The following is a 115,343-nucleotide window of genomic DNA, read 5'->3' on the forward strand; positions in this document are numbered from 1 at the left end:
CTCGGCAGCACGCAGAGCGGGCGGCACCTGGCCATCAAGGTCGTCCGTCCCGAATTCGCCGACGATCCGGAATTCCGCCGCCGGTTCGCCCAAGAGGTGACCGCCGCCCAGCGGGTGCAGAACCTCTACACCGCGCCGGTCATCGACGCCGATCTCAACGGGCCCGTTCCCTGGCTGGCGACCGCCCACATTCCCGGGCCCTCGCTCGCGTCCGCCGTCGCCGAGTCGGGCCCGCTGCCCCTGGCGGCGCTGCCCACGCTGGGGGCGGGGATCGCCGAGGCGCTGCAGGCCATCCACCGCGCCGGGGTCGTCCACCGGGACCTGAAGCCGTCCAACGTGCGGCTGGCGGGCGACGGCCCGCGCGTCATCGACTTCGGGATCGCCCGCGCCGCCGACGCCACCCCCCTCACCCGGACGGGCGGCGTCGTCGGATCGCCGCAGTTCATGGCCCCGGAACAGGTGCGCGGCGACGCCTCCACCGCCGCCCTCGACGTCTTCGCGTTCGGCTCGCTGCTCTACTTCGCCGCGACGGCCCGCAGCCCCTTCGGGGACGGCGACGCGCAGGCCGTCATGTTCCGGATCGTCCAGGAGGAGCCCCGGCTGGACGGCTGCCCGGAAACGCTGCGGCCGCTGATCGAACGCTGCCTCGAAAAGGCCCCCGCCCGCCGCCCGGCCGACGACGAGCTGCTGGCCGAGCTCGCCGGCATGCGGTCGGCCGGCGCCGCGGCCTGGCCGCCGGAGCCGGTCACCGAGTCGCTGCGCGCGTTCGCGGCGGTCCCCGCTCCCGGGCCGCCCGGCACCGTGACCACCGGCCCGTACACCACGGCCCCGCACAGCACGGGCGCGGCGGGGCCGCCCGCACCGCCCCCGCCGGGCCGGACGGCGGGCACCGTCAACGGCAGGACGTTGCTGCTCGTGGGCGGCGGCGTCGTGGCGCTCCTCCTGGTGTTCGCGATCCTCGTCGTCCTCTCGAACATGGTCGGCGGCGGGAAGGGGAACAGCGCCGCGGGAGGCGCCGCCACGACGTCCGCACCGCCGCAGGACGTCACCGAGGAAACGCCGGACCCATCGCAGCCCGCTGCCTCGACACCCTCGGCGAGTCCCAGCGGCGGAGTGACGCCGAAGCCGCCCGGCTCGTTCCTGGGCGAATACAAGGGCATCGACATCACCACCGGGTACTACATCATTTTCAACGACGACCCGAGGCGCCCCAAGAAGGGCGACAGTGGGGGTGATCTGTCGATCGACCTGAAGGTCTGGCAGGGGCCCGCGGACTGACCGCTCCGGCGGTCACCCGAGAAGGTTGGGCGGGGACTCCAGGCCCGTGAGCTCGATGCCGGACGCGGCCAGGACGACGTCGCCGGCCAGGTGCAGCGTCTCCACCTCGCCCGTGGCCAGGTCGGTGACCTCGTACTCCGTCACGGACAGCGGCCCGGTGTCCGTCTCGTAGGCCGACGTTCCGGCCCGGCGCCATCGCCAGAGGGCCGTCAGCGCCGACAGCGACGTCCCGCTCAAACGGACGAGGCGGATGTCGGCCTCCGCGCCCTCGTCCAGCTCCAGGGAACGGGCGACGGCGACGAGGAACCCCGGGGAGTCGGACACGAAGCCCGCCGCCCGCTCACCGTGCTCGGTGCCGGTCTCCCCCGCCGCGCGCACCCACGCCAGTTCCGGGCCGGTCACGCCGCCGCGCAGCCACCAGTCCGGGGTGACGAGTTCGACGCGGATCTGCCGCCAGCGCGAGTCGACGACGAGGTCGAGGCGCCGGCCGTCCGGGCACTGGGACACGTACCGCCAGCCGCCGGGGCCGGGGGCGCACTGGAAGCGCTCCTCGATCCCCTCGTCCAGGTGAAGGTAGGTACCGGACGGCATGGGTCAGGAGCCCAGACGCCACGAATGCAGGTAGTCCTCCTGGTCGGGCGTGAGGAGGTCGATGGAGATGGACATGGAGGCGAGCTTGAGCCGCGCCACCTCCGTGTCGATCTCCTTCGGGACGTCGTGGACGGCGGCGGCCAGCGACGCGTGGGACTCGGCCAGCCACGCGCAGGTGAGCGCCTGGTCGGCGAACGACATGTCCATCACCGCGGCCGGATGGCCCTCGGCGGCCGCCAGATTGACGAGGCGGCCCTCCGCCAGCAGGACCAGGCGGCGGCCATCGGCGAGGACGTACTCGTCCGCCTGCGGCCGCACGCCGTGGTGCACGGCGACGGCCATGTCCTCAAGGGCCCGGACGTCGATCTCGACGTCGAAATGGCCGGAGTTCGCGAGGATCGCGCCGTCCTTCATGACCGCGAGGTGCTCGGCGTTCACGACCTCGCGGTTGCCGGTGACGGTGATGAAGACGTCGCCGTCCACGGCGGCCTCCGCCATCGGCTGGACGGCGAACCCCTGCAACGCCGCGTCGAGCGCCTTCACGGGGTCGATCTCGGTGATGACCACGCGGGCGCCCAGTCCGCGCGCGCGCTCGGCGAGGCCCCGCCCGCAGTAGCCGAAGCCCGCGATGACCACGGTCTTGCCCGCGAGGAGCGTGTTGGTCGCGCGGATGATGCCGTCCAACGTCGACTGGCCGGTGCCGTACCGGTTGTCGAACATGTGCTTCGTATCGGTGTCGTTGACCGCGACCATGGGGAACCGGAGGGCGCCCTCACGGGCCATCTGGTGCAGGCGGATGACGCCCGTCGTCGTCTGCTCGCATCCCGCCTTCACCGTGGGCAGCAGATCGGTGCGGTCTATGTGCAGCGTGTTGACGAGGTCGCAGCCGTCGTCCAGCACCAGATCGGGCCCGGTCTCCAGCACCTGGTGGATGTGCGAGTAGTAGCCCTCACGGTCGATCCCCGCGCGCGCGAAGACCTCCGCGCCGTCCTCCTGCACCAGCGCGGCGGCCGTGTCGTCCTGCGTGGAGAGCGGGTTGGACGCCGCGAGCGCCACGCTCGCCCCGCCCGCCTGCAGGGTGCGGATCAGGCACGCGGTCTCCGTCGTAACGTGCATGCACGCCGCGACGCGCAGGCCGTCCAGCGGGCGTTCCTTGACGAACCGCTCCCGGATCTGCCGCAGCACGGGCATGCTCCGGTCGGCCCACTCGATCCGCTTGACGCCCTCATACGCCAGCGACACATCCGCGATATCGCTCATGTCTTCCTCAATGTTGCCCACAGGGGCAGACACCGGCGGCCGGACAGGCGAAATCGCCTGCCCGGCCGTACGCTGCCTGGCTTCGGCCCCTACCTTCGCAGACCCCGAGCGCCGCGATCGCGTGCGAAGCCAAGTTCGAGCCTGCGAGAACTTGATCGCGCAGCGAGCCCCCAGGGCGAGTCGGAGCGATGCAGCGATCGCACGCAGTGCCCGCCGAAGGAAGGCCGCCTAGCGGCCTGACGCCAAGGGCACTGCAATCAACTCAGTACCGGTAGTGGTCGGGCTTGTAGGGGCCTTCCACGTGGACGCCGATGTAGTCGGCCTGCTCCTTGGTGAGGGTGGTCAGCTTCACGCCGAGCGCGTCGAGGTGCAGGCGGGCGACCTTCTCGTCCAGGTGCTTCGGCAGCACGTACACGCCGACCGGGTACTCCTCGGTCTTGGTGAACAGCTCGATCTGCGCGATGACCTGGTTGGTGAACGAGTTGGACATGACGAACGACGGGTGGCCGGTGGCGCAGCCGAGGTTCATCAGCCGGCCCTCGGCCAGCACGATGATGGAGTGGCCGTCCTTGAACCGCCACTCGTGCACCTGCGGCTTGATCTCGATCTTCTCGATGCCGTCGAGCTTGGCGAGCCCGGCCATGTCGATCTCGTTGTCGAAGTGGCCGATGTTGGAGACGATCGCCTGGTGCTTCATCCGGCTCATCTGCTCGGCCGAGATGATGTTGAAGTTGCCGGTGGTGGTGACGAAGATGTCGGCGATCTCGACGACGTCCTCCAGGGTGGTGACCTGGAAGCCGTCCATCACGGCCTGGAGGGCGCAGATCGGGTCGATCTCGGTGACGATGACGCGGGCGCCCTGGCCCTTCAGCGCCTCGGCGCAGCCCTTGCCGACGTCGCCGTAGCCGCAGACGACGGCGACCTTGCCGCCGATCAGCACGTCGGTGGCGCGGTTGAGGCCGTCGATGACCGAGTGCCGGCAGCCGTACTTGTTGTCGAACTTCGACTTGGTGACCGAGTCGTTGACGTTGATCGCCGGGAAGGCGAGCGTGCCGGCCTTCGCCATCTCGTACAGGCGGTGGACGCCGGTCGTGGTCTCCTCGGTGACGCCCTTGATCGCGGCGGCGGTCTCGGTCCAGCGGCCCGGCTTCGCGGCGATGGTGCGGCGGAGGGTCTCGAGGACGATCCCCCACTCCTCCGGGTCGTCCGCGGCGGCCTGCGGGACGGCGCCGGCCTTCTCGTACTCGGTGCCCTTGTGGACGAGCATGGTCGCGTCGCCGCCGTCGTCCAGGATCATGTTCGGGCCGGAGCCGTCCGGCCACTGCAGGGCCTGGTCGGTGCACCACCAGTACTCTTCGAGCGTCTCGCCCTTCCAGGCGAACACCGGGACGCCCTTCGGGTCCTCGGGGGTGCCGTCCTTGCCGACGACGATCGCGGCGGCGGCGTGGTCCTGGGTGGAGAAGATGTTGCAGGACACCCAGCGGACGTCGGCGCCGAGCTCGACCAGCGTCTCGATCAGCACGGCGGTCTGGATCGTCATGTGCAGCGAGCCCATGATCCGGGCCCCGCGCAGCGGCTTGGCGGCGGAGTACTCCTCGCGCACCGCCATCAGGCCCGGCATCTCGTGCTCGGCGAGCCGGATCTCCCGGCGCCCGAAGTCCGCCAGCGACAGGTCGGCGACCTTGTAGTCCATGCTTTCGTTGCTCCTTGTCTGCGTGGCAGCAGGTTTGTGGCAGCAGGGTCTGCTTGCTTGCAGCAGGTCCGCTCGTGCGCAGCAGGTCCGCTTTGCCCGCGGGGCGCGTCGTTCGTCCGCGAGAGCCGGCCCCCGCGGGCCGGCCGACTCAGGGAGTCTACGGGCGGGGGCGTGCCGGAGGCACGGTCGGAGAGGCATTTCTGACACGGATTTGTCAGAATTGGCGCATGCGCATCACGGAGGCCGCCCGGCGGCTCGGTACCTCGCCCCGCATGCTCCGCTACCGGGAGACGCTGGGGCTGCTGCCCGCGACCCGCGACCCCGCGCTGACCGGCGGCGGGACCGGGCGGGGCGGCGGCCACCGGCGGTTCGGCGACGCCGAGCTGCGCGCCGTCGCGCTCGCGCTCGCGTTGGAGAAGCGCTACGACATCGGCCCCGCCGAGCTGGCGTTCGGGCTGCGCGTGCTGGCCGAGCCGCAGGTGCAGGCGGGCGTCCGCGAACTGGGCGAACGCATCGGACGGCTGTCCGCACCGCCCGCCCGTGCGCTGGACTTCGAGAAGGAGAAGGCGCTGCGGCTGCTGCGCCGCCGGTGACCGCGGGCCGGTGACCGGGGCCGGGGCCGGTGACAGGGGGCCGCGCCCTGTCGGCGGCACCCACTACGATCCCGCTGGACGGACGGAGGCGGCACGTGAAGAACTCGTTGTACGGGGTCCTCGGCCTCGTGGTCGGGATCGGCATGTTCCTGCTCGGCCTGGTGACCATGCCGGGCGACACGGTGAAGTGCGGCGGGCGGGTGATGTCGCAGGGCGACACCTGCACGACGATCCGCAACGGGCACTCCACGAACCGGTCGTTCGACGAGCAGAAGTCCAAGGACGGCCGGCAGAGCGTCATCATGATGATCGTCGGCCCGCTGCTGGCGGTCGGCTCCGGCGTCGTGTTCCTCGGCCCGTCCATCAAGCGCCGCCGCGCCCCGGCGTATCCCGCCCACCCCGGCCCCGGATACGCGGGTCCCGGATACCCCGGCCCCCAGCCCGGCTACCCGCCCCAGCCGGCCGCCTACCCGCACGCGGCCCCCGGATACCCGCCGGCCCAGGGCCCGGCGTACCCGCCCCCACCGCACGGCGGACCGGCCTATCCGCCTCCACCGCCTCCGAACGCCCACCCGGCCAACCTGCCACCGCCGCCGGGCCAGCCCTACCCGCAACCGCCGCCGGGCTCCTACCCGCCGGCGTAGCCGCCAGGACGCCGCCGCGGCGCTGATCAGCTCTGGTTCTCGCCGGGGACGACGACGCCGGACTCGTAGGCGAGCATGACGGCCTGCGCGCGGTCGCGCAGGCCGAGCTTGGTGAAGACCCGGGCGACATGGGTCTTCACGGTGTGCTCGCTGACCACGAGGCGCGCGGCGATCTCGGAGTTGGACAGCCCGCCCGCGATCAGCACCAGCACCTCGTTCTCCCGGGCCGTCAGCGTGGACAGCTCCGACGGCGCCTGCGGGCGGTTGCGGCGCTGCTTGGTGAACTCGCGGATGAGCCGCCCGGTGACCTGCGGCGCCAGCAGCGAGTCGCCGCGCGCGACGACCCGGACGGCCGAGACCAGCTCGTCGGCGGTCGCGTCCTTGAGCAGGAAGCCGGACGCGCCGACCGCCAGCGCCTCGTAGACGTACTCGTCCACGTCGAAGGTGGTCAGCACGAGGACGCGGACGCCCTCCGAGCCGGGCTGGGCGAGGATGCGGCGGGTCGCCTCGATGCCGTCCATGCCGGGCATCCGGATGTCCATGACGACGACGTCGGGACGGCCCTGCCCGGCGAGCCGGACCGCCTCCCGGCCGTCCCCGGCCTCGCCGACGACGGTGATGTCCTCCTGCGCGGCGAGCAGCGCGGCGAACCCGGCGCGGACGATCGTCTGGTCGTCCGCGACCAGCACCCGGATCACCGCCCGGTCCCCGTCCCGCGGCGTGCGGGAGCCCGGTCAGCGGCGGCCGGGGGGCGCCTCGAAGCCGTGTCCACCGGTGGAATTCCCCTCCCTCGTCAGCGGAAGCTCGGCCTCCACCAGGAACCCGCCCTCGGTGGCCGGGCCGGCGGAGAACCGTCCGCCCAGCATGGTCGCACGTTCCCGCATGCCGACGAGACCGTGTCCGCCCTGTCCGCCGCCCTGTCCACCGGCCTGCGGCGGCGTGCCCTCCAGCCTGGTCGGCCCGGCGGGCCCGCCGGAGGGGCCCAGTACCGCGGTACGGGCGGACGGATCGTCGCGGTTCAGCACCCGGGTGCGCGCGGCGGGGCCGTCGTCGCGGACGCGGACGGCGAGCCGGTCGGGCAGGAACGTGAGGTCGACGTGCACCCCGGCGCCGGGAGCGTGCCGCCGCGCGTTCGTCAGGGCCTCCTGGACGATCCGGTACGCCGACAGCTCCACGGTCGTCGACAGCGCGCGCGGGTCGCCGTGCACGGCGAGATCGACCGCGCCGCCGGCGCCGCGGTGCTGCTCGATCAGGTCGGGCAGCCGGTCCAGGCGGGGCTGCGGGGAGTTGGCGGCGTCCGGTTCGGGCTTGGCGTCGGCGCGCAGCACGCTGAGCAGCCGGCGCATCTCCACCAGCGCGTCGCGGGCCGTCTTGGCGATCTCGGTGTAGCCGGCGCGGGCCTCGGGCGACAGGTCGTCCATCGTGTACGGGGCGGTCTCGGCCTGCACCGCGATCATCGAGACGGAGTGCGCGACGACGTCGTGCAGCTCGCGGGCGATCCGGGCGCGCTCCCGCATGACCGCCTGCTCGCGCTGGACGGCGGTGAGCCGGGTGAGGGTCTCGTTGGTGCGCTCCTCCGCCTCCGCCTCGGTGCGGCCGGCGGACTCGACGGCGCGGCGCGCGTCGCCGAGGCCGATGGCGGCCAGCACGGCCACGACCGTCGCCGGCCACGGGACGTCGTCGAGCGTGCCCGTGGCGAGGTACACGACGGCGACGGTGGCGACGCTCCCGGCGGCGAGGACGCCGGCGGACTGCCGGGGCAGCTGCCGGCCGAGCGCGTACAGGGTGTACAGCGCGGCGAACGCGGTGGTGATCAGCAGCTGCTGGCCGGTGAGTAGCCCGGCCGCGAACGCGCCGAGGACGACGGCCGCGACGGGCCGCAGGTTCTCGCGCCGCCAGACGAGCGGGAGCGTCGAGGCGACCGCGAAGCCGCCGGCGAGGCTGAGCGGGGACCCGGTGCTCGGCGCCAGCTCGGCCAGCGCGGCGATCGTCAGCGCGAGGCCGGTGAGCGGCGCGAAGTACCAGGCGCCGGTGAAGTCGGTCCAGGTGTTGATCCAGCGGGGCAGCGGCGCCGTCTCACCGGCCGCGCGCCCCGGCGGCATGCCAGGGGCACCGGGCACCGGCGGGCGCGCGGCGCCGCCGTTCAGCCGGGCGCCGAGCCTGACGGCCAGCGGCCGCAGCAGCCGCCCGATACCGGTGAGGATCCACAGCAGGAGCTGCCCCACCCCCGCCACGATCCGGCCGGACAGCCGCCACGCCTGGTGGGCGACGGCTGGGCCGAACCCCGCGGGGCCGGGTCCGGTCCGGGCCTTGTCATCGCTGGTCACTCCTCAATACTGACCGCTGGCCGGGCTCATCACCTCACCGTGCGGTGGTATGCGCACGGCCGGAATCCCCCTGGAGGACGACCCCCGATCCCTCCTTGCGGGGGACGTGCGGACGATCGTCGCGGACGTAATGTCTTAACCGTGACCGCAACGGCGGCACCGCCGACATAGGGGGTTCGGCGGGGTCGCCGCGGTCACGCCAACCGCCCGGTTTCAGGGGTTCGGGCGGGGAAGCATGGGAAGCACCTCGCCGGACGGCCGCGCCGCCCGCCTCCGCGGAGGCACTCGCCGGTCTCGCCTGGGCTGGGGTTCGGCCGGCACCTGGCTCCGGCCGCCCGGCGAGGGATCCCGTGCGGCCGCCCGCGCCGGCCCGTGCAGGGCCCGCGCCGGGCAGGCCGGTGAAGGGCCGTCAGTGAAGGGCCGTCAGACGTTCTCGCCGGCCGCCTTCCCGGCGGCCTTGGCGTTCCTGCGGTCCGCCTCGTCCAGTGCCGGCTCCAGGTAGATCAGACCCGCCTCGGGGATCTCCGCGCGGACCTTGGCCTCGGCGGCGTCGATGCCGCGGGCCACCTCGGCGGCGGTGTCGTCGTGGTACACGGCGATCTTGGCGGCGACGAGCAGCTCCTCCGGGCCGATGTACTCGGTCCGGATGTGGATGACGTGGTCGACCTGCTCCACCGACTCCAGCGCGTCGATGATCCGCTTCTCCTGCTCGGCGTCGACGCCCTCGCCGATCAGCAGGCTCTTGGTCTCGATCGCCAGCACCGTGGCGACCAGGCCGAGCAGGACGCCGATCGCGACGGTGCCGATGCCGTCCCAGCGCCCGTTGCCGGTGGCGACCGCCATCGAGACGCCGAACAGCGCGAGGAACAGGCCGATCAGCGCCGCCGCGTCCTCCAGCAGGACGACGGGCAGCTCGGGCGCCTTCGCGCGGCGGATGAACGCCCACCACGAGTTGGTGCCGCGCAGCGTGTTCGACTCCTTGATCGCGGTGCGGAAGGAGAAGCCCTCCATCCCGATCGCCACGATCAGGACCACGAACGCCCAGATCGGCGACTCGACCTCCTCCGGGTGGGAGATCTTGTGGTACCCCTCGTACAGCGAGAACGCCGATCCGACGGTGAACAGCACGACCGCGACGACGAACGCGTAGAAGTAGCGCTCCCGCCCGAAGCCGAACGGGTGCTCGGGCGTGCGGTCGCGCTCGGAGCGCTTGCGGCCCAGCAGCAGCAGGCCCTGGTTCCCCGAGTCCGCGACCGAGTGGATCGACTCCGCCAGCATCGACGACGACCCCGTGAACGCGAACGCGACCATCTTGGACGCGGCGATTCCGAGGTTGGCGGCCAGGGCCGCGATGATGGCCTTCGTCCCACCCTCAGCACTCATCTAGGCAATCCTCGCTTTGAGCTCTTGAATGGCCGTTACGGGCGTCGGGTCGACGCCCAGCGTGATGGCCAAGTAAACCGTGACATAGTCCGCCAGCGCGATCATTGTCGCGATTCTCTCCAGCGGGTGGGCCCCCTCGGCGATGATCTCGGTCACCGCGACGCCCCGGGCCCGGGCCATCTCCACCGACGCCTCGCGCCGCTTCGCCGTCTGCGGATGCTCGTCGGTGTCCCGCAGGACCACCAGGTGGAGGCCGTGTTCCGCGTCTTCGGTGCGGTCGCGGAAGAAGTCGTCCGGATCGGCCGGGGATCCGCCGCCCGCGAAGAAGCCGTCGAACGCCATGACCTGGTTGTGGTCCGCCTCCGGCAGCGCGCCGTAGACGCCCGGGTACTTGGCGTTCTCGTTGAGCTGGCAGCACATGCGGTAGGCGGCCGCCTCGGCGAGCGGGGACGTCCCCCACACCAGCGGCACGTCGCCGGCGAGGTCGAGGGCGACCCGCTTGGCCGGGTTCACGAACGGCTCGCTGTCCGGACGGCACCGATGCGCGACGTCCTCCAGCAGGACCGCCGTGGACTCCAGCACCTCGTCGGGGACGTCCGCCAGGCGCAGCGCGCGGGCCGCCACCAGCAGCGGGACCGTCAGCCCCCACAGCGTGGAGCGCGGCTGCCCCACCGACCGCACCGGGACGAACAGGGCGCGGCCGCGGGCGGCGAGCTCCGCCAGCGGCGAGCCGGCGCCGCCGACGCACAGCAGCCGGCAGCCGCGCCGGGCCGCCTCCGCCGCCACCTCCAGGGTCTCCTCGGTGGAGCCGGAGCACGACACCGCGATCACCAGGTCGGCGGCGCCGACCCAGCCGGGCAGCCGGTACCCGCGCACCGTGGTGATCGGGACGGGGCAGCCGAGGCCGCACACCGCCGCGAGCACGTCCCCGGCGATCCCGGAGCCGCCCATGCCGGTGACCACGATCGCGCGCGGCCGCCCGTCCTCGGCGAGCGCCTCGACGCCCGCCTCGGCCGCGGCGCGCCGCGCCTCCCGGATCTGCGCCGCCGACGAGGCGACCTGCCGCAGCATCCCGTCCGGATCGGCCGCCTCGACGTCCCGCGCGTCCTCCAGCCGTCCGGGATCGAGCGTGCTCACGAAGCGGGGGCCCGGGCCTCGTCGACGAGGAGGACGGGGATGTCGTCGCGGACCGGGTAGGCGTAGCCGCAGGAGCCGGTGCACACCAGCTCGGCGGCCGCGTCGTCGGCGCGCAGCTCGCCGCCGCAGTTCGGGCAGGCCAGGATCTCCAGCAGCCAGGAGTCCAGCTTCATGGTCATAGCAGCGTCACTTCTCTCTCACGATGGCGAGGACCTCGTCGCGGATCGCCGCCATGGTCGCCTCGTCGCCCGCCTCCGCGTTGAGGCGCAGCAGCGGCTCGGTGTTGGACGGCCGGAGGTTGAACCACCAGCCGGCGGACTCGTCGCCGATGGTCAGGCCGTCCAGCTCGTCGATCGTAACGCCGGGGCGGCCCGCGAACGCCTCGCGCACCTTGCCCGCGGCGGCGTCCTGGTCGGCGACCTCGCTGTTGATCTCGCCGGACGCGGCGTAGCGGGTGTACTCGCCGAGCAGCTCCGACAGCGGCCCGTCCTGCTCGCCGAGGGCCGCGAGCACGTGCAGGGCGGCCAGCATGCCGGAGTCGGCGAACCAGAAGTCGCGGAAGTAGAAGTGCGCCGAGTGCTCGCCGCCGAACACCGCGCCCGTCTCGGCCATCGTCTGCTTGATGAACGAGTGCCCGACGCGGGTCCGGACGGGGGTGCCGCCGTTCTCGGTGACGATCTCCGGGACGGCCTTCGAGGTGATCAGGTTGTGCACGATCGGGGCGCCGGGGTGCTTGGCCAGTTCCCGGGTCGCGACCAGCGCGGTGATCGTGGACGGGGCGACGATCTCGCCGCGCTCGTCCACCACGAAGCAGCGGTCGGCGTCGCCGTCGAAGGCGAGCCCGATGTCGGCGCCGGTCTCGCGGACCTTGGCCTGCAGGTCGCGCAGGTTCGCCGGCTCGATCGGGTTCGCCTCGTGGTTGGGGAAGGTGCCGTCCAGCTCGAAGTACAGCGCGACGAGGTCGATCGGCAGCCCCTCGAAGACGACCGGGACGGTGTGGCCGCCCATGCCGTTGCCCGCGTCCACGACGACCTTCAGCGGGCGGATCGAGGACAGGTCGACGAGCGTCTTGAGGTGGTCGGCGTAGCCGTGCAGGACGTCCCGCCGGGACACCGTCCCGGGCTCGCCGTCGTAGGCCGGAACGCCGTTCTCGATCATCTCGCGGATCTCGGTGAGCCCGGTGTCGCGGCCGACCGGCTTGGCGCCGGCCCGGCACAGCTTGATGCCGTTGTACTTGGCCGGGTTGTGGCTCGCGGTGAACATCGCGCCCGGGATGCCCAGATCGCCGCTGGCGTAGTAGAGCATGTCGGTCGAGCCGAGGCCGGCCTCGACCACGTCCGCGCCCTGCGAGGTGGCGCCGCGCGCGAACGCGGCGGCGAGCGGGCCGGACGACTCGCGCATGTCGTGCGCGGTGACGATCGCCTCCGCCCCGGTCACCCGCACGAACGCCGCGCCGGCCGCCTCGGCGACGGCGGCGTCCAGCTCGTCGGGCACGACACCGCGGATGTCGTACGCCTTGAAGATCTTGGCGAGGTCGCCCACTCCTGCTCCCCTGTACGCAAGTGATGACCGGATGATGGCGGGGTCACCGAGCCTACCGGGAAGCGCGGCGGCGGCCCGATCCGGTGCCGCGCGCGGCCGGGGTCACTCCTGCGGCTGCGTGCCCGCGGGCTCGGAGCGCAGGACCCGCAGGTGCCCGCGGCGGCCGACCTCGGTGCCCTGGCCGACCGGCTCCTGGCCGGGGCCGGGCGCGGGCCGGGCGGCCTCGCGGACGGCGTCGGCGAGGGCCTCCAGGTCGTCGGCGCTCGGCTCGGACTCCTCCTCGACGGGGAGCCGGACGAGCTCCCAGCCCATGGGAGCGGTCAGCCGCTCCGAGTGCTCCGCGCACAGGTCGTAGCAGTGCGGCTCGGCGTACGTGGCGAGGGGCCCCAGAACAGCGGTCGAGTCGCGGTAGACGTACGTGAGCGTGAAGACTGCCGGCGCTTTGCAGGCGGTGCGGGAGCAGGTGCGGACGGGGCTCACGATGGCCGACCGTACCTCGCTCCCGCCGCCTCCGCCACCACCCGGCCGCACGTGTCGCCGTTACCGGCTGATTTCCGGGGTAACAACTACATACCGTGTGGACCTGAACTCTCACCGTGCGGGACGTGTCCGGGTCGCCAGGACCGTGTTGCGGGGGTGGAGGCAGGTGTTCCTCAGGCGGGGACAGGGATTCGCGTGCGGCGGGAGGTACCCTGGTGAGGTGCGTTCCCGTCCGGCAGGCGTGCGGCGCCGCGATCGGCACGGTCGCGGCCTCCGTGGCCCTCTGACACCCCCGCAGGCGCCGATCTCGCGGTCCCGCGCGGAGAGGTTCGACGACCTCGTCCACGACGAGGTGCGGCGGCTCGGCGCGCGCTGGGGCCGGGAGCTGGCCGGAGTGGAGTTCGGCGTCGAGGAGGTGCCGGACGTCGAGCCGTGGTTCGACGGTCCCGTGCCGCTCGGCCGGACCGTCCCGGGCGAGGCCGGCCGGCCCGTCCGGATCGTGGTGTTCCGGCGTCCCGTGGAGGCCCGCGCGTCCGGCGAGCAGGAGCTCGGCCGGCTGGTGCGCGACCTGCTGGTGGAGGAGGTCGCCGACCTCCTCGGCCTGTCCCCCGAGTCCGTCGACCCGAGCTACGACTCCCCCGACGACTAGCGCGCCGGCTAGGGCGTCAGGGCGGTCTGGCTGTCGTCGGTCGGCGGCAGCCGGACGGCGGTGGGCGCGGGCATCAGCGGCAGGACGGTGAACAGGTAGCCGTCGCCCTTGCCCTTGGCGATCGTCCGGGCGCCGTAGACCGGGCCCGAGCCGGGCTGGACGGTGACGACGGCGCCGTATCCCTTGTCGTCGTCCCCGTCGCGGGGCGGGGGGAGCTTCGTCTCGACGGTCCGCCCGGCGGCGATCCGGACGTTCTGCGGGGAGCCGGCGCCCTGGCCGTCCATCGTCGTGATCTGGACGGCGGCGGCGCCGGCGGGCGCGGTGAGGGTGACGGACGCGTCGTACCGGTCGTCGGCGATCACCGCGGACGCGCCGGACGCGCCGCCGAGCGGCCCGGTCGCGGTGCCGTAGGCGACGTCGGCGCCGCGCGCGGCGGAGAAGCCGCCGATGATCGGCTGGTCGGAGTCGAGCCGGACGGCCGCGGCCCGGCCCGACAGGGCGCCGGCGAGGTCGATGGCCGTGACGCTCTGCGCGGGCGCGTCCACCTCGTCCTGCCCCTGCGGGGCGAACGCGCCGCCGGCGGTGACGGCCCGCACCTTGATCCGCGCGTCCGTCTCGCCGGGCACGGCGAGCAGCAGCCGGCGCTGGCCGTCGCCGCCGGGCACGCCGGGCACGACCAGGGACGCGGCGGGCTCGGGCGACAGCGGCAGCCACTCGACGCCCTTCTTCTTCCCGATCCGCACCCGCAGCGACGCGGCGACGCGTCCGGCGGTGGTGTGCACGTTGAGGGCGAGGTCGCGCGCGGTCTCGACGATGTCGCCGAGCCCCTCGGGCTGCCCGCCGATCTTGATGACGCTGGTGCTGTAGGGGGCGACGGGCGTGGCCCGCCCCTCGGTGGTGTCGAGCGGCCCCTCGCCGGACATCGCGGCGAGGTCGACGGACGCCGGCTGCGCGTCGACGTTGGTGAGGTAGAGGTCGAGCCCGTCGGCGGCGAGCGGCCCGGGGCCGAGGAACCACAGGTCGGTGCCGGGACGGGCGCAGCGGGCGTTGGCGAGGCCGCGGTCGTCGCCGTGCGGCCAGTAGGTGGTCTGCTCGGCCTCCAGCCCGGCGGCGAGGGCGCCGGTCGCGCGGACGGTGAACGCGTCCTTGGTCGTCCCCATGTCCTTGTCCCAGCCCTGGCCGGGCGCGGTCATGGAGGCGAGCGGGGAGCCGCCGCGGGTGTCGGTGACGTCGAGGCGTCCGCCGGTCCGCTTCTGCCGGAGGGACTGGACGCTGACGCGGCCGCCCTCGTGGCCCGGGCAGACCATCACCGCGGCGTTGACCGGTTCGCTCCGGTACTTCTCCTCGGCATTGCCCGGGCGGGAGAACGACGCGGCTCCGTAGAGCGCGGCGAGGCCGACCAGGACGAGGGCGGCGACGGCGTAGCGCATGCCGAGGAGCTTCAGCACTTTCTCCATCTCAGCTCTCCTCGGACGCCACGGGTTCGGGCTCGGGTTCCGGCGCCGGTTCCTTCACAGGCTCGTCCGGTGCAGGGTCTTCCTTCACGGGCTCTTCCTTCGCGGGCGCGGGCGCGAGCGCGGGCGTCGGCTCGTGGCGGACGCGGGCCCGGTGCCCGCCGCGCCTCGTCCGCCTGCCGCGCCGCTCGCGCCGTTCGCGGTGGCGGTCGCCGCTCGACATGAGGGCGTCCGCCTGCGCGCCGGGCAGCGCCAGCACGGCGACGAGCAGCACCGCCACCCCCTGGACGATGAGCCAGGTGTGGCGCATCCGCATGCCGCGCTCCAGCGTGAACTCGCCGCCGGACGCGGGGACGTCGTAGCCCTGCGCCCATCCGTCCACGGTCCGCGACTTGAGGCCGCGGCCGTCCAGCTTCGCCTTCCATCCGCCGTCGGACGGTTCGGCCAGCAGCAGCGTGCGGGCGCCCGTGCCCGCCGGGATGCGCACGCGGGCGCCGGTCTTACCCGCCCGCAGCGGCGTGATGGTGGAGCCCTGCAGGAGCATCATGCGCGCGGAGTTCCCTTGCAGGCGCCACACCGCGAACGTGCCCGTCCGGCTGAGCCGGGTGAGTTCGGGCGCCGCGTCCAGGACCTTGGTGACGGGGTCGGACCCGGGGTGCGGCACCACCAGGTACTGGACGCCCATACGCGCCAGTGCGGGCCCGTCGTCGCCCTCGCGGTTGACGGCGAGGCCGGCGACCAGCCGGTCCAGGCGCCGTTCGCCCGGTCCGTCCGCCTGCGTCTCGGCCTCGCCGAGCATCGGGCGGTCGCCGCGCAGCAGCGTGTAGGCGACGCGTCCGGACGGCCCGCCGTGCAGGACGAGCGTGCGCGGCCCGCCGGGCTCCTTGACGAACTCCGGGACGGTGTCCGCGCCGACCGTCCCGAGCGGACCGTCCGCGCCCCGGACGACCCAGGCGCCCGCCGCCAGCAGCGGCGCGGTGAGCGCGGCGAGGACGACGACCGCGCCGCCCGCCTTGTAGATCAGATGGTTGCCGGCGAGGACCTCCGTGCCGCGCTGGACGGCGGCGGTCGCGGCCAGCAGCACCCCCGCGCCCGCGAAGACCAGCGCGACGCCGGGCCAGGCCGGTGCCGCGTCCGCGCCCTTGGTGACGGTGGCGGCGCCGGTGAGGATCGCGACGAGCAGCCCCGCGACGGCCAGCAGCCAGCCCGCGAGGACGGCGGTCCGGCGGCCGCGCAGCGGCAGCGCGCACACCGCGGCGGCGAACAGCCCGGCGAGCGTCCACCACACGGGCGTCCCCGGGCCGCCGGGGTTCAGGGCGAGCAGCTCGGCCGCCGTCGCCGGCTCGAACGACCGGTTCAGCCCCGCCTCCAGCAGGAACCGCGACGGGTGCAGCAGCAGCCCGACCGTCCAGGGGAACAGCAGCAGCGGCGGCGCGCCGAGCGCGATGACGAGGTTGCGGCGGTCCTGCCGGCGGCGCCGGTCGAACAGCGCCCAGACCAGCCCGCCGCCCGCCAGGGCCAGCGGCCACGCGAGCGGGACGAACGCCGTCGCGACGGTCAGCAGCAGCGCGACCGCCCAGGCGGCGCGTCCGGCGCGCCTGCGCAGCGTGGCGGGGTCGGCGGCGAACCGCGGCAGCCCGTACATGCGGGCGACCTGCAGCGCGATCAGCGGGAGCAGGACGAGGACGACCGCGGTACCGAGCCGTCCGCCCGCGATGGCGCCGGTCGCGGCGGGCAGCAGCGCGTACACGGCGGCGAACCACACGCGGACGGCGGAGACGGGGATGCGGCGGCCGCTCTTGCGGGCGCGGCGCCCGCTGCGCGGCGGCTCCAGCACCAGTACCCGGGACGCGCGGTAGGCGGTCAGCCCGGCCAGCGGGACGCTGCCGAGCAGCAGGACCGCCACCGCCAGCCACGGCTTGCCGAACAGGACCGTCGACAGCAGCGCCAGGAACCCGACGTACGGGGGGCTTCCCGCGTCGGTGCCGAGCCCGACCGGGTGGAAGCCGGCCAGGTACTGCTCCCACAGGTCGCTAGCGCCGCCCCATGCGGGCACGAGCGCGCCGCCGCCGAGCCGCCCGGCGGCGGTGATCAGCGATCGCTCCGCCGCGGCGGTGACCGCGGCGAGCGCCAGCACGACCAGCACGCCCGGACGGGCCAGCAGCCGGCGGATCGGCCCCGGCTCGTCGGTGATCTCGTCCTCGGACTCGCGGTCGTGCTCGTGGGCGGCGAAGAACTCCGAGATCCCCTCGGCGATCCGGCGCAGCACGACCATCCGGGGCTGGAACCGCCGGACGCTGCGGTGCACGCGCGCGCGGCCCTCGGCGCGGGCGGCGCGGGCCCGCCGCAGCCGGCCGGGGTCGCGCAGGACGTCGTTGAGCGCGGCGAGCTCCGCGCGCGCGGCGGTGGGCCGCTTGGTGACCGTGAGGACGAGCGCGTGCACCAGCGACGTCCAGATGTTGCGGACCAGCGTCCGCAGCATGGCGCGGAACGGCTGGTTCGCCAGCAGCGTGTTGAGCGCGTTGCGGCGGTCGCGGCGCAGCGGGTGGTCGGAGGTCATGCCGATCCGGCGCAGCCCGCGGCGGGCGGCCTCGGCGTGGTAGAGGACCGCGTCGGTCGCGACGACCACCCGGTGCCCGGCGGCGTGCGCGCGCCAGCAGAAGTCGAGGTCGTCGCGGAAGATGCCGTACTCGACGTCGAAGCCGCCGAGCCGGTCCCACACGTCGCGCCGCACCAGCATCCCGGCGCTGGAGACGGCCAGCACGTCGCGGACGCCGTCGTGCTGGCCCTGGTCGAACTCGCGGCGGTCGATGCCGGTCCAGCGGCGCCCGGCCCCGTCGACGGACGTGCCGGCCTCGCGCAGCACGCGCCGGTCGTCGAAGTCGCGGAGCTTGGGGCCGAGGACGGCGATGTTCGGGTCGGCCTCGGCCGTCCGCAGCAGCCGGTCGAGCGCGTCGTGGTCGGGCACCGAGTCGTCGTGCAGCAGCCAGATCCACTCGGTCCGCGCCGGGACGTCGGCCGGGGTCGGTTGGTTGGGGTAAAGGCGGCCCGGATCGTCGTCGGGGACGGGGACGGGGGCGGACGCCGCGTCCTGGCGGAGCGCCTCCGCGACGGCCTCGCCGTAGCCGGTGGTGCGGGGCAGCGTGAGGACGTCGCGCGCGCCGACCACCTCGGCGAGGACGGCGGGCCCGCGGTCGCGGCTTCCGGTGTCCACGGTCACCAGGCGCTGCACCGGCCGCGCCTGCGTCAGCAGCGCCTTCAGCGTCTCCGGCAGCCAGCGCGCGCCGTCGTGGGCGACGAGGACGGCCGTGACGACATGGCGATCGAGTGTGGGGGCCAAGGATCGCTCGATCTGTGGGACGACGGTTTTCCTGCCGAGTACGCAGCAGCCGTGCCGGCCCGGGGGGCCGCCACGGCTGATAACTGTACGCGCGGCCGGGCCGGCACGCTCCGGATCCCCCGGATCCGGGCGACGCCGCGGCCGCCGCGGGCGTCCGGGAGGGGCTCAGCGCGGCGCCGCTCCCCTTCGGCGCCCGCGAACCCTGCCCGCCGGTGACCCGCGGGTCGTGCGCGTCAGACGGCCTGGCGCTTCAGCTTGCGGCGTTCGCGTTCGGACAGTCCCCCCCAAATACCGAAACGTTCATCGTGCTGCAGCGCGTACTCCAAGCACTCCGTCCGCACCTCGCACGCCCGGCACACCTTCTTGGCCTCCCGAGTGGAGCCGCCCTTCTCCGGAAAGAACGCCTCCGGGTCCGTCTGCGCGCACAGTGCGCGCTCCTGCCAGCCCAACTCTTCGCCGTCTGTGCCGTGCGCCAGCGGGATGACGACCTCGCTCACAGCGCACCTCCTGCCCGTGGAACCCCCTGGTCAATGCCGTTCTCAAGATCTCTCCCCCGAGAAGGCATCGAAACTACACCGACGAAATTACACGCGTGTAGCGCCCGCCCCGTCAAGCGGAACGAGTTTCCAGGGCGGCATGGCGGGTTATGTGGTGAACCGCTCGCCGAACCTCAGATGAAGATCAGTTAATCGGCGGGTCAGGGCGCGGAACGGCGCGCGGTCACTGCGGCGGCGGGGGCCGGTTGTCGCGGTACCAGTCGCCGCCCTCCTCGGGCCGCTGCTCGCCCTGCGGCTGACCCGGCTGGGTGCCCTGCGGACCCTGCGCGGCATCCCCGGAGCCGCCGTAGGCCCGGGTCCACTCGCCCATCTCCTCTTGCTGGTCGGCGGGCTGCTGGGGCTGCGGCTGCTCGCCCGACTGGCCCTGCCCGGCCTGCGGCTGGCCGGGCTGGCCCGGCTGCGGCTGGCCGTACTGCTGGTAAGGCTGCTGCCCGTACTGCTGGTAGGGCTGCTGCCCGTACTGCTGCTGACCCTGCTGCTGGGCGGCCTGCTGGCCCTCGGCGCCCTGCTGGCCGTACTGCTGGCCCTCGGCGCCCTGCTGGCCGTACTGCTGGTACTGCTGGTAGGGCTGCTGGCCGTAGCCCTGCTGCCCGAACTGCTGCCCCTGCTGGTAGCCGTAGTCGGGGTAGCCCTGCTGCATCTGCGGCTGCGGGCGGGCCGGCTGCATGCCCTGGAAGACGGTGAAGACGAACCAGGCGCCGATGCCGATCACCGCGATCTTGCCGCCGCCGGCCAGGAACACCGAGAGCTTGGTGAGCGCGCCCAGCCCGTCCGCGGCCATCGCGCTCAGCCAGGAGACGACGGCGAACAGCGCGGTGACGCCCAGCACGCCGAGCGCGCCCATGGTGATGGTGCGCGCCTGCGGCGTCACGGCGCCCCAGGTGGCCAGCAGCACCGCCAGGACGACGAGCCCGACGCAGACGACCTGCGTGAACAGCGAGTCCGTGGCGGCCTCGAACGCGCGATAGGTGAAGGCGCCGCGCCCGCCGAGCAGCAGGAGGATGCCCGCGAGCAGTTGGACGCCCGCGGCGGCGAGCAGTACCCAGGCGGCCGGTTCGCGCAGGCGCTGGACGGCTTCCTTGTTCACGGTGGCTTCTCCAGACCGAGGCAATCGGATGACACGCAAAGCTTTGCACATCCCGCCCACGGACGTCTCTGTCCCCCGCCCGCCGCCAAACCGCGAGAAAGCCGGGCTCGCAGCCGCCGCGCCGCCGGTACGGCCTAGGCTGATCGGCATGAGGATCGTGGCGCTGGCGGGCGGCATCGGGGGAGCCCGCTTCCTGCGCGGGCTCCAGGCCGCCGCCCCCGAGGCGGAGATCACCGTCATCGGCAACACCGGGGACGACATCTCCCTGTTCGGACTGCGGGTCTGCCCCGACCTGGACACCGTGATGTACACCCTCGGCGGCGGGATCAACGAGGAGCAGGGCTGGGGGCGGGCGGACGAGACGTTCGCCGTCAAGGAGGAGCTGGCCGCCTACGGCGTCGGGCCCGGCTGGTTCGGGCTCGGCGACCGCGACTTCGCCACCCACATCGTCCGGACGCAGATGCTGGAGGCCGGGTACAAGCTGTCGTCGGTGACGGAGGCGCTGTGCGACCGGTGGAGGCCGGGCGTGCGGCTGATCCCGATGACCGACGACCAGGTGGAGACGCACGTGGTCGTGGACGACCCCGAGCACGGCCGGCGCGCGATCCACTTCCAGGAGTGGTGGGTGCGGCTGCGGGCGTCGCTGCCCGCGCTGTCGATCGCGCCGGTCGGCGCCGACGGGGCCACGCCGGCGCCGGGGGTGCTCAAGGCGATCGAGGAGGCGGACGTGGTGCTGTTCCCGCCGTCCAACCCGGTCGTCAGCATCGGGACGATCCTGGCGATCCCCGGCATCCGGGAGGCGGTCGCGGCGAACACCGTGGTCGGCGTGTCGCCGATCATCGGCGGCGCCCCGGTGCGCGGGATGGCGGACGCGTGCCTGACCGCGATCGGGGTGGAGACCTCGGCGAAGGCGGTGGCCGAGCACTACGGGCTCGGGCTGCTGGACGGCTGGCTCGTCGACGAGGCCGACGGCGACGTGCGGGTGGAGGGCATCGAGATCCGGCCCCGGCCGCTGCTGATGAGCGACCCGGAGGCGACCGCGGCCATCGCGCGCGAGGCGCTCGACCTGGCCCTGGAACTGAAGAAGGCGGCATGACGGGCGGGAACGGGCCCGCGGGCCTGCGGGTGTTCGGGATCCCCGGGCTCCCGGAGGTCGGCGAGGGCGACGACATCGCCGCGCTGGTCCCGGCGGACCTGGTCGAGGACGGGGACGTCCTCGTCGTCACGTCCAAGATCGTGAGCAAGGCGGAGGGCCGGGTCCTGGTCGCGGGCGACCGGGAGAAGGCGATCGACGCCGAGACGGTGCGGGTGGTCGCGCGGCGCAGGCACGCGCGCGGCGAGACCCGGATCGTGGAGACGCGGCAGGGCCTGGTGCTGGCCGCCGCCGGGGTGGACGCGTCCAACACCGCGCCCGGCACCGTGCTGCTGCTGCCGGAGGACTCCGACGCCTCCGCGCGGCGCATCCGCGCGGGCGTGCGGGAGCGCACGGGCAGGGACGTCGCGGTCATCGTGTCCGACACGCTCGGCCGGCCGTGGCGCAACGGGCTGACGGACGCGGCGATCGGCGTGGCGGGCCTGGCGCCGCTCAGCGACCTGCGCGGCAGCGACGACCGGTACGGCAACCGGCTCGAAGCCACCATCACGGCGGTCGCGGACGAGATCGCGGCGGCGGGCGAGCTGGTCAAGGGCAAGCTCGACGGGGTGCCGATCGCGGTCGTGCGGGGGCTGTCGCACCTGGTCACGGCCGACGACGGGCCGGGGGCGCGGCAGCTGGTCCGGCCGCCCGCCGAGGACATGTTCCGGTACGGGTCGGCGGAGGTCCTGCACGCGCGCCGCACCATCCGCGAGTTCACCGCCGACCCCGTCGACCCGGAGGCGGTGCGGCGCGCGGTCGCCGCCGCGATCACCGCGCCGGCGCCGCACCACACCACGCCGTGGCGGTTCGTCCTGCTGGAGTCGGCGGAGTCCCGCACCCGGCTGCTGGACGCGATGCGCGACGCCTGGGAGGGCGACCTGCGCCGCGACGGCTTCCCGGAGGAGTCGGTCACCAAGCGGCTGCGGCGCGGCGACGTGCTGCGCCGCGCGCCGTACCTCGTCGTCCCGTGCCTGGTCATGGACGGCTCGCACGACTATCCCGACGCGCGCCGCGCCGCCGCCGAGCGCGAGATGTTCGTCGTGGCGACCGGCGCGGGCGTGCAGAACCTGCTGGTCGCGCTGGCGGTGGAGGGCCTCGGGTCGTGCTGGGTGTCCAGCACGATGTTCTGCCGCGACGTCGTCCGCGAGGCCCTGGACCTGCCGGACGAGTGGGATCCGATGGGCGCCGTCGGCGTCGGCCACCCGGCCGCGCCGCCGCGCGACCGCCCGCCCCGGAGCGCGGACGCGTTCATCGAGGTGCGTTAGGCCTTCCAGGACGCCAGGGCCCGGTCGATCTCCTTGCGGGTCGGGAAGCGCAGGGCCTTCGGCGGCGCCGCGGGGAGTCCGTGCTCGCGGGCGCGGGCGTCGCCGAAGGTGCCGTCGGGTGCGCGGAATCCGGCGCGCTGGAGCGTGTCGCGGGCGGACCGCGTCCCGAGCGCGTCGCCGAAGGCCGCCGCCGCGTCGCGGTGCCGCCGGTCGCGGGCCGTGACCGCGTACGGGTGGTCGAGCATGAGGGTGCCCTCGTCCGGGACGATCGGGGCGAGCGGGTTGGGGCGGTGGGCGTCGTTGTAGGCGATGGCGGCCTGCTCGGTGGTGACGACGAGGGGACGGTCGTAGCGTTCGGCGGCGGTGAGTCCGGCGAGCACGGCCGCGGCGCCGCCGGCCGCGTCGTCCGCCGGTGACGGCGCGGATCTGCGCAGGTCGCCGGCCACGTCGCCGGTCTCGCCGCCGACCTGGTCGAGGGCGAGCATCGCGACCATCCCGCTGATGCCGACGCCCGGGTCCGCCGCCTTGCGGGCCAGGCCCAGGCCGTCGACCTTGGACTTCAGCAGCAGCTTCCAGCTCATCGCGACGTGGCCGGCGGCGAGTTCGCCGGCCACCGGACGGGTCGTCGCTAGCACGACGGGCGTGACGGCGAGGGACGTCCCGCCTTGCGGAACGCTCCTGTCGCCCGCGTCGCGGACGATGCCGAGCCACAGCGACGATTCCGGCGCCCAGGCGTCCGTGCGCCGCCGCAGCTCGGACCGGCGTGCGAACTCGGCGGGGGCGACGGCGGTCACGCGCACGCGGACGCAGCGTCCGCCGACCCGGTGCCGCTCCACGGTGAACCGGGACGCGACGTCCCGCAGCGCGGGCGCGATCTCCGGCTGCGCGGCGACGGACACCTCCACGGTCCCGCTCCGGCACGGCGACGGCGACGGCAGCAGGCCGAACGCCCACGCCCCGCCCCCGGCGACCGCGACGAGCAGCACGGCCGCCGGCACCCAGACCTTCCAGCTCACGCGTCAGTCATACCGGACTCGCGATGAACATGCGTTCATTTGCGGCGGGCCGTCGTCATGAGCGGTGACACGACGACGGCCCGCCGCGGCTCAACGCGGGGTGAGGGTGAGCGAGGGGCGGCCGAAGTGGCCGATGCCGTCGGTCTTGCGGGCGGCCTCGACGCGTTCGGCGGGGACCTCGCCGTAGAGGGTCGTGCGCTGCCGGGCGGGGCGTCCCGCGAGGGCGGCGATCTTCTCCAGCTCGCTGATGGCCTTGAACGAGCCGTTCTCCGACCCGGCCATCCGGCTGATGGTCTCCTCCATCAGCGTCCCGCCGAGGTCGTTGACGCCGCCTTGCAGGACCCGCGTGCACAGCTCGTCTCCGAGCTTCACCCAGGACGTCTGGATGTTGGAGATGGCGCCGTGCAGCAGGATCCGCGCGAGCGCGTGGACGGCGATGTTCTCCCGGACGGTCGGCCCCGGCCGCGCGAGCCCGGCCAGGTAGATCGGCGAGTTGTGGTGGACGAACGGCAGCAGCACGAACTCGCTGAACCCGCCCGTCCGCTCCTGGATCGAGCGCAGCAGCTTGATGTGCCCGACCCAGTGCGACGGGGTGTCGACGTGCCCGTACATCATCGTGGACGTCGTCGGGATGCCGATCTCGTGCGCGGTGGTGACGACCTCGACCCACTGGTCGGTGGGCAGCTTGCCCTTGGTCAGCACCCAGCGGACGTCGTCGTCGAGGATCTCGGCCGCCGTCCCGGGCAGCGAGTCGACCCCGGCCTCCTTCGCGGCCTCCAGCCATTCGCGGATGGACAGGTCGCTGCGGGACGCGCCGTTCACGACCTCCATCGGGCTGTAGGAGTGCAGGTGGATGTCGGGCGCTCGGCGCTTCACCTCGCGGGCGAGGTCGAAGTAGGCGGTGCCGGGCAGGTCGGGGTGGATGCCGCCCTGCATGCAGATCTCGGTGGCGCCCGCCTCCCACGCCTCGTCCACCCGGTCGCCGACCTGCTGGAGCGACAGCGTGTACGCGTCCGCGTCGGTGCGGCGCTGCGCGAAGGCGCAGAACCGGCAGCCGGTGTAGCAGACGTTCGTGAAGTTGATGTTCCGGGTGACGACGTAGGTCACGTCGTCGCCGACCGTGTCGCGGCGCAGGTCGTCGGCCAGTTTCGCGAGCGCGTCGAGTTCGGGGCCGTCGGCGTGCAGCAGTGCCAGCGCCTCGTCGTCGGACAGCCCGGCGGGGTCGCGCTCGGCGGCGGCGAGCGCGGCCTTGACGTCGGCGTCGAAGCGCTCCGGCGCGCTCATGCGCTCCTTGAGCGCGTCCCAGTCGCCGTAGACCTCGTCGAAGTCGTCGCGCCGGTCGGAGGTGCGGCCGGTCGTGTCGATCTCGGTGTGCAGGTCGGTGCGCCCGGACGCCGCGAAGCCGCCGTCGGGCTCCTGCCAGGGGCGGCCTTCGAGGACGGCGTCCTCGCGGGCGAGCCCGGTCGCCGGGTCGGCCAGCGCGGACACGTGCCCGATCAGCCGCGGGTCCAGCCACGGCTCGCCGCGCTTGACGTACTCGGGGTAGATCGTGAGCCGTTCGCGCAGCTCGAAGCCCGACTCGGCGGTCCTGGCGGCCAGCTCGTCGATCTGCGGCCACGGCCGCTCGGGGTTCACGTGGTCCGGCGTGAGCGGCGACACGCCGCCCCAGTCGTCGATCCCGGCGCGCAGCATCAGCGAGTACTGGTCGGCGACGAGGTTCGGCGGCGCCTGGACGCGCGCCTTCGGCCCCAGCACCAGCCGCGTCACCGCGATCGTCGCGGCGAGCTCCTCCAGTTCGGCGTCGGGCGTGTCGCGCATCTTGGTGTCGGGCTTGGCGCGGAAGTTCTGCACGATCACCTCCTGGATCGCGCCGTACTCCCGCATCGTCCTGCGGATCGCGAAGATCGCGTCCGCGCGCTCCCCGACCGTCTCGCCGATGCCGATGAGGATGCCGGTGGTGAACGGGACGTTCGTGCGGCCGGCGTCCTCCAGCACCCGCAGCCGGACGGCCGGGTCCTTGTCCGGCGACCCGAAGTGCGGGCCGCCGCGCTCGCTGAACAGCCGCGTCGCGGTCGTCTCCAGCATCATCCCCATGGACGGCGCGACCGGCTTGAGCCGCTGGAAGTCGCGCCAGGTCAGCACGCCCGGGTTCAGGTGCGGCAGCAGCCCGGTCTCCTCCAGCACCCGGACCGCCATCGCCCGCACGTACGACAGGGTGTCGTCGTAGCCGTGCGCGTCGAGCCACTCGCGGGCCTGCTTCCACCGGTCCTCGGGACGGTCCCCGAGCGTGAACAGCGCCTCCTTGCAGCCCAGCGCGGCGCCCTGCCGGGCGATCTCCAGGACCTCGTCCGGGCTGAGGTACGGCGCGTCCAGCTTGTGCGGGACGGTCGCGAACGTGCAGTAGCCGCAGCGGTCCCGGCACAGCCGGGTCAGCGGGATGAAGACCTTGCGGCTGTAGGTGATGATCCCGGGACGGCCCGCCGCCGCGAGGCCGGCGTCCCTGGTCCTCGCCGCGTGGGCGAGGAGATCGTCGAGCTGCGGCCCGCGGGCCTGCAGCAGCGTCGTGGCCTCGGAGTGGTCGAGCGTCTTCCCGTCACGCGCACGGGCCAAAGCCCGCCTGATCGCGTTCTGCGTGGCCTCCATGCGGGCACTCTATGCCAATCGTCATATTTCGCGACGCGGCGGGGCCCGATGGAACGGCGTCCGCCTACGAGAGCCGACGGTGCTCCCGATCTATTCCCCGGCCGGGGCGTCCCTCCCAGGATGTAGTGAACCTTAATGAATACGTCTAGAAATAGTCGCTGGTCCTCAATGTTGGACTGAGTCAAACTATGAGTGCGAGAGGGTCGTCCCCCGGGCGGAACCACCGCCGCGCGGCCCTCGCCCGAAGGGACAGTCCCATGCTGGTCATGCTCGCGATCATCATCGCGGTCGCCGTCCTCGCGCCGGTCTTCGGCGCCGACACCCGCGACGGCCTGAACTGGACCCCCGACAACTTCTGGCTCCGTCGCCGGTCGGCCGGAACCCCGAAGCGAGACGTCAGAAGCCCCGGTAGTCGCGGACGGGCAGACGGGGACCGCGCCGCGGAGGGCGCGCGCCGGACGATTCCAGCAGCCGGGTGACCCGGTACCGATGCCCCGCGTACGGCGCCAGCAGCTCGAGCATCCCGTCGTCGTCGACCTTGCGGCCGGCCAGTGCCCAGCCCACCACCCCGGGCAGGTTGTAGTCGCCCACGGAGACGGCGTCGGGATCGCCCGCCGCCCGCTGCCGGACCTCCGCCGCGGTCCACACCCCGACGCCCGGCAGGCTCCGCAGCCGCCGCTCGGCGGGGTCCTCCTCCAGCCGGGCGGCGACCCGCGCCGCACCGATGATCGTCCGGGCCCGGACGGCCTCCAGCCCCGACCGGTGCCACTCCCACGACGGGATCCGCGCCCACACCGCGGGCGGCGGCGGCACCCGCAGCCGCAGCGCGGCGGGCGCGCCCGGCGCCGGCGTCCCGAACCGGCGCACCAGGTACCCCCAGGCCCGCCACGCCTCCTGCGCCAGGACCTTCTGCTCCATCACCGCCGGGACGAGCGCCTCGAACACCCGGTTCGTCCGCCCGATCCGCAGCCCCGGCCGCAGTAGCGCCTGCCGCCGGACGATCTCGTGCCGCGCCTCGAACCCCTCGGGCTCGTCCGACGCGCCGAGCAGATCGGGCAGCCCGTCCAGCAGCCATCCGGCCCCCGGCCCCCACGCGTCCGCGACCACCACGTCCCCGCGCGCACGGATCCGCAGCGTGCCGGGGCCGTCCGGCGTGGAGGACGCGCGCCAGACCGTCCCGTCCCGCTCCACCCGGAACGCCGGATCGTGATGCCCCCGCCGGTGCGGCGACAGCGTGGCCCCCACGTCCACGGGCCACGGCGGCGCCCACTCCCGCCGGACCCCCGCGGACCCGTGACCGGGGCGGAGCCCAGCGGTCCCCTCCCCGGCCGCGCCGCCGGCGGCCGTGCCCGGCGGGCCGTCAGGCATCGGTGGAGAAGCGGACCGCGGTGGGGGGGAGCTCGATGCCGGGCCAGACGCGCAGGCCGCAGCAGAGTTCGTTGCCCGGGCCGACGACCGCGCCGTCGCCCAGGATGACGCTGTCCAGGATCGCGCCGGGGCCCACCCGGGCACCGCGGCTCAGCACCGAGTCGCGGACGGTCGCGCCCTCCGCGACGAACGAGTCGTCCAGCAGGACGCTGCCGACGACGGTGGCGCCCGCCTCGACCACCGCGCCGCGGCCGACCGTGGTGCCGCCGCGCACCACCGCGCCCGGCGACACCGACGCCCCGGCGAGGGTGAGGCGCTCGCCCGGCCCGCCGGGCATCGCCGGGGAGGCGAGCCGGCCGAGCACGAGGTCGCACGAGCCGCGCACGAACGCCTCGGGCGTGCCGACGTCCAGCCAGTAGCCCGACTCGACGTACCCCATGACCACGGCGCCGGACGCGATCAGCGACGGGAACGTCTCCCGCTCGACCGAGACGACCTCGTCCTCGGTGATCGTGTCGATCGCCGACCGCCGGAACACGTAGCAGCCCGCGTTGATCTGGTTCGTCACCGGATGGGACGTCTTCTCCAGGAACGCGGTGACACGCCCGGAGCCGTCGGTGGGGACGCAGCCGAACCGGGACGGGTCGTCGGCCTCGGTGAGGTGCAGCGTCACCGCCGCGCCCGCGTCCTCGTGCAGCTTCACCTGGGCCCGCACGTCATGGCCGGACAGGATGTCGCCGTTGAGGATCAGCACCGGCTCGTCCGGGCCGCAGGTCAGCGCGCGGGCCGCGTTGCGGATCGCGCCGCCCGTGCCGAGCGGCTGCGCCTCGCTGACGTAGGCGAGGTCGACGCCGTGCGCGCGGGGGCCGAACGCCGCCTCGAACATCTCCGCGCGGTAGGACGTCGCGAACACGATCCGCTCGACGCCGGCCGCGTGCGCGCGGGCGAGCTGGTGCGCCAGGAAGGCGACGCCGGCCGTGGGGAGCAGCGGCTTCGGGGTGGAGATCGTCAGCGGGCGCAGGCGGGTGCCCCGACCTCCCACCAGGAGAATCGCTTCCACTCGGCTCCCTTTCTCCGCCACGGTCGTGGAGAGGAAGCCTAGTGGGTGGCGGGCGCCGAACCGTGACCGCCCGACGCCGCGTGCTGCCGGACGGCCCGCTCGTAGGACGCCAGGTGCGCCTCGGCGGACGCGGTCCAGCTGAACTCCTGCGACCGCGCGTGCGCCGCGGCGGCCAGTTCGGCGCGCCGGGCCGGATCGGCGCTCAGCGCGGTCAGCGCCCGCGCGATGCCCTCCGGGTCGGGCTCGGTGTAGGCGACCGCGTCGCCGCCGACCTCGGGAAGCGAGCCGCGGCGGGTCGTCAGGACGGGCGCGCCGCACGCCATCGCCTCCAGCACCGGCAGCCCGAACCCCTCGCCGCGGCTCGGCAGCGCCACCACCAGCGCGCCGCCGAAGAACCCGGGCAGCGACGGCCACGGCAGGTACCCCGGCCGCAGCACCCGCAGGCGGGGCGGCACCATCGCCAGGGCCGCGTCGACCTCGTCGTCCCAGCCACCGCCGCCCGCCAGCACCAGCGCGGGCGGGTCCGCCAGCCCGGCGCAGGCGCGCACCCAGCCGCGGATCAGGTTCGGGACGTTCTTGCGCGGCTCCAGCGCGCCCAGATAGGCGACGTACGGGCGGCCGTGCAGGCCGAGCCGGTCGGAGACCCCCTTCATCTCCGCCTCCGACGGGCGGTGGAACACCTCGTGGTCGACGCCGTGGTAGGCCACGTCGATGTGCTCGGGGTCGGCGCCCAGGACCCGGACCATCTCGTCCCGCGTCGCCCGCGACGGGACGATCAGCCGGGTCGCGCGGCGCGCCGCGGTGCGGGTCGCCGACTTGACGTAGGTGGTGCGGACCGGGTCGTGCACCTCCGGCTCGGCGAACAGCGACACGTCGTGGATCGTCACCACCGTCGGCCGGACGGCGCTGACCGGCATCGTGTACGTCGGCAGGTGGATCACGTCGGCGGCGACGCCGTCGGCGACGTGCGGCAGGCCGGACTGCTCCCATGCCAGCCGGCTCGCGCGGTGCGCCAGCGCCGTCGGGCCCGCGACGATCCGGGCGCCCGGCGCGAGCAGCCCGTACCGCTTCTCGTCCGAGCGCTGGCAGGCGACCGCCAGGTCGGCGCCGAGCGCGTGCAGGGCCGACAGCAGTCCGTCCACGTACCGCCCGAGCCCGCCTCTGTCGGCGGGCACCGCGGTGGCGTCGAGCAGTATCCGAGGCGCCACGGTCCACTCCCCCATTCCGGCGCTGAAGCCGTAGTGGCGTAGATCACTCTTTACCGTTCGAGCCTACGCCTGCGACCGGCCGGCCGTGGGCCCTCCGCGCCGGTCGCCGCCGCAAGTCACGGTGGCCCCCTACCCACCCGCCTATCTTTTGCGCGCGTGAATCAGGACGATGCTGCCCTGCTGGTTCGGCGCGCTCCGGTCGGCGAGCGCGACCAGCGGCGCCAGCGGCGCAGCCGCGTTGAAGCCGACCCGGCCGCCGTACGTCGACAGCGACAGGTAGAGCCGCTCGGTCGCGGCCGTCCTGAACTGGTAGGAGTGCCGCACGAGGTCGAGCCCCCGCTCGTCCATCAGCTTGCGCAGGCTCTCGTGGGTGTAGGTGTGCTGGACGTGGTACTTGGCCTTGTGCGCGTCCCTCAGCTTCGGCCACGCGTCCGCGCGGCTCAGCACGTCGGCGGACATGAAGATCTCGCCACCGGGCTTCAGAACTCGCGCCATCTCGTCCAGGGATCTGCCGCCGTCGTCGAAGTGCTCGATCGCGCAGACCGACAGGACCGCGTCGAACGCGGCGTCGCCGAACGGCAGCCGCAGCGCGTCGCACTCGATCAGCGCGGGCGCGTCGGCCAGCGTCCGGCCGTACACCATCTTCTTGCGGGCGAGGTCGATCGAGACCGCGTCGGCCCCGCGCTTGCGGGCCCGCCCCGCCCAGTAGCCGTCGCCGCCGGCGACGTCGAGGACCCGCTTGCCGCGCAGGTCCCGTCCCATCCACGACAGCAGCGTCCCCGCCTCGCGGTACCGGCACACATGCACCTGGTGCCCCATGAAGGCGACCACATCGGAGAGTTTCATCGTCCCCAACTCTAGGGCGCGGCGGGCGGCGGCGCGGCCGAAGCGACGGCACGCGCCGTGATCCCGGTTCGCCTACGCTGGGCGCGTGAATACGAAGGCCGTCGCCATGCGGGCCCTGCGCGTGCTGCTGATCGTGCTCGCGCTCGGGTTCTGCGCCTACAGCGTGGCCTCGCAGTGGGACGCGACGACGAAGGCGTTCCAGGAGATGTCCTGGGCCACGCTCGCGGGCGCGCTCGCGGTGGGCCTGGCGGGCCTGTTCTCCTGGACGCTGGCCTGGCGGACCTTCCTCGGCGGGCTCGGCTCGCCGCTGCCGCTGCGCGTCGCGTACCGGATCTCCGCGGTCTCCCAGCTCGGCAAGTACGTGCCGGGCAAGGTGTGGGCGCTGGTCACCCAGATCGAGATGACCCGCGAGCACAAGGTGCCCGCCGAGCGCAGCTTCGGCTCCACGCTGCTGGCCGTGGCGACCTCCACCGCCTGCGGCCTCGCCGTCGCGGCGGTGACGCTGCCGCTGACCTCGGCGGCGGCGCGCCGGGAGTACTGGTGGCTGTTCCTGCTCGCCCCGTTCATGATCGCGGCACTGCACCCGAAGATCGTGACGTGGGCGCTGGGCGTGCTGCTGAGGCTGGTCCGGCGGCCCCCGCTGGAGCACCCGGTCAGCCTCGGCGTGACGCTGCGGGCGGTCGGCTGGACGGTGCTCGGCTGGGTGCTGTTCGGCGTCCACACCTGGCTGCTGTGCCTGGCCGTCGGCGGCGACGGCCCCGGGCTGCCGTTCCTGGCGACCGGCGCCTACTCGCTGGCGTTCGTCGCCGGGTTCATCGTCTTCATCGCGCCCGGCGGGATCGGCGCCCGGGAGGCCGCGCTGACCGTGGTGCTGACCCCGGTGCTGCCGGCGGGCGCGCCCGTCGTGGTCGCGATCGCGTCCCGGGTGCTGCTGACGATCGCCGATCTCGTCAACGCGGGAGCCGGCATGCTCCTCGGCCGCGGCCCCCGGTCCGGCGGCTCCGGGACCGGGGACGAGACCGGGAATGAAGGCGGCCGCCCCGTGCTTGTCAGGGATACGCAACCCACTAAGGAGTGACCGTGACGGCCCCCATCAGCGTGACCGACGCCACGTTCGCCGAGGAAGTCCTGGACAGCGACGTCCCCGTGCTCGTCGACTTCTGGGCCGACTGGTGCGGCCCCTGCCGCATGATCGCCCCCGTCCTGGACCAGATCGCGACCGAGCAGGACGGCCGGATCAAGATCGCGAAGATGGACTACGACGCCAACCCGCAGACCCCGCAGAAGTACGGCGTGCTGGGCCTGCCGACCCTGCTGCTGCTCAAGAACGGCGAGGTCGTCGAGCAGATCACCGGCGCCAAGCCGAAGCGGGCCCTGCTCAAGGTCATCGAGCCGCACCTGTGAGCGCGGTGAGCGCCTCCAGGTAGGCGGCCCAGACCGGGCCGTGGTCGACCGGCCGGACGCCGGAGCGCAGCCGCTCCGGCGTCCCCGGCGCGTAGAACCGGGTGATGGCCGCCGCGAGGGCCGGCGCGTCGCCGGGGCGGCAGACCAGCCCGTCGACCCCGTCGCGGACCTGCTCGGCGAACGCGCCGACGTCCGTGGCGATCACCGGGAGGCCGTGCTCGTAGGCCATCCACACGTTCTGCGACGCGGTGGCCGTCCGGTACGGCAGGACGAGCGCGTCGGCGGAGGCGAACAGGCCCGGGACGTCCGCGGCCGGCACGTACCCGGGGCGCAGGTCCACCCGGGACGCCAGGTCCAGCGACCGGATCAGCGCGCGGGTCTCGTCCAGGCCGCCCCAGAACTCGCCCGCGACGGTCAGCCCGACGTCGTCCGGGCCCTCGGCGAGGGCGCGCAGCAGGACGTCGAGCCCCTTGTACGGGCGGACGATCCCCCAGAACAGCAGCCGGCGCCGCACCTTGCCGTCGCCGGCGGGCGCGCCGCCGGAGGCCGGCAGGTGCGCGGGCATCTCCGCGACCCGGACCGGACGCGCGGTCAGCCCGCGCGCCAGCTCCGCCTGCGCCTCCGAATGGACCAGGACGCCGTCGGCCTTGCGCAGCAGCCGCTTCATCAGCGGCTCGTCGTACGGCTTGCGCTCGTGCGGCAGCACGTTGTGGCACAGCGCCATCACGGGCGCCCGATGCCGCAGACCGGCGAGGATGCCCAGGTACGACGGCACCTGGACGGGGCTCAGCACCGCCAGCACGACCAGGTCGCAGGCCCGCAGCGCCCGGCCGGTGCGGTACCAGCCGTCCGGGCGGCGCCAGTCGAGGCGGTGCCGGGTGCCGGGGAACGGCTCGCCCTCCGGCTCGGAGATCGTCTGCTGCCCCGGGTACAGGAAGCCGGGGTACTGGGCGCGCCACGACTCGATGGCGACGTCGTGCCCGGCGGCGGCGAGCCGCCGCGCCAGCTCGGTGGTGTGGTGGGCGCCGCCCCCCTTGTACGGGAAGGCGGGGCCGACGACGGCGATCCGCACTAGACGTCGCCGCGCGATCGGACGATCAGGTCGGCCAGCAGCGCGAGCGAGGCGATGATCAGCCCCGTCACGAAGATCATGATGGTGTTGTTGGCGAAGTAGCCGATGTGCACCACCATGTCGAACACGCCCTTGAGCAGCCCGATCCCGATCAGCCACAGCGCGAGCGGCATCAGCACCTTGAGCGGGTTGAAGTACATCACCATCCGCAGCACCTGGAGGATGTAGCGGTAGGCGTCCTTGGTGAAGTGGAACTTCGACTTCCCGGCCCGCTTGGAGTACTCGATCGGCACGTAGCGCACGGGGTGCTGGTTCGACAGGAACGCGATCGTGATCGTGGTCACGCAGGAGAACCCGGGCGGCAGCAGCCGCAGGTAGGGCAGCGACACGTCGCGGCGGAACGCGCGCAGCCCCGAGTTCAGGTCGGGGATCCTGGAGTTGGTGAGCCGCTCGGCGACCTTGCGGATGAACCACTTGGCGGGCACCCGCAGGAGCTTGTGCGTGCCCTCCTCGGAGGTGCGGGCGCCGACGACCTGGTCGACGGACGGGTCGCTGTCCAGGATGTCGACGAGGTCGGGGATCCGCTCGTTCGGGTAGGACATGTCGGCGTCGGTCCACACGACGATCTCGCCGCGGGCCTGCTGGGAGCCGATGCGCCGGACCGTCCCCGAGCCGCTGTTGTGCTGGAACGCCATGATCCGCATGTGCGGGAAGCGGGGGGCCGCCTCCTCCAGCCGGGCGAGGGTGCCGTCGGTGGAGCAGTCGTCGACGGCCAGCAGCTCGTAGCTCTTGCCGCTGTTGTCCATCGCCTTCGTGATCCGCTCGACCTCGTCGATCACGTGCTCCTGCTCGTTGTAGCAGGGCAGGACGATGGTCACATGCACGGGGGCGGCGTCGCTCACGGGGTCAGCGGTCTCGGCGCTTTCGGGCGCGGGCCGGGGCGCGGGCTCGGCGGGCTGGGTACTCACGCACCGCGAGAATACTCGCAACGGCGGCCCCAGGCCGACTCACCGGCCGACACGGCGCGAGAACACCGACCGGACGGCCGCCGGACGCGCACCGGACACGCATCGGACGCGCCCGCGTCACGCCCGCGTCACGCCACCGGCGGCTCGGCGATCCACACGTCGATGGCCAGCCCCCACGACCCGCCCGGCGGGTGGTCGAGGGTGCGGCCGTCCTGCCGGGTGCGCAGCCGCACCACCTGCCGGGGAGTCCCGTACGGCGCGACCTGCTCGGGCTTCGATCCCATGACCACCGGACGCCGCCCAGCCCCGCCGACCTTCCCGATGATCCGGCGGACGTCGACGGGCGTGGCGAACGAGGTGGTGCGCGCGGCGGGCAGCCCGCACATTCCGCGCAGTACCTGAAGGAAGCGGTCGGCGGTGCCCGCGTCCACCACCACGACGGAGCGGCCGGGCCCGATCCGGTCGCACATCGCGTCGACGGCGCCGACCTCCTTCTGGTCGGTTTTGTGGACCATGTACGTGGCGGACGTGATGACGATCGGCACCAGCGTCAGGGCGATGCCCGTCACCGCCGTCACCTGGACCACCTTCCGCGAGTACCCGATCCGCCGCAGCCGCTTGGTGATCCAGGCGGCCGCGAACACCGTGAACAGCAGCAGCCCGGGGATGACCAGGCCGATCAGCCGCCGGGACGCCCACGGATGGTCCGGGGTGATGCCCGGCCTGACCAGCACCTGGACGGTCGTCCAGACGATGACCGCGTACGGCAGCAGCCACTGCGGGGACTGGCGGCGCATCAGCCGCCGCACCAGCAGCGCCGCCCCGAACGTGGCGAGCAGCAGCGCGGGGATGCCGATGTACCAGACGACCCAGTACAGCGACAGTTCCGAGTACTGCCGGGCACCGTCCAGCGGCATGTGGTTGAGCTTCTGGACGGCCTCGATGAACTGCGCGTTCAGCCGGTCGTCGGTGTTGGCCGGGACGCGCCGGACCGTCTGCACCAGCGGCCGGACGGCGAAGCCGACCATCACCAGCACGGTCAGGATCGCGGCGGCGCCGGGCAGCCGGCCGCGCCCGATCGCCGTCCCGGCGGCCCGCAGCCGGCGGCCCGTCGCGTCCCAGCGCAGCACGAGCACCATCAGCACCGTGGCGACGGCGATCGCGGCGGAGATGAGGAGCAGCGGGTCGAGCGAGGCGTGCAGGTAGTCCAGGTACGGGCGGGACTTCAGGTAGCCCTCGACGAGCCCGGCCGCCACGCCGATCGCGAGCCCGCCCGCGAGCGTGTAGCCGCTCCGGCGCCTGCGGGCGACCAGCAGCCCGGCGTACACCGCGACCGGCAGGATGTCGCGGATCCCGTCGATCCGGACGAGCACGATCAGCCCGAGCGCGAGGCCGCCGAGGAACGCCTTCACCATGGCCGCGCGGGGACGCTCCGTCCGGCCGTCGTGCAGCAGCGACAGCCCGCCGAGCAGCAGGATCAGCGCCGGCGGCTCGCTGAACGTGGACCGCGACACCCACAGCATCGGCAGGGTCAGCGCCAGCAGCAGCGCCGCGGCGGGCGCCCAGCGCGGGCCGACGAGCCGCGCGGCGAGGCCGCCGAAGGCCAGCACGCAGCAGGCGCCGAGCAGCGGCGCCATCAGCAGCATCCCGTGCGTGCCGCCCGCCCAGCCGCCGAGCGCGAGGATCAGCGGCAGGCCCGCCATGAACTGCGGGACGACCGCGCCGCCGTCCTGGTAGAAGGCCGGGCTGTCGAAGCTCAGCGCGGGGTCGCCGCCGCCGAAGGCCTCGCGCGCCTGCGGGATCGGCAGCGACCCGTGGTCCTTCAGCCAGGTCGCGAACTGGACGTACGAGGCGGGGTCGCGGCGGACGATGATCTGCTCGGAGCACATCAGCGCCTCGAACACGCCGAACGCGACGGCGACCGCGACGACGCCGCCCGCCGACCACCACGGGACGGCGCCGAGCGGCTCGTCAGGGGCCCCGTCACCGGGCTCCCCGGCCTCGCGGGGGCGGCGGCGCAGGCCGAGCCACAGCGCCGCCGCGGCGACCGGCACCCACAGCAGGATCGCCGGCCCCGGCCGGAACACCCCGCCCATCAGCAGCGGCATCGCCACCGCGAGCCACGCGGTGACCAGCAGCGCCGGCGCCACGGTGAGCCGGGCGAGCAGCCGACCCGCGTTCATGAATCCGCCCCGTGCTCGTCCGATCCGTGGTCATTCATCGCAGCGGAGCGTAGCGGGAACGGCCGGTTGGCGAGTCCGGGCCGGTCACGGGGCTCTACGCTCGCCCCATGAGCGACAGCGAACCCGCCGCGCCCGGACCCGCCGACCTGCTGCGGCGGCGGCTGGCCGCCGACCCGTCCCGCCCCCTCGTCACCTACTACGACGACGCGAAGAACGAGCGCGTCGAGCTGTCCGCGCGGACGTTCGACAACTGGGTGGCCAAGACGGCGAACTTCCTGGTGGACGGGCTGGCCGCCGAGCCCGGCGGGCGTGTCGTGCTCGCGCTGCCGCCGCACTGGCAGACCGCGGTGTGGCTGATGGCGTGCTGGTCGGCGGGCCTGACGGCCGTGCCGGTCGACCCGGCGGCGGTCCTGGCGAGCGGCGCGGCGGTGCCCGAACCGGACGGGGGGTCCGGGCCGTACATCCTGGCGGCGGCCGAGGAGGTGCTCGAAGTGGTGCTCGCGGACCCTGGCGTGAACGCGGACGCGGAGGAGGTCGTGGGGCTGTCGCTGCATCCGCTCGGCGGCCCGTTGGCCGACTGCCCGCCGGGCATCACCGACTACGCGGCGGAGGTGCGCTCCTACGGCGACCGGTTCGCCGCGGGCCCGGACGTCACCCCGCTGCTGCCCGCGCTCGATGTGACAAAGACCACATTGACCGGTGCCGGGCTGGTCGCGGCGGCCGCCGAGGCGGCCGAGAAATGGGAGCTGGACGCGTCGTCGCGCGTCCTGGTTGACATGTCGTTCGCCACACTGGACGGGCTACTGGCCGGCCTGGTCGCACCACTAGCCTCAGGTGCTTCCGTCATAATCCAACGAAACTTTGACAAAGCCGCCCTAGATCGACGCGTGGCCTTGGAGCATGTGACGGCGGTGGCCGGAGTGCCCGGATGGAATGACGCATCCGGGTCCGTGCGCCGGCTCGCCTGACCTACGCTCTCTTTGCCCGCGCTTTGTCAACCGAGCCCCGGCCAGCCCCGTCTCAGAGCTACAGGACAGTTCCAGCAGAGCAGGCAGTTCTTCCAGAACAGGCAGTTTTCGCAGGACAGACCAAGCCGACCGACCCCCCGAGAGCGGGCCGCGCCCCCGGACCACGGAGCCGATGAACAGCAACCCGATGTACATGGAGTACGTCGACGACGCCGACCCACAGCCGGCGCCGCGTCGACGCGGCTGGCGCATCCTCGGCTGGGTGAGCATCGGGATGTCGGCCGTCCTGGTGGCCGGATCGCTCACCGCCTACGGCGTGTACCGCAAGGCGATGGGCAACATCAACCACGAGGACGTCAACGCCCAGCTCGGCCCCAACCGGCCGAAGAAGCTGAACAGCGCGATGAACATCCTGCTGCTGGGGTCCGACACCCGCGCGGGCGCCAACGCCAGCTACGGCCGCTCGATGAAGAACGAGCCGCCGCGCTCGGACACCATGATCCTGCTGCACCTGTCGCCCGGGGGCAGCCAGGCGATGGGCATCAGCTTCCCGCGCGACCTGATGGTGCACATCCCCGCGTGCAAGACCCATTCCGGCGGCACGTCGCCCGACCAGCCGCGCGCGCAGATCAACTCGGCGTTCACCACCGGCGGGGCGGCCTGCGTCATCAAGACGATCGAGGGCCTGTCCGACATCCGGATCGACCACTTCATGCAGGTCGACTTCACCGGCTTCAAGGCGATCACCAGCGCGGTCGGCGGCGTCCCGGTGTGCCTGCCGAAGGACGTCAACGACCCCAAGTCCAAGCTGCACCTGACCCGCGGCAAGCACGTCATCCAGGGCTCCACCGCGCTGGCCTACGTCCGCGTGCGGCACGGCCTCGGCGACGGCTCCGACCTCGACCGCATCAAGCGGCAGCAGAAGTTCATGGGCGCGCTGGCGAACAAGGCCATGAGCAAGGGCGTGCTGAGCAACCCCACCAAGCTGATCCCGCTGATGAACGCGGCGACCAAGTCGCTCACCACCGACAAGGAGCTGACCCCGCCGGTCATGCTGAAGATCGCCCAGGGCATGCAGGGCATGACCTCGGGCAAGCTGCGCTTCGTCACCGCGCCGTCCGGCCCCGACCCGTCCGACACCAACCGGGTCGTGCTCACCTCCGCCGCCCAGCCGTTCTTCGCCGCGGTCCGCAACGACAAGACCGTGCCGAGCGAGTCCAAGACGGCCGCGCCCAAGATCAAGCCCGAGCAGGTGCGGGTGCGGGTCTACAACGGCAGCGGCATCGCCGGCCAGGCGAGCCGGGTCGCCTCCGACCTGGAGGCGCAGGGCTTCCAGGTGACGGTCGGCGGCAACGCGTCCCAGACCAGGACCACCAAGGTGATGTACGGTTCCGGTGCCGACCAGCAGGCGCAGACGCTGACCGCGCTGATCCCGAGCAGGCCGGCCGCGGCGGCCCGCACCAGCGGAGGCACGCCCGGCGTGGTCGACCTGGTCGTCGGCTCCAACTGGACGGCCCTGAAGAACGCCAAGGGGGGCATCCCCGAGCAGCAGGGCGAGATCCGCGCCAACGACGACATCTGCAAGGGGGCTTGAACCGGCCGGCCATGACGTACAGCACCAGGCCCTCGGGGGCCGAGACGGGACCGCAGCCCGGCCCACCGGCCGCGGCCGATGCGCCGGCACCGGCGGATCGGCACAGACCGGACGTTCCGGATCCCCGCCCCGACCCGGCGGCGCCGGTCGCGACGGTCCCGGGCCCGCCGGGCCCCGCCGGCGCGGCGGCCTCGGACGGCGGGCGTCCGGCGGCCGGCCCGAGGCTCGCGTCGCCGCCGAAGCCGCGCCGGGAGCGCGACCCGTTCTTCGACAACGCGAAGTACTTCGCGATCCTGCTGGTGGTGTCGGGGCACTCGATCGCCAACCTGCAGAACGTCCCGATGGCCAAGGGCCTGTACATCTTCATCTACATGTTCCACATGCCGCTGTTCATCGTGATCACCGGCTACTTCTCGCGGAACTGGACGTTCTCCCCCGGCAAGGCGCGCAAGCTCATCACCAACGTCGGCGTGCCGTACGTGGTGTTCGAGGTCGCGTACTCGGTCTACGACTGGCTGGCCGGCCGGCACGACCTGGAGATCAGCCTCCTCAGCCCGTACTACCTGACGTGGTTCCTGTGCGCGCTGTTCCTGTGGCGGCTGTCCACGCCGGTGTGGCAGCAGATCCGCTGGCCGCTGGCGGTGGCGCTGGGCTTCGCGCTGCTGGCCTACATGAGCGACCTCGGCAGCACCTTCGACATCCACCGGGTCTTCGGCCTGCTGCCGTTCTACGTCCTCGGCCTGAAGCTGCGGCCCGAGCACTTCGAACTGCTGAAGCGGCCGGCCGCGCGGCCGATCGGCGCGGTGGTGCTGGCGGTCGGGCTGGCGTGCTCGTACCTGGTGATGAAGCACATGTCGGTGCGCTGGATCTTCTGGAAGGACCCGCACTTCATGCTCGGCGTCGGGGACTTCAAGGGCACGCTGATGCGGCTGGCGATGTTCGCGTGCGCCACCGTGCTGGTCGCCGCGTTCCTGACGCTGGTCCCGCGCCGGAAGTACTGGTTCACCGCGCTGGGGGCGACCACGCTCTACTGCTACCTGCTGCACGGCTTCGTCACCCGGCTGCTGAACTTCACCGGCTGGTGGGGCGCGGACTGGATGCACACGCCCGGCGGCGTCGTCGCGGTGATCTGCGGCGCCGTCGTCGTCGGGACGTTCCTGTGCTCTCCCCCGGTCCAGCGGACCATGAGCTGGGCGCTGGAACCCAAGATGACCTGGGTGTTCACCCCGCTGCGCCGGCCCGGCCGCGGCTAGCCGGGCAGGGGGCGGCCCCGGCCGGCCCCGAACCGGAACAATCCCACATCCGACCCCAGGGCCGCCGATCGCGCACTAGAGTCGGCCTGCCTCCACGTGAACGGTTGTCACGGACTCAATGGATCCTTCGGAGACATGACGGAAATCCTCCCCCAACCGCGCCCCTCGGACCCCGGCCGGCGCCCGGACGCCGGGCCGGTGCCCGGCGCACGGCTCGCCCCCGGCCCGGAGACCGCACGGCCCCCGGAGACCGCGCCCGCACCCCCGGAGTCCGCGCCCGCCCCCCGGCGGCGCGACGCCTACTTCGACAACGTCAAGTTCTTCCTCATCCTGCTGGTCGTGCTCGGGCACGTCTGGGAGGTCCTCAGGAAGGGCAGCCACGCGGTGGACGCGGCCTACACGGTGGTGTACCTCTTCCACATGCCGGTGTTCGTGTTCGTCTCCGGTTACTTCGCGCGCGGTTTCATGCGGTCGACCGATAAATTCCGGGCCATTTTCCCCACCTTGGTCGTTCCATACGTGATCTTCGTCGTGCTTTACCGGTTGCAGCTGGTACTGATCCGGGGAAATGAATTCCGGCTGCACGAACTTTTCCGTCCGCAGTTCCTGATGTGGTTCCTCGTCGCGCTGGTGCTGTGGCGGCTGAGCGCCCCGCTGTGGGGGCACCTGCGGCACCCCGTCGCGGTGTCGGTGGCCCTGTCGCTGGTCGCCGGCAGCTGGAGCTTCAACTCCGACGCGACGCTGTGCCGGGCCGCCGGGCTGCTGCCGTTCTTCGTCCTCGGCCTGACCATCCGGCCCGAGCTCGCGCTGGCCCCGCGCAGCCGCGGCTGGACGCGCTGGGCCGGCATCGCCGCGCTGCTCGCCGCGCTGCCGGCCGCCTACGTCTGGGAGCGCGGGACCGTGGTCCCGCGGATCGCGCACGGCGTCCTGCTGTGGAACCGCGGCTACGAGCACATGCACTTCTCCGCGTTCGAGGGCATGGCGTACCGGCTGCTGGCGCTGGCGCTCGCCGTCGCCCTCGGCACCGCGTTCCTCGCGGCCGTCCCGCGCGGACGGGCCTGGTACACCGCGCTCGGGACGCGGACGATGTACGTCTACCTGCTGCACGGCCTCGTCGTGAAGACGCTCGACTACGGCGGCGTCTTCGACGCGCACTTCTTCGACACCCCGGCCGGCGTGGTGGCGGCGACGCTGGGGGCGCTCGCCCTGGGCGTGCTGCTCGGCACCGCCCCGGTGCAGCGGCTCACCCATTGGGCGGTCGAGCCCAAGGGACGATGGCTACTCAAGCCCTCTCATGGCAGGACATAAGATTTACCTGCCGGATGCGGGTATGATCCAGATTCATCGAGTAGTTGATTGGCGTTCGCGTGAGCAGTGAATACGACATCTCCCTGAGCATCATCGTGCCCGTGCACAAAGTGCAGGGGTACCTGCGGCAGTGCCTTGATTCGCTGCTGGTTCCGGACGTGCCGAACCTGGAGATCATCGCGATCGACGACGCCTCGCCGGACGCCTGCGGCGAGATCCTCGACGAGTACGCCGAGCGCGACTCCCGGATGAAGGTGCGCCACCTCGCCGAGAACGTCGGGCTCGGCGAGGCCCGCAACGTCGGCCTGGACATGGCGACCGGCGACTACGTGTGGTTCTTCGACAGCGACGACTACGCCACCGACGGCGCCGTGAAGGCGATCTGCGACCGGCTCGCCGAGACCCGGCCGGACGTGCTGATGTTCGACTACGCCCGCTCCTACTGGAACGGCCGGGTCAAGCGGAGCATCATCAACCACCTGTTCCGGGAGCCGCCCGCGCCCGAGGTGTTCACGCTCGCCGACCGGCCGAGCCTGCTGGAGATGTTCACCTCGATCTGGAACCGGGCGATCCGCCGCGAGTTCATGATCGAGCACGGGCTGCGCTTCAACAGCGGCTACTACGAGGACGTCAGCATCACCTACCCGGTCCTGATGGCGGCCGAGCGGGTCAGCTTCCTCGACCGGGTCTGCTACATCTACCGGCAGCGGCGCAGCGGCGCGATCACCAAGACGGCCAGCGCCAAGCACTTCGACGCCTTCGACCAGTACGACCGCATCTTCGCGTTCATGGACCACCTCGGCCCGCAGATGGACCGGTTCCGTCCGCTGATGTTCAACCGGACGATCTGGCACCTGCTGGTCATCCTCGAGCGCGCCGACCGCGTCTACCCCTCGGAGAAGCAGCGGTTCTTCGCCGAGATGACCAGGACCTACAACCGCTACAAGCCGCCGGGGCACGTCCCGCCGGACGACGAGCCGGGGCTGGCCGACAAGCACCGGGCGATCGAGCGGGGCGACTTCCGGGCCTGGGAGCGCCTCAACTCGCCGAAGCTCACCACCAAGGCGAAGAAGAGCGGGCGCAAGGTCCGGCGGCTGCAGAAGCGCGGCGTCGTCCGCTCCAAGGAGCTCGCCAAGGAGCGGTACTACGCGATGCGGCGGCACCTGCCGATCGAGGAGGACCTCGCCGTCTTCGCCGCCTACTGGTACCGCGGGTACTCCTGCAACCCGGCCGCGATCTACGAGAAGGTCCGCGAGCTGGCGCCGCACATCCGCTGCGTGTGGATCGTGAAGCCGGGCGGGCGCAAGAACATGCCCGACGGCGTGGAGTACGTGGTGGCCGGCTCGGCGGAGTACTACCGCACGATCGCCGCCGCGAAGTACTTCGTCAACAACGTCAACTTCCCCGACAACCTCGTCAAGAGGCCGGGGCAGGTGCATCTGGAGACCCAGCACGGCACGCCGCTGAAGAAGATGGGCCTCGACCAGATGGAGTACCCGGTCGGCGCCGGCGACATGGACTTCAAGGCGCTGATCGAGCGGTCCGACCGCTGGGACTTCCTCGTCTCCGCCAACCCGCTGATGAGCGAGGCGTGGGAGCGGGGCTTCCCGTGCAAGTACGAGCTGCTGGAGATCGGCTACCCGCGCAACGACCGGCTGGTGCGCGCGACGCCGCAGGAGCAGGCGCGGCTGCGCGACGAGCTCGGCGTCCCCGAGGGCAAGACCGCGATCCTGTACGCGCCGACGCACCGCGACTACCAGCGCCGCTACGCCCCGATGTTCGACATCGGCCGGGTGATGGAGCAGCTCGGCGACGACCACGTGCTGCTGCTGCGGGCGCACTACTACTACAAGCTCAAGAACATGGCGACGGACCTGGGCTGGCCGGAGGACCGGGTCATCGACGTCTCCAAGCACCCGTCCGTCGAGGACCTGATGATCGCCTCGGACGCGCTGCTCACCGACTACTCGTCGGTGATGTTCGACTACGCCAACCTCGGCAGGCCGATCGTGATCTACGCCAACGACTGGGAGACCTACAAGCTCACCCGCGGCGTGAACTTCGACCTCACCGAGTTCCCGCCGGGCGTCGTCGCCTACGCCGAGCCCGAGCTCGTCGACGCGTTCGCGTCGCGGGCGGCGTGGGGCGACGCGGCGGCGAAGAACCTGGAGGCCTTCCGGGCGCGCTTCTGCCCGTGGGACGACGGGAACGCCGCCGAGCGGGCGGTGCGCCGGGTGTTCCTCGGCGAGGAGCTCCCGCCGGCCCCGCCCGCGATCTCCGCGCCGGGCGGCGCGTCCGGCCCGGCGTGACGGCGGCGCGCCCGCGCTCCCGACCGCAATCCCCCTGACCGTTCGCGACCGGACCCCCCGTCTCCGGCTCGCCAGTGCTAAGGAGTGGGCATGACCGCCCCCAGGATCAGTGTGATCGTGCTCTCGCACGGAGCGGGGGAGGACCTCGGCGACGCCCTGGACTCGCTCGCGGCCCAGACGTTCCGCGACATCGAGGTCCTGGTCGTGGACGACGGCACCGGCACGGCCGCGCGGGCCGCGCTGCCCGACGACCGGTTCCGGATCGTCCGGGACGGCGCGCCGAGCCGGGGCGCGGCCCGCAACCTGGGGGTCGCCGCCAGTGCCGGCGAGTTCCTGCTGTTCGCCGACGGCGGCGACCCGATGCCGCCCGGCGCGCTCGCCGCGCTGCTGACCGCGCTGGAGGCGTCCGGGTCGGAGCTGGCGACCGGCCCCGACGCGGTGCGCCGCTGGACGGGCCAGGTCTCGCAGTGGAAGCCGAGCGCCGACGCGCCGGCCCCGGCGCAGGCCACCGACCTGGAGCGCGAGCCCGGCCTGCTGAGCCGCCGCCGGATCACCGGGACGCTGCTGCGCCGCTCGTTCTTCGACGCGGCCGGGCTGGAGTTCCCCGACCTCGGCCGCCACGACGACCTGCCGGTCGCGGTGCGGGCCCTGCACCTGGCGAAGGCCGTCGACGTGGTGCCGGACATCGTGCTGCACCGCCGGACGTCGCGGCTCCACGAGCCGACCACCGAGCCGCAGGAGATCGCCGACGGGTTCGGCGCGGCGAACCTCGCCACGGCGTGGGTCGCCGAGCGCGGCGACGTCAAGGCGCTGCGGCGGCTCCAACTCGCCCTCGTGGACCGCGAGCTGCGGATGTTCCTGGACGTCCTGCCCGACCTGTCCGCGGACGAGCGGGAGCAGGTCGTCGCGCAGGCCGCGGCATACGCCAAGGGCGTGTCGCCGAAGGTGTTCGCGGAGGCGCGCGCGCTGACCCGCCTGAAGTGGCACCTCGCCGTGCAGGGCCACACGATGGAGCTGGTGAAGGTCGTCCGGTACGAGCGCGGGAAGTCCTCGCCGTCGATCGTCCGCGACCCGCTGCGCCGCTACGTCGTCTACCCGTACTGGAAGGACGCCAAGCTCGACGTCCCGCGCGAGGTGTACCGGGCGCGCGACGAGGTCAAGATGCGGGGCCGCACGCACGCGGTGCGCTGGGAGGGCGACCGGCTGGTCGTCACCGGCGAGGCCTACATCAACTCCGTCAGCTCCCGCCGCCGCTGGACGTCGATCAAGGCGGTGACGCTGCGCAACGGCCGCCGCAAGATCCTCATGAAGGCGCGGCAGACGCCGAAGCCGGGCAAGTCGTCGGGCGGCTGGACCGGCTTCGAGTTCTCGCTCGACGCCGGGAAGCTGAAGGAGCACGGCGCGTGGGCCGAGGGCACCTGGGAGGTGCACGCCTCGGTGCTGAACGCGGGCGTGTTCCGGCAGGGCCCGGTGCGCGGCGGCGGCTCGGGGACGGGCGCGCACCCGCCCTACCGGTACGTGGCCGACGACGTGCGCGTCGTCCCGAAGGTCGTGGACGGGAACCTGGTCGTGCAGGTGGAGCGCGTCCGGGAGCGGGCGACGAAGCTGCACTGGGACGACTCGGCGCTGCTCATCGAGGTCGAGTCGGCCGGCGGCCCGCCCGCGGAGCTGGTGCTGACGCTCGGCGACGCGCGCGTCCCCGTGCCGGTGACGGCCCGGTCCGGCGGCTGGACGGCGCGCGTCGACCCCGACACGCTCGACGTGGACATCGACGCCGACGCGATCGACGACACCCGCGACTGGACGCTGTCGGCGGACGGCCGGCCGCTCGTCCTCGCCGAGGGCGTGGAGGAGGCGCGGCGCACGTCCGGCGCGCTGGAGGTGAGCGCCGGCCACGGCCCCGGCGGGTACGTGCGGGTGCGGCGGGCGACGACGCGGCTGTCGGTGAGCGACTGCGTGTGGCGCCCCGACGGGACCCTGTCGCTGGCGGCGACGCACCCGGCGCACGCCTCCGGGCAGATCGTGGTGCGCAGCCGCGGGCGCCGCAAGGAGCACGCGTTCGACCTGGTCCCCGACGCCTCGGGGACGCTGCGGGCGGAGGTGCCGGTGGCGGCCGTGCCGGGCGTCGCGGGCGTCCTGCCGCTGCGGCCGGGCCGCTGGGACGTGCTGTTCCGGCCGCCCGGCGAGCGGGCGCTGACCGTCCGGCTGACGGAGGCGGCGCAGCGCGGCCTGCCCGGCTCGCTGGAGGTGGCGCGGCGCGGCTACGACCTGGAGACCAAGGACGGCCGGCTCGTCGTCGCCGTCACCGGTGACGTGTCGGGCGAGGAGAAGAGCGCGGGCGCGAAGTACCGCGAGGAGGCGCGCCGGCGCGTCGCCCGCGACGGGCTCCGCGACGCCGTGCTGTTCTCCTGCTTCAACGGGCGGCAGTACTCCGACAGCCCGAAGGCGATCCACGAGGAGCTGCTGCGCCGCGGCGCCGACCTGGAGCAGCTGTGGGTCGTCAACGACGCGCAGGTCGAGCTTCCGGACACGCTGAAGGGCGTCCGGCTGAACGGCAAGGAGTGGCAGGAGGCGGTGACGACGTCCCGCTACATCGTCACGAACCACCGGCTCGGCGACTGGTTCCAGCGGCATCCCGACCAGATCGTCCTGCAGACCTGGCACGGCACCCCGCTGAAGAAGATCGGCCGGGACGTCAAGGAGGTCCACTTCGCGTACGCGCCCGGGATGAAGTCGGCCCTGCAGAGCAAGGAGAAGAAGCCGGAGGGCCCGGCCGTCCCCGAGTGGAGCCACCTGCTGTCGCCGAACCCGTTCAGCACCGAGATCTTCCGCCGCGCGTTCGCGTTCAAGGGCGAGATGCTGGAGGTCGGGTACCCGCGCAACGACCTGCTGTACAGCGCCGACGCGGACGCCGTCGCCAAGTCGGTCCGGTCGCGGCTCGGCATCCCCGAGGGCAAGCGGGTCGTGCTGTACGCGCCGACGTGGCGGGACGACCAGTACTACAGCCGGGGCCGCTACAAGCACGACATGCGCCTCGACCTGGACCGCGCGCGCGCCGCGCTGGGCGACGACCACGTCCTGCTGGTGCGGCTGCACTCCAACGTGGTGGACGGCGTCACCGAGGACGAGCACGGCTTCGTCCGGGACGTGTCGCTCTACCCCGACATCACCGAGCTGTACCTGATCTCCGACATGATGATCAGCGACTACTCGTCGGTGATGTTCGACTACGCCAACACCGGCCGGCCGATGCTGTTCTTCACCTACGACCTCGCCGACTACCGGGACCGGCTGCGCGGCTTCTACTTCGACTTCGAGGCGGAGGCGCCGGGGCCGCTCGTGGAGACCTCCGACGACCTGATCGAGGCGATCCGCGACGTCGACGCCGCCACGGCGGGCCACCAGGACCGGTACAAGGAGTTCGTGGCCCGGTTCTGCCCGCTGGACGACGGGCGCGCCGCCGCGCGCACCGTGGACCGGGTGTTCCGCCTCAACGGCTGATCCGGAAAGACGGCTGATCCGGAAAGGCGGGCGATCCGGAAAAGCGGGCGATCCGGAAAAGCGGGCGATCCGGAAAAGCGGGCGATTGTCGCCATCCGTGACCGGCCGGAACCGATGCGTTGATAGGCTGCCCGCCTGACACTGCAGACATCGGGGAAGGTTTGCGGACATTGGACGCGGTGGCGAATCATTGCCGCGTGGGCTCCGACGACCGCCTGCGCATCCGGTGGCCCGTCCCGCTGCCCGGCGGGCGGCGGGTGGTCCTGCGGCACCGGCCGTCCGGCGCGGTGCGGCCGGCGCCGCTCGCGGACGACCGGTGCTCGGCGGAGGCGGACGTCGGCGACCTCGCGCCCGGCATCTGGGAGCCGGTGATCGAGGCGGGCGGCATGGGCGGCCCGCTGCTGACCGACGACCCCGGCTTCTCGCTGGACGAGCTGCGCGCCTACGCCGGCGTGCGCCGCGAGCGGGCCGTCCGGGTGGCGCGGACGCGCGACGGGCAGGTCCGGCTCCGCGTCCGGCAGGTCGCCCCGCACGCCGAGGTCGAGGCGGTGCATCCGCACGACGGCGAGATCGAGATCGTGGGGCGGCTCGCCTACACGGGCCCCCGGCCCGGGGAGAGCGCCCGCCTGGTCGCGGCGGCGCGGCAGGGCGGGGCCGCGGTGGCCGGGGAGGTCCGGCTCGACGGCACCGGGTTCTGCGGCCGGCTGGACGTCGAGGCGTTCGCCGCGGCCGAGCCCGCGCTGTGGGACCTCTGGCTCGACGTCGGCGACGTCCACGCCCGTCTCGGCACGTGGCTGGACGACGCGCCCGGCAAGCGTGGCAAGCTGTCCTACCCCCGGCAGGTCGCCGCGCCGGGCGGCCGGCCGATGGCCGTGCGGCCGTACTACACCGAGCGGGACCAGCTGGCGATCTCCTGCCGACCGGTGGGGGACGACGGCACGTGAAGATCACGTTCCTGCTGCTGGAGGCCTTCTCCATCGACGGCACCGTCCGCTGCACCTTCACGCTCGCCGACGAGCTGTCCCGGCGGCACGACGTGGAGGTCGTCAGCGTGCTGCAGGACCGGGACCGCCCCGTCCTGCCGCTGTCGGACCGGGTCCGGCTGAGCTCGCTGGTCGACCTGCGGCCGGGCGCCGAGGTGCCCTGGCCGCACACGGCGCGCGCCGAGCGGCTGATGCCGGAGCCGTCCACCATGGTCCATCCCGAGGAGCGCAGCTTCAACAAGTACAGCGCCTGGACCGACGACCGCCTCACCCGCTACCTGCGCCGCCCGCACACGGACGTGCTGGTGACGACCCGCGCCGGGCTCAACCTGGCGGCGGCGCGGCTGGCGCCCCGCCGGGTGGTCGTCGTCGGGCAGGAGCACCTTCAGCTGAGCATGAACGAGCCGGGGATCCGCGCGGAGATCGAGCGGTGGTACCCGCACCTGGACGCGCTCACCTGCCTCACCGACGCCGACCGCGCGGCCTACGAGGCGATGCTGCCGGCGGGGTCGTGCCCCGTGCGCACGATCCCGAACGGCCTGCCGCAGCGGCTGCACCCGCGGTCCCGGCAGGAGAACAGGATCGTCGTCGCGGCCGGCCGGGTCGTGTGGATCAAGGGCTACGACCTGCTGATCGACGCGTTCGCGAAGGTCGTGGAGAAGCACCCGGAGTGGAGCCTGCGGATCTACGGGGACGGCCCCCGGCGCGAGGAGCTGCGCCGCAAGGCGACCCGGCTCGGGCTCTACAACAACGTCCTGATGATGGAGCCGACCGACGACATGGAGGGCGAGTTCGCCAAGGCGTCCGTCCTCGCGATGTCCTCGCGCGCCGAGTCGTTCGGCATGACGATCATCGAGGGGTTCGCGTGCGGGCTGCCGGTGGCCGGCTTCGACTGCCCGTGCGGGCCGCGCGAGATCGTCACCGACGGCCACGACGGGCTGCTCGTCCCCGCCGAGGACTCGGCGGCGCTCGCCGAGGCGCTGATCCGGCTGATCGACGACGAGGGGCTCCGCCGCACGATGGCGGCCAACGCCGTCGCCTCGGCGGAGCGGTTCGGCATCGCGACCGTGGCCGCGCGCTGGGAGCGGCTGCTGGCCGAGCTGCGCGCCCGCCCGCGCCGCCGCACGGGGCGGCCGCGCTAGGCGCTGAGCCGCTCCCCGGCCACGGGCTCGTCGTCGTCCTGCTCGGGGCCGGGCTCGTCCACCGGGGCGTCGCGGACGCGGCGGGGCGCCGGGATCAGGGCGAGGCCGAGCGCCACGCAGGCGAACGGCACGGCGGGCAGCACGTAGCGGTAGTCGAAGTCGGCGGTCGCCGCCGGGATGACCAGCAGCGCGAGGCTCGTCCCCCACGGCATCAGCGCGCCGGTCCCCCAGTGCCGGACGGGCCCGAGCGGCCGCCGGCGGGTGCCGCGCCGCCCGATGTGCGGCAGGGCGAACACCAGCCCGCCGAGCAGGATGAGTCCGAGGAACGTGCCGGGCATGGACATGTGGTGCTGGTACGACAGCATCCGCCCCGCCCAGGGCCGGACGACCTTCGTCTCACCACCGGACGGGTCGTACTTCACCGCGACCAGCGCCTGCTCGTCGTCCCACGACTCGCCCTTGGGGAACACGTACTCCAGCCACGTCCACGGGGTCGGGTACGGCTCGCGCTTCCAGTCGAACGACCGCCAGGTGTCGCGGACGACCACGCGCGCGTAGTCGCCCGGCTGCTTCTCGATCGCCTGCTTGGCGAACTCGCTGGACAGCCGGTTCGCCTCGTCGCCGGTGATCCAGCCGGGGATCCGGTGGTACGGGGAGTCGTCGGTCCACAGCGCCGCGAACGCCGGGGCGATCGCCGGGTTGCTCTGCGCCGGGCACATGATCCGCAGCTCGGGGCTCGGCTTGATCTTGTCGCAGTCGGCGAAGGCGGCCGTGCGGCCGTAGAGCCACACCGAGCTCGCCTTGCTCATCGTGAACTGGCCGTAGGTCTGCTTGAACCAGTACATGTAGCCGCCGATCGGCAGCACGAACGCGATCACCACCGCGACGAGGGGGCGCCACCCCGCGCGGCGCAGCAGCATGCCGACCAGGATCACCGCGACCAGCGGCAGCCCGGCCGACCGGGTCACCGCCGCGAACGCGGCGAACATGCCGGCCAGCGCGCCGAGCCACCACGTCGTCCGTCGCCGCCACAGCGCCGCCGTCACCGCCGCGAGCAGCAGGAACGTGAACAGCGAGTCCGACATGAGCATGTGCTCGAGGGCGATCTGGTAGCTGTCCAGCAGCACCGGCAGCGTCAGCGGCGCCGCCAGCAGCCCGGGGACGAAGTCGCGCCACGCCCACCGTCCCGCGTCCCCGCCGGGGCCGATCGGCCACGCCGCCCGCGCGGCCCGCCAGACCAGCAGGTACACCAGCACGCCGCCGAGCACGCCGATGGCGTGCTGCACCGACACCATCACGGTGAAGCTGTGGAACGGCTTCAGCAGCCACAGCAGGATCGGGTAGCCGCTCGGGCGCGTCTCGCCGGGCCTGAGGTCGAGGGCGGCCTGGAGGTAGCTGGGCGAGTCGCCGGTCCAGTGCGGCGCCGGGTACCCGCGGACCGCGACGACCCGGATCCAGACGGCCGCCGCCAGCACGCAGGCAAAGGGCAATTGGGCGAGAACTGCCGTAGGTCTGACGCGCACCGCCAAAGCCTACCCAGGGCCGCCCACCAAAACGATCTGGACGAACGCCGCATGATCCCCCAACGTCCCGCACGTCCCCTTAACCGAGTCACGACTCGGCGACAATGCCGGAGACCGCATCCGGACAGCGATACCATCGAGCGGTCCCGGGACGAAAGGAAACCCTCCATGGCGAATTTCACGCTCGACGACGTTCGGCAACGGACGTACAAGGCGCGTGACGCGTGGTGGACGGTCCTGCTGGTCGACCCGCTCGCGGCCCGCCTGGTGAAGTTCACCGCGAACCGGACCCGGATCACGCCGAACCAGCTCACCGTGGGCGCGCTCATCCTCGGCCTCGGCGCCGGCGCCTGCTTCGCGGCGGCCTCCTGGCCGTGGCTGCTGGCCGGCGCGGTGCTTTACCACCTGTCGTTCACGCTCGACTGCATGGACGGCAAGATCGCGCGACTCAAGGGCACCGGCTCGGTGTTCGGCGCGTGGCTGGACTACATCTTCGACCGCGTCCGGGTCCTGGCCTGCGCCATCGCGCTGATGGCCGGGCAGTACGCGGCGACCGGCAACGTCGCCTACGTGTGGACGGCGCTCGGCGTCGTCTTCCTCGACATGCTCCGCTACATGGACGCGCTGGAGATCTACAAGGTGCGCCAGCAGATGCGCGCCACGCTGATCCAGACGCGCCAGGAGGCCGAGACGCTGGAGGCGGCGGTGCTCCGCGCCGACGGCACCATGCCCGACGCGCGCGACGTCGGCGCGGACCTGCGCTCGGCGGAGGGCGCGCTCGGCGCCGACACCGAGGCGGACGAGGAGCGGGTCGTCGGCGACGACGACCGCGCCAACGCCGCCCTGCAGGCCGGCTTCTACAAGCGGTTCCCCTGGTACATCCGGATCCGCAACGTGCTGCTGCGCGGCCGGATCCGGCCGCACCTGATCAGCGGCATCGAGTTCCAGATGGGCGTGTTCATCGTCGCCCCGGTGATCGCCGCGATCGTGCCGGGCGCGATCATCCCGGTCGTGTGCGTCAGCGCCGCCGGCATGCTGGCCTTCGAGCTGTTCATCATCTACAAGTTCTGGCTCTCCAGCCGCGACTACAGCCGCAGCCTCGCCAAGCTGAACGACAAGATCGACGGCTACCGCGCCCAGCTCCCCGCCGAGGACCTGGAGCACCACACCGGCACCGCCGTCGTCGGCAGCTCCGGCTGACCCTCCCGCCACCGTCCGGAGTCCCCGGGGAGCCCGCCTCCCCGGGGACTCCGCCGTCACGGGGTCGTGGCGAGGAGGTCGGTCCATTGGCGGCAGACCTCGTCGAGGCCGTAGGCGGCGCGGACCTGGTCGCGGGCCAGCACGCGGTCGGCCTCCCAGCGGTCCAGGGCGACCGTGCCGGAGATCGAGGCGGCCAGCTCGGACGGGCCGGCGTGGATCCAGCGGGCGTCGTAGATCGTGTCGGCGCCGGGCCAGCCGAGCAGCGCCGGGACGGCGCCGGACGCCATGCCCTCCGCGGGCGCGAGGTGGAAGCTCTCGTCGTCGCTGGTGGACAGCACGAACCCGATCCGGCGCAGCCAGGACGCCACGTCGCGGCCGTAGGAGTCGAACACCACGCCGCCCGACAGCAGCGGTGAGCGGCGGATGCGGCGGAACACCTTCTCGAAGTAGGCGCGCTCCTCGTCCTTCTGCCAGATCCACCAGTACTCCCAGGGGAGCTTGGACTTGACGAAGAGGGTGAAGCGCGGGTCGTCGCGGCGCAGCTCCTCCAGCGCGTCGAGGGCCAGGTCGAGGCGCTTGCGGGACGGGGCGATGCCGATCATGCCGAGGTGGTGCTCGGCGCCGGCGAGCTTCGGCCGGTCGAACTGCCGGTCGTCCACCCAGTTCGGCACCGTGGTGATCTTCGACTCGGGCCAGCCGAGGATCTCGCGGGTCAGCCGGGCGTAGTGCGGGCTGACGCAGATGACCTGGTCGACGGCGTCGATGTCGAGGTGGCGCGGCCAGCGCGCGTACAGCTCGAAGCGGTGCAGCCGGACGACCAGGCGCTGGCCCGGCCGCTTGCGCTGGGCGAACCAGATCGCGTTCGGCCCGCACCACTCGCAGATGATCACGTCGGCCCAGTCGGCGAGCTCCTGGCTGCGCTCCTCGTCGTGGACGCGCAGCGCCGCCCACGGGTCGACGCGGACCTCCATGTCGGGCCGCGACCGGAGGTAGTCGAGCAGGCGGGTGAAGAACTTCAGGTCGTGGCCCGCGACGCCGACGCGCAGGCGCCGCTCCCCCGGCGAGCCGGGCTGCGGCGCGGGGAGGGCCGGCGCGGCGGACGTGCGCGCGTGCTCGGCGGCCGCGGCGAGGACGGCGGCGGACGGTTCCGGGAACGTCTGCGCCAGGCAGTCCCGCAGCCGGCCGGCGGCGGCGTCCAGGCTGAACCCGGCGGCGGCCGTCCGGCAGCGCTCGACGGCCAGCGTGTACACCTCGGGGTTCTTGCCGATGATCGTCAGGGCGTCGAGGACGTCGTCCTCGGTGGCGGAGAACAGCGGGTAGTCGACGCCGAACAGCCGCTCGTGCATCGGCGTCCGGTTCAGCACGACCGGGACGCCGAGCGTCCCGCACTCCAGCACCTTCGTGGACAGCTCCAGGCTCGCGTCCATCTCCGGGTGCCGCCACGACAGGCCCACGTCGGCCGCCGCCGTCAGCCGCATCGCCTCGGCGCGCGGGTGCCCGCCGTGCCAGACGACGCCCTGCCCGGACTCCAGCGCGGTGCGCATCCGGGTCGCGAACCCCGGGTCGCCCGGATCGTCGTGGATCTTGTCGCCGACCATGTGCAGCTCGGCGTCCACGCCGCGCATCGCGAGCAGGCGCGGCAGCGAGGTCATCTCGTAGGTGTTCCAGCGCGGCGCGAACTTGCCGGTGTAGACGAGCCGGAGCGCGCGGCCGTCCGGGGTGCCGTCGGGGCGCGGCTCCAGGCCGTCGGGCAGCACGACGACGGGCGGGAACAGCACGCTCTTCCCGGCCGTCGCCGGGACGGCGGTCTCCAGGAAGCCGCGCAGCTCCTCGGTCTGGCAGAGCAGCACGCGGGACGCGTCCGCGATGCGGCGCAGCTCGCCCTTGGCGGAGCCGGCGAACTCGGCGGCGGACTGCGGGACGTCGGTGAGGTACGTCCAGAGGCGTCCGGCGAGCGGGCCGTGCGCGAGCTTGCCCGCCAGCCGGCGGCCCCGGACGACGGCCAGGTCGAAGCCCTCCCGCTCGTCGATGCGGGCGAGGACCGCGGCGGCCTGCTTGGCGGGCATGCCCGCCTCGCCATCGACCAGCCCCTCGGCGTGCGGGCTGCGGACGGTGACGCCGGGCAGGGCGCGCAGCGGGTCGACCAGCCGGCCCGTCCGGACCGGGGCCTTGAGCACCAGGGTCACCGCGCAGCCGGCGCGGGCCAGCGCCTGGACCATGCCCTGGGCCCAGATCGCCGAGCCGTCGATCAGGTTCAGGTCGACGTCGCCGTAGACGAGGGCATGTGGTCGCACAGGAGTTCCTTTCAACGAACCGGTTCCACCATCTCGGCGAGCCGGCTTGGCGTGGTCACGGTGGCGTCCCAGTCCAGGAGCGCGAGCGTCGCGGGCGGCGCCTCGCCCCACAGGACGAGCGGGAGCGAGCGGCCCGCCGCGATCTGGCGGACGTCGTGCAGCGCGCGGTCCCGGTCGTACATGCCGGGGACGCCGAGGTAGGCCCACGGGCCGCCGGGCTCGCCCGCCGCCGCGTCCACCACGACCAGGTCCACGTCGGCGGTGTCCAGGACGATCGTCGCGTCGTGCGGGTAGAGCGGGATCACCTTGGCGTGCTCGCGCAGCGCCTCCGCCGTCCGGGGAGCGAAGATCCCGGCGATGACGATCCGGTCGCAGGGCCCGGCGGCGAGCAGCCGGTCCTCGGGCCGGTCGATCCGGTCGAGCAGGATGCGCTCGCTCCCGGACGACGACGGGCCCTGCTCCGGCGCGTTCCGCTTGCGCCAGAGCTGGTACAGCTCCTTCGGCAGCCGGACGCCGCGCCGCCGCGGGTTGCGGGCGGCGCCGGCGACGAGCCGGCCGAACTGCAGGGCCATGGAGGTCTCCAGCGCCCCCAGCCGCCGCTCCAGCTCCTGGACGCGCGACTCGCGCTCCCGCAGGGCGGCCCGCAGCCGCGCGGCCTGCCGGTTCGCCTTCGCGCCTTCGGCTCCGCTCATCGAGCACCTCCAAGAGAAGCCCTCACCTTTGAGCAAGGAAGGGACAAAACCCCACGAAGAGGGCCAGGGGCAGGTGCTCCTTCGTCATGAATTGCCATACAGCAGGGCAACGGACTGCCATGATGTGAGACATGGCGCGGCAGGTGAAGCGGGCGTTCAAGTACCGATTCCATCCTACGAGCGAGCATGCGGCGGAGCTTGCTCGAACGTTCGGATGTGTTCGCCTTGTGTACAATAGAGCGCTTGAGGAACGCACCCGCGCCTGGCACGAGGAGCGGCATCGGATCTCCTATGTAGAGATGTCCGCGATGCTCACCGAGTGGAAGAAGTCGCGGGATCTGGCATTCTTGAGCGAGGTGTCGAGCGTTCCGTTGCAGCAGGCGCTGCGCCACCTGCAGGCTGCGTTCACCGGGTTCTTCGACAAGCGCGCCAAGTATCCGCGTTTCAAGTCCCGCAAGAAGGCTCGGCAGAGTGCCGAATACACTCGATCGGCGTTCAAGTACCGTGAAGGACGGCTGACGCTGGCGAAGATGAGCGGGCCACTGAACATCGTGTGGTCGCGTCCCCTGCCGGACGATGCACGGCCGTCCACGGTGACGGTCTCCCGCGACGGCGCGGGCCGCTGGTTCGTTTCGATCCTTTGCGAGGACGCGGTCGTGCGACTGGATCCGGTAGTGCAGACCGTGGGAGTTGACGCCGGACTCGTCTCGCTGGTGACCCTCTCGACCGGAGAAAAGATCACCAATCCCAGGTACGAGCGCCGCGACCGAGAACGGCTCACCAAGGCCCAACGGGAACTGGCCCGCAAGGCCCAGGGATCGGCGAACCGGAACAAGGCTCGCCGCAGAGTCGCGCGAATCCATGCGCGGATCGCCGATCGGCGCCGGGATTTTTTGCACAAACTCTCCACTCGTCTCGTCCGCGAGAACCAAACGGTCGTGATCGAGGACCTCAACGTCCGCACCATGGTGTCCAACCATTCTCTTGCTCGCGCGATCTCCGACGCGGCTTGGCGGGAGTTGCGGGCCATGTTGGAGTACAAGGCTGACTGGTACGGTCGTGAACTCATCGTGATCGACCGATGGTTCCCCTCCTCCAAGTTGTGCTCGGGATGCGGAGCCATCACGGGGAGCCTGTCCCTCGAAGTGAGGGAGTGGGAATGCTGCTGTGGTGCGGTACACGACCGCGATGTCAACGCCGCACGCAACATTCTGGCCGCCGGGCTGGCGGTGTCGGCCTGTGGAGCCGGTGTCAGACCTCAACGGGAGTCTTCCCGGACGGGGCAGTCGGCAGTGAAGCAGGAACCCTGCTGGGCGACCCGCGGGCTCTCGTGCCGGTAGGCAGGTGGAGGATGTCAACCAAGGGCTCCGTTCTCGCCGAGATAGGTCGTGATCACTTCCGCGATGCGGGGGCCGGCGTGCCCGTCCCACAGCGGCGGCTTGCGCTCGCCGGCCTGCGCGCCGGACTCCAGGACCTTGCGGACCCCCGGCACCAGCTCGTCGAAGGTGACGAGCCGGTTGGTCCCGTGGGTGATGGTGATGGGCCGTTCGGTGTTCGGCCGGACGGTCAGGCACGGCACGCCGAGGATCGTCGTCTCCTCCTGCAGGCCGCCGGAGTCGGTGACGACCGCCGCCGCGCCGCGGACGGCCGCGATGAAGTCGATGTACCCGAGCGGTTCGAGGACGTGCACGCGGTCGTGGTCGTCGAGGCCGGCGGCCAGCAGGTTCGCGCGGCCGCGCGGGTGCACCGGGATGACCAGGTCGGCCAGGTCGGCGACGCCGTGCAGGTGCCGGACGAGCGCGGCGGCCGTGCCCGGCGCGTCCACGTTGGCGGGCCGGTGCATGGTCGCCAGGACGTAGCGGTCCGGCAGCCCGTGCGCCTCCCGGACCCGGCCGGTGTCGAACGAGTCGAGGTTGGCCAGCAGCGTGTCGATCATCGGGTTGCCGACCAGGTGCGCCCGCTCCACCGGGACGCCCTCGTTCGCCAGGTGCCCGATCCCCTCCGGGCTCGTCACCAGGCAGATGTCGGAGAGCTGGTCGGTGAGCCGCCGGTTCACCTCCTCCGGCATCGTCATGTCGAAGGAGCGCAGCCCGGCCTCCACATGGGCGACCGGGACGTGCAGCTTGGCCGCGACCAGCGCGGCGGCGATCGTCGAGTTCACGTCGCCGTACACGATGACGAGCGCCGGTGAACGGCTCGTGAACTCCCGTTCAAGGCCGACCATGAGGGCCGCGGTCTGCTCGGCGTGCCCGCCGGAGCCGACGCCGAGGTTCACGTCGGGCTCGGGCAGCCCCAGCTCGTCGAAGAAGACCTCCGACATCCGGGCGTCGTAGTGCTGCCCGGTGTGGATCACCGCCTGGTCGGCTCCGGCGGCGCGCAGCGCGCCGATGACCGGTGCGGCCTTGACGAAGTTCGGCCTCGCCCCGAGGACGTGCACGATGGGTGACACCGCAATTTCCCTTCTGTTCATCGGGCTTGCCTACGCTCGCTCGCCGTGCGGATCTATGCCCTGAAAAGGCCGGTTTACCTGCTCGGACTCACCTGGCGGCAGGTGCGCGACGATCCCGGCCGGGCACCCCGGCTGGCGGTGCGGCTGCTGGCCCGGGGCCTGCCCGGCCCGCTCGGCGGGCGCCGGCTGGCGCGGTCCCGGCTCGCGGTCCCGCGCCCGCGCGGCGTCCGGCGGGAGAACGCGGAGCTGCGCGCGCTGCTGGCGCGCACCCCGCCGCCCCGTCCGGCCCGCCCGGCCGTCCGTCCCCGGAGCGGTTCCGGGACGACCGTCCTGCAGTTCGTGACGAACGCGCTGCCGCGCACCAACGCGGGCTACACCGTCCGGACGCACCGGATCGCGCTCGCGCAGCGCGAGATGGGCTTCGACACCCACGTCGCGACACGGCTCGGGTACCCGCTCAGCCAGGGCGCGGGTGACGCGCGGGCGCGGGTGGACGTCGACGGCGTCCCCTACCACCGGCTGGTGCCGTGGCTGCCGCCCGCCGGGCCGGTCCGGGCCGTGGAGCGGGGCGCCGACCTGGCCGGGCGGCTGGTCGAGGAGCTGCGTCCGGACGTCCTGCACGCGGTCAGCAACCATCTGAACGCGGCCGTCGCGCTGGACCTCGGCCGCCGGCACGGGCTGCCGGTCGTGTACGAGGTGCGCGGCTTCCTGGAGGACTCGTGGCTGTCGCGGGATCCGGCGCACAGCGAGTCCGACGAGTTCTACCGGCTGACCCGGGAGCTGGAGACCCGCCGGATGGCCGAGGCCGACGCGGTCGTCACGCTCGGCGAGGCGATGCGCGCGGAGATCGCCTCGCGCGGCGTCCCCGAGGACAAGATCTTCATCGTGCCGAACGGCGTGGACGAGGCGTTCCTCGAGCCGCTCCCGGACGCCTCCGGCCTGCGCGCGGACCTCGGCATCGCGGCGGACGCCACCGTCGTCGGCCTGACGTCGTCGTTCTACGGCTACGAGGGCATCGACACGCTGATCGACGCGGCGGCGCTGCTGCGCGACCGCGGCGCGCCCGTCACGCTGCTGCTGGTCGGGGACGGGCCGGAGCGCGGCGCCCTGGAGCGGCGCGCCGCCGGGCACGGCGTTCACGCCGTGTTCACCGGGCGGGTGCCGATGGGTTCCGTTCGCCGCTACCACGCGCTCCTCGATGTGTTCGCGGTCCCGCGCCGGGCGGACCGGGTGTGCCAATTGGTGACGCCTCTCAAGCCGCTGGAGGCGATGGCCGGGGGAATCCCCGTCATAGCAAGTGATGTCAGGGCACTTCGCGAAATCGTGGAACCCGGCGTGACCGGCGCGTTAACAGCTCCGGAAAACGCGGAAGCATGGGCGAATTGTCTGGAAGACCTGGCTTACAGTCCCGAAAGAAGGCGAAAAACAGGACAGCGAGCCCGGGAATGGGTTCGGGCGGAACGCACCTGGCGGGCCGTCGCGACGGGATACCGGGCCGCTTACGGCCTCCGCTGAGGCCCGCGATACCGAAGCGCGCCGACCGCGCGCTCGACTGCGAAGGGAGCCGGGCATGGATCTGGTGGTCATCGGACTCGGCTACGTGGGACTTCCGCTGGTGCGGGAGGCCTGCCGGGCCGGGCTGCGCGTCGGCGGCCTCGACCGCGACGCGCGCGTCGTCGCCGGGCTCGAGGCCGGGCGGTCGCACATCGACGACGTCTCGCCCGCCGAGGTCGAGGAGATGCTCGCGGCCGGGTTCACCCCGAGCCTGGACGAGAACGTGCTGGACGGTGCCCGCACCGTCGTCATCTGCGTGCCCACGCCGCTGTCGCAGGACGGCGGGCCCGACCTCACCGCGGTCCGCGGGGCCGCCGAGACCGTCGCGCGGCACCTGGAGCCGGGCGCGCTGGTCGTGCTGGAGTCGACCACCTACCCGGGCACCACCGACGAGGTCGTCCGGCCGCTCCTGGAGGAGTCCGGGCTGGCCGGCGGGCGGGACTTCCACCTGGCGTTCTCGCCCGAGCGGATCGACCCGGGCAACCCCGTCTACGGGGTGCGCAACACCCCGAAGATCGTCGGCGGGCTGACGCCGGCGTGCGCGTCCGCCGCCTCCGCCTTCTACGGCAAGTTCGTGGAGCGGGTCGTGGAGGCCAAGGGCACCCGCGAGGCCGAGATGGCCAAGCTGCTGGAGAACACCTACCGGCACGTCAACATCGCGCTGGTCAACGAGATGGCGGTGTTCTGCAACGAGCTCGGCATCGACCTGTGGGACGCGATCGACTGCGCCGCCACCAAGCCGTTCGGGTTCCAGGCGTTCCGCCCCGGCCCCGGCGTCGGCGGGCACTGCATCCCGATCGACCCGAACTACCTGTCGTACAAGGTCCGCTCGCTGGGCTACCCGTTCCGGTTCGTGGAGCTGGCCCAGGAGATCAACGACCGGATGCCCCGGTACGTGGCCGAACGCGCCCAGCAGCTGCTCAACCGGGAGGGCCGCGCGCTCAAGGGCGCCAGGGTCCTGCTGCTCGGCGTCACCTACAAGGCCGACATCGCCGACCAGCGCGAGTCGCCGGCCCGCCCGGTCGCGCGGCGGCTGGCCCGGCTCGGCGCCGACCTGTCCTTCCACGACCCGTTCGTGGCGGACTGGCAGGTGGACGGGGCCGACGTGCCGTCCGCCGGCGGCGACCTGCCCGCCGCGCTGGAGGCCGCCGACCTGGTGATCGTGCTGGCCGACCACGCGGCCTACGAGGCCGAGATCCTGACCCGGCACGCCCGGCTGCTGTTCGACACGCGCGGCCGGACCCGGGACGTCCAGCTCGAGACCGTCGAACTGCTCTAGCGGGCGGCGCCGGAGCACGGCGGGAAGAGTCGCCCGGCAGCGTCCACATGACGGACGAGGGGAATTCACACGAGATTTCCACAAGCGACCGAGACTCGAACAGTAGGCGAGTTTTACCGGCACATTGCGGAGTGAGTAGAATGCGGATCTGCGTTTGCACAGTCGTGCACCATCCGGAGGATGCGCGCATTCTGCATCGGCAGATACGCGCGCTGCTCGACGCCGGCCACGAGGTCACCTACATCGCGCCGTTCCGGGCCTGCAACGCGACCCCGTGGCGCGAGCTCAGCCCGGTGGACGTCCCGCGCGCCACCGGGCGGCGCCGCCTGCGGGCCCTGCGCGCCGCCCACCGGGCGCTCGCCGAGCACGCCGGCTACGCCGACGTGATCCTGCTGCACGACCCCGAACTGGTCGTCTCGCTGCCCCGGGAGGCGCTCGGCCGGACCGTGGTGTGGGACGTCCACGAGGACACCGCCGCCGCGCTCACCGCCAAGGGCTGGGTGCCCGGCCCGGTCCGGCCCGTGCTGCGGCCGGCCGTCCGGCGGCTGGAGAAGCGCGGCGAGCGGCGGCTGAAACTGCTGCTCGCCGAGGAGGGCTACCGGGACCGGTTCAGCGGCGACCACCCGGTCGTGCCCAACACCACCTACGTCTCCGACCTGCCGCCCGGACCGCCGGACGACCGCCGCGCCGTCTACGTCGGCAACCTGTCGGCGGCCCGCGGCGCCCACGACATGATCGAGATGGCCCGGCTGCTGGCCCCCGAGGGCGTCACCGTCGAGCTGATCGGCGGCGCCGACCCCGACGTCCGGCCCGCGCTGCGCGACGCCCAGCGCACCGGGATCCTGCGCTGGTACGGGTTCGTCCCGAACGACCGGGCGCTGCGGATCGCCGAGGGCGCGATGGCCGGGCTCGCGCTGCTGCACGACGAGCCCAACTACCGGCACTCGATGCCCACCAAGGTCGTGGAGTACATGGCCCGCGGCGTCCCGGTGATCACCACGCCGAACCCGCCCGCGGTGGACATCGTCGAGCCGGCCGGGTGCGGGCTGGTCGTCCCGTTCGGCGACCCCGCGGCCGCCGCCGACGCCGTCCGCCGGCTGCGCGACGACGCGGAGCTGCGCGTCGGCATGGGCAAGCGCGGCTACGAGACCGCCCGCGCCCGCTTCCACTGGCCCGTGCACGCCGAGCGGTTCGTCGCGCAGCTGGAGACCTGGGCGGGCCGCAGCCCCGCCATCGTCCCCGAACCGGCCCCGGCGGCAGAGCCGTTCCCCGAGGCCGTCCCCGACTACAACTTCTAGCGGCGCGCGCCTCCGCCGCCGGTCAGGCGCGCAGGCGGTCGGCGACGGCGCGGGCGAGGCGGGCCGCGGCGCCGGGCGGGCGGTCGACGTCCACGACGAGGACCACGCGGTCGACGCGCAGGGCGATCATCCCGGCGGTCGGGCCGAACTCGTACGCCTGGTCGGCGTGGATGTCGGGCCGCTCGCGCGCCTGCGACTGGATCGCCTCCAGGGCGTCGAGCATCTTCGCCGCGGCGCCGGGCGTCTCCCCCACCCAGCGGACGCTCACGGTCAGGCCGCGGACGGCGGAACCGGGGACGGCGCCGTCCGGCCCGGTGCCCTGCCCTGCGTCCGGAGAGGGCGAGCCCTCGGTTCCGCTCTTCCGTTCTCCGTCCGGGTCGTCCCCGGGCTTCTCACCGTCGCCGCCCTTGGCCGTGGCGCTCGCCTTCGCGGACGGCGTCTTCGACGCCTTCGGATCGGCGGGCGCCTCCTCGCTCTCCGGCTCCTCCCACTTCGTCTCGTACGTGCAGGTCACCGGGCGCGGCAGCGTCACCGTCCCGACGCTCGTCCGGCCCGCCCCGGTGTCGTGGCCGCCGGCGTGCACGGCGGCCAGGTCGGGCTTCTTGAGCAGGGCGCAGGCGTCCGGCCAGTCGTCCACCGGCACGCCGCCCAGCTCGGCGGGGCCGGTCCCCTCCGGGCCGCCGCGCAGCGCGACCAGCCGCACGGCGCCCGCCGGACGCGGCGCCGCCTCCGCGACCGCCGCGTACAGCAGCCCGCCCGCCGCCGCCAGCCACGGATGCGCGCCGGTCAGGTCGGGGTCCATCGCGAACGGCGCCGGCGCCGTGGTCGTGCCGCCGTCACGGGGATCGATGATGTCGACGCCCGCCGGCAGGAGCTGCTCCGACAGGCGCGGACGCAGCGCGTACACCGCGCCGCCCGCCTGCGTCAGCGCCGCGTATCCGGGGACGTCCCGCGACCATTCGACCCGGCCGGACCGGACGTCCACCGCCTCCATCCGGTCCGTGCCGGCGCCCTTCCCGTCCTGGTGGCGGACGATCAGCAGCCGCCCGTCCGCGAGGGCCGCCGGGCACATCCGGTCGCCGCACACCGTGTCGCCGTCCCAGCCGGCGATCCGGTCGCCGTCCGCGGCGAACGCGCGCAGCGCCGACCCGCGGTGGGAGACGAGGACCACGCCGTCCAGCACCCGCACCTCGGGCGACTCCTTCAGCGCCAGCGTCCGGCTCCACAGCACGCGTCCGGTCCCGGGGTCGACGGCCAGCAGCCGGCCGAGCTGGTCCGGGCAGCCCACCGCCAGCGCCGCCAGGGCGCCCGAGCCGTGCGCGCGGGCGTCCGTGCCGGCCGCCGCGTCGAGGGCGTCCGACGGCTGCGCCGCCCCCTCGAACAGCCGGCACGCCTTCGGCAGCGGCGACCGCCACAGCCGCTTGCCGGTCAGCGCGGACACGCCGTACAGGGCGCTGCGGCCGCCGTCGGTGGTCAGCACCACGCCGGCCCCGGCGGGCCAGCGCAGCGTCGCGCGCGACACCGCCGCCGGGCGCTCGCCGTCCCGCCGCCACAGCTGCGCGCCCGACAGCTCGTCGAACCCGACGAGCAGCCGGTCGCCGCGCCGCCCGTCCCGCTCGAAGTAGGCGACCAGGCGGGACCGCGTGGACGTCCAGCCGAGCAGCGTCCAGCCGGTGCGGCGGTAGCTCCAGCGCTCGGCGCCGGTCCGCGCGTCCCGCACGGCGAGGCCGCCGCCGGACGCCGTCACCACCTGCCCGCGCGCCACGCCGTAGGCCACGCCGTCGTACCCGCCGGCCGATCCGCCGTGGATCCGGGTGGTCTCCTCCCAGCTCACCGCGAGCGGGCCGGGCGGCGGCCCGACGTCGCTCTGCGGCGCGACCGGCTTGCCGGTGACGGTGTGCCGCACCTGCCACCATTCGGCGTGCAGCACGAACCGCTCGACGAGGACCGCGCACAGCGCGACGGCGAGGGCGCCCGCGACGAGGCCGAGCGCCACGCGGACGCCGCCCGCCGGCCCCGGCCGGTCACCGGGCCGCTGCCGGGTCCCGCCCACCCCCGCGCCGCCTCCCTGCCGTCCTGCCTGCCGCATAGTGTGGACCCCCACCTTGCCGTGTCCCGCCCGCCCGCGCGACACGGCCGGGCCGGATCAGAGCGGAGGAACGGTGGAGGTCTTCACCCACTGGCGCACGTGGAACGCGGCCCGCGCGGACCTGGAGGCGTCCGGCGACGGCGCCCGCGTCGACCTCGACGCGGTGGAGAGGGCCGCGGACGCGGCCCGGCGGTGGCACGGCGACCAGCTGCGCCCGACCGGCGTCCCCTACGTCGAGCACCTGATGGAGGCCCTCGAAGTCCTGGTCCGCGGCGCCGGGGTCACCGAGGCGGCGGTGCTGTCGGCCGCGCTGCTGCACGACGTCGTCGAGGACACCCCGGCCACGCTCGCCGACGTGGAGGCGGGGTTCGGTCCCGAGGTGACCGAGCTGGTCGACTGGGTCACCAAGCCGCCCGTGGCCGGCGGCGGGCGGCAGGCCAAGCGCGCGGCGAAGTCGGCCTACCTGCGCCGCCTGCGCGAGGCCCCGCCGGAGGCGATCGTGGTGAAGCTCGCCGACCGGGTCAGCAACGTCCAGCGGCTCGACCAGATGCCGCTGGACTTCCAGCGCCGCTACTACGCCGAGACGTGCACCTACATCATCCCGCTGGCCGAGCCGCACCCGTGGTTCGCCGGCTGGTACGCGCGGTGGCGCGAGGCCTTCGCGCACCTGCGCTGAGCCATCTGGTGACCGGGCGGTCACCAGATGGGATGATCGGCCCATGGAACGCGAATGGGTGGTGGAGGAGAGCCTCGCGATCGAGGCGGGGACGCGGGCGGTGTACGCAGCGGTGGCCGACCCGCGGCGGATGGGCGAGTGGAGCCCGGAGGTCTTCGCGGCCTGGGTCCGGGGGCGCGCCATCCGGCCGGGGACGAGGTTCGTCGGCTTCAACCGGCTCGGCTGGCGGGTGTGGTTCACCAACTGCCGGGTGACGGTCGCGGTCCCGGGCGAGGCGTTCGCGTTCCGGGTGTCCAGCTTCGGCGTCCCGGTGGCGCTGTGGGGCTACCGGATCGAGGACGTCGGCGGCGAGGGCGCGCCGCGGACGCGGCTCACCGAGTACTGGGAGGACCTGCGCCGCGACACCCGCGGCGCCGGGTTCGTCTCGCTGCTCGGGAAGGTGTTCACCGGCGTCCCGGCCGAGGAGCGCGCGCGGATCAACCGGGCGGGGATGCGCGCCACGCTCGGCCGGATCAAGGCGGGCCTGGAGAAGGGTCTGGAGACGGGCCTGGAGACGGGCGGGGGCGGCTGCGCGGCGGTGTGACCGAACGGTGCCGGGGCGAGCCTTGGCAGCAAAACGAGAACCTGTTCTACTTATCGGTGTGACAACTGCCGCGCAAGTCCACCCGATCCAGGGGCACGAGGTCGCGCTTCCGGTGCAGATCCGGGACGCCGCCGTCGCCTCGGCCATGTTCGCCGTCCCGGCCGCCGCAGCGCAGGCCGTCATCGCCTACACCGGCCTCGAGATCGCCGAGCCGCTGGCGGGCAAGGCGATCTGCTCGCTGGCGTTCATCCGGTACGCCGACGGGGACCTCGGGCCGTACCACGAGTTCGCCGTCGCCTTCCTGGTCCGCCCGCCCGGGACGGCGTCCCCGGCCGGCGCGCTCGGGCGCCTGCGCGGCATGCGGGACGTGGGGGCGTTCATCCACTGGCTGCCCGTCAACCAGGAGTTCACCCTGGAGTGCGGGCGGAGCATCTGGGGCTTCCCCAAGGAGATCGCCGACATCCCGATGGACCTCGCCGGGCGCGTGAAGCGCTGCGCGGTCCGGCTCGGCGGCCGCACCGCGATCGAGATCGCCGTCAGGCCCGGCGCGCCGATGCCCGGCGGCGCCGGAGCGCCCAAGGTGGACGCGTACTCGTGCCTGGACGGCGTCACCCGCCGGACGCCGTGGACGCTCACGCCGTCCGACGTCCGGATGCGCCCGGGCGGCGCCAAGGTCACCCTGGGCGACCACCCGGTGGCCGAGGAACTGCGGAGCCTGGGGCTGGACCGGGCGCGCGCACTGAGCACCAGCACGGTCGGGCACCTGGCCATGAGCTTCGACCCGGCCGAGGAGGTGTTCGCGTGAGGCGCACGGCACTGGTCACCGGAGCGGCGCACGGCATCGGCGCGCTCGCGGCGCAACGGCTCGCCGCGGCCGCATGGGACGTCGTCGCCGTGGACAGGGACGAGGACGGCCTCGCGGCCACGGCCTTCCGCTCCCCGAACACCCACGTCCGGACGTGCGACGTCACCGACCCCCAGGCCATCGCCGACATCCTCGGCATGACGGGCGCCGTGCACCGGCTCGTCGTCGCCCCCGGGCCCGACACGCCCGGCGCGCCCGCCGACGAGGCGATCCGGGACGGGTTCCTCGGCGCCGTCAACGTCGTCCGGGCGGTGCTGCCCGGGATGCTGGAGCGCGGCGCCGGCGAGGTGATCGTCATCGCGCCGCCCGCCTCGTCGCCCGCCTCGTCCGCCACCGCCGCGGCGGCCTGCGCCTACGTCGACGCCCTCGCGGCCGAGCAGCGCGGACGCGGCGTCGCGTTCCGGTGCGCGAGCCCGGCCGTCGGCGTCCCCGGCCGGCTCGTCCTGGACGGGATCGACCGGTCCCTGGCGCGCCCCGGGCAGGTCCGCGTCACGCCCGGCGGCGCCCCGGGGCCGCTGCGCCGCGCCCTCGCGCGGGCGGCCGGGCCGCGCTGAACGTCGGAGGGAGCGCATAGGCTTGTCTCTTTCGCCCCTTAGGGTGCCGGGGGCCGTCCCCGGCGAGCGGAGCGCGAGGAGCAGCCTGCATGTCGTCCCAGGTCACCGGGCGGCCGACCGGATCCGGCGGCACGGTCAAGGACCGTGAGATCGCCGCCGAGCAGCGGTACGTCGACGTCGCCTACGCGCGGCTGGAGGAGATGCGCGCGGACGCCCAGGCGCTGATCCGCGAGGGCTACCGGCAGTCGCTCGCCGGCACGAAGGGGTCCCTGGTGGACCGCGACGCGATGGTCCACCAGGCCGCCCTGCGCGCCCAGGCGCTCGACATCGCCGACGACGGGCTGGTGTTCGGCCGGCTCGACCTCGCCCCCGGCGAGCAGGGCTCCGGCGAGGTGCGGTACATCGGCCGGATCGGCGTGCGCACCAGCGAGCACGACTCCCTGGTCATCGACTGGCGCGCCCCCGCCGCCGAGGACTTCTACCGCGCCACCCCCGAGGACCCGCGCGGCGTCGTCCGCCGGCGCGTCCTGCACTCGCGCGGGCACACCGTCGTCGACCTCGAGGACGACCTGCTCGACCCGGACGCCGCCGGCGGCATGACGATCGTCGGCGACGGCGCGTTCCTGGCCTCCCTCGCCCGCACCCGCGAGGGCGCGATGCGCGACATCGTCGCCACGATCCAGCGCGAGCAGGACGAGGTGATCCGCGCGCCCGCCGACGGGACCGTCCTGGTCCGCGGCGCCCCCGGCACCGGCAAGACCGCCGTCGCGCTGCACCGCGTCGCCTACCTGCTGTTCCGGCACCGGCGCCGGTTCGGGTCCCGGGGCGTGCTGGTGATCGGCCCGAACCGCCGGTTCACCGCCTACATCGAACGCGTCCTGCCGTCCCTCGGCGAGGGCTCGGCGACGCTGCGCTCCCTCGGCGACCTGGTCGACGGCGCCACCGCGACCGTCCACGACACGCCGGCGCTCGCCGCGCTGAAGGGGTCGGAGACGATGGCGTCCGTGCTGCGGCGCGCCGTCGCCGACCACGCCCCCGGCGCGCCCGACGAGTTGCGCGTGGTGTTCAAGGGCGTCGTGGTGTCCCTCGACCGGGCCCGCCTCGACCGCATCCGCACCGAGGTGCACCGGCGCAGCCGCGGCAGCGTCAACGCCGCCCGCCGCCAGGTCGCCGAGATGCTCCTCGACGCCCTGTGGGAGCGGTTCACCGACGTCGGCGGCCCCGAGGCCGCCCGCGAGGCCGAGGGCGCCGAGGCCGGCCTGTGGAACGCGATCCTCGCCGCCGACGGCCTCGCCTCGCTCGACGACGAGCCCGGCCGCCCCGCCGGCAACGGCACCCCGCGCGAGCAGTTCGACGCCCGGGTCCGCGAGCAGCGCGCGTTCTCCGACTTCCTCGTCGCGTTCTGGCCGATCCGCCGCCCCCTCGACGTGCTGCGCTCGCTCGCCGACCCGGCCCGGCTGCGCCGCGCCGCCGGCCGCGACCTGCACGGCGACGACATCGCCCGGCTCGCCGCGTCCTGGTCCGGCGAGGCGCCGCTCAGCTACCAGGACGTCGCCCTCCTGGACGAGGCCGACGCGCTCCTCGGCGCCCCGCCCCGCCCGTCGGCGCGCCGCCGCGCCCGCCCCGACGACCCGTTCGTCGTCGACGGCGTCAACATCCTCACCGGCGAGGAGGTCGCGGACGACGACTGGGAGCCGGAGATGCAGGAGCTGACCACGTCCATGGAGCGGCTCGAACGGTCCCGCCGCGTCGACGACGGCGTGGCCGACGAGCGCCCCGAGTACGCGCACATCGTCGTGGACGAGGCGCAGGACCTGTCCCCCATGCAGTGGCGCATGCTCGGCCGCCGCGGCCGCCAGGCCAGCTGGACCGTCGTCGAGGACCCGGCGCAGAGCGCCTGGGAGGACCTCGCCGCCGCCCGCCGGGCGATGGAGGCCGCGCTCGGCGGCGAGCGCCCGTCGGCCTCCCGGGGCCGCCGCCGCAAGCCCGCGCCGCGCCGCACCCGGTACGAGTACGAGCTGACGACGAACTACCGCAACTCCACCGAGATCGCCGCCGTGTCGGCCCGCGTGCTGGCCCGCGCCCTGCCCGAGGCCCGCCCGGCCCGCGCCGTCCGCTCGTCCGGCATCGCCCCGATCGTCCGCGTCCTGCCCGAACCCGACCTCGCCGCCGCCGCCCGCGAGGCCGCCGAGGACCTGCTCACCCGGGTCGAGGGCACCATCGGCGTCATCGTCCCCTTCCACCCGGCCGAGAGCCGCGACGAGGGCACCATCCCCCTCCCGCACGAGATCGCGTCCGCCCGGTGGAACCCGGCCGCCCGCGACCGCCTCGCCGCCGGCCTCCCCGAGCGCGTCCAGGTCCTCGACGTCCTGGAGGCCAAGGGCCTGGAGTTCGACGCCGCCGTCATCGCCGCCCCCGAGACGGTCGCCGCCCAGTCCCCCAACGGCCTCCGCGTCCTCTACGTGGCCGTCTCCCGCGCCACCCAGCACCTCGTCGTCCTCACCGCAGACCCCGCATGGAAGGACACCCTCCTCACCGGTTAGCGCGGCGGGAAAAAGCAGATGCGCACGGCTTCCGGGCGTGTCAGGCTCCGCCGGTGAATCGCGAACAGATCTCCCGGCTCGCCCACGCGCATCATCCGATCGCGGCCCCGCTCGACGACGACTCCGTGCGGCAACTGCTGGAACACGGCATCCCTCATGGCGACGCGCGCATGCTCGATCTCGGCTGCGGCGGAGGGGAATGGCTCCTGCGCGCTCTGACCGCGCATCCCCGGGCGCGGGCCGAGGGCGTCGACATCGCCGAGAGTTCGCTGGCGCACGCCCGCCGGAGCGCCAAAGCTCTCGGCGTCCACGACCGGCTCCTCCTCCACCGGCAGGACGCCGCGGAGTTCCCCGCCTCGCCCGCGTTCGACCTGGTGCTCAGCGTCGGCGCCACCCACGCCTTCGGCGGCCTGCTCGAAACCCTGGCGACGGCGCGAAGGCATCTGGCCCCCGGTGGGCGCGTCCTGATCGGCGACGGAATCTGGGAGCGCGAACCCTCCCCCGAGGCCGTGGAAATGCTCGGCGACTTCCACGACCTCGCGACCACCATGGACCGCGTCGTCGCCGCCGGCTGGACGCCCGTCCACGGGCACGTCAGCACACGCCGGGAACTCGACGACTACGAATGGTCCTGGACGGGCGCCCTGACGTCCTGGGCCCTGGACCACCCGGACGACCCGGCCGCCGCCCAGGCACTCGACGCGGCCGCCGCCCACCGCGACGAATGGCTGCGCACCTACCGCGACAGCTTCGGCTTCCTCACCCTGATCCTCCGCCTGACGCCGGCGTCGCTTGCTCCGGGCACCGGGAGCCACTGACCGGCAGGGCCGGGGGCGCTGACCGGCAGGGCCGGGGGCGCTGACCGGCGAGGTTGAGGGCGCTGCGCGCCGCCGCCTCCCGAGGAGCGGGAGGCGCGGCGCTCCGGCCGCGGTTAGGCTGGCGCTGCCCGCCCGTACCCCCGCCGGAATGGAGTTTGATGAGCGGCCGGAACCCCGCCCCCCGACGCAGTTACGGCGGCCGCTCCGCCGAGGAGCGACGCGCCGACCGGCGGGAGCGGCTGCTCGGCGCCGGCCTCGAACTGTTCGGGACCCGCGGCTACGCGGCGACCTCCATCGAACGGCTCTGCGCCACCGCCAGCGTGTCCACCCGCAACTTCTACGAGGAGTTCTCCGGACGCGAGGAACTGCTCACGGCGCTGCACCGCGGCATCAACGAGCGCGCCCGCGCGGCCCTCGACGCCGCCTACGCCGAGGCCGCCGCGCAGCCCCTGCCCGTCCGCGTCGAGCGCGCGGTGCGGGCCTTCGTCGACGTCACCGCCAGCGACCCGCGCTGGGCCCGGATCGCGTTCGTCGAGGTCATCGGCGTCAGCGCCGACCTCGAACGGCACCGGCTGCGGTGGCGCGCCGACTGGGAGGACGCGATGCTCGCGATGGTCCGCGAGGCGGTCGCGCGCGGCGAGGCCGCCGACCGCGACTACCGCCTCACCGTCATCGCGATCATCGGCGCCGTCAACAACCTCGTCCACCACTGGTCCGCCCGCGACCAGGGCATCCCGCTGGACGACATCACCCGGGAGCTGACCCACCTGATCCTGTCGGCGCTCAGATGATCGGCGGGCGGCCCGTCCGCGTCATCCGCCAGGCGGTGCGGTAGGAGATGGGGCGGCGCGGCCCGGCGGGCTTGCGCCAGCCCTCCAGGAAGCCCTTGAACCACGGCTTGAGGGCGCTCGGCCTGCGCTCGCGCAGCAGCGTCATGCCGACCCACACCGCGAGGTAGGTGAGCGCGAGGGGCCACGGGAGGTTGCGGCGGGCCAGCCAGACGCGGTTGCGGGCGTTGTACCGGTAGAACATGTCGTGCCGGGTCGGCAGGACGGCCGGGTGGAACATCACCGCGGCCGCGTCGTACACGATGTGGTAGCCGGCGTTGAGGATCTGCCAGGCGAGGTCGGTCTCCTCGTGGGCGTAGAAGAAGTCCTCCGGGAGGCCGCCGCCCGCGTCGAACGCGGCGCGGCGGATCGCGCAGGCGCCGCCGAGGAACGTGGTGGCCTCCGAGGAGCGCTCCGGGTCGCCGGCGCGCAGCCGGGGGACGTGCCGGCGCTCGCCGCGCCCGCCCTCCGGGTCGCGGACCCGGAACGACACGACGCCGAGCTCGGGGTCGGCGGCGAACCGGTCGCGCAGGTGGGTGCCGAGGCGGGTGGAGCGGTACCAGCCGTCGTCGTCGAGGAACAGGATCACGTCGCCGCAGGACGCCTCGACGCCGCGGTTGCGCCCGGCGGGGATCCCGACGTTGCTCGGCAGGCTGATCGTCTTGACGCGCTCGTCGTCGAACGGGGCGGCGGCGGCGCGGCCGCCGACGGGGTCGACGCCGTTGCCGACGAGCACGACCTCGACGTCCACGTGCTCCTGCTCCAGCGCGCTGCGGACGGCGCGCGCCAGCTCCTCCGGACGGTTGCCCATGGTGAGGACGACGACGCTCAGCTTCACTTCAGTCTCCGGGAGGCCAGGATGCTGACCAGGTGCAGCAGGGTCTGGACGACCGCGACGAGCGCGACGGCGACCGTCAGCACGCGGATCGCGACGGGGGTGTCCGCGCCGGTCAGGGTGTCGATCAGGGCGGCGGCGAGGATCAGCAGCGACAGCTCGACGGCGCCGATGATGCGGTGGAAGCGCAGCATGGACGCGGCCTGCCGGGCCAGCGCGATGCCGGTGGAGCGGGGCCGCAGCGCCCGGTCGCCGCCGGTGGGGTCGGCGGGCAGCCCGGACTTGGCGCGGGCCACCACGACGTTGTCGGTCTCCGCCTTGATCAGCGCGGCGCCGAGCGCGGCGACGAGGCCGAGCTCGGCCCACCCGCCGTTCTCCCAGCCGCCCTGCGCGGCGAAGCCGAGCCCGATGAGCAGCGAGATCTCCGACAGGTAGTGGCCGATGCGGTCCAGGAAGACGCCGGTGATCGACGTCTGCCGCAGGTAGCGGGCGACCTCGCCGTCCACGCAGTCGAGCAGCAGGTAGACCTGGATGAGGACGGCGCCGCCGAGGGCCGCCCACAGCGCGCCCGTGCCGGCCGCGGGCAGCGACACCACGACGCCGGCGACGATGCCGCTCAGCATCATCAGGTAGGTCAGCTGGTTCGGGCTGAACCCGAGGCGCAGCGCGATCCACCCGAAGTACGGGGACAGGTCGCGCATGTAGAGGCGGCCCGCCCAGTGCTCCTCGTTGCGCCGGTCCTTCAGGCCGGGCGGCTGCCCGTACCGGCGGATGTCGGCGACCTTCGCGGCCTTGCGCGGCGGACGGGCGTCGCCCGCGTCCGGTGCGCCGGGGCCGGCCGCGGGGGGACCGGGGAGCTCAGCCTCCATGGGCCTGGACATACTCTTGCACCGCCTTGAGGGTCTCGCCCTTGTCGAGGCCGAGGTGTTCCAAGATCGTATAGCGGCCGGGACGGGTGCGCGGGGCGTACAGGACGGCCTCCGCGAACTGGTCCTCGGTCAGGCCGACGTCGGCCGGGAAGCGCGGCAGCCCGTGCCGGCCGAGGCAGGTGAGGATCTCCGCGAGCCGCTCCCCGGCGGTGTCGCCGGCGCCCGCGCCGCCGCCGCCGAGCCGGGTGGCGCGCAGGTGGTAGCAGAACGCGGCGCCGATCCCCGCCAGCTCGCCGTGGTTGGCCGTCCCCGGGTAGAGCTGGTCGATGGCGTGCAGGATCTCGTGGTCGCCGCCGCTCGCCGGACGCGAGTCGCCCGCGAACGACATCGCCATCCCCGACAGGACGAGGCTCTCCGCGAGGACGGTGAGGAACCGGTCGGACTCGATCGAGGCCGGCTGGTGCAGCAGCGCCTCGGCGGCGGTGCGGGCGACGGTCAGCGCCATCCGGTCGACGCGCTCGCCGACCTCGTCGGCGGCCAGCAGCCAGTCGTCCACCGCGGAGAAGTTGCTCACCACGTCGCCGATCCCGGCGCGGACGAGCCGGTCGGGCGCGGCGCGCACGTAGTCGAGGTCGACGACCATCGCCAGCGGCATCACCACGCCGAACGAGCCCTTGCCCTTGTCGTGCTCCAGGGACGCGACCGGGGAGCAGATCCCGTCGTGGGAAAGGTTCGTGGCGACCGACACCATCGGGATGCCCGACAGCGTCGCCGCGTACTTGGTCGCGTCGATCGTCCGGCCGCCGCCGATGCCGACGACGGCCTCGAAGGTCCCGCCGCGCAGCTTGCCGGCGAGTTCGACGGCCGCGTCGACGGTGCCGCCCGCGACCCGGAACACCTCGCAGGCGGCCAGGGACGGGCGGACGTGCTCGGCGATGTGGTCGCCCTGGCCTTGGCCGACGGCGATGGCCACCCGTCCCTCGGTGGCGATCCGCCGGTCGGCGAGCAGCTCGCCGAGGGCGGCGACGGCACCGCGCCGCACGTCGATGGAGAGCGGCGCGTTCAGCATCCGCGTCAGCAGGGGCATGGGCCTCCTCGCTCGGGTCGTCCCGCGTGTGGCGCCGGCGGCCTCAGTAGGTCTTGGCGATCCGGCGGGCCTTCTCCAGGTCGTCGTGGTTGTCGACCTCGACCCAGTCCACCTCGCCGATCGGCGCGACCGCGATGCGGCCGCCCCGCTTCACCAGCTCCTGGTAGCCGTCCTCGTAGTACTGGTCGGGGTCGCTCTCCCAGGTCGCCCTGAGGGCGTCGGCGAGCGGCTCCGCGGCGGCGGGCTCGATCAGGGTCGCGCCGATGTACTCGCCGTAGGCGGTGGCCGGGTCCATCAGCTTGGTGATCGTCTTCAGGTGCTCGCCCTCGTCGAGGACGACCTTCATCTCCTCTTCGGCGAGTGTTTTCACGTTGTCCACGGCCAGGAGGATGTCCGGCCCCCGGTTCGCCAGTAGCGTCTTCTCGACGCCCACCGGATGGACCGTGTCGCCGTTGACCATGAGGACGCCCTTGGAGAAGTGCTCCCGAGCCAGCCACATGGAGTAGGCGTTGTTCCACTCCTCGGCCTTGTCGTTGTGGACGAGCGTGATGGACACGCCGTACCTCTCCTCGAGGGCGGCCTTGCGCTCCTCGACGGCGCCCGCGCAGTAGCCGACGACGATGACCACGTCGGTCAGCCCGACCTCGGCGAGGTTGCCGAGCGCGATGTCCAGGATGGTGGTCTCACCGTCCACCGGGACGAGCGCCTTGGGGAGGGTATCGGTGTACGGCCGCAGCCTCCGGCCCGCGCCCGCCGCCAGCACCATGCCGATCATGCTCGTTCTTCCTCCCAGTCGACCATCACGCCGCTGCCGCGACCGGACCGCGCCCACGTGACGACGCTCTCGCTGCCGAACAGCACACCAAGGTAGGCGGCCAGCGCAGCGTACGCGATCGGAAGGAGCCCGCAGAGGCCCGCGAAGGCCACACAGAGCATCCGGCCGTCCCAGCCGAGGCCGGCGCGGAGGACGAGCCCCCGCGGCCGGACTCCCTGGCGGGAGCGGTACGCGGCGTCGCAGTGGTGGAGCGCGAGGACGGCCGTCAGCACGTAGCCGAGCGGTGCCGTCACTCCTTGCGCGAACCCCAGTACGGCGAGGTAACCATACTCGATCGCGCGGTATATGGGCGGTACGAGCCAGTCCAGCCGTCCGGCGTGCGGGTGGCAAGCGGACGGACCGGCGAGCAGGACCACCACGAACGGGGCCAGCAGCGCGGGCGTCGGCGGGCCGTCCATACCGGCCGCGAGCAGCAGCGCGGTGACGCCGGCGGCCGCGACCGCGGCGGGCAGCGGCGGGAGCCGGCCGCGCGCCGTCCGGCCCAGAACGAGGCACACGGGACCGTCGTCGCGGTGGTCGCCGACCGCGTCCGGCGGGAAGCCGTTCACGGGGCCTCCGATCCGGGTGCGCGCACCGTCCGGGCGAGCGCCGCGCACGCGTGACCTGCCAGGACGAACACCGCCGCGGCCGAGCCCCACAGCAGCAGGACCTCGAAGGTGACCCGGGCGCCCGCGATCCCGGCGGTCACGGCGATCAGCGCGAACCGTTCGCCGGCCGGGAGCGCGAGCGCCCGCAGCGCGCGGCGGGCGAACTCCTGGCGCGGGCCGCCGGGACGCGTCGGGCGGCCGTGGCGGGACGACGCGTACGCCGCGTCCACCGCGTGCCGGACCGACAGCAGCGCCAGCGCGGCCACCGCCGCCGCCCACGCGTTGCCCTGGAAGCCGGGCCCGCCCGGCGCCTCCGCGCCGGCGCCGACCGCAAGGCCCGCGTAGACGGCGGCCTCCTTGGCCAGGCAGAGGACGGCGGCGGGCCATGGCGCGCCGGCCGTGCCGGCCACGCAGTCGAGGACGAACGAGGCGTACAGCAGCCCCGCTCCGGCGACCATCCCGGCATGGGAGCCGGCGGAGAACCAGAGGGCCGCGAGCGCGCCGAGGGAGCACGAGATCGCGGACACCGTCGCGGGCGCGAGCCCGCGGGAGGCCGCCCAGCGCACCAGGTACGGCGCGTACCCGCCGACCGCGTACGCCGCGACGAGCCCGTCCCCGCGCTCGGCGGCCCCGGGCCCCGCGCCCTCGTGCGGGGTGGCCTGGTTCTCCTCCACGGCGCCGGCCGCCTCCGGTACGTTGTGGCCGACGGGCCGGCGACGCGGGCGGAGCCTGGTCATCGGCGCCTCCGGCGGGATCGAAGCGTACGAGTGACTGCCCAGCGTAGTGATTCGGTGACCGCCTGTCGCAGGAACGGCCGGGACCGATCGGCGAAAGGGAGAGATGGCGGCGCGGACGGTTGCGGTGGTGCTCGCCGGCGGGGTCGGCGAGCGCATGGGCGTGGGGCGCCCCAAGCAGCTCATGGAGGTCGGCGGCCGCCCGATCCTGGCGCACGCGGTCGCCGCGTTCGACGCCCACCCGGACGTCGACGAGGTGCTGGTGGTGATGGCCGCCGGGCACCTGCGCGAGGCCGGCGTGATCGCCGCCCCGTTCCGCAGCGTGACGGGCGTGGTCGAGGGCGGCGCCACCCGCACCGCCTCGACGGTCGCCGCGCTGCGCGTCCTGGAGGGGCACCCCGACGACGCGCGCGTGCTGTTCCACGACGCCGCGCGCCCGTTCGTGGAGGCCCCGGTGATCGACCGGGTGCTGGCGGCGCTGGACGGCCACGACGCCGTCGCGGTCGGTGTGCCGTCACCGGACACGATCGTGGTGGTCGAGGACGGCGTCGTCGCGTCCATGCCGCCGCGCGAGACCATGAGCCGCTTCCAGACCCCGCAGGGCTTCCGGCTCGGCACCATCCGCAAGGCGTACGAGCTGGCGCTCGCCGATCCGGCGCTGCGCGCCACCGACGACTGCGGGATCGTCCACCGCTACCTGCCCGGCGTACCGATCCGCGTGGTCGAGGGCAGCGAGCGCAACCTCAAGGTCACCCAGCCGCTCGACGCCGTCGTCGCCGAGCATCTCGCCACCGAGGACCCGTCTTGATCTTCGAGAAGCCCCCCGCCGTCATCGGCCACCGCGGTCTCGGCTCGGGCGACCGCACGCCGCCCGGCGGCGCGTCCGGGCCGGTCGCGGAGAACACCCTGCCGTCCCTGCTCGCCGCCGTCGACGCGGGCCTCGGCTGGGTCGAGATCGACGTGACCCGCACCGCCGACGACCACCTCGTCCTGCGGCACGACCCGACCGTCGAGGGCGGCGACCACATCGTGGACATGCCCGCCGACGCCAGCGGCCTGCCGCTGCTCACCGAGATCTTCGACGCGCTGCCCGCCGACGTCGCGGTCGACGTCGACGTCAAGACGGTGCTGGAGGACGCGGTGGACGCGCCGTCCCGCCGGACGGGCGCGCTGCTGCTGCCGGTGCTGAAGCGCGAGGCGCGGCGGCGCCGGCTGCTGGTCACCTCGTTCGACCCGGCGCTCCTGGTGTTCCTGCGCGACGAGCTGCCGGACGTCCCGCTGGGCCTGCTGACCTGGCTGCGGTTCCCGATGTGGCACGCCGTCCCGGCGGCGGCGGGCCTGAACCTCCAGGCCATCGCCGTGCACACCGGCTCGTGCGGGTTCGAGCACCCCGACAGCCGGCTGCGCCCGCTCGACCACTGCGTGGACGTCGCGCACCAGGCGGGCCTGGACGTGATCGCCTGGTGCCCGGCCGCCGACCGCGCCCCCGACTACGTGGCCGCGGGCGTCGACGCCATGGTCGTCAACGACGTCCCCGGCGTCCTCACCGCCCTCGCCTGAGCGGGCACTCCTCAGACAGAGCCGAGGTCGACCTCCACCGCGAAAGGAGCCACCACCGCGACCTTGCCGGTGAACACCTCGCCCTCGCGGTACGCGTCGGTCGCCGGGTCCAGGACGTAGGTGTACAGCAGCGGGACGCCGGTGGCGGCCTGCTCGACCCTCCAGTAGAAGGCGATGCCGGCCTTGGCGTACTGATCGACCTTCACGACCCGGTCGGTGGTCTCCGAGCCCGGTGAGACGACCTCGGCCACCAGCAGCACATGCTCGGGGCGGGTCGGCAGGAGGTCGATCGTGTCCGCGCGGTACACGACGACGTCGGGCCTGCGGTTGGTGAGCGGAACGTCCTGCAGCCGGACGTCGAAGTCCGTGTCGGCGTTCCACTCCGGCCCGCCGGCGTCGTCCAGGGCGTTCGCCAGGATCCGGGCCAGGCGGTTGTGGCGCTTGGACGCGCTGGGACCCACGACGACCATCCCGTCCACGACCTCGATGCCGGCGCACTGCTCATCGGACCAGGAGTCGTACTGCTCCGCCGTGATCTGCTCATGCATCCACGCGGGAGCGACCATCTCGGCGGTCATGGCGTACCTCCCCGTGCCTCCCAGCCGAACCGGGCCCCTGACGGGTCCAGGTTACTGTCCTGGACGGGTCAGCGGTTGCCGCGGAGGTCGTCGCCGCCGTACATCTGCGTCCACTCGCCGACGCCCTCGCCGGAGCCGCCGTCCTGCGCGGGCGGCTTGCCTTCGTTGTCGAAGGGGACGGCACCGGACGGCGGGCGCTGCTTGTCCGGGGGCGGCTCCGAGGGGGCGGGCGGCTGCGCGCCGCCCTGCCCGTACCGGCCGCCGCCCGGCTGGGCCCCGGACCCGTACTGCGGCTGCGCGGGAGGCTGCTGCCCGTACTGCGGAGGGCGTCCCCATGGAGCGTCCTGTGCGGGCGCCTGAGGTGCGCCCATCGGCATCGGCGCGCCGGGGGCAGGCGGAGGAACCGGAGCGGGCGGCGGCCCGCCGTAGCGCGGCGTACCGGCGCCGGCAGTGCGCGCCCGCCACCGGGACGGCGGCACCGACGCCGCGATCAGCGCCACGCCGAGGAGGAAGAACATGCCGAGCATGGCGAGGTTCATGTAGCCCAAGGTGGGCGTGTGGGGCAGCGACTCCTTCACCGTGTTCCGCACCGCCCAGGTGGGGTCGACCATCCACAGCAGGCCGACCGCCGTGAAGACGACGCCGGGGACCAGCGAGGCGACCGGAGAGAGCCGGGACCCCACCACGAACCCGAGCACGACCGCGGCCGCGAGAAGGAGCGCGGCGCCGATCCACAGCTGGCTTCCGTGGTAGTTGCGGAAGTTGTAGGTGCCGTACCGGGAGGCCTGGGACATCTTGTACGTGCCGGCCGCCAGGCACAGCGAGATCACCGCGGTCGCGATGATCCCCACCACCACGCCTATGCCGTGGCGTGCGCCGTTGGACATGGCCACCTCCTCGCAGGTGCGATCAGGTCGAACCTAACCCTCAGACGTGCGCAGCCGCACCAGGGTTCACGGGAGGTTGGCCGGAATCCGCCGTTACACGATGGGATCGCCGGGTTTGGCGGGGTTCGGCTGGCCGAGCCGCGGCGGGCTGGTCAGGAACCCGATCCCCCAGGTCACGTGCATGGTCGCGAAGACCAGCGGGAGCCGGATCCAGGCGGACGGCGGCAGCCCGCGGCCCTCCACGGCGGCGCCGCCGACCATCGCGGCCGCGTACCCGGCGGGCAGGATCCAGCCGGGCCAGAACCCGAACGCCCCGGCGACCACGCCCGCGGTCATCGCGACCACGGCGATCGGCGGCGCGAGGTAGCGCAGGTTCAGCGTGCCCTGGTGCTCGCGGCCGACGACGCGGCGCCAGCGCCCGGTGTGGAAGTACTGCTTGGCGAGCGCCCGCAGGTTGGGCCGCGGGCGGTAGGTGACGCGCATCCGCGGGGTGAAGAAGATCCGCCCGCCGGTCTGCCGGATGCGGTGGTTCATCTCCCAGTCCTGCGCGCGGGTGAAGGTCTCGTCGTAGCCGCCGACCCGCTCCAGCGCGCTGCGCCGGAACGTGCCGAGGTAGACGGTCTCGACCTCGCCGGCCTCGCCGCCGGTGTGGAAGCGGGCGTTGCCGACGCCGATCCGGGACGTCATGGCGCGGGCGACGGCCTTCTCGAACGGCGTCACGCCCTCGGCGGCCATGATCCCGCCGACGTTGTCGGCGCCGGTCTCCTCCATCGTCTCGACCGCGGCGCGGACGTAGTCGGGCGGCAGCAGCGAGTGCCCGTCCACCCGGACGATGATCGAGTACTGGGACGCCTTGATCGCGATGTTGAGGCCCTGCGGGGTGCGCCCGGTCGGGTTGGCGACCACGACGACGCGCGGGTCCTCGCCGGCGAGCCCGCGGGCGATCTCCTCGGTGCGGTCGCGGGACGGCCCGACGGCGAGGACGAGTTCCATCTCGCCGGGGTAGTCCTGGGACATGATGCGCCGGACGGAGTCGGTCAGGTGGCGCTGCTCGTTGAGGACCGGCATGACCACCGACACCGCGGGCCAGGTGCGCTCGCCGCCGGTGCGCTTCCGCGTTCCGTGCCGGGTCGTGTGCTGGGCGTGGGGAGACGGATTCATGTGGGCTCGCGGGCGCACCTCGGCCGTGGCGACGGGGTGCCGCGGCCGGAGGGAGGCCCCCCTTCCTCTCTCTCGCTTGCTTGTCTGACGCAGCCCACGCCACCCAGGTTTGCGTGCGGGCCGCCGGGGTGTGGTCAAGACGGCGCCACGTTACTGCAAGGACACGACGTCCAGGTAGCGAACGGACGGGTGTCCCCCAATTTAGAGTGGTGGGGACCCACGCGAGAACGAGGTCTTTTCGGGAGGCGGGCGCCGGCATGGCAGACGGGCACGACTCGGGTCGCGGCGACGCCGATCCGCTGGAGCGCTACTTCCGGCCCCGTCCCGCGGGCGGGGCGGCGGACGGCCCCGGCGACGACGGCGACATCGAGGGCGTCACGATCGAGGGGATGCCGGCGCCGCGGGTGAAGGTGGACGGCCCGCCCGGGCCGCGCCGCCCGGGCCGCCGGATCAGCCCGCGCGCGGCGATGAGCGCCCGCCGGCAGAAGCGGTTCCTCACCCTGACCGGGACGATGTCGGCGTTCGTGCTGCTGACCTCGGGCGGCGCGTGGGCGTTCCAGAACTACGTGACGGGCGCGATCGACAAGGTCGACGTCGGCGGGCTCGGCAAGGGCAAGGACGGCCCGAAGGGCGCGATGACGATCCTGGTCGCCGGGGTCGACCGGCGCGAGGGGCTGACGAAGGCGCAGCAGAAGGCGGCGAAGCTCGGCCACGAGCCGGGCGAGCGGTCCGACACGATGGAGCTGGTGCACGTGTCCCGCGACCACGACCGGGCGTCGATCGTGAGCCTGCCCCGCGACTCCTACGTGACGATCCCGGCGCACAAGTCGAACGGGTCGGAGGGGGCGAAGGGGCAGCAGGTCCCGGCCCGTCCGGGCAAGCTGACGTGGGCGTACCAGTTCGGCGGGCCCGACCTCACGGTGGCGACGATCAAGCGCGCCACCGGCGTGTCGATCGACCACTACATCGAGGTGAACTTCTACGGGTTCGTCAACATGGTGAACGCGCTCGGCGGCGTGGACGTCTGCACCGAGCAGGCGATCGACGACCCGAAGAGCGGGCTGAAGCTGCCGCGCGGCACCTCGCACGTGGACGGGCTGAAGGCGCTCGGGTTCGCCCGCGCCCGCTACACCCTGACGGGCGGCACCGACCTCGGCCGGATCGACCGGCAGCAGCGGTTCATGGCGTCGATGATGAAGCAGGCGCTGTCGTCGAAGACGCTGAGCGACCCGGTGAAGTCGACGAAGTTCCTGAACGCGGCGCTGAAGTCGCTGCGCGTCGACCCGGACCTCGCCAAGAGCCTGCCGAAGCTGGCCGACCAGATGAAGGACCTGTCGACCGACAATCTGACGTTCGCGAACGTGCCGCTGGCCAATCCGGGCTACAACACGCTGCTGTGGAACTCGCCGACGCCGCAGTCGACCGTCCAGTGGGACCAGGCGGAGGCGAACGACCTGTTCGGCCGCATCCGGCAGGACAAGCCGCTGAGCGAGCCGAAGAAGACGCCGAAGCCGAGCGCGTCGCCGTCGAAGACGGCCTCGGACGGGCCGACGGTGCCGCCGGACGACATCAGCGTCCGCGTCCTCAACGCGATCGGCACGCGGGGGCTGGCGACGCGCGCGGGGTCGCAGCTGACCAAGGACGGTTTCCACGTCACGGTCGTCCCGGGCGTCGCGCGGCGCGGGCTCCAGCGGACGCAGATCCAGTACGGGCCGGGCCGCGAGGACTCGGCGAAGACCCTGGCGGCGGCGATCCCGAACGCCAAGCTGAAGGAGGTCGGGTCGCTGGGGTCGCGGGTGCAGGTGATGGTGGGCGCCGACTGGGACGGGGTGGAGAAGGTGCGGGTCGTCTCGCCGTCGCCGAGCGCGTCGCCCGCGTCCGAGGCGGCGCTGGACACCGGGACCGCCACGGAGAAGCTCTGCCGCTGACGCTCTAGAATGCCATTCTAGGATGGTGTCCGCGGAGAGGAGCACGGCGGTGGACGGTGACATCCCGGAGGCGTTCTACGAGCCGCTCGGCGGCGAGGGTGCGGGCGGCGAGCGGTTCGCGAGCACCCGCGCGACGGCGGGCCCGTGGTCGCCGTCGCTGCAGCACGCCGGCCCGGTCGCCGGCCTGATGGGGCGGGCCTTCGAGCGCACGGAGCCGATGCCGGGCACCCGGATCGCCCGGGTCACGCTGGAGATCCTCTCCCCCGTCCCGATAGCCGAGCTGGAGATCACCACGCGGGTCGTCCGCCCGGGCCGCCGGATCGCGCTGCTCGAAGGCGAGCTGACCCACGAGGGGCGGCCGGTCGTGCGGGCCACCGCCTGGCGGATCCGCACGGCGCCCGCGGAGGTCCCCGGCACGGTGCACGCGCCCGCGCCGCCGCCGCTCCCCGACGCGGGCAGGACGTTCGCGACGACCCACCTGAACACGCACGGCTACCTGACCGCGATGGAGTGGCGGCCCGTCGAGGGCTCGTTCTTCCAGCCGGGCCCGGGGACGACCTGGGCCCGCTCCCGCGTCCCGCTGGTCGCGGGCGAGCCGGACACGCCGCTGGTGCGCGCCCTCGTGCTGGCCGACAGCGCGTCCGGGGTCGGCAGCCAGCTCGACGTGTCCAAGTGGCTGATCGTCAACACCGACCTCACCGTCGCCCTGCACCGCGACCCGGTCGGCGAGTGGCTGTGCATGGCCGCGTCGCTGAGCGTGTCCCCGCAGGGCGGCGCGCTGTGCGAGGCGACGCTCGCCGACGGTGACGGAGAGTTCGGCCGCGTGCTGCAGACCATGATCGTGGACGAGCTGCCCACCTCCTGACCTGCCACTACAGCGGGCGTGTGGCGTGGCGGCGGATTCTTGATCGACTACTCTGGGTAGCGATAGGCATGCACAGAGAAGTCACCGTCAGGAGTCCACAGGATGTCGACAAGGTTTCTCGGCCTGATCACCACCACCGCCGTCGCCGCGCTCGCCGTCGGCGGCTGCGCCGCGCAGACGCGCGCCCGGCTCACCGCCGCGGAGGGGCCCGCACCGTCCCCGAGCGCCGCGGCCGCCTCGCCGGACGCCGCCTCGCCGTCGCCGTCGGCGAGCCCGTCCGGCAAGGCGCCCAAGGGCAAGAAGGGCGCCGCCAAGGACGGCACGGACCTCGAGGCGTGCCGCGACGCCGACTGCGAGGTCGAGGTCGCCAGCGGGCAGACGATCCCGCTCGACCCGAAGTACGGCCTGGACGGCATCGACGTCCGCACCGAGGGCCCGCGGGTGATCTTCACGGCGCAGGGCCGCGACAGCAAGATGACCACCTCGATGGACGCCTCGTGGACCGGTGCCAGCTCGTCCTCGACCGTCAACGGCCTCACCTTCCGCCCGCACATGACGAAGGACGGCAAGGTCATCGTCAAGATCACCCACAGCTGACCCGCGGCGGCGGTCGCCGACCCGCCTCGGCGACCGCCGCCCCGGCTGCGCTTTCCCGGCGCCCTCCGGGGGTCAGCGGTTCGACGTGAGGACCGGCTCGGCCGGTGCGGGGGCGGAGGCGGCCTTCCTACCCGGGACGGCCAGGGCGGCGACGGCGCCCGCGAGCGACAGGGCGGCGCTGACCGCGATCGCCGCGGCGAACCCGTCGGAGAAGGGCGCCGGTCCGGCGTAGCTCCCCGCCCCGCCGAACGCCAGGGCCAGCACCGCGACGCCGAACACCCCGCCCAGCTGCCGGCCCGTGTTGAACACCCCGGACGCCTTGCCGATCTGCTGCGGCGCGACCGCGTTGAGCACGGCCGCCTGGGCGGCGGGCATCGCCATGCTCACGCCGGCGCCCGCGATGAGCATCGGCGCGACCAGCTGCCAGTACGGCACGGAGGGCGTGGCGGCGAGCGCGAGCCAGCCCATGCCGGCGGCCTGCAAGGCCAGCCCGAGCGCGGCCGGCGGCCGGGCCCCGGTCCGGTTCACCAGGCGCCCCGCCACCGGCGCGACGACCGTCACGGACGCCGTCCAGGCGAGCAGGTGCAGGCCGGCCTCCAGCGGCGTGTCGCCCCGTCCGGTCTGGAAGTACTGCGCCGCGAAGAACAGGGACCCGTAGAGCGACGCGTACATGAACACCCCGGCGGCGTTGCCCGCCGCGAAGCCGCGCAGCCGGAACAGCTCCAGCGGCACCATCGGCCGCCTGGCGGCCCGCTGCCAGGCCACGAAGGCGACGCCGCAGACCGCGCCCGCGGCCAGCGTGCCCACGACCTCGGCGCTGCCCCATCCGGCGGCGTCCGAGCGGATCAGCCCCCACACCAGTCCGAGCGCGGCGCCGGTCGCCAGCAGGAGCCCGCCGGCGTCCACGCTCTCCCCGCCGCCGCGGCTCTCCGGGACGCGGCGCAGGACCAGCGGGATGACGGCCAGCCCGATCGGCAGGTTGAGCCAGAAGATCCACTCCCAGGCGAGCCCCTGGGTGACGGCGCCGCCGACCACGGGCCCGCCGACCACCGCGAGGCCGGTGAGCCCGGCGAACAGGCCGAGCGCCTTCGGCCGGTCCGGCGGCGGGTAGGCGGCGCTGAGCAGCGCCATCGCCAGCGGCATCACCAGCGCGGCGCCGGTGCCCTGCACCGCCCGCGCCGCGATCAGCCAGCCCACGTCCGGGGCGAGCGCGCAGGCCACCGAGGCGGCCGTGAACAGCGCCAGCCCGACTATGAAGATTCTCCGCCGCCCGAACCGGTCGCCCAGCACGGCGCCGGTCATCAGCAGGACGGCGAAGCTCAGGCTGTAGGCGTTCACCGTCCATTCGAGCTGTTCCATCGAAGTGCCGAGATCCAGCCGGATCCGGCTCAACGCCGTCGTCACCACGGTGGCGTCCAGCGCCACCATCACCGAGGCCGCCGAGGTCAGCCCCAGAACCCATTTCCTGTTCATACCTGTACCGACCGGCGGCCCCGCGGAATCGACCGGGCGCCACCCGATGAATCCGACCGCCCGGCGGGTCTGTACAGGCAAGGAGGTGTATCGGTTGACCGTGATCGAACAGCCGCATGACGAGTTCGTCCGACTGACGGGGCCGTTCCGGCGGGAACTGCTCACCCACTGCTACCGGATGCTGGGGTCGGTGCAGGACGCCGAGGACCTCGTGCAGGAGACCTACCTGCGCGCCTGGCGGTCGTACCAGGACTTCGAGGGCCGCGCATCGATGCGCACCTGGCTCTACCGCATCGCCACCAACGCCTGCCTCAACGCGCTGCGGCACGGGAGCCGCCGGGTGCTGCCGGCCGGTCTCGGCGGCCCGTCCACCGACCCGGACGCGCTGGGTCCGCGCGACCCAGAGATCCCGTGGCTGGAGCCGATCCCCGACGAGCAGGCCGACCCGGCGGCCATCGTGGCCGGACGGGCCGGGCTGCGGCTGGCCCTCATCGCGGCGCTGCAGCACCTGCCCGCGCAGCAGCGGACGGTGCTCATCCTGCGGGACGTGCTGGCCTGGTCGGCGGAGGAGACCGCCGACGCGCTCGGCCTCACCGCGACCGCCGTGCACAGCACGCTGCAGCGCGCCCGGGCCCGGCTGGACCGGCTGGAACCGGCCGCCGACGAGATCGCCGAGCCGGCCGAGCCGGAGCGCCGCGACCTGCTCGACCGGTACGCCGACGCCTTCGAGCGGGCCGACATCGACGCGCTGGCCCGGCTGCTGACCGAGGACGCGGTCTGGCAGATGCCGCCCAACCCGTCGTGGTTCGCCGGCCGCGACGGCGTCCTGCGGCTGCTGGAGGCCCGGCTGCGCGGCGCCCGGCCGCGCCTCGTCCCCGTCCGGGCCAACGGGCAGCCCGGTTTCGCGATGTACAAGGACGGCGAGGCCTTCGCGATCCAGGTCGTCACCTTGCGCGGCCGGGCCGTCTCCGCCGTGACCGCCTTCCACGACGGCGCGCTGGTCGAGCGGTTCGGCCTCCCCGCCCGGCTGTGACCCGCCGGTGCCGGGTCAGACCGCGGACGGGTCGGCGGCGAGGGCGCGCAGCCCTTCGGCGATCGGGGCGATGCGCGGATCGTCCTCGCGGCCGTGGGAGACCGCCTGCGCGAGGGCGAGGAGTTCGGCGGCGGGCAGCAGTGCCCGCCGCCGGTCCGGGTCCCGCAGCCACAGCCGGAGCGGTTGCCGCCCCCGCTGCCCGGCCACCAGGCGGGGCAGCAGTTCCGGGCCGCGCAGCAGGATCGCCGGAGCCGCCTCGGCCGCCACCTGCGCGGTGCTCAGGTCGCAGCGCAGCTCGCCCCGGACCTTCCGCTGGACGAGCACCGTCCCGTCCAGCCACCAGGCCCGCCGGTAGATCCGCGCGGACAGGACCACGGCCGGCGCCAGGACGACCAGCGAGAGCGGCAGGGCGACGAAGAACCCCGTGCCCCACCCGCCGAACGCGATCGTGAGCACCACGAGGCCGACCCCCCATACCGGCACCAGCAGGACCAGCATGACGGTGAAGGCGGCCCATGTGAGCGGGCCCGGCCCGAGCGTGAGGCGCATGCGTCCGGGCGGAAGTGCCGGCGGCGCCGAAGGCGGGCCGGCCGGTCCCGTACCGGCCCGCGGCGACCAGATCGCGTGCGCGGGCGGACGGGAGGCGAGCCGCGCGACCGACTTCAGCATTGCCGCCGGCTGGACCAGCATCATGCAGCCGACGAGCGCGAGCAGCAGGTCGACGTCCCCGTCGCCACCGTAGGCCGCGACTACCAGCGCGAGGAGCACCGGCGGGATCGGCGCGATGTTCCGCAGGAGGTAGGGAAGGCGCAGGTAGCGCCGGATCTGCGCCATGTCCGGCTGCTCGCCCCGCCGGAGGGCCCTGCGCAGCGCCACCGTTCCGGCGCCGGTGGCCCAGTAGACCAGCGCGCCCATCACCATGCCGGCCGCGAACGGCGACAGGGCGAGCGCGCCGGTGGCGCCGAGCGTCACCGCGACGGACGCGAAGACCAGGGCCACCAGCAGGTGGACGGAGCCGAGGACGAACGCGCCGGCCATGGGGCGCGCGAGCCGGCCGGCGAGCTCCGCCTGCTGGACTTCGACGGGTGAGGTCACCGGGCGAAGCTAGCCGGAGGCCGCGGGCCCCCACGCGGATCGGCGATAACGGACGCGCCCCCGGTCCGGGTATCGGACGCGGGGGCGCGATCTCGCCGCGCCGCCTACTTGAGGAGTTGGCGGGCGATGACCATCCGCTGGATCTGGTTGGTGCCCTCGTAGATCTGGGTGATCTTGGCGTCGCGCATCATCCGCTCCACCGGGAACTCCCGCGTATACCCGTACCCGCCCAACAACTGCACCGCATCGGTCGTCACGTCCATCGCCACATCCGAGGCCAGCGCCTTGCACGCCGACGACACCAACGTCAGATCGGCGACCTTGTCCCCCAGCATCGCCCGCTCGGACTTGATCGCCGCGTGGTAGGTCAACTGCCGCGCACCCTCCAACCGCATCGCCATGTCCGCCAACATGAACTGCACACCCTGGAAATCACCGATCGCCTGACCGAACTGCTTGCGCTCCTTCACATACCCCACCGCGAAATCCAGCGCCCCCTGCGCGATCCCCAACGCCTGCGCCGCGATCGTGATCCGGGTGTGATCCAGAGTGGCCAGCGCGGTCTTGAAACCCGTGCCCTCCGCGCCGATGATCCGATCGGCCGGAATCCGCACATCCTCCAAGATCACCTGCCGGGTCGGCGACCCCTTGATCCCCAGCTTGCGCTCCTTGGCCCCAAACGACACCCCCGGATCGGACCTCTCCACCACAAACGCCGAGATCCCCCGCGCCCCCGCCGACGGGTCGGTGACCGCCATCACCGTGTAGTACTCCGACACCCCCGCATTGGTGATCCACATCTTCGCGCCGTTCAACACCCAGGTGTCACCATCACGCACCGCGCGGGTCTTCATCCCACCCGCATCCGAACCCGCGTCGGCCTCCGACAGCGCATAGGAGAACATCGCCTCCCCCCGCGCCACCGGCCCCAGATACCTGCGCTTCAACTCCTCCGACCCCGACAACAGGATCGGCACCGTACCCAGCTTGTTCACCGCCGGGATCAACGACGACGACGCGCACGCCCGCGCGACCTCCTCGATCACGATCACCGTCGCCAACGCATCCGCCCCCGCACCCCCATACGACTCGGGCACATGCACCGCGTGCAGGTCGTTGGCGACCAGCGCCTCCAGCGCCTCCTGCGGAAAACGCGACTCCTCGTCCACCTCCGCCGCGAACGGCGCGATCTTGGCATCCGCCAACTCACGCACCGTCGCCCGCAGCAACTCCTGCTCCTCCGACGGCGCGTACGCGGGAAAGTCATGGCTCATACCGCAGATGCTACCGGCCAGTAGACTGCGCTCGGCCGCCGCCGGTACCCGGGCGCGCTTCGGGGAAGGTTCACTAGGGCCTGAGGACGGCGGCAGCCAACCGGAAGGAGCCCGCCTTGAACCAGCGGCTGACGGTCATCGGAACCGGTTACCTCGGCGCCACGCACGCGGCCTGCATGGCCGGCCTGGGCTTCGAGGTGCTCGGCCTGGACGCCGACGAGGGCAGGATCGCCCGGCTCGCGGCCGGGGACCTGCCGTTCTACGAACCCGGGCTGGAACCCGTGCTGCGCCGGGGCCTGGAGAGCGGGCGGCTGCGGTTCACCACGTCCTACGAGGAGGCCGCCGAGTTCGGCGACGTCCACTTCCTGTGCGTCGGGACCCCGCAGAAGCCCGGCGAGTACGCCGCCGACCTCACCCACGTGGACGCCGCGATCGGCGAGCTGGCGCCGCTGCTGCACCGGCCCTGCCTGATCGTCGGCAAGTCGACGGTCCCGGTCGGGACGGCCGCGCGGCTGGCCGGGACCGTCGCCAAGGCCGCGCCGGTGGGCGGCGACGCCGTGCTGGCGTGGAATCCCGAGTTCCTGCGCGAGGGCTTCGCCGTCGAGGACACCCTGCGCCCGGACCGGATCGTCGCCGGGCTGCCCGCCGAGCAGGGCGCCGCCGAACACGCCGAGAAGGTGCTGCGCGAGATCTACCGGACGATGATCGCCGACGGCACGCCGTTCCTCACCGCGGACTACGCCACCGCCGAGCTGGTCAAGGTGTCGGCGAACGCGTTCCTGGCCACCAAGATCTCCTTCATCAACGCGATGGCGGAGGTCTGCGAGGCCGCGCACGCGGACGTGACCAAGCTGTCGGAGGCGCTGTCCTACGACGACCGGATCGGCGGCCGGTTCCTCGGCCCCGGCCTCGGGTTCGGCGGCGGCTGCCTGCCCAAGGACATCCGCGCGTTCATGGCCCGCGCCGGGGAGCTGGGCGCCGACCAGGCGCTGACGTTCCTGCGCGAGGTCGACGAGATCAACATCCGGCGGCGCATCCGGATGGTGGACCTCGCCCGGCAACTGCTCGGCGGCTCGTTCGCCGACCGGACGGTCGGGGTGCTCGGCGCGGCGTTCAAGCCCAACTCCGACGACGTGCGCGACTCGCCCGCCCTGGACGTGGCGGCGTCCATCCACGCGCAGGGCGGGAAGGTGACCGTCTACGACCCGCGCGCCATGGACAACGCCCGCCGCGCCCAGCCGTCCCTGGAGTTCGGCTCGTCCGCGATGGACGCCGTCCGCGGCGCGCACGTCGTGCTGCTCCTGACCGAATGGCAGGAGTTCCGCGACATGGACCCGACGGCGGTCGCGCAGGTCGTGGCCGAGCGCAACATCGTGGACGGCCGCAACGCCCTCGACCCCGAAAGCTGGCGCGCCGCGTCCTGGAACTACCGAGCCCTCGGCCGCCCCTAACCCCGGCACGGCTGCTTCCCTGATGCGGGCGGGAACGATCGCCGGGGCGGGGGTGTTGGGGCAGGTATGGGTGATGTCTACGCCGATCCGGATGTGATCAGCAGGCTGCTGGACGAGTCCAGGACGTGGGCGTTCGTGGGGCTCGGCGACAATCCGGGCCGCGAGGTCCACAACCAGGCGCGGCTGCTGCAGCGGCGCGGCAAGCGGATCATCCCGGTGCATCCGTCCGGGAAGAGCGTGCTGGGCGAGCGGGGCTACGTCTCGCTGGCGGACGTGCCGGACGGCTCCGAGGTGGACGTCGTCGGCGTGTACCGGCGCGCCGAGCACGCCGGGGCGGTCGTGGACGAGGCGATCGCGGCCGGCGCGAAGGCCGTGTGGATGCCGCTGGACGTGGTCGATGAGGCGGCGGCCCGCCGCGCCAAGGACGCCGGGCTCGACGTCGTCATGGACCGCTGCCCCGCCGTGGAGTGGAGCCGCCGGCACTGAGGGACGCGCCGGCGGCGCGCCGTCAGAGGCTCTCTCGGAGGCGTTCGCCCTTCGCCTTGGCCTGGTCGTACAGCGACTGCTGAAAGTCCTTCATCTTCGCCTGCAGGGGCTCGTCGGACGCGGCGAGGATGCGGACGGCCAACAGCCCGGCGTTGCGGGCCGCGCCGACCGCGACCGTCGCGACCGGGACGCCGGCGGGCATCTGCACGATCGACAGCAGCGAGTCCATGCCGTCGAGGTACTTCAGCGGGACGGGCACGCCGATCACCGGCAGCGGCGTCACCGAGGCGAGCATGCCGGGCAGGTGCGCGGCACCGCCCGCGCCCGCGATGATCGCGCGGAGCCCGCGGCCGGCGGCCTGCTCGCCGTAGGCGATCATGTCGTGCGGCATCCGGTGCGCGGACACGACGTCGGCCTCGTAGGGGACGCCGAACTCCTCGAGGGCCTCCCCGGCGGCCTTCATGACCGGCCAGTCGGAGTCGCTCCCCATCACCACGCCCACCAGCGGGCCGCTCATGCGTTCCTCCTGTGGGGGGACGACCCCCCACGCCCCCCGGTTCGCTTCGCTCATACCTTGTCCTTCATCGCCGGGCCCCAGCGCAGGTAGTCGGCCGCGTGCCGGGCGCGTTCGCGCAGGTCGGGCAGGTCGTCGCCGAGCACGGTGACGTGCCCGATCTTGCGTCCGGGGCGGGACTCCTTGCCGTACATGTGCACCTTGACGCCCGGGTCGTGCGCCATCACGTGGATGTAGCGGGAGTAGACGTCGGGGTCGTCGCCGCCGAGGACGTTCGCCATCACCGCGTAGGGGGCGGTCGGTTCGGTGGAGCCGAGCGGCAGGTCCAGGACGGCGCGCAGGTGCTGCTCGAACTGGGACGTGCGGGCGCCCTCGATCGTCCAGTGCCCGGAGTTGTGCGGGCGCATCGCCAGCTCGTTGACCAGCAGGCCGCGCCCGCTGCCCTGCCGGCCGGTCCGCGGCGCCTCGGTCTCGAACAGCTCGACCGCGAGCAGCCCCGCGACGCCGAGCTCGTCGGCGATCCGCAGGGCGAGGCTCTGCGCCTCGGCGGCCAGCTCGCCGGACAGCCCCGGCGCCGGCGAGATCACCTCGACGCAGATGCCGTCCTTCTGGACGGTCTCCACGATCGGGTACGCGGCGCCCTGCCCGTAGGGCGAGCGCGCGACCAGCGCGGCCAGCTCCCGGCGGAACGCGACGTGCTGTTCGACCATCAGCTCGACGCCGCCGGCGACCAGCCGCTCGACCAGCTCGACCGTCCCGACGCCGAGGCTGTCCACGACCCAGACGCCCTTGCCGTCGTAGCCGCCGCGGGTCGCCTTCAGCACCAGCGGCCAGCCGTGCTCGTGCCCGAACGCCTCCAGCGCCGGCATCGGCGCGGACGACGGCAGCGCCGCGAAGGCGGGGCAGGGCACGCCGGACGCGCTGAGCCGCTCGCGCATGACCAGCTTGTCCTGGGCGTGCGCGAGGGCCGCCGAGCCGGGCCGGCACGGCGTCCCGGACTCCTCCAGCTTCGCGATGTGCGGGCCGGGGACGTGCTCGTGGTCGAAGGTCACCACGGCGCAGCCCTCGGCGAACGCCATCAGGTCGTCGAGGGCGCGGTCGTCGCCGATCCGGACGTCCGCGACGGCCTTCGCCGCCGACTCGTCCGGCGCGCCCGCGAGGACGCGCAGCGGCACGCCGAGGGCGATGGCGGCCTGCTGGGTCATCCGCGCCAGCTGGCCGCCTCCCGCCATTCCGACGACGGGCATGTCACGCCGGGGGGACCGGTCCGGGGGGCGCTGGGAGCCCTCCCCGTTGGATGGGTGCCGACCTGGAATGCTCACGTCAGAAGGCTATCGGGCCCTCGAACCGAACGAATCACCCGTTCCGGGCGTCGAACGTGTGTGGGCCCCTGGGCGCGGGGCAGGGAACGGGAGGAGAGCCCTGAACGTTCATGTTCCGACGCCGCGGGGGCCGGGGGCGTCTATCCTCGTTGTGCTCCCGTAGCAGCCGCCGCGCCATCGGCAGCGGCACCACCAGCCGAGGTCCGGAAGGACGGTTCCCCTTCGTGAGCCTGGTCGCCACTCTCCACCGGCGTTTCGCGCACCTGCTGCGCGAGCTCGCCCAGTTCGGCAGCGTGGGCGCGATCGCCTTCGTGATCACGGTCGGCATCGGCAACGGGATGAACAGCGGCCTCGGCATGGGGCCGCTGACCTCCAACGGCGTGGCGACCATCGTCGCGACGACGTTCGCCTACCTCGCGAACCGGTACTGGACGTTCCGGCACCGCGACCGCACCGGGCTCGGCCGCGAGTACCTGCTGTTCTTCGCGCTGAACGGCGTCGGCCTGGTGATCACGGAGATGTTCATCGGCTTCACCCACTACGCGCTGGGGCTGACGGGCGCGATCCCGTACAACATCTCGCTGGTGGTCGGCACCGCCGTCGCCACGCTGTTCCGCTTCTGGTCGTACAAGAAGTGGGTGTTCCTGCCCGCGAGCGCGCCGCCGGTCGACCCGGCGTCCGGGCTGCCCGAGGGCCCCGGGGCGCACGCCGCGGGCAGCAGGCCCTTCCCGCCCGGCCCGGCCGCGCCGGGCGGGCCGGGCGGGCGCCTCGGGCACCCGCTCGACCAGGACACCGCGGGCGACTACGCCCAGTTCTCCTGACCCGCGGGTCCCCTCGGCCCGCCGCCCTCAGGCGGGCCCGAGGACGACGCGCTCGCCGGCCAGCCGGGCCTCGGCGGCCTCGCGCAGGAACACCCCGAACACCGCCGGACGGGACTGCAGCAGCTCCAGCCGCCCGCCGTCCACGACGGCCAGCGAGCGGGCCAGGTACAGGCCGAGGCCGGTGCCGCGGCCGCCGCTGACGCTGCGTTCGAAGATCCGCGGTTCCAGTTCCGGCGGGATGCCCTGCCCCTCGTCGCCGACCTCCACCACGACCGAGCTGGCGCCCGGCTTGGTGTGGATGGTGACGGTGCCGGCGCCGTGCATCAGCGAGTTGTCCAGCAGCGTCGCGACGATCTGCGACAGCCCCTCCGGGTTGGTCATGCCGACCAGGCCCTGCTCGCCGACGATCCGCACGTCCCGGCCGTCCCGCCGGAAGATCGGCCGCCACTCCTCCACCTGCTGGCGGATGATGTCGTCGATCGGGGACGCGACGGCGCCGCCGGTGCGGTCGTGCCGGGCGCGGGCGAGCAGCTGCTCGACGACGGCGACGAGCCGCTCGGTCTGCGCGACGGCCGCGGCGCCCTCCTCCCGGACGACGTCGGGGTAGTCGGCCGCCTCGATCATCTCCTCCAGCCGCATCGACAGCGCCGTCAGCGGCGTGCGCAGCTGGTGCGAGGCGTCGGCGGCGAACTCGCGGCTGGAGGCGAGCAGGTCGGCGATGCGGACCGCGCTGCGGTCCAGCACCTCGGCGACCCGGTCGACCTCCGGGATGCCGTAGCGGCGGCGGCGCGGCCGGGCGTTGCCGGTGCCGAGCCGGTCGGCGGTCTCGGCGAGGTCCTGCAGCGGCAGCGTGAGCTTGCGCGCCTGGACCATCGCCAGGCCGACCGTGACGGCGACGCCGAGCAGCGCGAGGCTGCCGATGAACAGCAGCAGCCGCAGCTCCTGGTCCTTCAGCTGGGAGGCGGGCCGCGACATCCGCACCCGCACGCCCTGCCCGGACGCCGCGGCGGTGAGCTGCCGCGCGCCCGGCACCGGGCGCGGGCCCGCCTCGACGGCGCGGCCGTCCGGCAGGGTCACCGCGATGTGCCGCCCGGGGTACTCCCGCGCGATCGCGCCGCCGGTGACGGGCTGGCGCGACTCGAGGGTGTAGGCGACGCCGCCGGCGATGGCGGCCGCCTCCCGGTCCAGGGACTGCGCGGCTCCCTCGTAGATGAGCTTGTGGGCGGCGTAGGCGAGGGGTATGCCGAGCAACAGGATCGCGACCACCGCCACCGCGAGCGTCGACAGGAGGAGTCGGCGCCTCATCTGGGCTCCTTATGGTGGGGCCACGCCCGGGCGGGGCGCCCCGGGCCTCTCGGGAAGGCCCGGGGGCTGACCGCGCGGCCATGGCGGCCGGTACGGGCCTGTCAGTCGCCGCGTTCGAACCGGAAGCCGACGCCCCGCACCGTGGTGATGTAGCGGGGACTGCCGGCGTCGTCGCCGAGCTTGCGGCGCAGCCAGGAGATGTGCATGTCGAGGGTCTTGGTGGAACCCCACCAGTTGGTGTCCCACACCTCGCGCATGATCTGTTCGCGGGTCACGACCTTGCCGGCGTCCCGGACGAGGACGCGCAGCAGGTCGAACTCCTTGGTGGTCAGCTGGAGCTCCTGGTCGCCCATCCAGGCGCGGCGCGACTCGGCGTCGATCCGCACCCCCTGGACGATCGGGGTCTCGGTGCTGCCGCGGCGCAGCAGCGCGCGGACCCGGGCGAGCAGCTCGGCCAGCCGGAACGGCTTGGTGACGTAGTCGTCGGCGCCCGCGTCGAGGCCGACGACGGTGTCGACCTCGTCGGCCCGGGCGGTCAGGATCAGGATGGGAACTCCATGCCCCTCGGCACGGACCCGGCGGGCCACCTCCAGGCCGTCCAGCTCGGGCAGGCCCAGATCGAGGACGATGAGGTCCACACCGCCCCCGAGCGCCCGCTCGAGCGCCTGCGGACCGTCCGGACTGACTTCGACGGTGTACCCCTCGCGACGCAGCGCGCGGGCGAGAGGCTCGGAGATGGACGTGTCGTCCTCGGCGAGCAGTACTGAGGTCATGAACCGATCGTATGGCCATTCTTGAACGTTTCCCGGGTGCCGCCGCGCTCTTGACCTGCGGTTTGCCACTCGTAGTACATCCTCGAACTCCCATCAACCGGGGAGAAGCGGGATTAAGGCGGGCATCGCGCCTCCGGCCGTTGCCCGCCGGGCGGTCCGCGCGACGCCGCGAACGGTCACTCGAGAACCGCCGCCGACGCTCCGGGGAGGAGCAGGACCGGTGAATTGGAATCGCCCTTGACGCCGGTTTCCATCCGTATTGCCGGATCTGAGGCGAGGAGCACGCGGCCCTCGCCGCCCGGCAGCGGGAGCCGGACGGGGCCGTCCCCCAGATTCACCGCGACGCGCAGGGCGCCGCGCCGCATCGTCAGCCAGCGCCCGCCTCCGGCGTCGCCGGTGCCGATCTCGACCGACACCGCGGCCAGCCGCGGGTCGTTCAACTCAGGCCGTTGGCGGCGCAATGCGATCAGCGACCGGTGCCAGTCCAGCAGGTCGGCGTGCGGTTCCTTGGCGGGCTCCTCCCAGTCGAGGACGGACCGCCGGAAGGTGTCCACAGCCTGTGGATCGGGGACCTCGCCGGTCCAGCCGTGCCGGGAGAACTCCCTGCGCCGGCCCTCACTGACGGCCCGCGCCAGGTCCGGGTCGCGGTGGTCGGTGAAGTAGCACCAGGGAGTGGACGCGCCCCATTCCTCGCCCATGAAGAGCATGGGCGTGAACGGCGCAAGGATGAGCAGCGCCGCGCCCGCCTTGAGCAATCCTGGGGACAGTCCGTTCCCGGCGAGGACGGCGCCTATACGGTCCCCTGCGCCCCTGTTACCGACCTGGTCGTGGTTCTGCAGAAAACCGAGGAACCGGTGCGCGGGCATCATTTCGACGTCCACAGGACGGCCATGACGGTGCCCCCGGTAAGTCGACATCGTCCCGTCGTGGACGAACACCCGGGTGAGCGCCTTCTTGAGGGTTTCCATGGAGCCGAAGTCGCAGTAATAGCCCTGACGTTCACCCGTCAGCGCGGCGTGCAAAGCGTGATGGAAATCGTCACTCCACTGCGCGTCGAGCCCGTATCCGCCTGCTTCCCTCGCCGTGACCAGGCGCGGGTCGTTCAGGTCGGATTCCGCTATGAGGAACAACTCGCGTCCCAGATGCGCGGACAAAGCCGATACCGCGCCCGCCATCTCTTCCAGTATGTGGACGGCACTGTGGTCGGTGATGGCATGGACGGCGTCCAGACGCAGCCCGTCGAAGTGGTAGTCGCGCAGCCACATCAACGCGTTCTCTATGGCGAAGGCGCGGACCTCGTCCGAGCCGTCCTGGTCGAAGTTGACCGCGTCGCCCCAAGGGGTGCTGTGCGCGCTGGTGAAGTAGGGGCCGTAGTCGCCCAGGTGGTTGCCGTCGGGTCCGAGATGGTTGTAGACGACGTCGAGTACGACAGCGAGGCCGCGTCCATGAGCGGCGTTCACGAAACGCTTCAGCCCGTCCGGGCCGCCATAGGGTTCATGGGGCGCCCATAGGCAGGCGCCGTCGTAACCCCACCCGTGGTGCCCTGGAAAGGACGCGACGGGAAGGATCTCCACGGCGTCGATTCCTAGCGCGACGAGATGGTCGAGCCTCTCGATCGCCGCGTCGAACGTCCCTTCCGGGGTGAACGTGCCGACGTGCATCTCGTACAGGACGCTTCCGGGGAGCGGTCGCCCGCGCCATTGGCCGTCCGTCCAGTCGAACCTGCCGTGCTCGTAGACGTGGCTGGGGCCGTGCACGCCGTCGGGCTGCCACAGGGAACGCGGATCGGGAAGGGGCTCGGCGGCGCCGTCCAGGGCGAAGGCGTAGCCGGTCCCGTGGCCGGCGCCGGCGACCTCGGCCGCCCACCAGCCGGACCGTCCCTCCACCGGCGCCATGGGATGCCGGTCGCCGGCGATGACGACGTCGACCTGCCGGGCCTCCGGGGCCCAGACCTCGAAACGCTCACTCACCTGTCGATCTCCCGGGGGACGATCAGCGCGACGGGAAGATGCGCGAACACGGCGGCGGCGTCCAGGCGCGGGCCCCAGTGCGTGACGCCGGTGAGGACGTCGCGCCAGCCCTGCCGGCCGACGTCCACCTCCGTCCCGTCCCAGCCGCCCCGGCGCTCCAGGCCCGCCGGCAGCCGGGTGGCGAGCGCGACGGCGGCGCCCCGCCGGAACGCCACGACGTGGTCGGCGGCGGGTCCGGCCACGGGAACCGGCTCATGGCCCGCCGGGGGGCCGAACCACCGCGGATGCGACCGGCGCAGCCGCAGCGTCCGCGACGTCACCAGCAGCTTCTCGTCGTCGACGTCCTTGGGCGGGCGGCCGGTGTCGAGCCGGTGCAGCCGCTCGCGGCGCCGCCCGTAGTCCACCGGCCGCCGGTTGTCGGGGTCGACCAGCGCCAGGCCGGTCAGCTCGCAACCCTGGTAGACGTCGGGGACGCCCGGCATCGACAGCTGGACGAGCTTCTGCCCCAGCGCGTTCACGCGCGCGTACGGGTCGAGCCGCGCGACGAAGGCGGTCACGTCGGTGACGAGGTCGGGGTCCTCCAGGACGCGCCGCGCGTAGCCGAGGGCCCCGTTCTCGTAGGCCGGGTCCTGGTCCGCCCAGGATGTCCGCGTCTTGGCTTCGCGCATGGCCTTGACGAGGAATTCCTGCAGACGGTCGGGGGTGATCGGCCACGCGCCCACGAGCGTCTGCCACAACAGGTATTCCAGGTCCGGTTCCATCGGCGACTCGGCGGGGCCCCACCAGGAGCGCCACCGGTTCACCGCGTCGGCCCACTCCTCCGGCAGTTCCGACAGGACGGCCAGCCGCGCCCGCACGTCCTCCTGGCGCTTGGTGTCGTGGGTGGACAGCGTCGTCATCGTGGACGGCCAGTCCCGCGCGAGCCGGATGCAGTGGGCGTGGAAGTCGACCTGGCTCACGGAGAAGCGTGCGGGGTCGCCGCCCACCTCGTTCAGCGCGGCCATGCGGTTCCAGCGGTAGAAGGCGGTGTCCTCCACGCCCTTGGCGGCCAGTGGGGCCGACGTCTGCTGGAACCTCACGATGAACTCGGGATCGGACTTCTCACCCCGTCCGAGCGCCAGGTCCACCACCGTTTCCAGTGCGGGGTGCAGATCCTCCGGCAGGTGCCCGCGCGCTCTCTGGGCGCCCTCGTTCAGGACGCCCACGGCCTGCGGCGGCGGGTCCTCACCGGGGACGACGTAGGCGCGGTAGACGGGCATCGCCACGAGCAGCTCCCGCAAGGCCCGTTCCAGGTCCGCGTCCCGTCGCCCCACCACGCGGGCGAGGACGCGCATCAGCCGATCCATCTCCGGCTTCATGCCGTGCGTCGCGGCGTGCAGGCGGGCGTCGTGCTCGACCTCCTCGAAGCCCGCCGGGCCACCGGTCAGGGACACGTAGAGGTCGGTGAGCGGCTTCTCCCCGGCCGGGTCGACGAACAGGCCGCCGATCATGCCGAGCGAGTCGTAGCCGGTCGTGCCCGCGCACGGCCAGTCCACCGGCAGCCGCTCCTCCCCCTCGGTGATCTTCTCCACCAGCAGCCAGCGGTCCGCCCCGGCGTCCGCCCCGGCGTCAGGCAGGGCGTCATGCAGGGCGCCCGCGAGGCGGCGCAGGTAGGCGCGCGGGTCGGCGAGGCCGTCCGGGTGGTCGACGCGCAGGCCGTCCACCAGCCCCTGCCCGACGAGGCCGAGCAGCAGCGCGTGCGTCCGCTCGAAGACCTCCGGGTCCTCCTGCCGCAGCCCGATCAGCCCCGAGATGTCGAAGAACCGGCGGTAGTTCGGCTCCCCCTGCCCGGGCAGGACGATCCGCCCGCCGCCCGCCTCCCAGTCGACGTCGAACCACTTGGCGTACGGCGACGACGGCCCCTCCGCCAGGACGGCGTTGAGCGGCAGGTTCAGGTCGGGCGGCACCGGCACCGCCATGTGGTTCGGGACGAGGTCGACCAGCACCCGCAGCCCGTGCGCGCGGAACCGCTGCGCCATCGCGCCGAACGCCTCGCCGCCGCCCAGTTCCTCCGACAGCTTCGAGTGGTCGACCACGTCGTAGCCGTGCGTGGACCCCGGCGCGGCCTGCAGGATCGGCGACAGGTACACGTGCGACACGCCCAGCGCCGCCAGGTAGGGGGCCAGCGCGGCGGCCTCGTCGAACCCGAAGCGGCCGTCGGGCGTGCCGCGCAGCTGGAGCCGGTACGTGCCGGACGGGGGTGCGGTGCGCTCGGGGGGAACGTCGTCAGACACGGCGCAGCACCTGGATGGAGCGGGCGGCGACCCGCACGGACTCTCCGGCCTTCACCACGGGGGACTCCTCCTCGGCGAGCAACGGGTCGGCGGTGTCGAGCACCTTGGCCCACATCTGGCCGTACGAGGCGGGCGGCAGCGCGAACGTCAGCTCCCCGTCGTGCGCGCTGACCAGCAGCAGGAACGAGTCGTCGCGGACCTGCCGGCCGCGCCGGTCGGGCTCGCCGATCGCCTCGCCGTTGAGGAACACGTTCAGCGACTTGTTGAACCCGGCGGTCCAGTCCTCGTCGTCCATCTCGTCGCCGCCGGGGGTGAACCACACCAGGTCGGGCAGCGCGTCGGAGTCGGCGCCGCGCGCCGCCGACGGCCGGTCGCCGACGAAGAACCGGCGGCGCCGGAACACCGGGTGCCGGGTCCGCAGCTTCGACAGCCGCCGGACGAAGTCGAGCAGCGGTCCGCGCTCGTCGAAGAAGGTCTCCTCGTGCAGGCCGGTCCAGTCGACCCAGGAGATCTCGGTGTCCTGGCAGTAGGCGTTGTTGTTGCCCTGCTGGGTGCGGCCCAGCTCGTCGCCGTGCAGCAGCATCGGGACGCCCTGCGACAGGAACAGCGTGGTCAGGAAGTTGCGCTTCTGCCGTTCCCGCAGCGCCACGATGTCGAGGTCGTCGACCGGGCCCTCGTAGCCGCAGTTCCACGAGCGGTTGTCGTCGCTGCCGTCCCGGTTGGCCTCGCCGTTGGCGTCGTTGTGCTTGCCGTTGTACGACACCAGGTCGTGCAGGGTGAACCCGTCGTGGCAGGTCGCGAAGTTGATCGAGGCGATCGGGCGGCGGCCGTCGTCGGCGTACAGGTCGGACGACCCGGTCAGCCGGGACGCGAAGTCGGGCAGCGTGCCCGGCTGCCCGCGCCAGTAGTCGCGCACCGTGTCCCGGTACTTGCCGTTCCACTCCGTCCACAGCGGCGGGAAGTTGCCGACCTGGTAGCCGCCCTCCCCCACGTCCCACGGCTCGGCGATCAGCTTGACCTGCGAGACCACCGGGTCCTGCTGGACGAGGTCGAAGAACGCCGACAGCCGGTCCACCTCGTGCAGCTCGCGGGCCAGCGTCGCCGCCAGGTCGAAGCGGAACCCGTCGACGTGCATCTCCGTCACCCAGAACCGCAGCGAGTCCATGATCAGCTGCAGGACGTGCGGGCTGCGCATCAGCAGGCTGTTCCCGGTGCCCGTGGTGTCCATGTAGTAGCGCTGGTCGCCGTCGGTGAGCCGGTAGTACGAGGCGTTGTCGATCCCCCGGAACGACAGCGTCGGCCCGAGGTGGTTGCCCTCGGCGGTGTGGTTGTAGACCACGTCGAGGATCACCTCGATGTCCGCCTCGTGCAGCGCCTTCACCATCGCCTTGAACTCCAGCACCTGCTCGCCGCGCTCCCCCGACGAGGAGTACTCGCCGTGCGGCGCGAAGAACCCGATGGTGTTGTAGCCCCAGTAGTTCCGCAGTCCCCGGCGGATCAGCGCGTCGTCGTGGACGAACTGGTGCACCGGCATCAGCTCCACCGCCGTGACGCCGATCGACTTCAGGTGGTCGATGATCACCGGGTGGGCGAGGCCGGCGTAGGTGCCGCGCAGCGCCGGCGGGATGTCCGGATGCCGGGCGGTGAGGCCCTTGACGTGCGCCTCGTAGATCACCGTCTCGTGGTAGGGGATCCGCGGCGGCCGGTCGTCGCCCCAGTCGAAGTACGGGCTGACGACCACCGAGCGCATCGTGTGCCCGGCCGAGTCCAGGTCGTTGCTCGACCACGGGTCGCCGAACCGGTAGCCGAAGCACGACTCGTCCCAGTCGACGCGTCCCTCGATCGCCTGCGCGTAGGGGTCGAGCAGCAGCTTGGCCGGGTTGCACCGCAGGCCGCGCGGCGGGTCGTACGGCCCGTGCACCCGGAACCCGTACCGCCTGCCCGGCATCACCCCGGGCAGGTATCCGTGCCAGACGAACGCGTCGACCTCCGGCAGCGCCAGCCGCGTCTCCTCCCCATCGCCCGTCGGTCCGTCGAACAGGCAGAGCTCCACCCGCTCGGCCGCCTCGGAGAAGACGGCGAAGTTCGTGCCCGCGCCGTCGAACCGGGCTCCGAGGGGGTACGCATCGCCCGGCCATACCTGTGCCACTGTCCCGCCCTCCCGTCGTACCGACGGAAGCCCTTCCCCATGAGGGCTGAATCACACCGATTGGGAGCCCACTGGCCAGATCGGACATCGGTGGGTTACCTTAGGGGAGCCTTACCTTAATGAGGGTGCCCTAAAGGGCCAGGTCAGGCACGCCGGTCCTGCTAGCCGCACGGAAGGTTCCCCACCGGATGTACGTCTGCGTCTGCAACGCGATAACGGAGGACGACGTGCACGGCTGCCTGGCCGGCGGCGCCTGCGGCACGGCCAAGGAGGTCAAGGCGGCCTGCGGCTTCAAGCCCGGCTGCGGCTCCTGCACCAAGCGGCTGCACGCCATGGTCAGCCAGTACCGCACCGCCAGCGAGTTCGCCGACGCCCTGACCGGCGGCCCCCTGCCCCTCGCCGCCGTCCCCGACGCGCCCGCCGCCCCGGCCGCGCCCGGCGTCCCGGCCGCGCCCGGCGTCCCGGCCACCGCGGAGCCGGCCGCCGCGGAAGGGTTCGCCCCGCCCGCGCCGAAGGGAGCCGCACCGCCCACCGCCGCCTGAGCCGCCGCCGCCACCCGCACGGCCCGCCACCGGCCGGCGAACACGTGCCGCTGCGGCGATCACTGCTGCCCACTGTGGAAGCATGTGGCCCATGGAAGGCGACAAGGACATCATCGCGCTGCTCAACGAGCAGCTCACCGCGGAACTGACGGCCATCAACCAGTACTTCCTGCACTCCAAGATGCAGGAGAACTGGGGCTTCACCCGGATAGCGAAGCACACCCGCGACGAGTCGATCGACGAGATGCGGCACGCCGAGCGGCTCACCGACCGGATCCTGTTCCTGGAGGGCCTGCCGAACTACCAGAAGCTCGGCACCCTGCGGATCGGCCAGACCGTGGTCGAGCAGCTCAAGGCCGACCTCGAGGTCGAGATGGAGGCCGTCGCGCGGCTGCGGCCCGGGATCGAGCTGATGCGCTCGCGCGGCGACGTCACGTCCGCGCGGATCTTCGAGGACATCCTCGCCGACGAGGAGTACCACATCGACTACCTGGAGACCGAGCTGAGCCTGGTGCAGGCCCTGGGCGAGCAGAACTACCTGCAGCGCCTCACCGACGCGCCCGGCGAGGAGATCAGCAAGCCGGTGTGACCCGGCCTAGCGGCCGCCCTCGCCCGGCGGCCCGTCCTCGCGGCGCGGCGCGCGGCGCAGCACGAACGGCTGCACGATGCCGAGCCCCTGGACGGGCCGCCGGACGATCCGGGTGATCGCGTAGGCCGGCTCGGACTCCAGCCGCGCCGCCAGCTCGCTGTCGATCACCACCGAGCCCGGCCGGGCCAGCGCCGTCAGCCGCGCCGCGAGGTTCACCGTGGTGCCGAACACGTCCCCCATCAGCGGCAGGACCGGCCCGTGCGCCACCCCGACCCGCACGTCCGGCACCTCCGTCTCGTCCTGGATCGCCGCCGCGATCGTCAGCGCGATCTCCGCGCCGACCGCCGGCGACTCCGCGCTGAACAGCACCTCGTCGCCCAGCGTCTTCACCAGCCGGCCCCCGCACGCGGCGATGATGTCGGCGGCGGTCTCCTCGAACCACTCCACCACCCGGGCCAGCTCGATCTCCTCCAGCTCCCGGCTGACCTGCGTGAACGACACCATGTCGGCGAACCCGACGGTGGTGCGCGGGCGGCCGGCCGGGTCCCCGTTCTCCCGGGTCGCCGCCGACGCGATCGCCCGCGTCCCCGCCGCGGCCAGCTGCCGCCGCCACGCGTGCACCACCAGCGGCTCGAACTCGTCGATGTGCTTGTCGGCGATCTCCATGATCGTCCCGACCGCCTCCGCGGACGGCGCCTCGTTGGGGTCCGGCGCGACCATCTCCCGCATCAGGTTGACCTGCCACTCCGCCAGCCGCGTCATGGTCTGCCCGAACGCCCGGATGAGGCGGATCACCCCGTCCTCGTCCAGCACGCCCTCCTCCATGAGCCGGCGCAGGCGGCACAGCGCCGCCACGTCGCCCTCGGTGTAGGCGACCGCGTCGTCCGGCATCGACGGATACCCGAACGCCCGCCACACCCGCCCGGTGAAGTCCCGCGACACCCCCGACAAGCGGACGGCGTCGACGCGCGTGTAGCGGAGCTCGCCGCCGAGGAGCAGCTCCTCGATCTCCTTAGGATCCGGCAGTCCGCGCGCCATCTTCCGCCCCTCAGTCCGCCGGCGCGGGGGAACCCCGCCGCCCGCGTCGTGGATCGGTACCCCCCATATCGTTGCAGATCCGACGTGACGCAGCGCACCGACCTGCGGTGTTCACCGGACGTGCACCACGTCGCCGGCGTTCACCGCGACGTCCCCGCGCGGCCCCTCGACCACCAGCCGGCCCGACCCGTCGACGTCCCGCGCCGTCCCCTCCAGCGTCTGCTCCGCCGGCAGCTCCACCCGGACGCGGCGGCCGAGCGTCGCGCACAGGTCCTTGTAGGCGGTGCGGAGCCCGCTGGACTCCGGGTCGCCGCCCAGCATCGTCCACTCGCCGTACCACGTCCGCATCTCGCGCAGGATCGCGCGCAGCAGCGGCGCCCGGTCGGTGAGCGGCGCGCCCTCGATCGCCAGGGACGTCGCGGTCGGCACCGGCAGCTCCTCCGCGCGCAGCCCCACGTTCAGCCCGACGCCGACGATCAGCGCGCCGTCGACCTTCTCGGCCAGGATCCCGGCGAGCTTGCGGTCCCCGACCAGCAGGTCGTTCGGCCACTTCAGCCGGGCGTCCACCGTCGCGTCGCCGTCGGCGCCGCCGAAGAACCGGTCCCCCGACTCGGCGAACGCGGTCATCCGGCGGACCGCCGTGGCGACCGCGACGCCCGTCAGCAGCGGCAGCCAGCCGAGCAGCGGCACCGGCACGTCCGGCCGCAGCAGCAGGGAGAACATCAGCCCCGAGCGCGGCGGCGCCGTCCAGGACCGGCCGAGCCGCCCGCGGCCCGCCGTCTGCAGCTCGGTCACCAGCACGGTCCCCTCCGGCGCCCCCTCCCGGGCCCGGACGGCGAGGTCGGCGTTCGTCGACCCGGTCTCCGGCACGACGCGCACCTCCCGCCACAGCCCGCCCTCGTGGACGAGCGCGCGCCGCAGCGCCGCCTCGTGCAGCGGCGGGCGGTCGAGGTTCCCATAAGACGATTCGCTCACCCGTCCATCCAACCTCACGCGTGCCCCGATCTCCCGCACTCCCCGCCCTCCCCGGGCGGTGCGGGCACGGCTAGGGTCGCCCCCATGGATGGTGTGACGCTGCGGCGCGACGGGCACGTCGCGGAGATCGTGCTGGACCGGCCCGAGGCCCTCAACGCCCTGTCGACGGCGATGGCGCGGCGGCTGGCCGGGGTGTGCCGCGAGGTCGCCGACGATGCGTCCGTGCGGGCCGTGGTGCTGAGCGCGGCGGGCGAGAAGGCGTTCTGCGTCGGCGCGGACCTCAAGGAGCGCAACGCGATGTCCGACGAGGACCTCCTCGCGCAGCGGCCCGTCTTCCGCGCGGCGTTCGGCGGCGTCCTGAACCTCCCGCAGCCGGTGATCGCGGCGGTGCGCGGCTACGCGCTGGGCGGCGGCTGCGAGTTCGCGCTGTCCGCCGACCTGGTCGTGGCGGACGAGTCGGCGGTGTTCGGGCTGCCCGAGGTGGGCGTCGGCCTCGTCCCCGGCGGCGGCGGAACGCAGCTGGCGCTGCGCAAGCTCGGCCCCGGCCGGGCCGCCGACCTGGTGTTCACGGGCCGCCGACTCGGCATCGAGGAGGCCCTGGAGTACGGTCTCGCCGACCGGAAGGTGCCCGCCGGGACGGTCCGCGAGGAGGCGCTCGGCATCGCCGAGGTGATCGCGAGGAACTCCCCCACGGCCGTCCGCGCCGCCAAGCGCGCCATGCGCCTCGGCGCCGGCGTCTCCCTGGAGGCGGGCCTCGACCTGGAGGACAACGCCTGGCGCACCGTCGCGTTCTCCGCCGACCGCCGCGAGGGCATCGCGGCGTTCAACGAGAAGCGCAAGCCCGCCTGGCCGTCCTGATCGGGTCTCAGGCGGCACGGACGAAGCGCGCGGCGAGCAGGGCGGCCGCGGCGAAGCCGGCGGCGGCGATGATCACGCCCGTGTGCGCGCCGGAGACGATGCCGGCGGCGGCGAGCGTGCCGAAGACCGCCACGCCGACGGCGCTTCCGGCCTGCCGGGCGGTGTTGAAGACGGCGGACGCGACGCCGCCGTTGCCCTCGGGGACGGCCCGCATGACGGCGGCGGTCGCGGCGGGCATCGTGAAGGCCGTGCCGAATCCGACCGCGGCCATCGGGACGATCAGCACCGGGTAGGGCGTGCCGGTACCGGCGGCGAGCCAGCCGAGCAGCCCGGCCGCGCCCGCCGCGAGCCCGGCGACCATGGGGAACCGGGGCCCGGTGCGCGCGGTCACGCGCCCGGCGAGCGCGGAGGACACCGCGACGACGCCCATCGCGGGCAGCAGCGCGAGCCCGGTGCGCAGCGCGCTGTAGTGGTGGACGCGCTGGAAGTACAGGGGGGCGGCGAACAGCCAGCCGTAGAACCCGAGGTTGAGCAGGACGCCGATCGCGGCGGACGCGGAGAACTCGGCCGCCCGGAACAGCCGCAGCGGCAGCATCGGCGCCCGGGACCGCCGCTCCAGCAGCAGGAACGCGGCCAGGGCGAGGACGGACACCGCGAACGCGCCGAGGACGAGCGGATGCGTCCATCCGGCGGTCCCGGCCTCGTTGAGCCCGGCGGCCAGGCCGGTGAGGCTCAGCGCCCCCGCCGCCTGGGCCGGCACGTCCAGGCCGGCGCTGCGACCGGAAGCCGGCGGCGGGGACGGGACGTACCGCAGCGCCAGCGCCAGGGCGGCGAGTCCGATGGGCAGGTTGACGAGGAAGACGCTCCGCCAGCCGAACGCGCCGGTGAGGACGCCGCCCAGGACGGGACCGGCCCCGGCGGCGATGCCGGAGACCATCCCCCACACGCCGAACGCGCGGGCCCGCGCGGCGCCGCCGGTGTAGGCGGCCTGCAGCAGGGCGAGGGAGGCGGGCACCATGAGCGCGGCGCCCGCGCCCTGGACGAGCCGGGCCGCGATGAGGACGGCCGGTGTCGGCGCGGCCCCGCAGGCACCCGATGCGAGCGTGAAGACCACGACCCCGGCGGCGAACACGTGCCGCCCGCCGAGCCGGTCGCCGAGCCCGCCGCAGAACAGCAGCAGCCCGGCGAACGCGAGGGTGTAGCCGTCCACGACCCATTGGAGGGCGGTGACGCCGCCGTGGAGCGCGGTGCCGATCGACGGCACGGCGACGGTGACCACGGTGACGTCCAGGATGACCATGAAGTACCCGAGGCAGAGGGCCGTGAGGGGAAGCCGCGAGGCCCGGTCCTCGGCGGGCGGTGCGCTGGTGGGAGCGGTCTTCGGAGCCATGCCGTCAACGTAACGACGATTCGGTACGGCGCTCGCCGAAACGTTCTCGACACCGGCGCCGTACGATCGGAGGCATGGACACCGGCAGAGGGACCGAGACGGACATCGCGGGCGTCGCCGCCGCGATCGGCGACCCGTCCCGCGCGAAGGTGCTGCTGGCGCTGGCGGGCGGCGCCGCGCTCCCGGCCAGCGCGCTGGCCGCCGAGGCGGGCGTCTCGAACTCCACCATCAGCGGCCACCTGGCCAGGCTCCGCGAGGCCAAGCTGCTGACCGCCGAACTGGACGGCCGGCACCGCTACTACCGGCTGGCCACCCCGGAGGTCGCGGCGGCGCTGGAGCAGCTCGCGCGCATCGCCCAGCCGCTACCCGTCCGGTCGCTGCGCGACGACAGCCGCGCGCAGGCCCTGCTGCGGGCGCGCCTGTGCTACGACCACCTCGCGGGGCGGCTCGGCGTGACGCTGATGGCCGCGCTGCTGGACCGGGGCGTCCTGGACTGCGAGTCCCCCGAGCCCGGCGCGGCGCCGGACGCGCGGGCCGTCTACCGGCTCACCGACGGCGGGCGCGCCGAACTGGCCGCCTTCGGCGTCGACACCGAGAGGCTGCCGCGCCGCCGCTCGACGGTGCGCTACTGCGTCGACTGGGGCGAGAAGCGGCACCATCTCGCGGGCCCGCTCGGCGCCGCGGTCACCGGCCGCATGTTCGACCTCGGCTGGCTGCGCAAGGGCCGCGCCCGCCGCGTCGTCCACCTCACCGACGCGGGCGAGCAGGGCCTGCGCGAGACGTTCGGCGTCCCCGCCGACCGCCTGTCAGGCTAGCGATTTGGCCATGTGGACGACGTTGCGCCCCTTGAGGACCTCGCGGCCGGTCTCGCGGTAGCCGAGGCGCCCGTAGCGGGCGATGTTGCCGGTCATCCGCTCGTTGGTGATCAGGCGCAGGCGGGGCAGGCCGAGGTCGCGGGCGCGGGTCTCGGCGAACGCGAGCAGGCGCGTGCCGACGCCGGTGCCGTGGAGTGCCGGGTCCACGGCGACGTTGTCGACGAGGAGGACGCCGTCCTCGGGGATGAGGACGATCAGGCCGTCCGGGCCGGGGCCGGTCACGAACACGTGCCCGGCCCCGATCAGCGCGGCGTAGTCGTCGTCCATGGGCATCGGACGGACGCCGATGATCTCCGCCCAGGGCGCGTAGGCGGCCTGGACGATCTCCTCCACGCGCGGGCGGTCGCCGGCCGCCGCGGGCCTGACCTCCGCCATCAGCCGGTGTTCTGGAGGCCGGCGGCGACGCCGTTGACCGACAGCAGGAGCAGCGCCTCGAGGTGGTCGCGCTCCTCCTCGTCGGTGACGTCCCCGGCGCGCAGGGCGGTGAGGGCGCGGAGCTGGAGGTGCGAGAGCGCGTCCACGTACGGGTTGCGCAGCTCGACGGCGCGGGACAGGACGCGCCGGTTCTCCAGCAGCCGCTCGTGGCCGGTGACCGCGAGGACGAGCCGCCGGGTGCGGTCGTACTCGGCGAGGACGGACTCGGACAGTTCGGGCCGCCCGCCGAGGGCCAGGTAGCGCTCGGCGATCGCCCGGTCGGACTTGGCGAGGCTCATCTCGGCGTTGTCGAGCAGCGTGTTGAACAGCGGCCACGCCTCGTACGCCTCGCGGAGCTCGCCGAGGTCGCGGCCGTCGCCGGAGACGGCGGCGAGGCCGCTGCCGAGCCCGTACCAGCCGGGCAGGTTGACGCGGGTCTGCGTCCAGGCGAACACCCAGGGGATGGCGCGCAGGTCCTCCAGGCCGCGGGCGGCCTTGCGGCGGGCCGGGCGGGACCCGATGCGCAGCTCGGCGATCTCCTCCAGCGGGCTGACGCGGGCGAACCAGGCGGCGAAGCCGTCGGTCTCGATCAGCGACCGGAACGCGTCCTTGGCGGCCTCGCCGATCTTGTCGGCGAGCGGCCGGAACCGGGCGGCGGCCGCGCGGGCGCGCTCCTGGACGGCGTCGGTCGAGGCCAGCAGCACCGCGCTGGTGACCTGCTCGACGTGCCGCTCGGCGATCTCGGTGCGGCCGTACCGGGCGAAGATCACCTCGCCCTGCTCGGTGACCTTGAAGCGGCCCGCGACGGACCCGGGGGCCTGCGCCAGGATCGCCCGGTTGGCGGGGCCGCCGCCGCGGCCGAGGGATCCGCCGCGGCCGTGGAACAGCGTCAGCGTGATGTCGTTGCGGGCCGCCCACGCGGCGAGGGCCTCCTGCGTGTCGTACAGGCGCAGGGTGGCGCTGGCCGGGCCGAGCTGCTTGGCGGAGTCGGAGTAGCCGAGCATGACCTCCATGCGGCGGCCGGTGTCGTCCAGCCGGCGCCGGACGGCCGGGATCTCCAGCATCCCCTCCAGCACGGCCGGGGCGCGCTCCAGGTCCTCGCCGGTCTCGAACAGCGGGATGACGTCGAGGACGGGCGCGCCGTCGCCGAGGGAGGCGGCCAACTCGTGGACGTTGGCCATGTCCTCGGCGGACCGAGTGAACGACACGATGTAGCGGTGGCAGGCGCGGATTCCGAAGCGCTTCTGGATCCACGCGACGACGCGGAGGGTCTCGAGGATCTCCTCGGTCATCTCCGAAAGCTCGCCGCCCGCCCGGATTTCGGCGAGGGCCTTCTCGTGCAGCTCGGAGTGCTGGCGGATCTCCAGTTCGGCGAGGTGGAAGCCGAACGTCTCGACCTGCCAGATCAGCTGCTGGACCCGCCCGTACGCCTGCCGGGCGGCCCCGGCGGCGGCCAGCGACTCCTGGACGGTCCGCAGGTCGGCGAGCAGCTCGTCCGGGGACGCGTAGGCGAGGTCGGCGTCGCGTTCCCGGGTCGCGGCGATCCGGTTCGCGGCGTACAGCAGGAACTGGCGGTGCGGCTCCCCCGGCGACCGCTTGGCGCCCTCGGCGAGCCGGGACGGGTGCGCCGTGCGGGCGGCGGCGAGCGCGTTGCGCAGCCCCGCCGAGGCGGGCGTCGTGGACTCGTGGACGGTCAGCTCCCGGCCGATCCGCGCGCACGCGATCTCCAGCGCGCGCAGCACGTGGTCGGCCTGGATCATGATCGCGTCGCGGGTGACCTGCGCGGTCACGAAGGGGTTGCCGTCCCGGTCGCCGCCGATCCAGCTGCCGAACCGCAGGTACGGGCGGGCCTTCGGCGGCCGGGTGCCGGTGCCGTCGCCGTCCAGGGCGCGGTCGAGCGCCCGGTAGACGTGCGGGACGACCCGGAAGATCGTCTCGTCGAACGCGGCCATCGCGGTGCGGACCTCGTCGAGCGGGTCCATCTGGGCGCCGCGGCGCAGCGCCGTCCGCCACAGCAGGTCGATCTCCTCGCGGAGCCGCCGCTCGGTCTCCTCCCGCTCGCTCGCGCCCTGCCCGGCGTTCAGCGCGGTCAGCAGGTCGCTGATCCGCTGGATCGCGGTGACCACGGCGCGCCGGCGGGCCTCGGTCGGGTGCGCGGTGAAGACCGGCCGGAACTCCAGGCCGTCGATCACCTCGGCGAGCCGGTCGCCGCCCGCCGCACGGATCTCCTCGACGGCCGCCGCCACCGAGCCGGGAACGGTCCCGCCGGCGTCGCGCTCGCGGAGCGTCCGGATCCGGTGGTGCTCCTCGGCGAGGTTCGTCAGGTGGAAGTACACGGTGAACGCGCGGGCGACCTGCTCGGCGCGCTCCAGCGTCCAGCCGTCGACGATCGCGGCGACCTCGTCCGCGGACGTCTCGCCGCGCCGGGCCGCGATCACCGCGTGGCGCAGCCGCTCGACGTCGTCCAGCAGCCCCTGGCCGCCGTACTCCACGAGCCCGTCGCCGAGCATCGCGCCGAGGAGGCGGACGTCGCGGCGCAGCGGTTCGGGCATGTCCTGCCGGAGGATGTCTCGCGTCTTCGTAGCCACGCGCCCAAGCGTAACGAGCACCGGTCCGGCCCCGTTCATCCCGGTCAGCGGGCCCCGGCCGCAAGGCCCGGGTCAGCGTGCGGTTACCCTGGCCCGCATGGCGATGGAAGCCCCTGAACCCGCGGTCGAGTACGACATCCACACGACGGCGGGAAAGATCGCGGACCTGGAACGACGCCGCTACGAGGCGGTGCACGCCGGCTCGGCGCGCGCCGTCGAGAAGCAGCACGCCAAGGGCAAGATGACGGCCCGGGAGCGGATCGACGCGCTGCTCGACCCCGGCTCGTTCGTCGAGTTCGACGAGATGGCGCGGCACCGGTCCACCAACTTCGGGATGGAGAAGAGCCGCCCCTACGGCGACGGCGTCGTCACCGGATACGGCACGGTCGACGGCCGGCCGGTGGCGGTCTTCAGCCAGGACTTCACCGTCTCCGGCGGATCCCTCGGCGAGGTGTTCGGCGAGAAGATCGTCAAGGTGATGGACCACGCGCTGAAGACCGGCTGCCCGATGATCGGGATCAACGACTCCGGCGGCGCGCGGATCCAGGAGGGCGTGGTCGCGCTCGGCCTGTACGCCGAGATCTTCAAGCGGAACGTGCACGCCTCCGGCGTGATCCCACAGATCTCGCTGGTGCTCGGGCCCTGCGCGGGCGGCGCGGTGTACTCCCCGGCGATCACCGACTTCATCGTCATGGCCGACCAGACCTCGCACATGTTCATCACCGGGCCGGACGTCATCAAGACGGTCACCGGCGAAGAGGTGACCATGGAGGAGCTCGGCGGGGCGCACTCGCACAACTCCAAGTCCGGCGTGGCGCACTACAAGGCGTCCGACGAGGAGGACGCCTTCGAGTACGTCAAGGCGCTGCTGTCCTACCTGCCGTCCAACAACCTCGCGGACGCGCCCGCGTTCGCCGTGCCGGTCGACCCGTCGGAGGTGGACGAGGAGCTCGACACCCTCATCCCCGACTCGCCGAACCAGCCGTACGACATGCACACCGCGATCGAGCACGTGCTCGACGACGGCGAGTTCCTGGAGGTCCAGGAGCTGTTCGCGCCGAACATCATCTGCGGGTTCGGCCGCGTCGAGGGCCACTCGGTCGGCATCGTCGCGAACCAGCCGATGCAGTTCGCCGGGACGCTCGACATCGACGCCTCCGAGAAGGCCGCCCGGTTCGTCCGGACCTGCGACGCGTTCAACATCCCCGTGCTGACCTTCGTGGACGTCCCCGGCTTCCTGCCCGGCACCGACCAGGAGTGGAACGGGATCATCCGGCGCGGCGCCAAGCTGCTGTACGCCTACGCCGAGGCCACCGTCCCGCTCGTCACCGTGATCACCCGGAAGGCGTACGGCGGCGCGTACGACGTCATGGGGTCCAAGCACCTCGGCGCCGACATCAACCTGGCGTGGCCGACCGCGCAGATCGCGGTGATGGGCGCGCAGGGCGCGGTGAACATCCTGTACCGGCGCGAGCTGGCCGCCGCGGACGAGCCCGACACCCGCCGCGCCGAGCTGATCACCGAGTACGAGGACACCCTCGCCAACCCCTACGTCGCCGCCGACCGCGGCTACGTCGACGCGGTGATCAAGCCGTCGGAGACGCGCGGGCAGGTCGTCAAGGCGCTGCGGGCGCTGCGCGAGAAGCGCAAGACGCTGCCGCCGAAGAAGCACGGCAACATCCCGCTCTGAGCACCGAGACGGACGCCGTGCCGGGGCCGGACCGCCGCGTCCGGCCCCGGCCGCCGAGGAGAACCCGTGACCGCTGAAGACAAGCCGTTCCTGCAGGTGGTGCGGGGCGACCCGTCCCCCGAGGAGATCGCCGCGCTGGTCGCCGTGCTGACCGCGCGGGCCCGCGCCGCCGCCGCGGCCCGCGCCGGCGGCGAGCCCCGGACGTCCCGGTGGGCGGACCGGTCCCGGCTCGTCCGCACTCCCGTGTCCGGCGGGTTGCCGCCGCGCGGCCCGAGCGCGTGGCGGGCGAGCGGCCTGCCGCGCTGACCGCGTCCGCCCGCCGCGGATCCCGGCACTTGCGCGGAGACCGCCGTCCCGCACGCGGGACGGCGGCGACGCGCCCGGGTCGCGTCCGATGTCACGCCGTATGGGGGGTGTTGATGCCCCGGCGGGGAATGGGATCGGGCGACACGTAACCGTGGTTCGCGCCCAGCGGAGCTCTCCGCACGAATAAGGTGGAAGGCCATGGCCACCTCGGAGTTCGTCCCACAGCCCGCGCGCTACGCCATCTTCGTCGACGCGGGGTACCTTTACGCGGCCTCCGGGGCCCTGCTGCTCGGCTGCGGCTCCCGGCGCGAGTACCGGGTCGCCGCCGAACAGCTGATCAAGTCGCTGACCAGCCACGCCGACGACCAGTTGCTGGGCGAGCTGCTGCGCGTCTACTGGTTCGACGCGGCGCCCAAGAAGCAGCCCACGGTCGACCAGCGCGTGATCGCCAACCTGCCGCTGGTGAAGCTGCGGCTGGGCAACCTGAACGCGCAGGGCCAGCAGAAGGGCGTGGACGCGCAGTTGCGCGCCGACCTCGAGGCGCTCGCCCGGCACCGCGCGATCACCGACGCCGTCCTCCTGGCCGGCGACGAGGACATGCTGCCCGCCGTCGAGGCCGCGCAGCGCTACGGCGTCCGCGTGCACCTGTGGGGGGTCGAGCCCACGCACGGCTCCAACCAGGCCGAATGGCTGGTGTGGGAGTCCGACCGGGTCGAGGTGCTGTCCGCCGACTTCCTGCGCCCCTACTTCACCAAGGCCAAGGTGCTGCCGGTGCCCGCACCCGGCACCGCCGCCGCCGTCCGCGACGCGGCCGCCGCCGCGCAGCGCACCTCCCCCGTGCCGTCACCGTCGCAGGTGTTCGCCGGACGCCCCCCGGCGGTCAAGCCGGCGCCGGCCGCGGCCGTCCGCGCCGCCGTGCCCGTCCCGGGCGGCACCCCGGTGACCCCGGCGACCGTGGCCGCCTCGATGAACTCCGCGTCCACCGCCCAGTCCGACGGCCGGCTCGGGCCCGACCGCGACCACATGCTGGAGATCGGCGAGCACGTCGCCCAGAAGTGGATCTTCGAGCGGGGCCGGGACAACATCCGCGACCTGCTCCCCGGCCCGATCCTGCCGCCGGTCATCGACAAGGAGCTGCTGATCGAGGCCGAGAAGGAGCTCGGCGGCTCCCTGCGCCCCTACCAGGAGGCCCGCACCTGGCTGCGGGACGGCTTCTGGGAGCGCGTCTACCGCGAGTTCGGCATCGGCTTCGGCAAGTCCGACTAGGCGACGCGCCACCCGCCGGGACCGTGCCGCGCGACGTACCCGCGCGGGGACGCCTGCCCTCCCAAGATCACCGCCATGGCCCCCGGCCCCCCTCCGCTCCCCGTCGCGTTCGGGACATGGACACGTTTGGTAATTATTCGGGCGCACAGTGTTGCGGGCGGGGTACAGTCGGCCGCCGTGATGGGAGGAGGCCGTGCCATGGGACGTCGCCGGGCGGTGTGCGGCGCGCTCGCTTCGCTCATCGCGGCCGCGACGGTCTCGGGGTGCGGGTCGCCCGTGGCGTTCTACCGGCCCGGTGAGGGCGGGGCGGGCGAGCCGGTGGTGGGGCTCGGCGGGGCCTCGCCCTACCTGCGGCCCGCGCCCGCGCGGCCCAAGGCGGAGGATCCGCCGGGGGCGGTGCCGGTCGCGCCCGCGGGCGGACGGGTGTACGCGGCGACCGGGCCCGGCATGATCGCGCCGGCGGCGCGGGACATGCCGGCGCGGCTGTACGTCGCGAGCGGGCACGGCATCGAGGTGATCGATCCGCTGACGATGCGGCCGGCCGGCCGGTTCGGCGCCGGGGCGGTGGCGTCGCGGGTCGTCCCGTCGTGGGACATGCGGAAGCTGTGGGTCGCCGACACCGTGCACGACGTGCTGGTCCCCGTGGGCGCGCGGTCGGGCGGACGGGGACGCCCGGTGCGGGTCGCCGACCCCTCCGGTCTGTACTTCACGCCGGACGGGCGGACGGCGCTGGTCGCGGCGGGGCGGCCGCGGCGGATCGAGATCCGCGACCCGCTGACCATGCGGCCGAGGGCGGCGGTGCCGCTGCCGTGCGCCGCGGCGGACGGCGACTTCACGCTCGGCGGTGGATACCTGGTGATGAGCTGCACGTCGGCGGGGGCGCTGGTGCGGCTGGACGTCGGGGGCCGGCGGGTCGCGGGCACGGTCCGGCTGCCGGCCGGGGCGCGGCCCGGCGACCTGCGGCTGTCCCCGGACGGCGGCACGTTCTTCGTCGCGGACGCGGCGCGCGGCGGGGTCTGGGCCGTGGACGCGCGGACGTTCGCGCCGCGGGGGTTCGTCCGGACGGCGCCGGGCGCGCGGGGCCTGGCGATCAGCCGGGACGCGCGGCGGCTGTTCGTGTCGGGCGGTGGGACCCTGGCCGCCGTGGACTTCCGGGCCCGCCGCGTCACCGCGCGGTGGCCGCTGCCCGGCGGCGGGAACGCGGTCCCGGGCGGCGTGTCGTCGGACGGCCGGGCGCTGTGGCTGGCCGACGCGGACGGGCTCGTCTACGCGGTGTCGACCAGGACGGGCCGGGTGCTGCGGCACGCGCGGGTCGAGGGGCGCCCGGCGGGGCTGTGCGTCCACCCGCAGCCGGGCCGGTTCGCGCTGGGCGGCACCGGCCTGTACCGGTGACCGTCAGGCCCTGCACCGGTGACCGCTAGGCGGAGCCCACCCGGTGCCATTCGGGGAGCAGCTCCTCCACCAGCGCCTCCGTCTCGGGCTGGAGCTGGTCGATCATCGGGTCGTGGCCGATGCGGCCGCGCAGCTCGTCCACCGCGACCTTGACCTGCGCCTGGTCGCCGGTCGCGTGGGTCGCGCGGAGCAGGTCGCGCCACAGGCCCTCGTCCTCGGGCGCGAGCCGCAGCCCGGCGCGGGCGGCGGCGACCGCGCCGCGCGCGTCGCCCTCGTCCAGCCGCAGCACGGCGAGCCGGTGCGCGACGTCGACGACCCGCGCGGTGGCCTCGTACTCCAGGTCGTGCGCGGCGAGCCAGGCGTACCGGCCGCGCGGGCGCCCGGCGAGCAGCGGGCCCCGCACGAGGTCGAGCGCGTACGCCATGTAGGCCATCTCCGACGCGGGTTCGGCGGCCGACCGCCACACCAGCCAC

The 115,343-nt window shown here is 73.5% G+C and carries 98 protein-coding genes (2 of these 98 cut by a window edge); 45 read left to right on the plus strand and 53 right to left on the minus strand.

The window, feature by feature from the left end; genetic code table 11:
- A protein-coding gene (locus ACA514_RS14280; protein WP_375041765.1) for a serine/threonine-protein kinase crosses the window boundary here: on the plus strand, positions 1–1,278 show its 3' portion. Its footprint begins 39 nt before the window's first position; 1,278 of the gene's 1,317 nt are visible here — the last part of the coding sequence; its start codon lies off the left edge, out of view; its stop codon occupies positions 1,276–1,278.
- A gap of 12 nt (positions 1,279–1,290) precedes the next feature.
- Here the strand turns inward: ACA514_RS14280 and ACA514_RS14285 are convergent, their stop codons facing one another.
- The 3 genes from ACA514_RS14285 to ahcY (ACA514_RS14295) form a co-directional block, all read right to left on the minus strand.
- On the minus strand, positions 1,291–1,869 hold the full coding sequence (locus ACA514_RS14285; RefSeq protein ID WP_375041586.1) for a hypothetical protein: 579 nt from the start codon (positions 1,867–1,869) through the stop codon (positions 1,291–1,293).
- A 3-nt stretch (positions 1,870–1,872) separates the two neighbouring features.
- Complete coding sequence (ahcY, locus tag ACA514_RS14290; RefSeq protein WP_375041587.1) at positions 1,873–3,129, minus strand: adenosylhomocysteinase; 1,257 nt, start codon at positions 3,127–3,129, stop codon at positions 1,873–1,875.
- A gap of 262 nt (positions 3,130–3,391) precedes the next feature.
- Positions 3,392–4,822: an adenosylhomocysteinase gene (gene ahcY, locus ACA514_RS14295; protein ID WP_375041588.1), complete on the minus strand. Its 1,431-nt coding sequence runs from the start codon at positions 4,820–4,822 to the stop codon at positions 3,392–3,394.
- Positions 4,823–5,049: 227 nt separating this feature from the next.
- On the opposite strand from ahcY (ACA514_RS14295), the gene ACA514_RS14300 reads away from it, so the two are divergent.
- Both ACA514_RS14300 and ACA514_RS14305 read left to right on the plus strand, forming a co-directional pair.
- On the plus strand, positions 5,050–5,415 hold the full coding sequence (locus tag ACA514_RS14300; RefSeq protein ID WP_344263498.1) for a MerR family DNA-binding transcriptional regulator: 366 nt from the start codon (positions 5,050–5,052) through the stop codon (positions 5,413–5,415).
- A gap of 95 nt (positions 5,416–5,510) precedes the next feature.
- Complete coding sequence (locus tag ACA514_RS14305; protein ID WP_375041589.1) at positions 5,511–6,059, plus strand: hypothetical protein; 549 nt, start codon at positions 5,511–5,513, stop codon at positions 6,057–6,059.
- Positions 6,060–6,085: 26 nt separating this feature from the next.
- Here the strand turns inward: ACA514_RS14305 and ACA514_RS14310 are convergent, their stop codons facing one another.
- The 7 genes from ACA514_RS14310 to ACA514_RS14340 all read right to left on the minus strand — a co-directional run bounded on the left by ACA514_RS14310 (position 6,086) and on the right by ACA514_RS14340 (position 12,928).
- On the minus strand, positions 6,086–6,757 hold the full coding sequence (locus tag ACA514_RS14310) for a response regulator (protein WP_375041590.1): 672 nt from the start codon (positions 6,755–6,757) through the stop codon (positions 6,086–6,088).
- A 36-nt stretch (positions 6,758–6,793) separates the two neighbouring features.
- Positions 6,794–8,386 (minus strand): sensor histidine kinase, encoded by a 1,593-nt coding sequence (locus ACA514_RS14315; RefSeq protein ID WP_375041591.1) that lies wholly within the window; start codon positions 8,384–8,386, stop codon positions 6,794–6,796.
- A gap of 423 nt (positions 8,387–8,809) precedes the next feature.
- Positions 8,810–9,769, minus strand: coding sequence for a cation diffusion facilitator family transporter (locus ACA514_RS14320; protein ID WP_375041592.1), 960 nt, complete (start codon positions 9,767–9,769; stop codon positions 8,810–8,812).
- Positions 9,770–10,906: a bifunctional phosphoglucose/phosphomannose isomerase gene (locus tag ACA514_RS14325; RefSeq protein ID WP_375041593.1), complete on the minus strand. Its 1,137-nt coding sequence runs from the start codon at positions 10,904–10,906 to the stop codon at positions 9,770–9,772. It lies immediately after the preceding gene.
- Entirely contained in the window at positions 10,903–11,085 is a 183-nt protein-coding gene (locus ACA514_RS14330; RefSeq protein WP_285911263.1) for a Trm112 family protein, read from the minus strand. Before ACA514_RS14330 ends, ACA514_RS14325 begins: the two co-directional genes overlap by 4 nt.
- Positions 11,086–11,092: 7 nt before the next feature.
- Positions 11,093–12,448 carry a phosphomannomutase/phosphoglucomutase gene (locus ACA514_RS14335; protein WP_375041594.1) on the minus strand — a complete coding sequence of 452 codons (1,356 nt, stop codon included), beginning with the start codon at positions 12,446–12,448 and terminating at the stop codon, positions 11,093–11,095.
- 102 nt (positions 12,449–12,550) lie between these two features.
- Positions 12,551–12,928 (minus strand): DUF3499 domain-containing protein, encoded by a 378-nt coding sequence (locus ACA514_RS14340; protein ID WP_214618398.1) that lies wholly within the window; start codon positions 12,926–12,928, stop codon positions 12,551–12,553.
- 220 nt (positions 12,929–13,148) lie between these two features.
- On the opposite strand from ACA514_RS14340, the gene ACA514_RS14345 reads away from it, so the two are divergent.
- Positions 13,149–13,577 carry a metallopeptidase family protein gene (locus ACA514_RS14345; protein WP_375041595.1) on the plus strand — a complete coding sequence of 143 codons (429 nt, stop codon included), beginning with the start codon at positions 13,149–13,151 and terminating at the stop codon, positions 13,575–13,577.
- Positions 13,578–13,585: 8 nt separating this feature from the next.
- Here ACA514_RS14345 and ACA514_RS14350 read toward each other — a convergent pair whose 3' ends face one another.
- The 4 genes from ACA514_RS14350 to ACA514_RS14365 all read right to left on the minus strand — a co-directional run bounded on the left by ACA514_RS14350 (position 13,586) and on the right by ACA514_RS14365 (position 20,015).
- Entirely contained in the window at positions 13,586–15,034 is a 1,449-nt protein-coding gene (locus ACA514_RS14350) for a DUF5719 family protein (protein WP_375041596.1), read from the minus strand.
- A 1-nt stretch (position 15,035) separates the two neighbouring features.
- Complete coding sequence (locus tag ACA514_RS14355; RefSeq protein WP_375041597.1) at positions 15,036–18,371, minus strand: glycosyltransferase; 3,336 nt, start codon at positions 18,369–18,371, stop codon at positions 15,036–15,038.
- Positions 18,372–18,604: 233 nt separating this feature from the next.
- A complete protein-coding gene (locus ACA514_RS14360) occupies positions 18,605–18,868 on the minus strand; it encodes a WhiB family transcriptional regulator (RefSeq protein WP_021594342.1) in 264 nt (87 codons plus the stop codon).
- A 223-nt stretch (positions 18,869–19,091) separates the two neighbouring features.
- Positions 19,092–20,015 (minus strand): hypothetical protein, encoded by a 924-nt coding sequence (locus tag ACA514_RS14365; protein ID WP_375041598.1) that lies wholly within the window; start codon positions 20,013–20,015, stop codon positions 19,092–19,094.
- A gap of 148 nt (positions 20,016–20,163) precedes the next feature.
- On the opposite strand from ACA514_RS14365, the gene cofD reads away from it, so the two are divergent.
- Positions 20,164–21,111 (plus strand): 2-phospho-L-lactate transferase, encoded by a 948-nt coding sequence (gene cofD / locus ACA514_RS14370; RefSeq protein WP_375041599.1) that lies wholly within the window; start codon positions 20,164–20,166, stop codon positions 21,109–21,111.
- Positions 21,108–22,415: a coenzyme F420-0:L-glutamate ligase gene (locus tag ACA514_RS14375; protein ID WP_375041600.1), complete on the plus strand. Its 1,308-nt coding sequence runs from the start codon at positions 21,108–21,110 to the stop codon at positions 22,413–22,415. Before cofD ends, ACA514_RS14375 begins: the two co-directional genes overlap by 4 nt.
- Here ACA514_RS14375 and ACA514_RS14380 read toward each other — a convergent pair.
- The 6 genes from ACA514_RS14380 to ACA514_RS14405 form a co-directional block, all read right to left on the minus strand.
- Positions 22,412–23,431: a substrate-binding domain-containing protein gene (locus ACA514_RS14380; RefSeq protein WP_375041601.1), complete on the minus strand. Its 1,020-nt coding sequence runs from the start codon at positions 23,429–23,431 to the stop codon at positions 22,412–22,414. The two genes, ACA514_RS14375 and ACA514_RS14380, sit on opposite strands and share 4 nt — an antisense overlap.
- Before the next feature lie 90 nt (positions 23,432–23,521).
- Positions 23,522–26,074 carry a bifunctional FO biosynthesis protein CofGH gene (locus ACA514_RS14385; protein WP_375041602.1) on the minus strand — a complete coding sequence of 851 codons (2,553 nt, stop codon included), beginning with the start codon at positions 26,072–26,074 and terminating at the stop codon, positions 23,522–23,524.
- A gap of 396 nt (positions 26,075–26,470) precedes the next feature.
- Positions 26,471–27,442: a DNA-3-methyladenine glycosylase family protein gene (locus ACA514_RS14390; RefSeq protein WP_375041603.1), complete on the minus strand. Its 972-nt coding sequence runs from the start codon at positions 27,440–27,442 to the stop codon at positions 26,471–26,473.
- Complete coding sequence (locus ACA514_RS14395) at positions 27,435–28,502, minus strand: sugar phosphate nucleotidyltransferase (protein WP_375041604.1); 1,068 nt, start codon at positions 28,500–28,502, stop codon at positions 27,435–27,437. Before ACA514_RS14395 ends, ACA514_RS14390 begins: the two co-directional genes overlap by 8 nt.
- 38 nt (positions 28,503–28,540) lie before the next feature.
- On the minus strand, positions 28,541–29,710 hold the full coding sequence (locus tag ACA514_RS14400; protein ID WP_375041605.1) for a glycosyltransferase family 4 protein: 1,170 nt from the start codon (positions 29,708–29,710) through the stop codon (positions 28,541–28,543).
- 141 nt (positions 29,711–29,851) lie between these two features.
- Positions 29,852–30,556: a class I SAM-dependent methyltransferase gene (locus ACA514_RS14405; RefSeq protein ID WP_375041606.1), complete on the minus strand. Its 705-nt coding sequence runs from the start codon at positions 30,554–30,556 to the stop codon at positions 29,852–29,854.
- A gap of 85 nt (positions 30,557–30,641) precedes the next feature.
- Between ACA514_RS14405 and ACA514_RS14410 the strand changes: the two genes are divergently transcribed.
- Positions 30,642–31,634: a YbhN family protein gene (locus ACA514_RS14410; RefSeq protein WP_375041607.1), complete on the plus strand. Its 993-nt coding sequence runs from the start codon at positions 30,642–30,644 to the stop codon at positions 31,632–31,634.
- Positions 31,635–31,636: 2 nt separating this feature from the next.
- Positions 31,637–31,960 carry a thioredoxin gene (gene trxA, locus ACA514_RS14415; protein WP_344263542.1) on the plus strand — a complete coding sequence of 108 codons (324 nt, stop codon included), beginning with the start codon at positions 31,637–31,639 and terminating at the stop codon, positions 31,958–31,960.
- Here the strand turns inward: trxA and ACA514_RS14420 are convergent.
- From ACA514_RS14420 to ACA514_RS14430, 3 genes are all read right to left on the minus strand, one after another.
- Positions 31,941–33,032 carry a glycosyltransferase family 4 protein gene (locus tag ACA514_RS14420; protein WP_375041608.1) on the minus strand — a complete coding sequence of 364 codons (1,092 nt, stop codon included), beginning with the start codon at positions 33,030–33,032 and terminating at the stop codon, positions 31,941–31,943. The two genes, trxA and ACA514_RS14420, sit on opposite strands and share 20 nt — an antisense overlap.
- Positions 33,032–33,934: a glycosyltransferase family 2 protein gene (locus tag ACA514_RS14425; protein ID WP_375041766.1), complete on the minus strand. Its 903-nt coding sequence runs from the start codon at positions 33,932–33,934 to the stop codon at positions 33,032–33,034. Before ACA514_RS14425 ends, ACA514_RS14420 begins: the two co-directional genes overlap by 1 nt.
- A gap of 194 nt (positions 33,935–34,128) precedes the next feature.
- On the minus strand, positions 34,129–36,183 hold the full coding sequence (locus ACA514_RS14430; protein WP_375041609.1) for a hypothetical protein: 2,055 nt from the start codon (positions 36,181–36,183) through the stop codon (positions 34,129–34,131).
- 107 nt (positions 36,184–36,290) lie between these two features.
- Here ACA514_RS14430 and ACA514_RS14435 point away from each other — a divergent pair, with 107 nt between their 5' ends.
- From ACA514_RS14435 to ACA514_RS14470, 8 genes are all read left to right on the plus strand, one after another.
- Positions 36,291–37,151, plus strand: coding sequence for a TIGR03089 family protein (locus ACA514_RS14435; RefSeq protein WP_375041610.1), 861 nt, complete (start codon positions 36,291–36,293; stop codon positions 37,149–37,151).
- Positions 37,152–37,323: 172 nt separating this feature from the next.
- Positions 37,324–38,745 carry an LCP family protein gene (locus ACA514_RS14440; RefSeq protein ID WP_375041611.1) on the plus strand — a complete coding sequence of 474 codons (1,422 nt, stop codon included), beginning with the start codon at positions 37,324–37,326 and terminating at the stop codon, positions 38,743–38,745.
- An 11-nt stretch (positions 38,746–38,756) separates the two neighbouring features.
- On the plus strand, positions 38,757–39,998 hold the full coding sequence (locus ACA514_RS14445; protein ID WP_375041612.1) for an acyltransferase family protein: 1,242 nt from the start codon (positions 38,757–38,759) through the stop codon (positions 39,996–39,998).
- A 135-nt stretch (positions 39,999–40,133) separates the two neighbouring features.
- Positions 40,134–41,306 carry an acyltransferase family protein gene (locus ACA514_RS14450; RefSeq protein ID WP_375041613.1) on the plus strand — a complete coding sequence of 391 codons (1,173 nt, stop codon included), beginning with the start codon at positions 40,134–40,136 and terminating at the stop codon, positions 41,304–41,306.
- A 59-nt stretch (positions 41,307–41,365) separates the two neighbouring features.
- Positions 41,366–43,615: a CDP-glycerol glycerophosphotransferase family protein gene (locus tag ACA514_RS14455; RefSeq protein WP_375041614.1), complete on the plus strand. Its 2,250-nt coding sequence runs from the start codon at positions 41,366–41,368 to the stop codon at positions 43,613–43,615.
- 90 nt (positions 43,616–43,705) lie between these two features.
- Positions 43,706–47,116: a CDP-glycerol:glycerophosphate glycerophosphotransferase gene (locus ACA514_RS14460; RefSeq protein ID WP_375041615.1), complete on the plus strand. Its 3,411-nt coding sequence runs from the start codon at positions 43,706–43,708 to the stop codon at positions 47,114–47,116.
- 197 nt (positions 47,117–47,313) lie between these two features.
- Complete coding sequence (locus tag ACA514_RS14465) at positions 47,314–48,060, plus strand: hypothetical protein (protein ID WP_375041616.1); 747 nt, start codon at positions 47,314–47,316, stop codon at positions 48,058–48,060.
- On the plus strand, positions 48,057–49,241 hold the full coding sequence (locus tag ACA514_RS14470; protein WP_375041617.1) for a glycosyltransferase family 4 protein: 1,185 nt from the start codon (positions 48,057–48,059) through the stop codon (positions 49,239–49,241). Before ACA514_RS14465 ends, ACA514_RS14470 begins: the two co-directional genes overlap by 4 nt.
- Here ACA514_RS14470 and ACA514_RS14475 read toward each other — a convergent pair.
- A complete protein-coding gene (locus ACA514_RS14475; protein ID WP_375041618.1) occupies positions 49,238–50,764 on the minus strand; it encodes a hypothetical protein in 1,527 nt (508 codons plus the stop codon). The genes ACA514_RS14470 and ACA514_RS14475 overlap by 4 nt on opposite strands.
- Positions 50,765–50,932: 168 nt before the next feature.
- Between ACA514_RS14475 and ACA514_RS14480 the strand changes: the two genes are divergently transcribed.
- A complete protein-coding gene (locus tag ACA514_RS14480; RefSeq protein ID WP_375041619.1) occupies positions 50,933–51,964 on the plus strand; it encodes a CDP-alcohol phosphatidyltransferase family protein in 1,032 nt (343 codons plus the stop codon).
- Positions 51,965–52,020: 56 nt separating this feature from the next.
- Here ACA514_RS14480 and ACA514_RS14485 read toward each other — a convergent pair whose 3' ends face one another.
- Positions 52,021–54,183, minus strand: a complete 2,163-nt coding sequence (locus ACA514_RS14485) for a glycosyltransferase (RefSeq protein WP_375041767.1) — start codon at positions 54,181–54,183, stop codon at positions 52,021–52,023.
- A gap of 86 nt (positions 54,184–54,269) precedes the next feature.
- Positions 54,270–54,950 (minus strand): hypothetical protein, encoded by a 681-nt coding sequence (locus ACA514_RS14490; protein ID WP_375041620.1) that lies wholly within the window; start codon positions 54,948–54,950, stop codon positions 54,270–54,272.
- A 131-nt stretch (positions 54,951–55,081) separates the two neighbouring features.
- Here ACA514_RS14490 and ACA514_RS14495 point away from each other — a divergent pair, with 131 nt between their 5' ends.
- A complete protein-coding gene (locus ACA514_RS14495; protein ID WP_375041621.1) occupies positions 55,082–56,290 on the plus strand; it encodes an RNA-guided endonuclease InsQ/TnpB family protein in 1,209 nt (402 codons plus the stop codon).
- A 14-nt stretch (positions 56,291–56,304) separates the two neighbouring features.
- Here ACA514_RS14495 and wecB read toward each other — a convergent pair whose 3' ends face one another.
- Positions 56,305–57,420: a non-hydrolyzing UDP-N-acetylglucosamine 2-epimerase gene (gene wecB / locus ACA514_RS14500; RefSeq protein ID WP_375041622.1), complete on the minus strand. Its 1,116-nt coding sequence runs from the start codon at positions 57,418–57,420 to the stop codon at positions 56,305–56,307.
- Positions 57,421–57,444: 24 nt separating this feature from the next.
- On the opposite strand from wecB, the gene ACA514_RS14505 reads away from it, so the two are divergent.
- The 3 genes from ACA514_RS14505 (at position 57,445) to ACA514_RS14515 (ending at position 61,530) form a co-directional block, all read left to right on the plus strand.
- Positions 57,445–58,914, plus strand: a complete 1,470-nt coding sequence (locus ACA514_RS14505; RefSeq protein ID WP_375041623.1) for a glycosyltransferase family 4 protein — start codon at positions 57,445–57,447, stop codon at positions 58,912–58,914.
- Between the two features lie 55 nt (positions 58,915–58,969).
- Positions 58,970–60,232 carry a nucleotide sugar dehydrogenase gene (locus ACA514_RS14510; protein WP_375041624.1) on the plus strand — a complete coding sequence of 421 codons (1,263 nt, stop codon included), beginning with the start codon at positions 58,970–58,972 and terminating at the stop codon, positions 60,230–60,232.
- 140 nt (positions 60,233–60,372) lie between these two features.
- The gene (locus tag ACA514_RS14515) at positions 60,373–61,530 is read left to right on the plus strand and encodes a glycosyltransferase family 4 protein (RefSeq protein ID WP_375041625.1); all 1,158 of its coding nucleotides are present in this window, start codon (positions 60,373–60,375) and stop codon (positions 61,528–61,530) included.
- A 22-nt stretch (positions 61,531–61,552) separates the two neighbouring features.
- Here ACA514_RS14515 and ACA514_RS14520 read toward each other — a convergent pair whose 3' ends face one another.
- Positions 61,553–63,619, minus strand: coding sequence for a PQQ-binding-like beta-propeller repeat protein (locus ACA514_RS14520; RefSeq protein WP_375041626.1), 2,067 nt, complete (start codon positions 63,617–63,619; stop codon positions 61,553–61,555).
- Positions 63,620–63,692: 73 nt separating this feature from the next.
- Here ACA514_RS14520 and ACA514_RS14525 point away from each other — a divergent pair, with 73 nt between their 5' ends.
- The 7 genes from ACA514_RS14525 to ACA514_RS14555 all read left to right on the plus strand — a co-directional run bounded on the left by ACA514_RS14525 (position 63,693) and on the right by ACA514_RS14555 (position 70,449).
- Positions 63,693–64,295, plus strand: a complete 603-nt coding sequence (locus ACA514_RS14525) for an HD domain-containing protein (RefSeq protein WP_375041627.1) — start codon at positions 63,693–63,695, stop codon at positions 64,293–64,295.
- Between the two features lie 43 nt (positions 64,296–64,338).
- Positions 64,339–64,878: an SRPBCC family protein gene (locus tag ACA514_RS14530; RefSeq protein WP_375041628.1), complete on the plus strand. Its 540-nt coding sequence runs from the start codon at positions 64,339–64,341 to the stop codon at positions 64,876–64,878.
- 58 nt (positions 64,879–64,936) lie between these two features.
- Positions 64,937–65,683: an acetoacetate decarboxylase family protein gene (locus ACA514_RS14535; RefSeq protein WP_375041629.1), complete on the plus strand. Its 747-nt coding sequence runs from the start codon at positions 64,937–64,939 to the stop codon at positions 65,681–65,683.
- Positions 65,680–66,297: an SDR family NAD(P)-dependent oxidoreductase gene (locus tag ACA514_RS14540; protein ID WP_375041630.1), complete on the plus strand. Its 618-nt coding sequence runs from the start codon at positions 65,680–65,682 to the stop codon at positions 66,295–66,297. The genes ACA514_RS14535 and ACA514_RS14540 overlap by 4 nt, the downstream gene beginning before the upstream one ends.
- Positions 66,298–66,386: 89 nt before the next feature.
- Positions 66,387–68,840 carry a HelD family protein gene (locus ACA514_RS14545; RefSeq protein WP_375041631.1) on the plus strand — a complete coding sequence of 818 codons (2,454 nt, stop codon included), beginning with the start codon at positions 66,387–66,389 and terminating at the stop codon, positions 68,838–68,840.
- A gap of 53 nt (positions 68,841–68,893) precedes the next feature.
- Entirely contained in the window at positions 68,894–69,658 is a 765-nt protein-coding gene (locus ACA514_RS14550) for an SAM-dependent methyltransferase (RefSeq protein WP_375041632.1), read from the plus strand.
- A 158-nt stretch (positions 69,659–69,816) separates the two neighbouring features.
- On the plus strand, positions 69,817–70,449 hold the full coding sequence (locus tag ACA514_RS14555; protein ID WP_375041633.1) for a TetR/AcrR family transcriptional regulator: 633 nt from the start codon (positions 69,817–69,819) through the stop codon (positions 70,447–70,449).
- Here the strand turns inward: ACA514_RS14555 and ACA514_RS14560 are convergent.
- From ACA514_RS14560 to ACA514_RS14585, 6 genes are all read right to left on the minus strand, one after another.
- Positions 70,442–71,296, minus strand: a complete 855-nt coding sequence (locus ACA514_RS14560; RefSeq protein WP_375041768.1) for a glycosyltransferase family 2 protein — start codon at positions 71,294–71,296, stop codon at positions 70,442–70,444. The genes ACA514_RS14555 and ACA514_RS14560 overlap by 8 nt on opposite strands.
- Positions 71,297–71,319: 23 nt before the next feature.
- Positions 71,320–72,189, minus strand: a complete 870-nt coding sequence (locus ACA514_RS14565; protein ID WP_375041634.1) for a CDP-alcohol phosphatidyltransferase family protein — start codon at positions 72,187–72,189, stop codon at positions 71,320–71,322.
- Positions 72,179–73,258, minus strand: coding sequence for an iron-containing alcohol dehydrogenase family protein (locus ACA514_RS14570; RefSeq protein ID WP_375041769.1), 1,080 nt, complete (start codon positions 73,256–73,258; stop codon positions 72,179–72,181). Before ACA514_RS14570 ends, ACA514_RS14565 begins: the two co-directional genes overlap by 11 nt.
- Before the next feature lie 61 nt (positions 73,259–73,319).
- The gene (locus ACA514_RS14575) at positions 73,320–74,051 is read right to left on the minus strand and encodes a sugar phosphate nucleotidyltransferase (RefSeq protein WP_375041635.1); all 732 of its coding nucleotides are present in this window, start codon (positions 74,049–74,051) and stop codon (positions 73,320–73,322) included.
- The gene (locus ACA514_RS14580; RefSeq protein WP_375041636.1) at positions 74,048–74,659 is read right to left on the minus strand and encodes a DUF5941 domain-containing protein; all 612 of its coding nucleotides are present in this window, start codon (positions 74,657–74,659) and stop codon (positions 74,048–74,050) included. The genes ACA514_RS14575 and ACA514_RS14580 overlap by 4 nt, the downstream gene beginning before the upstream one ends.
- The gene (locus tag ACA514_RS14585) at positions 74,656–75,435 is read right to left on the minus strand and encodes a hypothetical protein (RefSeq protein WP_375041637.1); all 780 of its coding nucleotides are present in this window, start codon (positions 75,433–75,435) and stop codon (positions 74,656–74,658) included. The genes ACA514_RS14580 and ACA514_RS14585 overlap by 4 nt, the downstream gene beginning before the upstream one ends.
- A gap of 103 nt (positions 75,436–75,538) precedes the next feature.
- On the opposite strand from ACA514_RS14585, the gene ispD reads away from it, so the two are divergent.
- Together ispD and ACA514_RS14595 are read left to right on the plus strand one after the other, a co-directional pair.
- Positions 75,539–76,240, plus strand: coding sequence for a 2-C-methyl-D-erythritol 4-phosphate cytidylyltransferase (gene ispD, locus ACA514_RS14590; protein WP_375041638.1), 702 nt, complete (start codon positions 75,539–75,541; stop codon positions 76,238–76,240).
- Complete coding sequence (locus ACA514_RS14595; RefSeq protein ID WP_375041639.1) at positions 76,237–76,992, plus strand: glycerophosphodiester phosphodiesterase; 756 nt, start codon at positions 76,237–76,239, stop codon at positions 76,990–76,992. Before ispD ends, ACA514_RS14595 begins: the two co-directional genes overlap by 4 nt.
- A gap of 11 nt (positions 76,993–77,003) precedes the next feature.
- Here the strand turns inward: ACA514_RS14595 and ACA514_RS14600 are convergent, their stop codons facing one another.
- The 3 genes from ACA514_RS14600 to ACA514_RS14610 all read right to left on the minus strand — a co-directional run bounded on the left by ACA514_RS14600 (position 77,004) and on the right by ACA514_RS14610 (position 79,618).
- Positions 77,004–77,570 carry a Uma2 family endonuclease gene (locus ACA514_RS14600; protein ID WP_375041640.1) on the minus strand — a complete coding sequence of 189 codons (567 nt, stop codon included), beginning with the start codon at positions 77,568–77,570 and terminating at the stop codon, positions 77,004–77,006.
- A gap of 68 nt (positions 77,571–77,638) precedes the next feature.
- Positions 77,639–78,457, minus strand: coding sequence for a hypothetical protein (locus ACA514_RS14605; protein WP_375041641.1), 819 nt, complete (start codon positions 78,455–78,457; stop codon positions 77,639–77,641).
- Between the two features lie 93 nt (positions 78,458–78,550).
- Positions 78,551–79,618 carry a glycosyltransferase family 2 protein gene (locus tag ACA514_RS14610; RefSeq protein WP_375041642.1) on the minus strand — a complete coding sequence of 356 codons (1,068 nt, stop codon included), beginning with the start codon at positions 79,616–79,618 and terminating at the stop codon, positions 78,551–78,553.
- A 257-nt stretch (positions 79,619–79,875) separates the two neighbouring features.
- Here ACA514_RS14610 and ACA514_RS14615 point away from each other — a divergent pair, with 257 nt between their 5' ends.
- From ACA514_RS14615 to ACA514_RS14625, 3 genes are all read left to right on the plus strand, one after another.
- Positions 79,876–81,546: an LCP family protein gene (locus ACA514_RS14615; protein ID WP_375041643.1), complete on the plus strand. Its 1,671-nt coding sequence runs from the start codon at positions 79,876–79,878 to the stop codon at positions 81,544–81,546.
- Positions 81,547–81,595: 49 nt separating this feature from the next.
- A complete protein-coding gene (locus ACA514_RS14620) occupies positions 81,596–82,411 on the plus strand; it encodes a thioesterase family protein (RefSeq protein WP_375041644.1) in 816 nt (271 codons plus the stop codon).
- A gap of 102 nt (positions 82,412–82,513) precedes the next feature.
- The gene (locus tag ACA514_RS14625) at positions 82,514–83,008 is read left to right on the plus strand and encodes a hypothetical protein (RefSeq protein WP_375041645.1); all 495 of its coding nucleotides are present in this window, start codon (positions 82,514–82,516) and stop codon (positions 83,006–83,008) included.
- Between the two features lie 72 nt (positions 83,009–83,080).
- Here ACA514_RS14625 and ACA514_RS14630 read toward each other — a convergent pair whose 3' ends face one another.
- Positions 83,081–84,481 (minus strand): DHA2 family efflux MFS transporter permease subunit, encoded by a 1,401-nt coding sequence (locus ACA514_RS14630; RefSeq protein ID WP_375041646.1) that lies wholly within the window; start codon positions 84,479–84,481, stop codon positions 83,081–83,083.
- Between the two features lie 100 nt (positions 84,482–84,581).
- On the opposite strand from ACA514_RS14630, the gene ACA514_RS14635 reads away from it, so the two are divergent.
- The gene (locus tag ACA514_RS14635; protein ID WP_375041770.1) at positions 84,582–85,514 is read left to right on the plus strand and encodes a sigma-70 family RNA polymerase sigma factor; all 933 of its coding nucleotides are present in this window, start codon (positions 84,582–84,584) and stop codon (positions 85,512–85,514) included.
- 15 nt (positions 85,515–85,529) lie between these two features.
- On the opposite strand, the gene ACA514_RS14640 is transcribed toward ACA514_RS14635, so the two are convergent.
- Both ACA514_RS14640 and ACA514_RS14645 read right to left on the minus strand, forming a co-directional pair.
- Positions 85,530–86,609 (minus strand): hypothetical protein, encoded by a 1,080-nt coding sequence (locus ACA514_RS14640; protein WP_375041647.1) that lies wholly within the window; start codon positions 86,607–86,609, stop codon positions 85,530–85,532.
- 104 nt (positions 86,610–86,713) lie between these two features.
- Positions 86,714–87,883, minus strand: coding sequence for an acyl-CoA dehydrogenase family protein (locus ACA514_RS14645; RefSeq protein WP_375041648.1), 1,170 nt, complete (start codon positions 87,881–87,883; stop codon positions 86,714–86,716).
- Between the two features lie 116 nt (positions 87,884–87,999).
- On the opposite strand from ACA514_RS14645, the gene ACA514_RS14650 reads away from it, so the two are divergent.
- Both ACA514_RS14650 and ACA514_RS14655 read left to right on the plus strand, forming a co-directional pair.
- Positions 88,000–89,334 carry a UDP-glucose dehydrogenase family protein gene (locus ACA514_RS14650; protein WP_375041649.1) on the plus strand — a complete coding sequence of 445 codons (1,335 nt, stop codon included), beginning with the start codon at positions 88,000–88,002 and terminating at the stop codon, positions 89,332–89,334.
- 66 nt (positions 89,335–89,400) lie between these two features.
- Positions 89,401–89,820: a CoA-binding protein gene (locus tag ACA514_RS14655; RefSeq protein ID WP_375041650.1), complete on the plus strand. Its 420-nt coding sequence runs from the start codon at positions 89,401–89,403 to the stop codon at positions 89,818–89,820.
- A gap of 22 nt (positions 89,821–89,842) precedes the next feature.
- Here ACA514_RS14655 and purE read toward each other — a convergent pair whose 3' ends face one another.
- Together purE and ACA514_RS14665 are read right to left on the minus strand one after the other, a co-directional pair.
- Complete coding sequence (purE, locus tag ACA514_RS14660) at positions 89,843–90,337, minus strand: 5-(carboxyamino)imidazole ribonucleotide mutase (RefSeq protein ID WP_375041651.1); 495 nt, start codon at positions 90,335–90,337, stop codon at positions 89,843–89,845.
- A gap of 50 nt (positions 90,338–90,387) precedes the next feature.
- The gene (locus ACA514_RS14665) at positions 90,388–91,581 is read right to left on the minus strand and encodes a 5-(carboxyamino)imidazole ribonucleotide synthase (protein WP_375041652.1); all 1,194 of its coding nucleotides are present in this window, start codon (positions 91,579–91,581) and stop codon (positions 90,388–90,390) included.
- Positions 91,582–91,880: 299 nt separating this feature from the next.
- Between ACA514_RS14665 and ACA514_RS14670 the strand changes: the two genes are divergently transcribed.
- Entirely contained in the window at positions 91,881–92,477 is a 597-nt protein-coding gene (locus ACA514_RS14670; protein ID WP_375041653.1) for a GtrA family protein, read from the plus strand.
- A gap of 27 nt (positions 92,478–92,504) precedes the next feature.
- Here ACA514_RS14670 and ACA514_RS14675 read toward each other — a convergent pair whose 3' ends face one another.
- The 5 genes from ACA514_RS14675 to glgX all read right to left on the minus strand — a co-directional run bounded on the left by ACA514_RS14675 (position 92,505) and on the right by glgX (position 100,947).
- The gene (locus ACA514_RS14675) at positions 92,505–93,782 is read right to left on the minus strand and encodes an ATP-binding protein (protein WP_375041654.1); all 1,278 of its coding nucleotides are present in this window, start codon (positions 93,780–93,782) and stop codon (positions 92,505–92,507) included.
- A gap of 101 nt (positions 93,783–93,883) precedes the next feature.
- Positions 93,884–94,555: a response regulator transcription factor gene (locus ACA514_RS14680; protein ID WP_019629095.1), complete on the minus strand. Its 672-nt coding sequence runs from the start codon at positions 94,553–94,555 to the stop codon at positions 93,884–93,886.
- Between the two features lie 176 nt (positions 94,556–94,731).
- Positions 94,732–96,525, minus strand: coding sequence for a malto-oligosyltrehalose trehalohydrolase (gene treZ, locus ACA514_RS14685; protein WP_375041655.1), 1,794 nt, complete (start codon positions 96,523–96,525; stop codon positions 94,732–94,734).
- Positions 96,522–98,798, minus strand: a complete 2,277-nt coding sequence (treY, locus tag ACA514_RS14690; protein WP_375041656.1) for a malto-oligosyltrehalose synthase — start codon at positions 98,796–98,798, stop codon at positions 96,522–96,524. Before treY ends, treZ begins: the two co-directional genes overlap by 4 nt.
- Positions 98,791–100,947, minus strand: coding sequence for a glycogen debranching protein GlgX (gene glgX / locus ACA514_RS14695; RefSeq protein WP_375041657.1), 2,157 nt, complete (start codon positions 100,945–100,947; stop codon positions 98,791–98,793). Before glgX ends, treY begins: the two co-directional genes overlap by 8 nt.
- Positions 100,948–101,135: 188 nt before the next feature.
- Between glgX and ACA514_RS14700 the strand changes: the two genes are divergently transcribed.
- Both ACA514_RS14700 and bfr read left to right on the plus strand, forming a co-directional pair.
- A complete protein-coding gene (locus ACA514_RS14700) occupies positions 101,136–101,489 on the plus strand; it encodes a bacterioferritin-associated ferredoxin (RefSeq protein ID WP_375041658.1) in 354 nt (117 codons plus the stop codon).
- 91 nt (positions 101,490–101,580) lie between these two features.
- Positions 101,581–102,078, plus strand: coding sequence for a bacterioferritin (gene bfr, locus ACA514_RS14705; RefSeq protein WP_344263693.1), 498 nt, complete (start codon positions 101,581–101,583; stop codon positions 102,076–102,078).
- A gap of 6 nt (positions 102,079–102,084) precedes the next feature.
- On the opposite strand, the gene ACA514_RS14710 is transcribed toward bfr, so the two are convergent.
- Positions 102,085–103,116 (minus strand): adenylate/guanylate cyclase domain-containing protein, encoded by a 1,032-nt coding sequence (locus ACA514_RS14710; RefSeq protein ID WP_375041659.1) that lies wholly within the window; start codon positions 103,114–103,116, stop codon positions 102,085–102,087.
- 111 nt (positions 103,117–103,227) lie between these two features.
- The gene (locus ACA514_RS14715; RefSeq protein WP_375041660.1) at positions 103,228–104,091 is read right to left on the minus strand and encodes a biotin--[acetyl-CoA-carboxylase] ligase; all 864 of its coding nucleotides are present in this window, start codon (positions 104,089–104,091) and stop codon (positions 103,228–103,230) included.
- A gap of 84 nt (positions 104,092–104,175) precedes the next feature.
- Here ACA514_RS14715 and ACA514_RS14720 point away from each other — a divergent pair, with 84 nt between their 5' ends.
- Positions 104,176–104,949, plus strand: a complete 774-nt coding sequence (locus tag ACA514_RS14720; RefSeq protein ID WP_375041661.1) for an enoyl-CoA hydratase/isomerase family protein — start codon at positions 104,176–104,178, stop codon at positions 104,947–104,949.
- A gap of 7 nt (positions 104,950–104,956) precedes the next feature.
- On the opposite strand, the gene ACA514_RS14725 is transcribed toward ACA514_RS14720, so the two are convergent.
- Positions 104,957–106,339: an MFS transporter gene (locus ACA514_RS14725; protein WP_375041662.1), complete on the minus strand. Its 1,383-nt coding sequence runs from the start codon at positions 106,337–106,339 to the stop codon at positions 104,957–104,959.
- A 74-nt stretch (positions 106,340–106,413) separates the two neighbouring features.
- On the opposite strand from ACA514_RS14725, the gene ACA514_RS14730 reads away from it, so the two are divergent.
- A complete protein-coding gene (locus ACA514_RS14730) occupies positions 106,414–107,154 on the plus strand; it encodes an ArsR/SmtB family transcription factor (RefSeq protein ID WP_375041663.1) in 741 nt (246 codons plus the stop codon).
- Here the strand turns inward: ACA514_RS14730 and ACA514_RS14735 are convergent.
- Positions 107,146–107,589: a GNAT family N-acetyltransferase gene (locus ACA514_RS14735; RefSeq protein WP_375041664.1), complete on the minus strand. Its 444-nt coding sequence runs from the start codon at positions 107,587–107,589 to the stop codon at positions 107,146–107,148. The two genes, ACA514_RS14730 and ACA514_RS14735, sit on opposite strands and share 9 nt — an antisense overlap.
- Positions 107,589–110,180 carry a phosphoenolpyruvate carboxylase gene (locus tag ACA514_RS14740; protein WP_375041771.1) on the minus strand — a complete coding sequence of 864 codons (2,592 nt, stop codon included), beginning with the start codon at positions 110,178–110,180 and terminating at the stop codon, positions 107,589–107,591. The genes ACA514_RS14735 and ACA514_RS14740 overlap by 1 nt, the downstream gene beginning before the upstream one ends.
- A gap of 133 nt (positions 110,181–110,313) precedes the next feature.
- On the opposite strand from ACA514_RS14740, the gene ACA514_RS14745 reads away from it, so the two are divergent.
- The 4 genes from ACA514_RS14745 (at position 110,314) to ACA514_RS14760 (ending at position 114,870) form a co-directional block, all read left to right on the plus strand.
- Positions 110,314–111,906, plus strand: coding sequence for an acyl-CoA carboxylase subunit beta (locus ACA514_RS14745; protein WP_375041665.1), 1,593 nt, complete (start codon positions 110,314–110,316; stop codon positions 111,904–111,906).
- A gap of 66 nt (positions 111,907–111,972) precedes the next feature.
- A complete protein-coding gene (locus tag ACA514_RS14750; RefSeq protein ID WP_375041666.1) occupies positions 111,973–112,212 on the plus strand; it encodes an acyl-CoA carboxylase subunit epsilon in 240 nt (79 codons plus the stop codon).
- Between the two features lie 198 nt (positions 112,213–112,410).
- Positions 112,411–113,478 (plus strand): NYN domain-containing protein, encoded by a 1,068-nt coding sequence (locus tag ACA514_RS14755; RefSeq protein ID WP_375041667.1) that lies wholly within the window; start codon positions 112,411–112,413, stop codon positions 113,476–113,478.
- A 198-nt stretch (positions 113,479–113,676) separates the two neighbouring features.
- The gene (locus tag ACA514_RS14760) at positions 113,677–114,870 is read left to right on the plus strand and encodes a YncE family protein (RefSeq protein ID WP_375041668.1); all 1,194 of its coding nucleotides are present in this window, start codon (positions 113,677–113,679) and stop codon (positions 114,868–114,870) included.
- 25 nt (positions 114,871–114,895) lie between these two features.
- Here ACA514_RS14760 and ACA514_RS14765 read toward each other — a convergent pair whose 3' ends face one another.
- On the minus strand, positions 114,896–115,343 hold the 3' end of the coding sequence (locus tag ACA514_RS14765; protein WP_375041669.1) for a BTAD domain-containing putative transcriptional regulator. The gene runs 2,675 nt beyond the window's last position; 448 of the gene's 3,123 nt are visible here — the last part of the coding sequence; its start codon lies off the right edge, out of view — the gene reads right to left on this strand; its stop codon occupies positions 114,896–114,898.

Origin of the sequence: Actinomadura sp. NTSP31 (genome assembly GCF_041951385.1) — a bacterium.
GTDB lineage: Bacteria > Actinomycetota > Actinomycetes > Streptosporangiales > Streptosporangiaceae > Spirillospora > Spirillospora napierensis.

Excerpts from the sequence above, each read along its gene's own strand:
- ACA514_RS14390 (WP_375041603.1), bottom strand. The coding sequence starts at position 27,442 with ATGCCTGACGGCCCGCCGGGCACGGCCGCCGGCGGCGCGGCCGGGGAG.
- ACA514_RS14490 (WP_375041620.1), bottom strand. The coding sequence starts at position 54,950 with ATGAGCGGAGCCGAAGGCGCGAAGGCGAACCGGCAGGCCGCGCGGCTG.
- ACA514_RS14450 (WP_375041613.1), top strand. The coding sequence starts at position 40,134 with ATGACGGAAATCCTCCCCCAACCGCGCCCCTCGGACCCCGGCCGGCGC.
- ahcY (WP_375041587.1), bottom strand. The coding sequence starts at position 3,129 with ATGAGCGATATCGCGGATGTGTCGCTGGCGTATGAGGGCGTCAAGCGG.
- ACA514_RS14460 (WP_375041615.1), top strand. The coding sequence starts at position 43,706 with ATGACCGCCCCCAGGATCAGTGTGATCGTGCTCTCGCACGGAGCGGGG.
- ACA514_RS14300 (WP_344263498.1), top strand. The coding sequence starts at position 5,050 with ATGCGCATCACGGAGGCCGCCCGGCGGCTCGGTACCTCGCCCCGCATG.
- ACA514_RS14575 (WP_375041635.1), bottom strand. The coding sequence starts at position 74,051 with ATGATCGGCATGGTGCTGGCGGCGGGCGCGGGCCGGAGGCTGCGGCCG.
- ACA514_RS14680 (WP_019629095.1), bottom strand. The coding sequence starts at position 94,555 with ATGACCTCAGTACTGCTCGCCGAGGACGACACGTCCATCTCCGAGCCT.
- ACA514_RS14605 (WP_375041641.1), bottom strand. The coding sequence starts at position 78,457 with ATGTCCAACGGCGCACGCCACGGCATAGGCGTGGTGGTGGGGATCATC.
- purE (WP_375041651.1), bottom strand. The coding sequence starts at position 90,337 with ATGAGCGGCCCGCTGGTGGGCGTGGTGATGGGGAGCGACTCCGACTGG.
- ACA514_RS14755 (WP_375041667.1), top strand. The coding sequence starts at position 112,411 with ATGGCCACCTCGGAGTTCGTCCCACAGCCCGCGCGCTACGCCATCTTC.
- ACA514_RS14485 (WP_375041767.1), bottom strand. The coding sequence starts at position 54,183 with ATGGTCCAGGCGCTGGCCCGCGCCGGCTGCGCGGTGACCCTGGTGCTC.
- ACA514_RS14760 (WP_375041668.1), top strand. The coding sequence starts at position 113,677 with ATGGGACGTCGCCGGGCGGTGTGCGGCGCGCTCGCTTCGCTCATCGCG.
- ACA514_RS14510 (WP_375041624.1), top strand. The coding sequence starts at position 58,970 with ATGGATCTGGTGGTCATCGGACTCGGCTACGTGGGACTTCCGCTGGTG.
- ACA514_RS14740 (WP_375041771.1), bottom strand. The coding sequence starts at position 110,180 with ATGCCCGAACCGCTGCGCCGCGACGTCCGCCTCCTCGGCGCGATGCTC.
- ACA514_RS14585 (WP_375041637.1), bottom strand. The coding sequence starts at position 75,435 with ATGACCAGGCTCCGCCCGCGTCGCCGGCCCGTCGGCCACAACGTACCG.
- ACA514_RS14600 (WP_375041640.1), bottom strand. The coding sequence starts at position 77,570 with ATGACCGCCGAGATGGTCGCTCCCGCGTGGATGCATGAGCAGATCACG.
- ACA514_RS14610 (WP_375041642.1), bottom strand. The coding sequence starts at position 79,618 with ATGAATCCGTCTCCCCACGCCCAGCACACGACCCGGCACGGAACGCGG.
- wecB (WP_375041622.1), bottom strand. The coding sequence starts at position 57,420 with ATGAACAGAAGGGAAATTGCGGTGTCACCCATCGTGCACGTCCTCGGG.
- ACA514_RS14495 (WP_375041621.1), top strand. The coding sequence starts at position 55,082 with ATGGCGCGGCAGGTGAAGCGGGCGTTCAAGTACCGATTCCATCCTACG.
- ACA514_RS14645 (WP_375041648.1), bottom strand. The coding sequence starts at position 87,883 with ATGAGCCATGACTTTCCCGCGTACGCGCCGTCGGAGGAGCAGGAGTTG.
- ACA514_RS14730 (WP_375041663.1), top strand. The coding sequence starts at position 106,414 with ATGGACACCGGCAGAGGGACCGAGACGGACATCGCGGGCGTCGCCGCC.
- ACA514_RS14520 (WP_375041626.1), bottom strand. The coding sequence starts at position 63,619 with ATGCGGCAGGCAGGACGGCAGGGAGGCGGCGCGGGGGTGGGCGGGACC.
- ACA514_RS14565 (WP_375041634.1), bottom strand. The coding sequence starts at position 72,189 with ATGGAGGCTGAGCTCCCCGGTCCCCCCGCGGCCGGCCCCGGCGCACCG.
- ACA514_RS14710 (WP_375041659.1), bottom strand. The coding sequence starts at position 103,116 with ATGGCGCGCGGACTGCCGGATCCTAAGGAGATCGAGGAGCTGCTCCTC.
- bfr (WP_344263693.1), top strand. The coding sequence starts at position 101,581 with ATGGAAGGCGACAAGGACATCATCGCGCTGCTCAACGAGCAGCTCACC.
- ACA514_RS14560 (WP_375041768.1), bottom strand. The coding sequence starts at position 71,296 with ATGGGCAACCGTCCGGAGGAGCTGGCGCGCGCCGTCCGCAGCGCGCTG.
- ACA514_RS14545 (WP_375041631.1), top strand. The coding sequence starts at position 66,387 with ATGTCGTCCCAGGTCACCGGGCGGCCGACCGGATCCGGCGGCACGGTC.
- ACA514_RS14745 (WP_375041665.1), top strand. The coding sequence starts at position 110,314 with ATGGCGATGGAAGCCCCTGAACCCGCGGTCGAGTACGACATCCACACG.
- ACA514_RS14330 (WP_285911263.1), bottom strand. The coding sequence starts at position 11,085 with ATGACCATGAAGCTGGACTCCTGGCTGCTGGAGATCCTGGCCTGCCCG.
- ACA514_RS14445 (WP_375041612.1), top strand. The coding sequence starts at position 38,757 with ATGACGTACAGCACCAGGCCCTCGGGGGCCGAGACGGGACCGCAGCCC.
- ACA514_RS14440 (WP_375041611.1), top strand. The coding sequence starts at position 37,324 with ATGAACAGCAACCCGATGTACATGGAGTACGTCGACGACGCCGACCCA.
- ACA514_RS14735 (WP_375041664.1), bottom strand. The coding sequence starts at position 107,589 with ATGGCGGAGGTCAGGCCCGCGGCGGCCGGCGACCGCCCGCGCGTGGAG.
- ACA514_RS14555 (WP_375041633.1), top strand. The coding sequence starts at position 69,817 with ATGAGCGGCCGGAACCCCGCCCCCCGACGCAGTTACGGCGGCCGCTCC.
- ACA514_RS14530 (WP_375041628.1), top strand. The coding sequence starts at position 64,339 with ATGGAACGCGAATGGGTGGTGGAGGAGAGCCTCGCGATCGAGGCGGGG.
- ACA514_RS14625 (WP_375041645.1), top strand. The coding sequence starts at position 82,514 with ATGTCGACAAGGTTTCTCGGCCTGATCACCACCACCGCCGTCGCCGCG.
- cofD (WP_375041599.1), top strand. The coding sequence starts at position 20,164 with ATGAGGATCGTGGCGCTGGCGGGCGGCATCGGGGGAGCCCGCTTCCTG.
- ACA514_RS14630 (WP_375041646.1), bottom strand. The coding sequence starts at position 84,481 with ATGAACAGGAAATGGGTTCTGGGGCTGACCTCGGCGGCCTCGGTGATG.
- ispD (WP_375041638.1), top strand. The coding sequence starts at position 75,539 with ATGGCGGCGCGGACGGTTGCGGTGGTGCTCGCCGGCGGGGTCGGCGAG.
- ACA514_RS14480 (WP_375041619.1), top strand. The coding sequence starts at position 50,933 with ATGGCGAATTTCACGCTCGACGACGTTCGGCAACGGACGTACAAGGCG.
- ACA514_RS14615 (WP_375041643.1), top strand. The coding sequence starts at position 79,876 with ATGGCAGACGGGCACGACTCGGGTCGCGGCGACGCCGATCCGCTGGAG.
- ACA514_RS14430 (WP_375041609.1), bottom strand. The coding sequence starts at position 36,183 with ATGAACGCGGGTCGGCTGCTCGCCCGGCTCACCGTGGCGCCGGCGCTG.
- ACA514_RS14350 (WP_375041596.1), bottom strand. The coding sequence starts at position 15,034 with ATGGAGAAAGTGCTGAAGCTCCTCGGCATGCGCTACGCCGTCGCCGCC.
- ACA514_RS14655 (WP_375041650.1), top strand. The coding sequence starts at position 89,401 with ATGGGTGATGTCTACGCCGATCCGGATGTGATCAGCAGGCTGCTGGAC.
- ACA514_RS14385 (WP_375041602.1), bottom strand. The coding sequence starts at position 26,074 with ATGGAGGCCACGCAGAACGCGATCAGGCGGGCTTTGGCCCGTGCGCGT.
- ACA514_RS14725 (WP_375041662.1), bottom strand. The coding sequence starts at position 106,339 with ATGGCTCCGAAGACCGCTCCCACCAGCGCACCGCCCGCCGAGGACCGG.
- ACA514_RS14285 (WP_375041586.1), bottom strand. The coding sequence starts at position 1,869 with ATGCCGTCCGGTACCTACCTTCACCTGGACGAGGGGATCGAGGAGCGC.
- ACA514_RS14405 (WP_375041606.1), bottom strand. The coding sequence starts at position 30,556 with ATGAAACTCTCCGATGTGGTCGCCTTCATGGGGCACCAGGTGCATGTG.
- ahcY (WP_375041588.1), bottom strand. The coding sequence starts at position 4,822 with ATGGACTACAAGGTCGCCGACCTGTCGCTGGCGGACTTCGGGCGCCGG.
- ACA514_RS14515 (WP_375041625.1), top strand. The coding sequence starts at position 60,373 with ATGCGGATCTGCGTTTGCACAGTCGTGCACCATCCGGAGGATGCGCGC.
- ACA514_RS14320 (WP_375041592.1), bottom strand. The coding sequence starts at position 9,769 with ATGAGTGCTGAGGGTGGGACGAAGGCCATCATCGCGGCCCTGGCCGCC.
- ACA514_RS14375 (WP_375041600.1), top strand. The coding sequence starts at position 21,108 with ATGACGGGCGGGAACGGGCCCGCGGGCCTGCGGGTGTTCGGGATCCCC.
- ACA514_RS14435 (WP_375041610.1), top strand. The coding sequence starts at position 36,291 with ATGAGCGACAGCGAACCCGCCGCGCCCGGACCCGCCGACCTGCTGCGG.
- ACA514_RS14720 (WP_375041661.1), top strand. The coding sequence starts at position 104,176 with ATGGATGGTGTGACGCTGCGGCGCGACGGGCACGTCGCGGAGATCGTG.
- ACA514_RS14675 (WP_375041654.1), bottom strand. The coding sequence starts at position 93,782 with ATGAGGCGCCGACTCCTCCTGTCGACGCTCGCGGTGGCGGTGGTCGCG.
- ACA514_RS14570 (WP_375041769.1), bottom strand. The coding sequence starts at position 73,258 with ATGCTGAACGCGCCGCTCTCCATCGACGTGCGGCGCGGTGCCGTCGCC.
- ACA514_RS14700 (WP_375041658.1), top strand. The coding sequence starts at position 101,136 with ATGTACGTCTGCGTCTGCAACGCGATAACGGAGGACGACGTGCACGGC.
- ACA514_RS14665 (WP_375041652.1), bottom strand. The coding sequence starts at position 91,581 with ATGCCCGTCGTCGGAATGGCGGGAGGCGGCCAGCTGGCGCGGATGACC.